The sequence below is a fragment of the Flavobacterium sp. 123 genome (assembly GCF_003634825.1).
Classification (GTDB): domain Bacteria; phylum Bacteroidota; class Bacteroidia; order Flavobacteriales; family Flavobacteriaceae; genus Flavobacterium.
Genome location: NZ_RBXD01000001.1, coordinates 332,501 through 447,843 on the forward strand (window position 1 = coordinate 332,501; position 115,343 = coordinate 447,843).

Here is a 115,343-nt window from a genome sequence, read left to right on the forward strand (position 1 = left end):
GCGCCCTATTCAGACTCGCTTTCGCTACGGATCCGTGGCTTAACCACTTATCCTTGCCAGCAACGTTAACTCGTAGGCTCATTATGCAAAAGGCACGCCGTCACCCCACGAAAGGGCTCCGACCGCTTGTAAGCGTATGGTTTCAGGATCTATTTCACTCCGTTATTCACGGTTCTTTTCACCTTTCCCTCACGGTACTGGTTCACTATCGGTCTCTCAGGAGTATTTAGCCTTAGCGGATGGTCCCGCCAAATTCAGACAGGGTTTCACGTGCCCCGCCCTACTCAGGATACCACTATCCTTTACACTTATTACTTATACGAGGCTATCACTCTCTTTGGCTCTACTTTCCAGTAGATTCTAATTCTTTGTGCAAGAAATGTCGTGGTCCTACAACCCCAACATTGCCGTAACAACATTGGTTTGGGCTAATCCGCGTTCGCTCGCCACTACTTACGGAATCACTTTTGTTTTCTTCTCCTCCGCCTACTTAGATGTTTCAGTTCAGCGGGTTTGCCCACCTATCGGTGTACTATGTCTTCAACATAGTGGGTTGCCCCATTCAGGTATTTACGGATCGTATCGTGTGTGCCAATCCCCGTAACTTTTCGCAGCTTATCACGCCTTTCATCGCCTCTGAGAGCCAAGGCATCCCCCATACGCCCTTATTTTGCTTATTGTACCAATCGTAAAATCAATTACGACCGTTTTGTTTCGATTTACTATTAAATAGTAAATCTGCTTTCTACTTTTTAATATTTTCTTATCTCAATATGTCAATGAACTTTTTTTAGTCGAATGTCAATAGTCGAAAGTCGTCAAGTGAAACACTTTGAACTTTATGACTTTAGGCTTTATGACTAAAATCGTGGAGAATATCGGAGTCGAACCGATGACCTCCTGCGTGCAAGGCAGGCGCTCTAGCCAGCTGAGCTAATCCCCCATTTCTAATTTTAAATTATGAATGTTGAATTTTGAATTAATGGTAATTCATACTCATACTTCTAAAATTTCCGTTTATCTTAAGTTAAATAGTAGTCCCGGGCAGACTCGAACTGCCGACCCCTACATTATCAGTGTAGTACTCTAACCAGCTGAGCTACGAGACTCTGTTTTACTTAAAATTTGTATTATTTGAACTAACAGCAAGAGTAATATAACGCACTATTAAATGCACTTCAATTTTTTGTCTTCTTTCTTGAAAGTGTTACTTGAGTAACTAACATTCAAGCTCTAGAAAGGAGGTGTTCCAGCCGCACCTTCCGGTACGGCTACCTTGTTACGACTTAGCCCTAGTTACCAGTTTTACCCTAGGCAGCTCCTTGCGGTCACCGACTTCAGGCACCCCCAGCTTCCATGGCTTGACGGGCGGTGTGTACAAGGCCCGGGAACGTATTCACCGGATCATGGCTGATATCCGATTACTAGCGATTCCAGCTTCACGGAGTCGAGTTGCAGACTCCGATCCGAACTGTGACCGGTTTTGTAGATTCGCTCCTGGTCGCCCAGTGGCTGCTCTCTGTACCGGCCATTGTAGCACGTGTGTAGCCCAAGGCGTAAGGGCCGTGATGATTTGACGTCATCCCCACCTTCCTCACAGTTTGCACTGGCAGTCTCGTTAGAGTTCCCGACATGACTCGCTGGCAACTAACAACAGGGGTTGCGCTCGTTATAGGACTTAACCTGACACCTCACGGCACGAGCTGACGACAACCATGCAGCACCTTGTAATTTGTCTTGCGAAAGTTCTGTTTCCAAAACGGTCAAACTACATTTAAGCCTTGGTAAGGTTCCTCGCGTATCATCGAATTAAACCACATGCTCCACCGCTTGTGCGGGCCCCCGTCAATTCCTTTGAGTTTCATTCTTGCGAACGTACTCCCCAGGTGGGATACTTATCACTTTCGCTTAGCCACTGAACTTGCGCCCAACAGCTAGTATCCATCGTTTACGGCGTGGACTACCAGGGTATCTAATCCTGTTCGCTACCCACGCTTTCGTCCATCAGCGTCAATCCATTAGTAGTAACCTGCCTTCGCAATTGGTATTCCATGTAATCTCTAAGCATTTCACCGCTACACTACATATTCTAGTTACTTCCTAATAATTCAAGTCAGACAGTATCAATGGCCGTTCCACCGTTGAGCGATGGGCTTTCACCACTGACTTATCTAACCGCCTACGGACCCTTTAAACCCAATGATTCCGGATAACGCTTGGATCCTCCGTATTACCGCGGCTGCTGGCACGGAGTTAGCCGATCCTTATTCTTACAGTACCGTCAAGGTTCTACACGTAGAACTGTTTCTTCCTGTACAAAAGCAGTTTACAATCCATAGGACCGTCATCCTGCACGCGGCATGGCTGGATCAGGCTTGCGCCCATTGTCCAATATTCCTCACTGCTGCCTCCCGTAGGAGTCTGGTCCGTGTCTCAGTACCAGTGTGGGGGATCTCCCTCTCAGGACCCCTACCCATCGTAGCCTTGGTAAGCCGTTACCTTACCAACAAGCTAATGGGACGCATGCTCATCTTTCACCGATAAATCTTTAATATATAAATGATGCCATTCATATATACTATAAGGTATTAATCCAAATTTCTCTGGGCTATCCCTTTGTGAAAGGTAGATTGCATACGCGTTACGCACCCGTGCGCCGGTCTCTAGTTCCGAAGAACTATACCCCTCGACTTGCATGTGTTAAGCCTGCCGCTAGCGTTCATCCTGAGCCAGGATCAAACTCTTCATCGTATATTGTTTGCTTAATAAATTAAGCTAAGTATTATGCGACTCAAATCTCTAGTGGTTAATTCTAATCTTACGATTCTATTACTCTTATTATTTGTCTTGAAATCTCTTTCAAAACGGCTGTCAATTCAATATGTCTAGGAACGTGTCTTCTTATTGTTTCGCTTGTATCTCAAAGCGGGTGCAAAAGTAGAAATTCTTTTTTAACTGGCAAGAAATTTTTGAAGTTTTTTTAGAAAAATTTTATTTTTCGTTTCTCCTCTTTTTCTTATCAGCATTTCAATGAACTTCGCTACTTTAGCGGGGTGCAAAACTACAACCTCTTTTCTAATTCCACAAGCTTTTTTTAATCTTTTTTTTATTTCTTTCGAAATTTAAATTCTTAATCAATCTTGTCATTTTATCGAAGAACGTCTGCGTCATTACTTCACCATATTCTTATTGTTATAAGTGTTCAGTGAACTTGTTTGCGGGTGCAAAAGTACAATACTTATTCACTTCTACAAGCTTTTTAAAACCTTTTTTTTGCCCTTTTTAATCCTTTATCCTTAACTCCCTGATTACTCGTTTTTTGCAATGTAATCTTTTTTCGGCTTCAGTAAAGACTTTCTTACTTATAGCCAATTATAATCCTGTTCGGATTGAAAACACTATAATAATGTATCAGACTTAAACCGTTTCATTTATTCTAAAATCAATAATAATACCCAAAATTCAACACCTGCACTATATATAAAGAACGCTAAAGACAAAAATCTATAGATTGTATTTAATTCTATTTCTAAAATAGACCTTATATATAATAGATAGCCTTCAAAAAAGCTTATTGTTATAATTTATAAAACTAAGCTATGACTGATTTTATTGATTACTCCCATCAAAAAAAATAAACAAACCCCTAAAAAACAATATTTTACGTGTAAAAAAACCATTTATAAATAGTAAGAAAGGCAATAATTGATTAAATTTACTGTATAAATCATAGCAAAAAGGGTATCCTACAACTCTTACATTTTATAGCCCCAAACCAGAAAATACATTTAAAAGAAACTCTTTTGGCCTTTTATAAGCCAAAACAGCATGTCTATACTATTATTAAAATATATACAACATGGAAAATTACAAGTATATTCTGTTTTTTAACCAAATTGATATTAATTCGATTGGTGAAGTTGGGGGAAAGAATGCTTCCCTTGGCGAAATGTTTAATCAGCTAAATCCGACAGGTATCAATATCCCTAATGGATTTGCGCTTACTGCAGATGGTTATCGCTTTTTTAGAAAAACGAATAATCTAGAGAAACCACTGGAAGATTTATTACTCGCATTAGATACAAAATCATATTCCAATCTTTCTTCAATTGGAGAAAAGGCAAGAAACCTTATTCTATCCGCTACTATTCCGGAAGTAATTAGTTCTGAAATTTCCTCCGCATACGAATCTTTGAGTAAACGCTGCGGTACAAATAGCCTTGGTGTTGCCGTAAGAAGCAGTGCAACATCTGAAGATTTACCAACGGCTAGTTTTGCTGGACAAATGCAGTCTTTTTTAAATATTATTGGAAAAGAACAACTATTAGATGCCGTACATCATTGTTTTGTATCCTTATATACTGATCGTGCAATAAAATATAGACACGATATGGGTTTTGCTAAACTTGACATAGCTATTTCTGTTGGAGTTCAACAAATGGTCAGAAGTGACAAAGCTTCATCTGGAGTTGCATTTACTATCGATCCTGATTCTGGTTTTGAAAACACAATCATAATTAATGGCTGTTGGGGACTTGGGGAAAATATAGTACAAGGAACAGTTACCCCTGATGAATGGATGGTATTCAAGCCTAGTTTGGAAAATCCTGAATTAAACCCAATCCTAAAAAGACATTGTGGAAGAAAAGAATTTACAATGATTTATGCTGAGAATTCCAAAAGCTCTTCTGCAAACAATACAATCATTAATAGTAATACTTCTGAAGAAAAAGGAAATCAGTTTACATTAAGTAACATAGAAATAATTCATTTATCACAATGGTGCTATAAAATTGAAAAACATTATAAGAAAGCAATGGACATTGAATGGGCCAAAGATGGATTTAACAACAACCTATATATTGTTCAAGCGAGACCGGAAACCATTCACGGAAAAAGAAATAAAAAAGTACGAGAAATATATAGTCTGAAAGAGAAAGGTCCAATTTTAACTCAAGGAATTGCCCTTGGTAATAAGATTGCTTCCGGCAAAGCACGTATTCTCAATAATCCTCAAGAAGGGAATCTGTTGAAAGAAGGCGAAATCATAGTTACCGATTTGACAAACCCAGATTGGGATCCAATAATGAAACTAGCTTCTGCTATAATAACCAACAAAGGAGGCCGAACTAGTCATGCCGCTATTGTAGCTAGAGAACTAGGTACAGTTTCCGTTGTAGGATGTGGCGATGCAACTATCAAAATTAAAAACGGACAGCAAATTACTGTTTCCTGTGCTGAGGGAAAAGATGGATATATATATGACGGAAAACTAAAATGGGACGTTAAAGAACAAGATTTCAGCAAACTTGAAATGCCTAAAACAGCTCCAATGCTCATTCTTGCTGATCCTGAAAAGGCTTTTGAATTGAGCCATTATCCCAATCAAGGTGTAGGCCTAATGCGAATGGAATTTGCAATTTCAAATACTATAAAAATTCATCCTTTAGCGCTATGCGAACCCGAAAAAATAATTGATCCTAAAATTGCTGCCGAAATAGCTGCATTAACTAGAGGCTATGATGATCCTAAAAATTACTTTGTTGACAAACTAACTGAAGCCGTATCAATAGTTGCTGCTGCTTTTTATCCAAAAGATGTGATTGTGCGAATGAGCGATTTTAAAAGTAATGAATACGCAAATCTAATTGGTGGAAAATATTACGAACCTGATGAAGAAAATCCTATGATTGGTTTTCGGGGTGCTTCCCGTTATTACAGCAAGTTTTACAGAAAAGGTTTTGCTTTAGAGTGTGAAGCTATGAAAAAAGTCCGCAACGAAATGGGATTTCAAAATGTAAAACTTATGATTCCCTTTTGCAGAACAATTGAAGAAGGTAAAAATGTACTTGCCGAGATGGCAAAAAATGGTTTAGTACAAGGAATTAATGGATTAGAAGTATATGTAATGATTGAAATTCCGAGTAATGTTCTACTTGCTGATGAATTTGCCAAATTATTTGATGGATTTTCTATTGGATCAAATGATCTAACACAACTTACTTTAGGTCTAGACCGAGACTCCGCATTAGTAAGTTATTTATTTAGTGAAGAAAATCCTGCGGTTAAATCTTTAATAAAAGAAACCATTCGAGTAGCAAAACACTTTGAAATAAAAGTTGGATTATGTGGTCAAGCACCTAGTGACATTCCAGAATTTGCTGATTTTTTAGTTCGTGAAGGAATTGACAGTATCTCATTTAATCCCGACGCTCTAATAACAGGAATTGAAAATATTTTAGAAGCCGAAAAAAAATTAAACCATAAAAGGAAAATTCTAATGTAAAAAACAATAACTATGGAAACAACATTCAGAAATAAAGTCGTAGTTGTAACAGGTGGTTCGTCTGGAATAGGAAAAGCGACCGCACTTAGCTTTGCGCAAAAAGGGGCTACAGTTGTATTAGTGGATTGGATAGAAAATAGCGAAACAATGAGCCTTCTCAAAAAAACTGGGGAGAAATTTCTATTCATCAAATGTGATGTATCTAAAGAATCAGACGTAAAAGCAATGATAGAAAAAACTATCGAAACATTCGGCAGATTGGATTATGCTTTCAACAATGCTGGTATTGAAGGAAAATCAGCTCCAACCCAAGATTGCACAGAGGAAAATTGGGATAAAGTTATTGGCATCAACCAAAAAGGGATTTGGTTGTGCATGAAATATGAAATTCCAGAAATACTAAAACAAGGCAAAGGTGCAATTGTCAACTGTGCTTCTGTTGCAGGTTTAGTAGGATTTGCAGGATTACCAGCCTACGTAGCGTCAAAACATGCGGTTGTAGGATTAACAAAAACTGCCGCTTTAGAAAACGCAAAACTAGGCATACGAATCAATGCTGTTTGCCCTGGAGTAATTGCCACTCCTATGATAGACAGACTGACACAAAACAATAAAGAGGCCAAAAAACAATTTGTAGGTCTAGAACCTGTTGGTCGTTTTGGTCAACCACAAGAAATAGCAAATGCCGTTATCTGGTTATGCTCAGACCAAGCTTCTTTTGTAACTGGACATGCCATGGCAGTTGATGGCGGTTTTGTAACACAATAATTTATTAACTTAAAACTAATACATCATGCAAACGTACGAAGTAAACCTAAAATGGACCGGAAGAAGAAAAGGAGTTCTAAGTTCTCCTATTTTACCTCAAAGCATAGAAGTCGCAACACCACCCGATTTCCCTAAGGGAATGGAAGGAATTTGGTCACCAGAGCATTTACTAATAGCCTCTATAAACAGTTGCCTTTTAAGCACTTTTTTGAGTATTGCAGAAAATTCTAAACTAGAATTTGTAAGCTTCGAAAGTAAATCGACTTGTCATGTTGATCTAATTGACGGCAAATACACCATAACGGAAATCATATTAAAACCAAAAATCATCATTCCGTATGCGCAAAAACCAGATAGAGCTAAACACATTTTAGAAATGAGCGAAAAATCATGTCTTATTTCAAGTGCTATCAAAGCTCCAATACTATTACAATCAGAAATATATGTAGAACATAGTTTAATGGCAGTTAGTGATCCGTATTAATGCATAGAAATTAGTAAAATAAGACCTTAATAAAAAGTAGATAAAAACAAACATCATGAAAGGCTCTTTAAAACTCGGAAAAATTGCAGGAATCGGAATATTCATCCATTGGACCTTTTCCATACTTATTGCTTTCGTCCTATTTTTGAATTACAAAACGGGTTACAATGCACTCCAATCAGGATGGACTGTCCTATTTGTCTTGGCTATTTTTGCTACGGTCTTATTACACGAATTAGGCCACGCATTAGTGGCTAAAAAATACAATATTGAAACAAAAGACATTACTCTTTTGCCTATTGGCGGTTTAGCACGATTAGAAAGACTACCTGAAAAACCGATAGAAGAATTATTTGTAGCGGCTGCAGGACCTTTGGTAAACATTGCATTAGCTATTATAATCTCTGTCTTTATTCAGGTTCCTGAAACTTCCCGAGATCTTTTATCCCAATTATCAAATGGGGTAAACGCAACTAATTTTTTCCTAAACTTTTTAATAGTCAATCTATGGCTTGCTCTTTTCAACCTGATTCCTGCTTTTCCAATGGATGGTGGAAGAATCTTGCGAGCGCTATTATCTTTTAAATTAAAAAGACATGTTGCTACCAAAATAGCCGCTCGAGTAGGGCAACTTTTGGCAATTGGGTTTGTAATTTTAGGTTTTTTTTCGAATCCTTTCTTGATATTTATTGGACTATTCGTAATCTATGGTGCCCAAATGGAATCCGAACAAGCAGAAGCAAAATTTATGCTCAAAGAATATACTGTTCGCGATGTTCTAATGAAAAATTATCAAGCTATCGATGCGAATCAAACAATAGAAACGGCTATCACCTTATTGCTTGACAGCCAAAACAAAAGTTTTGTTGTAACTCAAGACAAAGATGTAGTGGGGACTTTGAATCGGGATGAAATTATCATCGCTCTTGCCAATAAAGGCGAAAACCAAACTATTAGTTCGGCTATGAACAAAAACTTAATTTTTGTTGATGTGAATACGCCGCTAGGAAATGTCTTTGAGCAGATTTATGGAAACAAATTAAATTTAATTCTTGTTACGGAAAACGAAAAATTTATTGGAACTTTAGATACTGAAAATATTTTAGAATTTATTCTAATAAAAGAAGTTAAAACTAAAAAAGCCGATGCTAATTTCTGAAAAAACTAATTCTATAATTGAAAGCATAACACTTGTTCATAGCGGTGAGGATTATTTTTCACGTTTAGAAGAAATTATCAATACTTCTCAATTTGAAATACACTTTCAGATTTATCTATTTGAAAACGATGAAACTGGTCAAAGAATTATTAGTGCTTTAAAGAAAGCTGCTGAAAGACAAGTAAAAATCTATCTTTTGTTAGATGGCTTTGGTTCGCTTACTTTTCCAAATGAAATAATAAATGAGTTAAAACAAAAAGGAATTAACTTCAGGTATTTTTCTCCTTTATTTTCAGCAAATTCCTTTTATCTAGGCCGAAGATTACATCAAAAAGTAATTGTAGTAGATGCAAAAGTGGCATTAATAGGCGGAATTAACATTGCCGATAAATATCATGGCACAAAAACAGATGCCGCTTGGTTAGATTATGCCATTCAAATAAATGGAAAAATTGCAAAACCTCTAGCAGATCTCTGTGAAGCGATTTATTTTAAGACACAAAAATTTCAGAGAAAAAAAATACTTCCTGTTTTTCAAGAAAAATACGAAGCCCGAGTTAGCATACTTCAAAACGATTGGTTAAATCGAAAAAACGAAATCTCAAATGCCTATGTTAAATCGATTAGCAATGCCACTAAACAAGTAACCATTGTAGGAAGTTATTTTCTGCCTGGACGAAAACTAGCCAATGCACTGAAAAAAGCATCCAAAAACAACATAAAGATTCAATTGATTTTATCGGGCGTTTCAGATCTGCCCATGACAAGACGAGCTACTCATTATTTTTATTCTAAACTTCTTTCACACAACATAGAATTATATGAGTGGAATAAATCTATTTTACATGGAAAAGCAGCTGTTATTGATCAATCCTGGACAACCGTAGGTTCTTTTAATCTCAATAATTTAAGTTCTTATGCTAGTATTGAAATGAATGTTGGAATAGATTCAGTCCTTTTTTCAAAAATGTTTCAAAATCATCTTGATGAGATTATTTCACAATGTCAAAGAATAACTCCTGAATCATTACAATCAAGCAACAGTTTAATTTCAAAACTAACAAACGGAATTTCCTATTATATTACAAGAGCAATTGAAATTATTATGACTTACCTACCCTATAAAAGATTCCATAATTTATAGTTTGCTTATTTTCTAGTCTAGATTAAATTGAATTGTTACGCAAAATCTAATATTATATAAACAATACTGTTCATTAATTCACAATAATTGCCCCCCTTAATAAAGCTCTTAATCAGGGCTTTTTTTTATTTAAACTACTGAAATAAAATTGCTTACATACTTATTTTAACAAAAAATTGCTTAAATTTGATAGTATAAATACTCGCTATAAGTGAGATATTTTATCCTTCTTAAAATTTAAATTTTATAATCTAAATAGTAATTATAAAAACTATAAAAATGGCTTTCATAGACTATTATAAAATATTAGATGTAAGTAAAACTGCAACGGAAGCCGAGATAAAAAAGGCTTATCGAAAAATGGCCAGAAAATACCATCCAGACCTCAACCCCAATGATAAAGAAGCTGAAAAAAAATTCAAGGAAGTCAATGAAGCCAATGAAGTATTAAGTAATGCCGAAAATCGAAAAAAATACGATGAGTATGGCGAAAATTGGCAACATGCTGAACAATATGAAAAAGCCAGACAACAGCAGCAATATCAAAGAGCGGATCAAGCGAGTGGTTTTGAAGGTGGCGGAGATTATTCGGATTTTTTCGAATCTGTTTTTGGGGGACGAACTTATAGAGGTAGCAAACGAACTTCTCAATACAAAGGAGAAGATTTTAATGCCGAATTACACCTAGACCTAAAAGATGTTTACACAACGCACAAGCGTACACTAACTGTAAACGGAAAAAATATTAGATTGACTATTCCATCAGGGGTCGAAAATGGACAACAAATAAAAATCAGCGGACAAGGCGGTGACGGAATAAATGGTGGGCCAAAAGGCGATTTATACCTTACTTTTAATATTGCAAATCACACCCATTTCAAAAGAGATAAAAATAATTTATACAGCACTGTAAATATTGATTTATATAAAGCTATTCTTGGTGGAGAAGTAACCGTCGATACGTTTGACGGAAAAGTTAAATTGAAAGTAGCTCCAGGAATTCAAAATGGCACCAAAGTAAAACTAAAAGGAAAAGGATTTCCTGTTTATAAAAAAGAAGGTGAATTTGGTGACCTATACATCACCTATCATATAGCAATCCCTACTTCTATTTCTGAAAAAGAAAAAGAATTATTTGAAGAACTCGCTAAATTAAGAACCTTATGAACCTAGATAATCTTATTCCTGTAGCCACATTATGTACTCATTATAATGTTGAAATGCCATTCTTTGGGCAATTAAACGAAATGGGGTTAATACAAATTCAAATCATTGAAGAAACCCAATACATTCATCCTGATAGAATTTATGAAATCGAGAAAATGATACGTATGTATCAAGAATTAGATATCAATATAGAAGGAATTGATGTGGTAATGAACTTATTGAAAAAAATAGATGATTTACAGAACGAATTAATCGCTGTTAAAAACAGATTGGGTATATATGAAAGCTAAAATTTGCAATCATACTATCTTTTACTAAATAATAAAAGTAAAAATCAACAACATGAATTGGCATTTAATCCCTATTTCGGAAATAGCCCAGTTGTTGAATTCAACTCCTTCCGGTATTGATCACGATACCGCATCACAACTCCTTGTGCAACACGGAAAAAATGAAATCGAGGACAAAAAAAAGAAAACCATTCTTCAAATGCTTTTCCATCAGTTTTTTGATTTCATGATTCTTATTCTGATTGTAGCAGCTATTATCTCGGGAATTCTAGGAGATCTTACAGATACCATCATTATCATAGCCATCATAATTATTAATGCTATTGTTGGACTCATACAGGAATATCGGGCAGAAAAAGCGATGGAAGCACTAAAAAAAATGATTGCTAATAACGCTCGTGTTTTACGACAAGGCAAAATGATGGATATTCCTGTTTATAATATTGTACCAGGCGATGTTGTGGCACTTGAAGTTGGAAACAGTATTCCTGCTGATGTTCGATTTTTTGAAACCCATCAACTAGGCGTGGATGAATCTTCCCTTACGGGAGAATCTAATAATGTATATAAACATTCTGATATCCTTCCTGAAACAGAATATTCCATTGGAGATTTAACGAATATGGGGTTCAAAGGAACCTTCATAACTACGGGTCGTGCATTAGCCTATGTTGTTGCTACTGGTATGAATACAGAACTCGGACGGATTGCAAAAATGATTCAAAGCGAAGAAGTTACAACTCCTTTACAAAAACGACTTACTGCTTTTGGCAAAAGATTATCAGTAGTCATTCTTATCATTTGTGCTATTGTTTTTCTAATAGGCTGGCTTCGGGGAGAATCTGCTTTAACTATGTTAATCACCGCAATTTCTTTAGCTGTAGCTGCCATACCCGAAGCACTCCCCGCCATGATCACGATAGCGCTAGCTTTTGGCGCAAAGCGATTAGTAAAAAGCAATGCACTGATTCGTAAACTGCCTGCAGTGGAAACCTTAGGATCTATAACACACATTTGCACGGATAAAACCGGGACACTCACCTTGAATAAAATGACTGTGGAAGAAGTTTATGAAACTTCAGAAAAACACCACTACCTCAATTACTCAGATGAATCTGCCCTACTTCAAGCTATGGCGTTGAGTAATGATGTTTCAAAAGATAAAAATGGAAATTGGCTAGGAAGTGCTACAGAAATTGCATTGGTAAAATTTGCTTCCAATAAAAATTTAGAGAAAAACTATTTAGAAGAGAAATATCCTAGAATTGCGGAACTACCCTTTGATTCTACTAGAAAAGTCATGACAACTTTACATCAACTCGATGATGGAATACTAGTGATTACAAAAGGTGCTGTGGATGTTTTACTTAATAAATTAGCAAATCAATCCCAGACTAAAATTTCGGAAATTGAAAAAAAAGTAAACGAAATGGCAGAAAAAGGATTCCGAGTATTAGGATATGCTATACGAATACTTCCTTATTTGCCTGAAGAACTAAATACTGATGAAATAGAATCAGACTTAACATTAATAGGTTTTGCCGGAATGATTGACCCGCCTAGAGATGAAGCCAAACAAGCGGTATCCGAATGTAAAAAAGCAGGAATAATTCCAATCATGATTACTGGAGATCACAAATTAACAGCAAAAGCTATTGCTGAAATATTAGGAATAATTACTACCAAAGAAGATTTAGTACTAACAGGAACCGAATTAGCAAAATTAAGCCCTAAGGAATTTACTCAAATCATAGATCAAGTTCGGGTTTATGCACGAGTAAATCCAGAACAAAAATTAAGAATCATTACTGCTTTGCAAGCCAAAAACCATTTTGTTGCGATGACAGGCGATGGCGTAAACGATGCTCCAGCGCTTAAAAATGCCGACATAGGTATTGCTATGGGAATAAATGGCACCGAAGTTTCTAAGGAAGCAGCACATATGATTTTACTTGATGACAACTTTGCCACTATTGTTGTAGCTATAAAACACGGACGAAAAATATTTGACAACATTCTAAAATTCATCAAATACATCATGACTGGAAATTCAGGAGAAATTTGGGCAATTTTATTAGCTCCTCTTTTGGGTTTACCTATACCCCTTTTGGCAATCCACATTCTTTGGATTAATTTAGTTACTGATGGATTACCTGGATTAACATTGGCCTCCGAGCCCGCAGAAGCAGATATTATGCAAAGACTTCCTAGGAATCCAAAGAAAAACATCTTTGCTGGCGGCATGGCAATTCATATTTTATGGGTTGGTTTTTTAATGGGGGTCGTAACTTTAGGGATTCAAGCATGGGCAATACACAATCAAGGCACACACTGGCAAACTATGGCTTTCACCGTGCTTTGTTTCAGTCAATTAGGTCATGTATTAGCAATACGTTCGGACTGGAAATCTTTTTTCAAAATAGGTTTATTTGCTAATATACCCATGTTAGTTGCTGTATCAATAACTGTTGCCTTGCAATTACTTATTATTTACTTGCCGTTTTGCAATGAAATTTTCAAAACATCTCCCCTAACTTATTTTGAATTAGCTATAACACTAGCCGCATCTAGTATCGTGTTTTGGGCTGTAGAAATTGAAAAATGGATTAAAAAACAGCCTAAATAAATTGATTTTTTTATCCCTATAAAAATTCTTTCTACAAAAAAATTAGAAATCTACTTCCTAAATATTCTATTTCTAAAGAATTTAAAAAAGCTTTTCTTTCGACAAAGCGACAAAAAAATGACATAAAACGCTTCTCAAATATCAAATTATACGTATAATAATTGTATATTTGAGAAGCTATTTCTTATTAAAAATTAATTCATTTACTCATGAATAGTATTTTTAAAATAACAGAATTCTTTACTACTTTTTTACTTGAAATAGGCGAGTTATCCCTTTTTGCTGGTCGTTTTTTCAAAGAATCTTTCAAACGTCCTTTTGAATTCAGAGAATTTATTCGTCAGTGCTTTTATATGGGAAACCGTTCTTTGCTCCTTGTTGCGGTCACTGGTTTTATAATAGGTTTAGTTTTTACATTACAATCTCGTCCTACCCTACAAGAATTTGGTGCTGTTTCCTGGATGCCATCCATGGTAAGCATATCCATTATACGAGAAATAGGGCCTATCATTACGGCTTTGATTTGCGCTGGCAGAATTGGTTCTGGAATTGGAGCTGAACTAGGTTCTATGAGAGTAACAGAACAAATAGATGCGATGGAAGTTTCTGGTACTAATCCATTTAAATATCTTGTAGTTACCCGAATTATGGCTACAACCTTCATGCTTCCAATATTAGTTTTTTTTGGAGATGCCATCGCTCTTTTTGGTTCATTCATGGTCGAAAATGTAAAAGGAAACGTATCCTTTTTGTTGTATTACAATCAGGTATTTGAAGCGTTGGAATTTGGCGACTTAATTCCAGCAACTATAAAGACTTTCTTTTTTGGATTTGCCATAGGACTAGTAGGTTGTTTTAAAGGATATTATTGCAAAAAAGGGACTGCAGGTGTTGGATTAGCGGCAAATTCTGCCGTGGTTTACACTTCCATGCTATTGTTTATTATTGACTTTATTGCCGTTTTTGTTACGGATATATTTTACGATTTATAAAAAATAATTATAATCATGTCAGCAACAAATCAAAAAGTAATCATTGAAATCAAAGACTTGAAAAAAAGTTATGGGAACAATCATGTGCTTGATGGTTTTAATATGAACTTGAATGAAGGGGAAAACTTAGTTATCATGGGAAAATCGGGTTCTGGTAAATCCGTAATGATAAAATGTCTGATTGGATTAGAAGAACCAGATGCGGGAACTATTGAAGTAATGGGACAAGACATTAATAAGCTTGACCATGAGGAATTAGATGAACTAAGAACCGAAGTTGGTTTCTTATTTCAAGGAAGCGCTCTTTATGATTCAATGACCGTTCGAGAAAATTTAGAGTTCCCTTTACGACGACATACCAAAAAGTTTGGCGTAATAAAAGACACCACTCCATTAGTAATGGAAGCCTTAGAAAATGTAGGATTAGGACATACCGTTAATTTGATGCCAGAGGAACTTTCTGGAGGTATGAAGCGTCGAATAGCTTTGGCCAGAACATTAATTCTCCAACCAAAGATAATTCTATACGACGAACCAACTACGGGACTAGATCCAATAACAGCAAAGGAAATTTTGTTATTAATGATTTCGATTCAAAAAAAATACAATACTTCGGCGATTATAATTACACACGATGTGGATTGTGCCAGAGTAATTTCAAATAGAATGATTTTATTGGTTGATGGCATCAATTATGCCGAAGGTACTTTTGAAGAATTATCTGCTTCAACCGATCCTAAAGTGCAAGCTTTCTTTAAATAAATATAAAAATGGAAAAAACAACATCACAAAAAATACGACTTGGTCTTTTTGTAATATTAGGGTTATTAATTTTTATAATAGCTGTGTACTTCATTGGTGATAAACAAAAAATGTTTGGAAAAACAAATCATCTTACTGCTGTTTTTAATAACGTAAACGGATTAGAATTAGGTAATAATGTTCGGTATTCAGGAATAAACGTAGGTACCGTTCGAGGAATCGAAATGATAAACGATACCGCTATTCAGGTGGATATGATTATTGACAAAACTATTTTTTCCTATATCAAGCAAGACGCTGTTGCTATTATTGGTTCAGATGGCCTTGTTGGTAATATGGTTATCAATATTATTCCTGGAAAAGGCGATGGTCTTAAAGTTAAACCAGGCGATAAAATCAAGTCCATGAATCGGATTCGCACGGATGACATGCTTCACACACTTGGTGTAACTAATAAAAACGCCGCTAATCTTACTGCTGATTTACTTAAAATAACAAATGACATCAACAATGGAAAAGGAACTATAGGCCTATTAGTTCGAGATACTGTTTTAGGAAAAGATTTAAAAGAGACCATGCGTTATATAAGAACTGCAGGGAAAGGAACTTCTGAATTAGTAACTAAATTAAATAATCTTGTAAGTTCTTTAGATCAAAAAGATAACCTAATTGGGGTTATAAAAGATTCGGCTGTTGCCAATGATGTAAAAACTATTATCCGAAATTTAGAAAAATCAAGTTCTCAAATTGATAAAGTAGTCAACAATTTAAACAGTACCATTTTAAATGTTAAAGATGGAAAAGGCAGTTTGAACTATTTAGCAAATGATCCCGAATTAGTCCGAAAAATCGATTCTACTATGACAAATATCAATCAAGCAAGCTTTCGTTTGAATGAAGATTTAGAAGCCCTAAAACACAATTTCTTATTTAGAGGTTATTTCAAAAAACAAGAGAAAGCCAAATTGAAAGAACAAAAAAAGGAATCCGATAAAAAATATTAATTGCCAATACTATAAAAGGATATTGGTCAAAGTTTACTTAAATTGTTTTCAGAGCCTGAATCAATGTGTCAATATCTTCTTTGGTATTATAATGACTGAAGGAGATTCGCAAACTCGGTTTTTTTAAATCTTCATTTGAAAGCATTTCTGCCAAAACATGTGAGGGTTTTACACTTCCAGATTGACAGGCACTTCCGCGAGAAACAGCTATTCCTTTCATGTCCAAATGAAACAGAATCATCGATGTTTTATCTTCGGAAAAAGGCAAAAGCACATTCAAAACAGTATAAAATCCAGCTGCAGTTCCATTAATTTCAAAAGCAGGAAATTCAAGTTCAAGTTGGCTAATCAAATACGTTCTCAAAGCTGAAATTTGTGCGCTTTCTAATTCTAAATTTGCATACGAAATTTCTAGAGCTTTAGCCATTCCGGCTATTTGATGTAGAGCTTCTGTTCCCGCTCGCAATCCTTTTTCTTGTTCTCCGCCAAAAAATAAAGGTTGCAAACCTGAATTTTTACGTACAAAAGCAAATCCAACTCCTTTTGGCCCATGAAATTTATGAGCGCTAGCTACAATAAAATCAGCAGGGATTTTTTGTAAATCAATATTCGCTTTTCCTATAGACTGAACTGTATCCGAATGAAAAAGTGCGTTATGCTGTTTGCAAATAAGTCCAATTCGTTCTATGTCCAGAACGGTTCCTGTTTCATTATTGACATGCATCAAACTCACCAAAGTTTTAGTTTCCCGCGAAAGCAATTCTACTAAATTAGTAGTGTCGATAGCACCATTTGGCTTAACCGCAACATAATCAACTTGAATGCCAAATTCTTCTTGCAAAGCCATAACCGTATATAAAACGGCATGGTGTTCAATCTTGCTGGTAATAATTCGTTTAACTTTCAAATCTTTAACCGCAGAACGAAGTATCCAGTTATTTGCTTCGGTTCCACATGACGTAAAAATAAACTCTTGAGCCGAGATATTAAAATGCTTCGCAATTGACTTTCGGGATAACTCCAAAATACTTTTGGCATTTCGTCCAAAGCTATGTGTTGATGATGGATTTCCGTAGTCATCAGACATAACTTTAGTCATTTCATGAATAACCTCAGCACGAATGGCTGTAGTTGAAGCGTTATCGAGATATACTTTTTTCATTAATAAAATTATTTAGAATCGGCTATTTCAGACACTATTGTTTTTGTTTTTCTGGAGAAAATTAATTTCTCATTAAAAATAAGTATAGAAACCAAAATTAAAAAATAAGCAATCAATTGAATTATGTTTACTTTTTCTTTGTAATATAATATGGCAAGTAAAAAAGTAATTATTGGATTGATATAAATCATAATTCCTACCGCCGAGGAATTAATTCCATTTAATGCGAACAAATTTAAAAACAAGGGAATTATTGTAAATAACACTACAATAACTAAAAGACAGCTATAAAACAAAGGATCTACAGGAACTGCCCCACTATAATTTGGGTAAAAAGGGAGTAAAATTATTGCCGTAAAAAGCAATTGAATACTAAGAATCAAGAACTTATCAATTTCGGTATTTTTTCGCTGGCTTATTAAATACAATGAATAGGTTGCCGCTGTGATTAAACTATAAAAAATATCCTGAAAATGATTAAACGACAGTAGAATACAACTAAAAGTGCTTATTAAAACGGCTATCCATTGCCATTTACTTAGTTTCTCTTTTAATATAAAAAAAGCTAAAACAGTTGTCAAAATTGGACAAATTAAATAAGCCAAAGAAGCTGCTTTGACACTAACGTGATTCATTATATAGATAAAAACAAACCAGTTTAAAGCTAGAAAAACACCTCCGCCCAAAGTCAAATTAATTGTACTTCGTTTTTGGGTTTGCGTCATTTTTTTGAAATGATTCCAGTTTTTTTTCAATAGATTTCGGCGGAAAGTAACGTTTATAAAAAACATTAAAATCACACTGAAAAACACCCGATAAAACAAGATATCTAAGGAAGGATAATTATGCAAAGGCTTTAATGCTAGACTAAAAAATCCCCAGATAAAGAACGCTAAAAATGCGGAGAAATAGTATTTATTTAGTCTCATATTCGGTATAAATTAGCACAAAGATAATGATTTCTACTGGCTTTGAAATAAACTCCTCCTAGCATAGCGATTCATTTAGAAATCTATTAAACGCGAATGAAGGTGAAAAAGCTAAATTCAATGTTAAATTCAATGATTTTGAATTAGGAATGTAAATCAAACGGATTAAAAATTCTATTTTTGTTCCAAATTTTATAAAAATGAAAAAAGTTGTAAGCCTGTTGTTTTTTTTATTTGTTTTGAATAGCTGTGATGACGGTAATTTGGTTCAAGAAGATATTACTTTTGAAAATACAGCAACACAAAGTTGTAGTACAAACAACATCATTTACAAACTGAAAGACAAAGAAGCTTTAATTCTTGAAATTCCAGAAAGCTCTTTTATAAATGAGCCAACTTTAGAAGGATCTCCAAGAATAATAAATATTAGCAGCACAAATCGTGTTGTTTACCGCTTTTATAATGGAGCTGTTTCTGCAAATAACATTTGTGAAACTATTCCGCCAGCAACGCCAATAGTTACTGACCAATGGAATGCAACTAATGGTACCATACAAATAATCACATCCGCTGTAAAAAAAACGGATGCTGTAACAGGTAGAACAAAAATTACCGGTTACAACCATAACGTTGTATTTAAGAACATTACATTCGCTAAAAATAACGGAACGCAGGCCTATGAAACATTCCCTTTTGGTGATTATGTAACAACCGCTACTACACTACCTTTTGGTTTTGATGAAACAGTAGAACAATGTAGCAGTTCAAAACAAATATACAACTACACCAGTAGCGAAGCTTTGACATTAGACATCGATCCTGATTTGATTAAAAATGAGATCACTCCTTTAAATTCTCCTAGAACAGGAGTAATTGGTACTTCTATAAACAAGCTTGTGTACCGTTTATATTCAAATGGAGTATTGACGCCGGATTACTTTTGCAACGCTACTCTACCAATTCTTCCTTCAATAAGTCAAGAATGGATTGCAGAATCTGGTGTGACTAACGTAAGTGGTATAGTGGAAGTAACTACATCAAAAGTTCTTGAAACTTATGTTCACACAATAGTTCTTAAGAAGGTGACTTTCACAAAAGGCAATAGTGATTTTACGCTTGGAGATAGCTATACTTATGGTGAATTAATAACTACAAATTAGGCCTTTTTTTAAGTCTAAAAAAACAGATTAAAACAACCCTTTTATAACATAAAAAAACGTCAGTATATAGAAATTATACTGACGTTTTTTTATTGATTTTAATCCTCAAAAAATCGGATTATTTACTGTTTTGTTTTATAAAAACTTCTGTAGCTCCAAGTCCATATTTTTGATAATTGGCATCTTGAAAAGCAATATTATCATAACGCCCCAATAAAAAATCAAGCTCCGCTTTTAAGATTCCTTCACCAACACCATGGATAAAAACAATCTTTGGAATTCGATTTTTAATAGCAAATTCAATGTGGCGTTTTGCTGTTTCGGATTGTAACGTTAGAATATCATAATTAGACATTCCTCGTTTATTAGGAACTAATTTTTCGATATGCAAATCAAATTCTGGAGCCGAAATTTCGTTCTTATCTTTTCGTTCTTTAACAAAACTTCTAGGTTTAGGACTCTCTTTCATCTTATTTAATTCACTTGTATCAATTCTTCTAATAGAATCCATTAAGTTACTGGAATCGTTTACTTTAATTAATTCATTGACAAAAAATGTCATCACAAATCCGTCCTCAGTTTCGATGGTTACCTGCTTATCTTTGACCGATAAAACAACCCCATCAACTGCTTCATCAAGCACTGAAACTTTATCTCCTTTACTAAACATTATCATCTTCTTTATCTGGATTTTTACTTGGTGTCTTAGCGCTTAATTGCATCATTCCGTACATAAAAACAGCAATAGCAATTACCATAACATAGACATTTTTATCATTCGTACTTTGCTCATAAAAAGCAATTACTATAGCAATAATCATCATTGGAATTATAAACTTTTTCATCTTTCTAAATTTCAGAATTCAAAAGTAATGAATTTAAAATAGCCCTCTTTATTATTTCAATCGTTTCTTTTTTTTTCGTAAAATTGTAGAAAGAAAAACCATTGGATTTAGAAAAATATATGATGCCCTGCTTAAGCAAAACACTCTTCGGAATAGAGTGTTTAGGATGTGGTTTTCAACGTGCTTTACTCCTGCTTTTTAAAGGCGAATTTTCAATGGCTTTTCAGATGTATCCGGCCATTTATAGCAGCATTCTTTTTTTAGGATTTTTAGGATTTAGTTTTTTAGAAACTAGTAGAAATTACAAAAAAATACTTCTTGTATTAGGTAGCGTAAATGGGCTTTTTATGATCATCGGTTATTATTATAAACACTTTTAAATACACTCGAATCAATCTCCTGAAATTTGAAAGTAAATCAAAACCAAAGCCGAAACCGTCATAATAATTAAGGCTGAAAAACCAAGAAAATTTGATCTTCTGCTATTCGTAAAATCTCCCATTACTTTTTTGTTATTACAAATATGGAGAATAATAGCAATTAATACAGGAGCGGTCATACCATATAAAATCGCGGTATAAATCAATGCTTTTATTGGCGAAATACCAATGTAATTTAAAGACAATCCTAGAATCAATGAAATTGCAATCACAGCATAAAATGCTTTTGCTTCATGAAACTTTTTATCTAAGCCTTGCTCCCATCCAAAAGTTTCTGTGATAATGTAAGAAAGCGAACCACTAAGCACCGGAATTGCTAAAAGTCCCGTTCCTATAACTCCAATAGCAAAAAGCAAATAGGCTAAATCTCCTGCCAAAGGCTTTAATGCCATAGCGGCTTGCTCAACGGTATCTATCTGATGAATTCCTCCATTAAACAAAACAGTTCCCGTTGTTAGAATAATAAAATACATCACTAATCCTGAAAAAGACATTCCAAAATCAACATCTTGCTTCATTTCATGAATGATCTTCTTATCAACCATCAAATGTTTTTTCTTATGATTCATTTCTTCGACTTCCATTGTAGCTTGCCAAAAGAAAAGGTATGGCGAAATAGTTGTTCCTAAAATCCCAACAATGATGCTTACAAATTCCTTGTTAAACGCAATAGTTGGAATAAAAGTAGCTTTTGCAATTGCTAACCAATCTTGTTTGTATAAAAAAGGCACAATCAAATAAACCAAAAGAACAATGCACAAGTATTTTAAAGTAGCTGCAATTTTTTGATAAGGCAAATAAATAATTAAACCCAAAAGAATTATAGTAAAAACAACACTAAAATAAGTAGCTTCGATAGAAGGAAATAATAAATTACCAACGGCTCCCATTCCCGCTATATCTGCACCAATATTCATAACAATAGCTGGAAAACTAAACAACAACATCAGGTATAAAACAGGTCTAGGATAATTTTTCTTCAAAGCACCAGTCAAACCCAACGAAGTAACTAAACCAATTTTAGCACACATTTGTTGAATAGAAGCCATTAACGGGAATGCTATTATTCCGGTCCACAAAGTTGAAAGCCCATAAGCAGCACCTGCTTGCGAGTAAGTAGCAATCCCTGACGGATCATCATCACTAGCACCTGTGATTAATCCTGGACCAAGTATTTTCCAAAAACGTTTCAGCTTATTTGTGATTTTTTGTCTGTTGTTCATCCTAAAAATATTTTGTTATTCAAAATTAGAAAAACAGTCTGGCATTCAATTAATAACAGTGTTTCTCTTGCTAATTTACGGATTTAAAATCATTTTTTTACCAAAAACACCAAATGAGAAAATCATCCATATAAAACATTCAACACAATTGTAATTACAGCAAAAGCATTCTGAATTTGACTCTATAGCTACCAAATAACTATGAAGAAGAAAAAAATAATCCTCTCCAAAAACAAATTTCTCATCCTTAATAAAACATTCCTTGAAAATTTATTTCAACTTTCTCTAAAAACACCTTACTTTTACTGCTTTGATTTACTAATTCAACTTTATAATCGTGACAAAAAATCAGATTATCCAAGATATTGATTCTTTAAAGAGTCATTTTTCTATCAATTACAGCATCAAAACCAAGACAGAGGCTTTTACTGAAAAACTTTTCTATACCCTGTTTGATGCTAATGCTCACTTAGACGAAAGTATAAACGAGCTAGAAACTCTTTTTAAAGAAATTTCGGCAATCGCTTGTAAAAAGACAAACGCATTGTGTGATTCAAGCTGGAATAAATATGTTGAAAAACTACCTTCTGTACTTGAAAAACTCAATGAAGACGCCGCTTACATTCTAGAAAACGACCCTGCTTCAAACAGTATTGAAGAGGTTTATCTTGCTTATCCTGGATTTTATGCCATTGCTATTTATAGACTAAGTCATGAATTATATTTACTTGATTTATTGCTGTTTTCAAGATTAATGAGTGAATATGCACACCGTATTACAGGTACAGATATTCATGCAGGAGCTACAATTGCGTCTCCTTTCTTTATAGACCACGCAACAGGTATTGTAATTGGTGAAACTACTGTGATTGAAAAACATGTGAAAATCTACCAAGGAGTAACTTTAGGAGCATTAAGCATTACCAAAGAAATGAAAAACTCCAAAAGACATCCTACAGTTGAAAAAAATGTATGTATTTATGCCAATGCAACCATTTTGGGAGGAACGACCACGATTGGAAAAAACAGTATTATAGGTGGAAATTCATGGGTTACCAAATCCATTCCTGCAAATTCAATTGTAACAAACACCACTACCACAGAAGTAAAAGTAAAAGAGAAACATTAGCATGAAACCCAGAAAATTACTAGAATTAATAGGGAATACTCCTTTGGTGGAGAGTAGAAATTTAATTAAAAATCCAAACGTAAAACTATTACTAAAGCTCGAAGGAAATAATCCAGGAGGTAGCGTAAAAGATCGTGCGGCTTATTATATGATTGCTGGTGCATTAGAAAGAGGTGAGATTAAAAAAGGGGATAAATTAATTGAAGCAACTAGCGGAAACACTGGGATTGCTTTAGCCATGATAGCGCAATTATTCAATATAGAAATTGAATTAGTTCTTCCTGAGGATTCAACCATAGAGCGTACTCAAACCATGCGTGCTTATGGCGCAACTGTAATACTAACCCCTGCTAGTACTGGAATCATAGGTTCAAGAGATTATGCAGACAAAAAAGTTGCCGAAGGTGGATACATCATGCTGAATCAATTTGCAAATGATGACAACTGGAAAGCGCATTACAAAACAACTGGCCCAGAAATCTGGAATGATACTGAAGGAACTGTAACGCACTTTGTTTCTGCTATGGGAACAACCGGAACTATCATTGGAACTTCGACTTATTTGAAAGAGCAAAATCCTAATATCCAAATTATTGGTGCTCAACCAAGTGAAGGCTCACAAATCCCTGGAATCCGAAAATGGCCTCAAGAATATTTACCTAAAATTTTTGATGCCTCAAAAGTAGACACCGTAATTGAAGTAAGCGAACAAGAAGCACGCATCATGACCAAAAGATTAGCCCTTGAAGAAGGCGTTTTTGCAGGAATGAGCAGCGGAGGTTCTGTCACTGCAGCTATAAAGATTGCCGAAAAAATGGAATCTGGAGTAATTGTCGCCATTATTTGTGACCGTGGAGATCGTTATTTATCTTCGGATTTATTCGATTAAGTAACGATGCTAAAATAGCAGTTCATTTCAATAGAAAGCTTTAAAAAAATAAGTCTTTTTTTTTTAAACCATATAAGGTAATTTAAGTTTCAGTAGATACTATTTAACATACAATATACTTATATGGTTTAAATATTATTTCCCTATCTCATAGTGTTTATCATTTAAGTTTTAACCTATAATGTTTGAATTATATATTTATAACAACCATATTTTTAATTTTTACCTTACTAGTTCACAACATTTCCTGTAATAACATTTTTTATATCTTTATAAGCTAATTAATTTTAAATTTGGCTTCAAATGAAAAATACAATATTAATTTACTACATTCTATTTTTATTATTATTCATGGGAGGAAAAGTAAAAGCTCAAGACTGGCCTAATTTAAATAAATACCAAAACGAAAATACAAAACTTGCTCCTCCAGAGCCTGGTAAAAAAAGAATTTTATTTATTGGTGATTCCATAACTGAAATGTGGTCCACTACAGATCCTTCGTTTTTTTCAGGGAAACCATATATCAACAGAGGCATCGGAGGACAAACCACACCACAAATATTAGTTCGTTTTAGAGCTGATGGCATTGCATTACAACCAGCCGTTATCGTTCTATTAGCTGGTATAAACGACATAGCAGGAAACACTGGCCCTTCGACCATAGAAATGATTAGTGGTAATATTTTTTCGATGGCTGAACTTGCAAAAGCAAATAATATCAAAATCATTCTTTGCTCCGTATTACCTGCATATGATTTTCCTTGGAAACCTAACCAAAATCCCGCTGAGAAAGTAATTGCGCTCAATAAGATGATAAAAGAATATGCTGACGCTCACAACATCATATATTTAGATTATTATTCTGCTCTAGTTGATGATAGAAAAGGATTAAAACCAATTCATTCTGGTGATGGAGTTCATCCTAACAAACTTGGATATGAAATAATGGAACCTCTTGCTGAAAAAGCAATAGCTAAAGCCCTTTCTAAAAAATAAATTATACCCATAAAAACTAAAGAAAATGAACTATCGTAAACTAGGTAAGACTAATTTTAATATTTCCGAAATAGCGCTTGGTACTTGGCAAGTAGGCGGAAAATGGGGTTCGCCTTTCAATGATAAAACAGCTGATGAATTAATTAATACAGCTATTGATAACGGAGTTAATTTTATTGATACTGCTGATGTTTATGAAAATGGACTGAGTGAAACTGCCGTAGGTCGTGTAGTCCGCTCGCGTTCAGAACGCATATATGTGGCTACTAAATGTGGCCGCCATATTAATCCGCATGTAAATGAAGGATACCAACCTAAAGTTCTACAAAAATTTGTTGAAGACAGTTTAAAAAGAACTGGTTTGGAAGCTTTAGATTTAATACAACTACATTGTCCTCCTAACGAAGTGTTTTATCGCCCTGAGATTTTCGAATTATTTGACCGATTGAAAGAGCAAGGTAAAATTCTGAATTTAGGAGTAAGCGTAGAAAAAGTAGAAGAAGCTTTGAAAGCAATCGAATATCCGAATGTCACAACGGTCCAAATTATTTTTAACCTTTTTCGTCAACGTCCAGCCGAATTATTTTTTAAAGAAGCGAAAAAACGTGACATCGGTATTATTGCAAGAGTACCTTTGGCTAGTGGACTTCTTACGGGGTTGTTTAATTCAAAAACTACTTTTGAAAGCCAAGACCACAGAAATTTTAATAGAGATGGTGCAGCTTTTGACAAAGGAGAAACTTTTTCAGGAATCAACTATGAACTCGGTTTAAAAGCTGTTGAAGCTTTAAAAGCTTTATTTCCTGAAGCGTCAAATTTAGCTCCTATAGCTTTGCAATGGATTTTGAGTTTTAATGAAATTAGTTGTGTAATACCAGGAGCTTCAAAAGAAAGCCACGTACTATCAAATCTATCCGTGAATGATTTGCCTGAACTTACCCCTGAAAAAATTATGGCTATGAATGAAATTTACAACCATTACATTAAACCCGAAGTGCATCAGCTTTGGTAAAATAGTAACCGAGTCTCTTTTTATTTATAAAATATTTAAATCTCTTCAAAATAATAATGTTCAATAAATCTAATTTCAAAGAATGGTTTGATCGGTATAAATATGCAGAATTGTCTGCTACAACAGCCGCATTGACAAGTTCCCAATTTAGTAGAATATTTGATGGTTTAACCACAGCATACTTAATAACATTTACTGAATATGTCGCCTTTTATGGAGTCATTTTATTCATCGCTTATAAAAAGATAGTTGAGAACAACAAGCAGTTAAATAAACCTACGGCTTTTAAAGAACTGGTGCTTTTAATTCGGAATTTAATTTTAGAATTTGGCTACCCTGCTATTTTAGATTTTTTCATAATTCGTCCTTTTTGTATGTATTGGATGCCAATACTAAGCGGAAATTATTTCGCTGGAATACTTCTTGGCAAAATAACCGCAGATTCCTTTTTCTATTTTCTGGCAATCGTCAATTATGAACTGATTAAGAAAAGACAATAGTTTTGTTACTTGTATATAAATAAAATGCAACTACCAGATAAGATAGTTGCATTTTTATTTAGATTTTAAAGTTTCTTTAAACTAAAGTAGCTGTTGATGAAATTTCTGCATTTAATAATTTAGAAACTGGGCAGTTTTTTTCTGCTTTGGTAACCAATTCCTGAAAAACCTCATTTGAAATTTCTTTTATTTTAGCATTCACTGTCAACTTAGAACTTTTGATAGTTCCTTCTATAAGCTCAATAACACATTCTGTTTCAATACTTTCTACTTCAAAACCGGCTTCTCCGACAAAAGCAGAAAGTTGCATACTGAAGCAACCCGAATGTGCAGCAGCCACAAGTTCTTCTGGATTAGTCCCAATTCCTTCATCAAAACGGGATTTGAAAGAATATTGCGTATTTGCTAATGCTTTACTTTGTGTCGTTAATTTTCCAGTTCCTGCTTTAAGCGAACCGTTCCAAACTGCAGTGGCATGTCGTTTCATAACTAACTGATTTATAGTTTACTCAAATTTAATTCTTTTAAATAAAATCCCCTTTTATAATAAGTTATTTTAACAAAAATTTAAACGAAAATAGCTCCAATATTCTCAAAATCTCCTTTTATGAACTTATAAAATAGTACTCCTAAAACAGTATTTGAAATGAAAATTAAGATTAGGATTTAATAAAAAACACCTCTTATCAAAAATATTTCCCAATTTGAATTTATAAAACCATTCAAACCCTTATTTTTGCGCTATGGCAAAGAAAAATACAGACAAAGTTGTCTTTCATCAAATAAAAGTCCTTGATGCTGGTGCAAAAGGCGTATCCGTAGCGAAAGCTCCAGACGGAAAAGTAGTGTTTATCCCGAACGTGGTTCCTGGTGACGTAGTTGATGTGCAAACTTTCAAAAAACGCAAAGCGTATTATGAAGGAAAAGCAGTGAAATTTCATGAGTTTTCAGAACATAGAATTGAGCCTATTTGCGAACATTTTGGTGTTTGTGGAGGTTGTAAATGGCAGAATATGAAATATAGCCAACAATTGTTCTACAAACAAAATGAAGTAAAAAATCATTTGCAACGCATTGGAAAAATAGACCTTCCTGAATTTGAACCCATTTTAGGTTCAGAAAAACAGTTCTTTTATAGAAATAAAATGGAATTTTCGTTTTCAAACAGCCGTTGGTTAACCGAAGATGAAATCAATAGCACTGAAGATTTAGGAAACAAAAACGCATTGGGTTTTCATATTCCAAAAATGTGGGACAAAATCCTAGACATCAGCAAATGTCATTTACAGGAAGATCCATCTAATGCAATTAGAAACGAAATTAAAGCTTTTGCAAACGCAAATAATCTGACTTTCTTTAACCCTAGAGCACATGAAGGTTTGCTTAGAACATTGATGATTCGTACTGCTTCAACAGGAGAAATCATGGTTTTGGTTCAGTTTTTTGAAAATGATAAAGCAAATAGAGAATTACTTTTAGATCATGTTTATGCTACATTTCCACAAATCACTTCCTTACAATATGTGGTAAATAACAAAGCAAATGACACTTTATATGATACCAATATTAAATTATATAAAGGACGTGATTATATTTTAGAAGAAATGGAAGGTTTAAAATTCAGCATTAATGCTAAATCATTTTACCAGACTAACTCGGATCAAGCTTATGAATTGTATAAAATAACACGTGATTTTGCAGGATTAACAGGCAATGAAACTGTTTATGATTTGTATACTGGAACCGGAACTATTGCACAATTTGTATCTAAAAATGCCAAAAAAGTAATTGGTGTGGAAAGTGTTCCTGAAGCAATTATTGATGCTAAAGCAAATGCAGAACGAAATAATATTACCAATTGTGAGTTTTATGTTGGAGATATGAAAGTTGTTTTCAACGAAAGTTTCATTGCGCAACATGGAAAACCTGATGTTATCATAACTGATCCACCAAGAGATGGAATGCACAAAGATGTAATTGACCAAATCTTGAAAATAGAGCCTTCAAAAGTGGTTTATGTAAGTTGTAACTCCGCTACACAAGCAAGAGATTTAGCTTTAATGGACGAAAAATACAAAGTAAGCAGAGTGCGACCTGTAGATATGTTTCCACAGACGCATCATGTTGAAAATGTAGTACTTTTAGAAAGAAGATAAGATTATTAGTCACATTTGATGATAAAAAATAAATAGTACATGAAAAAAATAACCTTATTGTTATTAATCGCTTTGTTTTCTTTTTCGGGTTGTGAAAAGGATGATATTTGCGATGCCAATACCTCAACTACACCCAGATTGGTCCTAACATTTTATGACATCAACAATCCAAGTGTTTTGAAAAGTGTGACTAAGTTAAAAGTCGTTGGCGAAGGAATGACAGAAGGTATTGTTTTCAATGCTACTGCTACAGGTGATTCAAAATATTTGACTAGTGCAAATACTATTTCTATTCCTTTAAAAACAGATGCGGATACAACAACCTACAGTTTTACCTATAATTATGGGAACTCGAATCCTGCGTTAGTATTTGTGGATACAGTAACCATTAATTACTCTCGCAATACTATTTATGTCTCTAGAGCTTGTGGTTACAAAACTGTTTTTACTTTAAGTCCTAGCAATGCTATAATTCATACTGCTGTACCTAGTTCTTCAGACACATGGATGCGATATATTTCGGTTGAAAAAACTAACATAGAAAATGAAAATGAAACACACCTTAAAATATTCTTTTAGTTTTTTTCTCTTGTTAACTATGTGTTTAATTAATGCACAAGAAACAACCAAAACTAAACCTGAGACAACTCCAATAACCCGAACAGAAGAATTACTGCCTGAACCTCCAAAGAAAGTAACAAAAGCACTTCCTGTAGAGAAGAAAAAAGACAGTATTCCGCCAAAAACTTACCGATATGGGTTGCGAGTTGGTGTTGATTTATTCAAATTAACACGTGCTTTTTATGATCCAAATTACAAAGGAGTTGAATTTACAGGTGATTATCGAATCACAAAAAAATACTATTTGGCCGCCGAAATAGGAAATGAAAACAAAACCACCGAAGATGTCCGATTGAGCTCAACAGCCAAAGGAACCTACATAAAAGCTGGCTTTGATTACAATGCCTATGAAAATTGGTTGGATATGGAAAACATCATTTCGATTGGAATGCGTTATGGGGCAAGTACCTTTAGCCAGCAATTAAATAGCTATAAAATTTACAATCCAAATCCATATTGGGGTGAAGTTCCTGTAATTTCTGCTGGAGATAAATTTAATGGTTTAACGGCAAGTTGGTTAGAAGTAGTCGCGGGAGTAAAAGCGAAGGTTATTAATAATGTATTTGTGGGTTTTAGTCTTCAAATGAAAATGTTAATTTCGAATAAACAACCTGACAATTTTGAAAATCTTTATATACCTGGCTTTAACAGAACGTATAATGGTAATTTTGGAGTAGGTTTCAATTATTCTGTTTCCTATCTAATTCCTATTTACAAGAAAAAAGTTGTTTCTGAAACTCCAATTCTAAAAACTCCTGAAGTAAAATAACATTTTAAATCACAAAAATTACTGCATAAAAAAAGTGCCCATTTAGTTTTAAATGAGCACTTTTTCCTTTTTAGATAACTATCCTATTTCTTTAATTCCTTTTATAAAAATCCATTTCATAAATAGTTTTTCACCATCTCTGGTTTTAACTGCTTGAAATTTTGGAGACAAAAGAGTTCCTATTATAAAAGCAGCTAATGAAATATAAAATCCAGTTAAAGGAGTATAAACAGCTACTAAATATCTAAAAGAAGTGAATAAAATAGCAAAACAACCCAATTGGTATAGAAATGCTCGTACTTGTAATTTAGTCATTTTCTGGTTTAAAATTTAAGTATATAATTATTCTTTATCAGTATCCGATGCTATTTGAAACTTAGTTCTCTTGCTACCTTCGTACATTTCATACTTTACTAATCTAGCTTCTAAACTAGCATTAAAAAGTTTTATTTTACGAGAAGGTTTCAATCCTACAAATTTCAATGCTTCAAGATTTGCAGTAATGAACCAAGCATTAGTTCCTGGGTAATTTTTCTTTAATGTATCACCAATATTCTTGTAGAATTCTTCCATGTGAATATCCAAACGCTCATCATAAGGTGGATTAAAAACCATGTGTAATTTTCCTTGAGATGTTTTTTCAGTATCAAAAAAGTTCTTTTCTTCAATCGAAATATATTCGTCAAGATTTGCATTTCGCACATTATCTTTGGCTTTTTGAACTGCACTTGGTGCTTTATCATATCCTTTTATCGTATAATGAAACTCTTTTACTTTTTTCAATAAACTAGTCACAATCTGGTCAAATAAATCATTATCCCAATCGTTCCATTTTTCGAAAGCAAATTCTTTTCGGTTGATATTTGCTGGAATATTACATGCAATCATAGCTGCTTCAGCAAGAAAAGTTCCTGAACCACACATAGGATCTAAAAAATCACCTTGACCTTCCCAGCCCGAAAGTATTAAGATTCCAGCTGCTAAAACCTCGTTTATCGGAGCAATATTAGTTGCTGTTCTATACCCACGCTGATGCAATGAATTTCCGGATGTATCTAAGGCTACCGAAACTTGGTCTTTGTCAATATGAATGTTGATTCTTAAATCAGGATGTGCTTTATCAATACTTGGTCGTTGCCCAGTTCGTTCTCTAAACTGATCGACAATAGCATCTTTACATTTTTGCGAAACAAATTCAGAATGATTAAAATGCTCCGAATGAACCGTAGCATCAATCACAAAAGTCTGGTTGGAATTAATATATTTAGACCAATTTACTCCTGAAATTCCTTTATACAGCGCTTGTTCATTATTTGCTCTAAAAGAATAAATCGGTTTTAGAATTTTTAAAGCAGTACGCAAAGCTAAATTTGCTTTGTACATAAAACCTTTATCTCCTTTAAAACTAACCATTCTAACGCCTTGTTCTACTTCTTGTGCGCCTAAAATTTGTAATTCTTTTGCTAGTATTTCTTCAAAACCAAAAAAGGTTTTGGCAATCATTTTATAATTATTTTCCATTGTAAAATCAAGTATTCGTTGCAAAAATACACTAAATTTGCGGTACTTGAATTAATTGAAAACGAATAAATGTCTGAAGAACAAAATCCAGTAATCCTAAACCAACAAGAACCAACTGAAAATTGGTTTGCTTCTTGGTTCGACACACCGTATTACCACATTCTATATAAAGAGCGAAACTATAGAGAAGCCCAGATTTTTATGGATAATCTAACCCATTATCTGAATCTTCCTGAAAAAGCAAAAGTACTTGATTTAGCTTGCGGAAAAGGGCGACATTCTATCTATTTAAACCAATTAGGATTTAATGTAATTGGTGCTGATTTATCCGAAAATAGCATAGCTGAAGCCAGCAAAAACAGTAACGAAACACTTCATTTTCAGGTTCACGATATGCGGGAGACTTTTGAAGATAAATTTGATGCTATTTTTAATTTGTTCACTAGTTTTGGTTATTTTGAAAATGACGAAGACAACTTGACTACTCTAAAAGCCATCAAAGAAAGCTTAACTGAATATGGATTTGCAGTAATTGACTTTATGAATGTCAATCAAGTTATTGATACTTTAGTCCCTGAAGAAATCAAAACAGTTGATGGAATAGACTTTCATATCAAGCGTTATGTCGAAGACGGTCATATTTATAAAGAAATTGACTTTGAAGACAAAGGTCATAAATTTCATTTCACTGAAAAAGTAAAAGCCTTAACACTCAAAGACTTCGAACTAATGATGGAAGAAGCTGGGATTTTCTTACTAGATGTTTTTGGTGATTATAAATTAAAAAAATTCCATAAAGCTGATAGCGAACGATTAATAATGATTTTCAAATAATGAATTACCTTTTACCTTTACTTTCCGTAATTTTAGGCTATATTTTTGCTTTGGTTATCAAACCAAAAGACAAAACTAACCTTAAATTATTACTAGCGTTTAGTGGTTCTTTTTTACTATCTATAACTGTAATTCACTTATTACCTGAAGTATACGAAACGAGTAACCACAGTATAGGAATATTTATTATGCTTGGTATTTTATTCCAAATCATCTTAGAATTTTTCTCAAAAGGAGCGGAACATGGTCATGTACACGGTCAGAAAAAAATGCTTCATATTCCTTGGCTTTTATTCATAAGCCTTTGCATACATGCCTTTCTAGAAGGGTTTCCTGTAAGTCACCATCATGATTTAGCCATTGGGATAGCCATTCATCATTTTCCTATTGCCATTATTCTGACCACTTTTTTTGTCAACGCAACGCTCAATAAAAAAGCAATATTTTTGTTCATGGCAACCTTTGCTTTAATGACACCACTTGGAACTATCGCTTCTAATTATTTGCCTATATTGAATGACTATTATCCTGAAATAACAGCCATAGTAATTGGAATATTATTCCACATTTCATCCACTATTATTTTTGAAACTACTGAAGGACATAAATTCAATATCGCTAAAGTTTCTATGATTATTTTTGGAATTGCTTTGGCTTATTTTATTTAAACCGCAACTGTTTTTTGTTCATTAAAAAATAAAAAAATGACTTTTACTAAAACTACCGAACAATCCTCAAAATATGAACATTTAGAAAAAATGTCCGTTCAGGAATTACTTTCTAATATCAATCAGGAAGACAAAACCGTACCACTTGCCGTAGAAAAAGCTTTGCCAGAAATAGAATCTCTAGTTGATGCTGTTGTTGCAAAAATGAAATTGGGTGGACGTTTATTCTATATTGGAGCAGGAACTTCGGGACGTTTAGGTGTCGTTGATGCTTCAGAATGTCCTCCTACTTTTGGCGTTCCTTTTGATTTAGTAAACGGAATCATAGCTGGTGGAGACAAAGCGATTCGTAGAGCTGTAGAAAATGCAGAAGATAACAGAACGCAGGCTTGGATTGATTTACAAGAACATGGGATTGCTGAAAATGATGTTGTTATAGGAATTGCCGCATCAGGAACAACACCTTATGTAATTGGTGGCTTAGAAGCATGTAACGAAAATAATATTACCACAGGAAGTATTTCTTGTAATGCAGGAAGTCCAATTTCTAAAACAGCAAAATTTCCAATTGATGTTGTGGTTGGCCCTGAATTTGTAACAGGAAGTTCCCGAATGAAAGCTGGAACTGCGCAGAAATTAGTTCTTAATATGATTTCAACTGCGACCATGATTCAACTTGGAAAAGTCAAAGGAAACAAAATGGTTGATATGCAGTTAAGCAACAGCAAACTTGTAGATCGTGGAGTAAAAATGATTATGGGAGAAATTCCTGTTTCCTATGACGAAGCTTCTGATTTATTAAAAAAATACGGTAGCGTCAGAAAAGCTGTTGCTAATTTTAAAAGCTAAACAACGATGATTCATCATATAGTAATGTGGAAATTAAAGGATGTTGCAGAAGGCAAAAGCAAAGCCGAAAATGCAATTATTCTAAAAGAAAGACTTGAAGGTTTAAAAAAAGATATTCCCGAAATAGTTGAAATCCGCGTAGGAATAAATATTGAAAGTGAATATTCAAACTTTGATGCGGTGCTACATTCGTACTTCAATTCGTTTGAAGCATTAGAAAAATATCAAAATCATCCCATACATAATGTTGTTGCGGAATGGATTGGTAAAATTAGAGATTTGAGATATTGTGTGGATTATGAATTTTAAATATTAAAATATGGCAACTAATAAAGAGCTATTAGCCAAAGGCGTTAAATATTTATCTGGTGCATTGCCATTACTATTTATTGGTCCAGCAATAATTCATAATGCATTTATGAATAAACAAAACGTATGGCATTATCTGGTATTAGGAATAGGAATCCTAACGTGTATTGCAGCTGTTTATTTTATGTATTTAGGATTAAAAACAATTATGAAAAGCTTATTTAACGACTAATGGAAAGTTTACTTCACGTTCAAAAAACTTTTGAAAAAGTCAATTATATCGATAAGAAAATAAGCAATCGTGAATTTGAAGATTGTGTTTTCAAAAACTGTGATTTTTCGAATAGTAATTTTTCTAATAATACCTTTATGGATTGCGAGTTCATTGATTGTAATTTATCAATGACTGAATTATCTAATACAAGTTTAAAAACGGTGCATTTTAGAAATTGTAAATTATTAGGCATACAGTTTAACACCTGTGCTGATTTTATGTTTGCCGTTTCATTTCAAGAATGTGTGTTGGATTATAGTTCTTTTGCCAATAAGAAAATGCCGAAAACCAAATTTAATTCTTGTTCCTTGAAAGACGTTAGTTTTATTGGGACGAATTTAATGAATTCTGTTTTTGAAAATTGCAATCTAGACAATGCTATTTTTAACGAGACACAACTTGCTGGAGTGAATTTTACAACAGCGTACAATTATAAAATTGATCCTGAATTCAACCCGATGAAGAAAGCTAAGTTTTCTGCTCAAGGGATTGCGGGACTTTTGGACAAATATGATATAAAAATCGAATAATTAATTAAAGAATAAAAAGCCATTTGTGCAGATAACCCCTAGCCCTGATTGTAGCGGCATCCTTTTATAGGCTTTTTAGACTATAAAAGATACAGCGAAAAGCGGGAAATAGCTCCTAAAAACTATGAAAAAAATTGCATTTCTTATCCTCCCACTACTGTTACTAATGTCCTGTTATGATGCGGAACATAATTGCAAAGATTTCAAAACGGGAAAATTTAAATTTGAGTATGAAGTAAACGGTGTCAAAAAAACAACTTTTTTTGTTCGTAATGATAGTTTAGAAATTGAAACTTTTGACGGCAAAACAGATACGGCATCCGTGAGATGGTTAAATGATTGCGAGTATGTTTTGCGAAAATTACATCCAAAAAACATGGCTGAGGAAAAACCAATTGGTATGAAAATTTTGACAACCTCAAAAAATTCTTATACCTTTGAATTTGGTATGGTTGGCGATGATGCGAAACAAAGAGGAACTGTCACCAAAATTTCTGATAATTAAAAAATTGATTAACCCATAACTAAATAACATGGAAGTATTTTTGAATCCCGATGCATGGATAGCCTTATTAACATTGACTTTTCTAGAAATTGTATTAGGAATTGACAACATCATTTTTATATCAATTGCTACAGGGAAACTGCCTGTTGAAAAACGTAAAAAAGCAACAAAAATAGGAATGTTCCTTGCTATGTTCATGAGAATCGCGTTGCTATTTGGTATCAATTTGTTAATTCAAATGAAGAAACCTTGGTTTACAATTGATTTAAGTTGGTTTTCCGCAGGAGTTACTGGACAAAGTATAATTCTATTACTTGGAGGATTGTTCCTAATCTATAAAAGTACCAAAGAAATCCATGAAAAAGTGGACGAAAAAGGACACGAAGAACAAGAAATCAGTAACGCTGCTACAAAATCATTTCAAAATGTACTTTTACAAATTATTATGATTGATTTGGTTTTCTCTTTTGATAGTATTCTTACTGCAGTTGGGATGACAAACGGAGTTCCTGGAGCTATATATATTATGATTACTGCTGTAGTTGTATCGGTATTAATTATGATGCAATTTGCGGTTCCTGTAGGGAATTTTGTGAACAAACACCCATCCATTCAAATTCTTGGATTATCCTTTTTAATCCTTATTGGGTTTATGTTACTTACTGAAAGTGCACATTTATCAAATGCTTTAATCTTTGGAAACCATGTAACGCCAGTTCCAAAAGGCTATTTATATTTTGCCATCTCTTTCTCTTTATTAGTAGAGGTTTTGAATATGAAAGTAAAGAAAAACAAATAATTTTTATACTATAAAAAGCTCCTTCACGGGAGTTTTTTATTTTTATATCCTATTTTACAAATTAACCTAGTCGCAAATAATCCCCATGAAAAATACCATTTCCCATAGAGTTGCTGACTTTCTAAAAAACTTTCCGCCTTTCAACTTTTTACATCAAAAAGATATTGAAAGCCTTTCTGAACAAATATCAATTATTTACAAAGAAAAGGATTGTTTAATCTTTGCCGAAAATGAAGAAACGCATACGTCTTTTTATGTGGTTCACAAAGGTGCGGTAGCGCTTAGAAAAGGACCAAATCATGACGTTTTGGATATTTGTGACGAAGGAGATATTTTTGGGCTGAGACCACTTATAGCTAATGAAAACTATAAAATGGAAGCCATAACTTATGAAGAAAGTATTCTATATGCCATTCCAATAGCTATTTTTAAACCCTATGCACTTGAGAATAAAGCAGTAGGTAATTTTTTGATAGAAAGTTTTGCTTCGAATACACGCAATCCATATTCCAAAAGCCACAGAGGAAAACTATATGGAGATACCATTGGAAACGAAACTTTGGATAGTGATACAAAATTATTGGATTTACAACCTGTAAAATATTCGAAAAAATTAATTACTTGTTCTTCTTCAACTACTGTAAAAGAGGTTGCCGAAATTATGACCAAAAAAAATGTGGGAGCAATTCTTGTTGTAGAAGACACACTTCCCATAGGGATCATAACGGACAAAGATTTAAGAAACAAAGTGGTAACTGGTAAATTTCCAATTACTACAACAGCGGCAACAGTAATGACAGCTCCTGTAATTACTTATCCTAAAAAAATGACTGTTACTCAGGCTCAAATGGCCATGATGAAAAGCAATATCAGTCATTTGTGCCTTACAAAAGATGGCACAACAAATTCTAAAGCAGTAGGAATATTATCAAAACATGATGTTATGGTCTCGCTTGGTAATAATCCAGCGGTATTGATAAAAGCTATAAAAAGAGCTAAAAAATTCAAAAATATAAAACCAATTCGTGCAAGTATAATGCACTTGCTACAAGGATATTTAGATCAAAATATCCCTATTACTTTAACTTCTAAAATAATTACAGAACTAAATGATGCCTGTATCAAGCAAGTTATAGAAATAGCACTTCTTAAAATGAAAACACCTCCGCCAGTAAAATTTGGATGGTTAGCATTAGGAAGTCAAGGCAGAAGTGAACAGTTATTGCATACAGATCAAGACAACGCCTTAGTATATGAAGATGTTGCCGAAGAACTAAAAGCGGAAACTAAAGAATATTTTTTGAAATTGGCAGCTTATGTCAATAAAGGACTTTTTGAAATTGGATATGATTATTGCCCAGCAGAAATGATGGCTTCTAATCCAAAATGGTGTTTAAGCCTAAGTGAATGGCAAAATTTAGTTTACCATTGGATTACAAACCCTGGCAAGAACGAAGTTTTATTATCTTTTATATTTTTTGATTATAGCCTATCCTATGGAAATAGTGAACTTGTAAACAAATTATCCGATTTTATTTTTGAAAATGTAAAAGCAAATCCTGTATTTTATATTCATTTAGTAAGTGGCGCATTGCAAAGCCCATCTCCTACTGGATTCTTTAGACAGTTTTTATTAGAACAAGACGGTGCTCATAAAGATTTTTTTGATATAAAAAGAAGGGCTTTAATGCCACTTACAGATGCTGCAAGAGTGTTAATTCTATCACATTCTGTGAAATCAATTAGTAATACACCAGAGCGTTTTGAAAAATTAGCAGATTTAGAACCTAGCAACAGAGAGTTATATTTTGCTTGTTCCTATTCGTACAAAGCATTATTAAAATTCAGAACAAAACAAGGACTTCAACATCATGATTCTGGCCAATATATTGCTCTTGATGCTCTTTCCAAATTAGATAAAATAAAACTAAAACGCACTTTCAAAACAATCAAAGAATTGCAGGAACTTATTACTATCCGATTTAATGCTTCTAACCTATTATAATGGCACACATTTTTGACAAAACGAAACAGTTTATAGCGGCACTTTTTGGCAAAACCAAAGAACCAATTGACGAACAATTACTTCAATCTATTGAATCGACTCGCTTTGTTGTTTTGGATACAGAAACAACTGGTTTTGATTATACAAACGACCGAATTCTTTGTATTGGAGCATTAACTTTACAAAACAGTGTAATTTCTGTTGGAGATAGTTTTGAAGTTTTTATAGAACAAGAACATTATAACCAAACCACAGCACAAATTCACGGAATATTAAAAGATTGTATTGCAACTAGACCTACTGAATTAGAAGCTTTACAGCAGTTTTTAGAATATCTAGGTGATTCCATTATTATTGCACATCATACTATATTTGACGTCACTATGATTAATAAAGCCTTAGAGCGAAACGGATTACCATTGCTAAAAAACAAAACTTTGGATACTGCCATACTTTATAAAAGAACTTTATTATCCTCCTATTTATTAGAACGAAAAGACAATTATAGCTTAGATGATCTGGCGGACAAATTTGATATTTCTAAAAAAGACCGCCATATCGCCATGGGTGATGCGTATATTACGGCTATTGCTTTCTTGAAGATTCTAAACAAATTAAGCGAAAAAAAAGAAATTACATTAGTTCAATTATTCAAATAATACCATAAAAAAAGCTCCTGAAAAGGAGCTTTTTTACTATTCTAAAGTTAATGTTATCTGACCATCATCGTCAAGTTGAATATCAGAATCATCAACATCCATTTCTGTTTGAACTTGTAAGTCTTCTGGAATAACTTCTTCGGGAGCTTCGTATGGCAAAGAATCTAATAAATTAACCTGTTTCAATTTATCCGTTGTTAATTGATTACCAAGCGCTTTAAATCCTTTTACAGCGATAAAAGACTCAATATCAACAACCATGTTTTCTTTTTGAACTCCTTTTATTTTGGTGAAAACCAATTCTGCAACTGGACGATAATCCGTAGAAACTATTTCGAGTTGTGAATTTGGGTTTTCAGTTATAAAACTTTCTTCTTTATTTTCGGTTTCTGCCAAAAAGCGTTTGATATAATAACGTTCTTTTTCGCCATCAAAATAAATCGCTGAAATAGGTTTCTTAGGAATCCATTTTTCTAACACAACCATATCTTCATCAAAATGGGTCGATAATTCTGGTGTAATTACTTTCAGTTTCCCCGATTGAGAAACCACCAAAATTTTATCATTTGGTCTAAATTCTCCTAATAATTCCCCTCTTGCATCAACATTCAATCGTTGCACCGTATCATCGTACCAAATTTTTCTTGGTAACAAAGTAGAAATTCCTTTCTCTTTCAATTCAATTTTCTTGATTGGATATTTAGTAACTAAATTTCCTTTAGAGGCACGACCTTTAATAGCTAAATTAGCAAAATCAATATCAAATTTAAGTTTCTTAACGCTTCCTACCTGACGCAATAAAATCGTGATTACCTCAGCTTCGCCATTTGGATTGCAAGAGAAATACAACACTTGTGACCCTGCAGTTTCATTTGTTAAATCATAGGCTTTATCACGTGTTACACCAGAAACATTGAAACGCTTTATATAAGATGGTCCTGATTTACCATCGCGATAAATCATATTATAAATGGTGCGCTTATCGCTTTTGTCAAAAATAGCTACATGGATAATATCTTTACCAACAAAAGTTTTGGCATCAACTTTTGTAATCATCATTTTCCCGTCACGCATAAAAACAATAACATCGTCAATATCCGAACAATCCGTAACATATTCATCTTTTTTCAAGCTTGTTCCCACAAAGCCTTCTTCTCTGTTTACATATAATTTGGTGTTTCTTAAAACTACTTTTGTAGCCTCAATATCATCAAAAATTCGGAGTTCCGTTTGACGCTCACGTCCTTTTCCGTATTTCTCTTTTAATCGTGTAAAATAAGCGATTGCAAAGTCAACTAAATGCTCTAAATCATATTTTACTTGTTCGATATCACCTTCAAGTGCTTCAATTTTATCTTGCGCTTTATTACTGTCAAATCTAGAAATACGCATGATTCGGATTTCCAATAAACGGGTAATATCATCTTGAGTAACTTCGCGTTTCAAATGTTTAATATGCGGTTTCAATCCTTCGTCAACGGCTAAATAAACGCCTTCTTTCGTAGTTTCTTCCTCAATTAAACGATACACTTTTTTCTCAATAAAAATACGTTCCAAAGAAGCAAAATGCCATTGTTCTTCTAATTCGGCTAATTGTATTTCTAATTCGCTTTTCAGCAAACTAACGGTTCTGTCAGTTGAAATTTTCAACATTTCAGAAACCCCAATAAAAAGCGGTTTGTTATCCTCAATTACACAACCTAATGGCGCTACAGAAGTCTCGCAAGCAGTAAAAGCAAATAACGCATCAATGGTTTTATCTGGTGAAACACCTGGAAAAAGATGAATTAAAATCTCAACATCGGCTGCTGTATTGTCTTCAATCTTTTTAATTTTGATTTTCCCTTTATCATTCGCTTTCAAAATACTATCAATCAAACTGGATGTATTTGTTGAAAATGGAATTTGGGTAATCGCTAAGGTATTTTTATCTATTTGCGAAATTTTTGCACGTACACGTACCCGTCCTCCTCGCATTCCATCATTATAATTTGACACATCCGCTATACCGGCAGTCATAAAATCTGGATATAAAGTAAAAGGCTTTCCTTTTAATATTTTTATAGAAGAATCAATTAACTCATTAAAATTATGAGGTAAAACTTTTGTCGAAAGTCCAACTGCAATACCTTCCGCACCCTGCGCTAAAAGCAATGGAAATTTCACCGGAAGATTATTAGGTTCTGCTCTTCTTCCATCGTATGAAACGCCCCAATCCGTAATTTTTGGGCTATATAAAACCTCTAAAGCAAATTTTGACAAACGTGCTTCAATATAACGTGAAGCAGCTGCGCCATCTCCTGTTAGAATATTTCCCCAGTTCCCTTGACAATCTATAAGTAATTCTTTCTGACCTATTTGCACCATAGCATCCCCAATACTCTGATCCCCATGAGGATGGTATTGCATGGTATGCCCTACAACATTGGCTACTTTATTGTATCGACCGTCATCTAACTCTTTTAGAGAATGCATAATTCGGCGTTGTACCGGTTTGAATCCGTCTTCAATAGCGGGAACTGCACGTTCTAGAATTACATAAGAGGCATAATCCAAAAACCAATCTTTATACATACCAGTAACTTTAGTAATTGTATCCTGGCTGTCCTCGTCTTCGTTATCGTAAAAATGCTGTCCTTCAAAAGATTTTCCTTCATTTTGATTTTCATCAAAAGTATGATCGTCTTCTTGGCCTTCTGCGTTTGTAATATCGTCTTCCTCGTCTTTCATTTATTCTAATTCGAAATTAAAATTCGATTTTATTTATATGCTTTTAAACTTTTTCAATTACGTCTGCTTCAACCTTCAGATTCTTGATGATAAAATCTTGTCGGTCAGGTGTATTTTTACCCATATAAAAAGACAGCAATTGTTCAACCGATGTATTTTTGTCCATCATAATAGGATCTAAGCGAATGTCTTCACCAATAAAAAACTGGAACTCATTTGGCGAGATTTCTCCTAATCCTTTAAATCGTGTAATTTCAGGCTTAGGTTTTAGTTTTTCAATTGCATTCTTTCGTTCTTCATCGGAATAACAATAAATGGTTTCTTTCTTGTTTCTAACCCTAAAAAGTGGTGTTTGCAAAATATACAAATGCCCTTCTTTGATTAGTTCTGGAAAAAACTGAAGAAAAAACGTTATCAATAACAATCGGATGTGCATTCCATCAACATCGGCATCCGTTGCAATAACAATATTGTTGTAGCGTAATTTTTCCAAACCATCTTCAATATCCAAAGCAGCTTGCAACAAATTGAATTCTTCATTTTCGTACACAATTTTTTTGCTCATCCCGTAAGAGTTCAACGGTTTTCCTCTCAAACTGAAAACCGCTTGTGTATTAACATCACGCGATTTTGTTATGGAACCTGAAGCAGAATCTCCCTCGGTAATAAAAAGGGTACTTTCTAAATTTCTAGGATTCTTAATATCTGGTAAATGTGCCCGACAATCTCTCAATTTCTTGTTATGCAAATTGGCTTTTTTGGCACGATCTGTAGCTAATTTTCGAATACCTGAAAGTTCTTTTCTTTCGCGCTCCGCTTGCAGTATTTTTCGCAAAAGCAAATCAGCTGTTTCCGGGTTTTTATGCAAATAATTGTCTAAATTATTTTTGACAAAATCATTTACAAAAGTACGCACTGATTGCATTCCCGGCTCTGAACCCATATCCGTCGAACCTAATTTGGTTTTTGTTTGTGATTCAAAAACAGGTTCCATTACTTTAATACTAACCGCACTTACGATTGATTTTCGGATATCCGAAGGTTCAAAACCTTTATTATAAAATTCCCGAATAGTTTTCACAACTGCTTCCCGAAAAGCAACTAAATGTGTTCCTCCTTGGGTAGTATTTTGCCCATTTACAAAAGAGTGATACTCTTCGCTATATTGAGACTTACTGTGTGTCATGGCTACCTCAATATCATCTCCTTTTAGATGAATAATGGGATAAATCATATCTTCAACAGAAATATTTTCATCCAATAAATCCTTCAATCCATTGTCTGAATAATATTTTTCGCCATTATAAATTATGGATAAACCCGTATTTAGGTAACAATAATTTTTAAGCATTTTGATTATATATTCATTTCTGAATTTATAATTTTTAAAAATAGCTTCGTCTGGGATAAAAGTTACTTTCGTTCCTTTTCTTTTGGTTGTATCAATGATTTCTTCATCAAGAACTAGATTTCCTCCCGAAAACTCAGCTGCTTTTTGTTTATCATCACGAACAGATTCTACACGGAAATAGTTAGACAAAGCATTTACTGCCTTTGTCCCCACTCCATTCAAACCAACTGATTTCTTAAATGCAAGAGAGTCATATTTCCCTCCTGTATTCATTTTAGAAACCACATCAATTACTTTTCCAAGGGGAATTCCACGACCGTAATCGCGAACTGAAACTGTTTTGTCTTTGATGGTTACTTCGATGGTTTTACCTGCACCCATAACAAACTCATCTATACAGTTATCGAGTACCTCTTTTAACAGAATATAAATACCATCATCTGGTGAAGATCCATCTCCAAGTTTCCCAATATACATTCCGGGACGCATACGGATGTGTTCTTTCCAGTCGAGCGAACGAATATTATCTTCGTTGTATTGATTTTGATCGGACATTTTAAATTTTATCGAATTTGACTACGTTCAGTTCGGTCTTTGCTTTTTGCATTAACCTCGGGTGTGCTAATATAGTGCAATTTGATAAAATTATGAAGCAGGTGAAATCAAAGTTATTAAGAATGATATTGACATTTTTTAATTCAAAGATTGAAAAATCACATCTGCCTAAAAACTAAAAATTCTGTATACTATCTTTCAGCTGTTTATCTAAATCTGGATTAGAAATTCTACCTTTCTCAACATCAAAATTATCATTGAAACTAGGCAAAGAAAACGTTGCTTTTACGATTGCTCCATAACGTGGAAAAGCATTTTTAGCAATTTCTAGAACCGATGCTCCTCCTCTTGCCCCTGGCGAAGTAGCCATAAGCAACATGGGTTTATCCTGAAACACTTTCGCGCCAATTCTAGAACACCAGTCGAAAACATTTTTGAAAGCCGCAGAATAATTTGCATTATTCTCAGCCATAGAAACCACAAGTATATCTGCGCCTGCAATTTTATCCAAAAAAGCTTTCGCTAATGGATGTTGACCAATGGTCACTTCAATATCAACACTAAAAATTGGCATTTGAAAATCGTTCAAATCCAAGACTTCCACTTCTGCATTTTCAAAAAGACTAGCTGCATAAGTAGCTAATTTTTTATTGATGGAATTTTTACTAGGGCTTGCGCCAAAAGCTATAATTTTCATGACAATTTGTTTTAGTAAGATTAATTATTTCGCACTTTCTTGTATTCTAATTCTTCCCCTAGCTTTTTCAAATTTAAAATACTTTTAAATTCATTTCTGGAAGATTTAACAATAAACGAAGAAGAATCAATCATTGTTGATTTTACTTTTGTCAATGAATCAATTCTTTTCAAATCTTCTTCAGAATATATATATTTGATTTTAAGAACATTATTTACTAGACGAATTGCATTTATTTTCCAAAAAATGGAATCTTTGTAATTAAGAACCAATTGACCATTAAATCGCTTTGCTTTTTGAGTATTTGAAAAAATAAAAAAAGTATCAATTTGTTTATTTGAAAATTCAACTGAATCTTTAAAGTATTTAAAATCAAAAACATCTCTGTTGAATTTAGAAATATATTTATTACCTACCTTATCAAAATTTAGTTTTATAGAATCAAAATCTTTTTTATGAAATCTAAACTTGTCATAATACTCCTTTAAAATTAAGTTTTCTTGAACATTAATATAGACCGAGTCTTGATTCATAAACAATCCCTTGAATTTATATGGGATTTTAGACAATTCAGAATCATTTATGGGCTGAGGATTTTCGAAATAAAAATTGAGTCCACTAGGCACCGCTTCAACTTTTTTACAAGAAAGAAATGCAAATAATCCTAACGCTATAAAATATTTTTTCATTTTATGGTTTTCTTTAAACTAAAAGTACTAAAAAATGAAACGCAAAAAAAATTGCATAAAAAAACCTGCAAAATTTCTCTTGCAGGCTTTTCATATAGATTTATGTTAGTTATACATTAAAACGGAAATGCATTACATCACCATCTTTAACCACATATTCTTTTCCTTCTACTTTAAACTTTCCAGCTTCTTTACATTTAGCTTCAGAACCATAATGAATAAAATCTTCATACGAAATTACTTCAGCACGAATAAAACCTTTTTCAAAATCAGTATGAATAACTCCTGCAGCTTGTGGCGCAGTTGCTCCAATATTAATAGTCCAAGCACGTACTTCCTTCACACCTGCGGTAAAATAAGTTTGTTGTTTCAATAGTTTATAAGCCGCACGAATCAAAACAGATGCTCCTGGCTCAGTCAATCCCATATCTTCTAAAAATACTTGACGTTCTTCATAACTTTCTAATTCTGTAATATCAGCTTCTGCTCCTACCGAAAGTATAATAACTTCAGCATCTTCATCTTTTACCAATTCACGAACCTCATCTACGTATTTATTTCCGTTAACCGCTGAATTTTCATCTACATTACAAACATACAACACTGGTTTTGCTGTAATCAATTGGAATCCTTCCATCAATAATTCCTCGTCATTACTTTGAGGAATTACAGTTCTAGCAGATTTTGCTTGCAAAAGCGTTTCTCTTATTCTGTCTAAAAGTGCTTTTTCGGTTTGCGCTTCTTTATTTCCAGTTTTAGCAGCACGATTTACTTTTTCTAAACGTTTTTCTACGTTTTCAAGATCTTTCAATTGCAACTCAATATCAATTGTTTCTTTATCACGAATTGGATTTACATTTCCATCAACGTGTACAATATTATCATTATCAAAACAACGCAAAACATGAATAATTGCATTACACTCTCTAATATTTCCAAGAAATTGATTTCCTAATCCCTCCCCTTTACTTGCTCCTTTTACTAGACCTGCAATATCAACAATATCTACAGTTGCCATTTGAACACGTTCTGGCTTAACTAATTCTTCTAATTTAGCCATCCTAGAATCTGGTACATTTACCACACCTATATTAGGCTCAATAGTACAAAAAGGAAAGTTTGCACTTTGCGCTTTTGCATTAGACAAACAATTAAATAATGTTGATTTTCCAACATTTGGTAATCCTACAATTCCTGCTTTCATGATATTTAGTTTACAAACAGCAGTTTCCTGCTAAAAGTTTTAGTACTTACTTTAAAATTTTGCAAATATAAGATTAAAAAAATGCTAGATGGCATAATGACTATATTTCTGTTACGAATATCTGTTTTTAGCATTATCAATTCAATAGTAATTCTCCCGTGAATTTACATAGTACATAAATTCTATTATTGATTTTAATTTATTCGCAATATTTACAAAAAAATAAAGCTCTTGCCAATGTTTTGTTAAAAAAAATCTATCTTGCACTAAAATTAAACCAAACCAAACCCAAAAATCTAACGATTATGAAAAAAATCACAGTACTGTTTTTCTTACTAAACATCAGTTTACTTTTTGCACAAAAAGAAGTATCTGGGGTAGTAAAAGATAATTCCGGCGTTACTTTACCCGGCGTAAATATCATCGAAAAAGGAACAAAAAACGGCGTTTCAACTGATATTGATGGAGCTTACAAAATCAAAGTGGCTGACGGAGCTATTCTAGTATTTAGCTATGTTGGATACAAATCAATTTCAAAAGTAGCGAATGAAGCTACTATTAATATCACGCTATCTTCTGAAGGAGGAGAACAAGAATTAAAAGAAGTTCAAATTGTAGGTTCTAGAAACACCAAAAGAACTGTTGTAAACTCAGCAGTGCCTATTGATGTTATCAATATGAAAGAGCTTACTACACAAAGTGGAAAAATTGAAATCAATCAATTGTTGCAATACATTGCTCCATCATTCAACGCTAATAAACAATCTGGTTCTGACGGTGCGGATCACGTTGACCCAGCTTCATTAAGAGGAATGGGACCTGACCAAACATTAGTTTTAATCAATGGAAAAAGAAGACACCAATCATCGCTTGTTACTATTTATGGAACTCGTGGTAGAGGAAATACAGGAACTGACTTAAATGCTATTCCAGCTGCTTCTATTAAAAGAATCGAAATTTTGAGAGATGGTGCTGCTGCACAATATGGTTCTGATGCCATTGCAGGAGTTATTAATATTGTATTGAATGACAATATTGATGAATTAACAGGTTCTGTGACATACGGAACTTTCAACACAAACTCAAAAGGAGATTTTCTTCCAGGTACTGTTAACAAAACTGGTTTTAGATTAGATGAAAACGGAAATGGAAATACTTACGGAAAAAACAAATCTTTTGACGGAAATACAGTAAAAATTGGCGCTAATTATGGTGTTGCAATTGGAAAAAACGGTGGTTTTGCAAACTTCACTACTGAATATTTTAGCAAAGAAAAAGTGTTACGTCCAGGATATGACTTCAGAAAAGGTTTTGGAGAAGCTTCAATGGATAGTTATAATTTCTCTGTGAATATGGCTGTGCCAATTTCAGAAAAAGCTAAATTCTATGCTTTTGGCGGAAGAAACTACAGAGATACCGATGCTTACGCTTTTACAAGAAATAGCGGTAATGCTAATGTGGTTGAATCTGTTTATCCAGGTGGATATACTCCAAGAATTACTTCTATAATACTTGACAACTCTATCACTGCTGGAGTAAGAACAGAAACTGCTAGTGGATGGAATGTTGACATCAGTAATACTTTTGGTAAAAACCTTTTTCATTATACTATAAAAGGTACTATGAACCCATCTTTACTAGAGGCATCTCCTTTAGAATTTGACGCTGGTGGTCATAGCTTATCTCAAAATGTAACTAACTTTGATTTATCAAAAAATTATGATACTGTATTAGAAGGAATGAATTTAGCTTTTGGAGCAGAATTCCGTACTGAGCAATTTAATATTTTTGCTGGAGAAGAAGGTGCATACACAACTTATGATGAAAACAGACAACCTATAACTGATCCTACTACACAATCACCTCCTATCGATCCTATTTCAGGAGACCCAAGACCAGGAAGTTCTCAAGGTTTCCCTGGATACAGTCCTAGCAATGTAGTTAACAAAAACCGTAGCAACCTATCCTTATACACTGATGCGGAATTTGACATTACAAAAAGCTTCATGGTAAGTGGTGCTGTTCGTTTTGAAAAATACAGTGATTTTGGTAGTACTGTCAATGGAAAAGTAGCTTCAAGACTTAAAATTACAGATAACATCAATTTAAGAGGTTCTGTTAGTACAGGATTCCGTGCTCCTTCATTAGCACAATCTTATTATGGTTTACACTTTACTAATATTGACGCAGGTGGAGCAACTGAAATTTTACTATCTCCAAACAATAGTCCAGTAACTAAATCTTTTGGAATTCAAAAACTAAATGAGGAAACAGCTGTTAATGCTTCGTTAGGACTTACTTCTACTTTTGGCAACTTCACCGCTACTGTAGACGGATACATTATTAATGTAAAAGACAGAATCGTTTTAACAAGTTATTTCGATGCTTCTTCAAAAGGATTAGGAGTAGATTTAGCACAATTTTTTGCTAATGCTGCCGATACAAAAACTATAGGTTTAGACGTAGTTCTTGCTTGGAAGAAAAAATTCAACAACTCAAACTTTGGCGCAACTCTTGTTGGAAACATAAACAACATGAAAATTGCAAAAGTTAACAATGGTAACCTAGATGCTGAAACTTTCTTTGGCGCACGTGAACAAGCTTTCTTATTAGCATCAGCTCCAAAAAGCAAATTTGGTTTAAATCTTAACTATTCAAACAAAAGATTTGATTCAGGAATTGCGTTCACCCATTTCAGCAAAGTAGTCTTAGTTGATTATGGAGGAGAAAACGATGTGTATACTGCTAAAACTTCTACAGATTTAACTTTAGGATATCAATTATCTAAACAATTAAAATTAACAGTAGGTAGCAACAACCTTTTCAATATTTACCCTGACAAACAAGATGAGCAAGGTAATACTGAAGCAGGAGGATACTGGGATGCCGTTCAAATGGGATTCAATGGAGCTTATTACTATGCTAGATTAGGATTTACTTTCTAATCCTAGTAATTTATAAAACAAAAAAAATCCTGAGCTAACGCTCAGGATTTTTTTATATAAATAGTTTTTTTTAATCTATTCGTTGTGTAAAAAAGCTTGTCTGTTTAACAGGGTTTCTTCTGATTCCACATGATTTTCATCAGGAATACAACAGTCAACAGGACAAACAGCAGCACATTGTGGTTCATCATGAAATCCTTTACATTCTGTACATTTTCCAGGTACAATGTAATAAACTTCGTCAGAAATAGGTGTTTGAGCAGCATCTGAATCTACTTCAGTGCCATCTGGCAAAATTACTTTTCCACTAAGTTTTGTTCCATCTTTATATCTCCAGTCATCAGCTCCTTCATATATTGCAGTATTTGGACACTCTGGTTCGCAAGCTCCACAATTGATACATTCATCTGTAATTATTATTGCCATCTTTATATTAGTTATGAGTTATGAAATTACATGCTTGTTGCAAAAACCATTGTTTACTATTTTCTGCTTTGACTTGTAACTTATTATAGCTTATTTTTGTGCAAAATTACAATCAAAACTATTCATAAGCAAACATTATGACATTAGAAACAAAAAAAAGTGTTTTTGTGGCATTAGGAAAATTTTTAAAACAGTTTTCTGAAAGCAATACAATTAAAAATTCCAACGTTTTAAACAACGATTTATTTTTTGATGATTGTATCAAATTAATTCATTTATCACAATCTCATAATGGGTGGTACACTCCTGAACAAGTTTATTTTTCATTACAATCTTGGGCCGAAGCCTTAACAGAAGAAAATCTAAACGAATGGATTTCAAGCTATGATTTCAACACTGTTACGCCTAAAAATATTGCCTTAATTCTAGCTGGAAACATACCGCTAGTTGGCTTTCATGATTTTCTGTCCGTACTAATAAGCGGTCATAGTGTATTAGTGAAAACATCCTCAAATGACCAGCACCTTTTGCCTTTTTTAGCAAAATACATTATTGCTATTGAACCAGAGTTTGCTAACAAAATAGCTTTCTTAGAAGGAAAATTAGAAAATTTCGATGCCGTTATTGCAACAGGAAGCAATAATACAGCACGTTATTTTGAATACTATTTTAAAGACAAACCTTCAATTATTCGCAAAAGCCGAAATTCAGTTGCTATACTAAATGGAGAAGAAACTAAAGAACAATTAATCGCTTTAGGAGAAGATATCTTCAGATATTTTGGATTAGGTTGCCGCAATGTTTCTAAGTTATTTGTACCGAAAGGATATTCATTTGATACTTTTTTCGAAGCTATTTTTGAATACCAAGACGTAATACATTATGAAAAATACGCTAATAATTACGATTATAACAAAGCGGTTTTCTTGATGAGTAATTTCAAATTGCTTGATAATGGTTTTTTGACCATAAAAGAAGATTCTAGTTATGCTTCACCGATTTCTAGTGTTTTTTACGAATTTTATGAAAATCTTGCCGATTTAGAAAAACGATTAGAATCAGAAAACGAGCAAATTCAATGTATAGTAAGCAATAATCACATAAAAAATAGTATTCCGTTTGGAACAACACAAAGCCCAAAATTATGGGATTACGCAGATAACCTAGATACTATTTCGTTTTTGTTAACAATAAAGTAAAAAAATGTTTAATTATTTCGAATTATTTAACGCTTTTTAAAGTCCTATTACCGAAATTTGCATTTTTAAATTTTGGACATAATCTACACCATGAAAAAACACAACTACAGCGCAGGACCTTGTATTTTACCACAAGAAGTTTTTGAAAAATCAGCACAAGCTATATTAAACTTCAATAACTCTGGATTATCGATCTTAGAAATATCACACCGAAGTAAAGACTTTGTTGCGGTTATGGATGAAGCTAGAGCATTAGTTATTGAACTATTAGGATTAGAGGGCAAAGGATATCAAGCTCTTTTCCTAGCAGGCGGAGCTAGTTTAGAATTTTTAATGGTTCCTTATAACTTGATGAAAGAAAACGGGAAAGCAGCCTATTTAGATTCTGGAACTTGGGCTTCAGCAGCTATAAAAGAGTCTAAGTTTTTTGGAGAAACTGTTATTGTAGCTTCATCAAAAGATCAAAATTACAACCACGTTCCTAAAGGATATACAGTACCTGCAGATGCGGATTATTTCCACTGCACAAGTAACAATACTATTTTTGGAACTCAAATGAAAGAATTCCCTTCTGTTAACATACCTGTTGTATGCGACATGAGTTCAGATATTTTTTCACGTCAATTAGATTTCTCTAAATTTGACATTATCTATGCAGGAGCACAAAAAAACATGGGACCTGCTGGAACAACTTTAGTAGTTGTTAAAGAAGAAATTCTTGGTAAAAACGGAAGAAACATTCCAAGTATGTTAGATTACTCTAAACATATCAAAGCAGAAAGTATGTATAATACTCCACCTGTTTTTCCAGTATACGCTTCATTGTTAACTCTACAATGGTTGAAAAACCTAGGAGGAATTGCTGCTATTGAAAAAATAAACAATGCTAAAGCTGCTTTGCTTTATGCTGAAATTGATAGAAATCCATTATTCAAAGGAGCTGCTGCAGTTGAAGATCGTTCTAATATGAATGCTACATTCTTATTAAACGACGAAGCTCATGCACCTGTTTTTGATGCCATGTGGAAAGCAGCAGGAATCTCAGGATTACCTGGACACCGTTCAGTGGGTGGTTACAGAGCATCTATGTACAACGCTTTACCATTAGAAAGCGTACAAGTATTAGTAGACGTAATGAAAGAATTAGAAAAATCAATTTAAATATTCAAAAATTGAATGATTGAAAGATTTGAAAAAATCAATTTTATCACTCAATCTTTACATTAAAACAATCCAGATTGAATCTTTAATTTTTTAAATAATTCAATCTTTAAATTAAAAAAAATGAAAGTATTAGCAAACGACGGAATTTCTAAAAGCGGAATTCTAGCTTTAGAAAAAGGTGGATTTGAAGTTATAACTACTAAAGTAGCTCAAGAACAAGTAGCTAATTTTGTAAACGAAAATAATGTAAGTGTTGTTTTAGTTCGTAGCGCAACAAAAGTTCGTAAAGATATTATTGATGCTTGCCCAGGTCTTAAAATCATCGGTCGTGGTGGTGTAGGAATGGACAACATTGATGTTGATTATGCAAAAAGCAAAGGAATTCATGTAATCAATACTCCTGCTTCATCATCAGAATCTGTAGCTGAATTAGTTTTTGCTCATTTATTTTCTGGTGTTCGTTTCTTACATGATTCAAATAGAAATATGCCTCTTGAAGGAGACACAAACTTTGAAGGTTTGAAAAAAGCATATGCAAACGGAATCGAATTAAGAGGAAAAACTCTTGGAGTTGTTGGTATTGGCCGAATTGGTCAAGCAACTGCAAAAATGGCTCTTGGTTTAGGTATGAAAGTTATTGCTGCTGATAGTTATATTGACAAAGTAGACGTAAAAGTCGAGTTCTTTGATGGTCAATCTATCACAACTACTATCGTTTCTCAACCATTAGAATCTTTATTCAAAGAAGCTGACTTTATTACTTTACACGTTCCTGCTCAAGATGGTTACATCATCGGTGAGAAAGAATTAGCTATCATGAAAGATGGTGTAGGTATTGTAAACTGTGCTCGTGGTGGTGTTATTGATGAGGTAGCATTAGTATCAGCTTTAGATAGCGGAAAAGTATTATTTGCTGGATTAGATGTTTTTGAAAACGAACCAACACCTGCAATGGCACTTTTAATGCACCATAAAATCTCTATGACTCCTCATATTGGAGCTGCTACTGGAGAAGCACAAGATAGAATTGGTACTGAATTAGCACAACAAATCATCAGCCTATTAGGATAAATAGTTGTTGCTGAAATATAAAAAGTAAATAGTTACATATCGTTTACTATTTCCTTTTTTTTTGTTTAGATTTGGATTCTAATCTAAATTCCCCCAATATGTTTGAACAATTAACACAATTAGCACAACAATTTGGAAACGAATCTGTTGTAAAAAACAATGCTATTCCAAATGAGCAAAACGAAGCTGTAATAAATGAGGCTAGCAGTTCTATTTTTTCTGGATTAAAAAACTTAATTTCAGAAGGTGGAGCGGATCAAATTGCAGGCTTATTCAAAGGAGATAGCGCTCAAGACAGTACAAATCCTGTAGTTCAAAAACTATCCGAACAACTAAACAATAGTTTAGGAGAAAAATTTGGATTAAGTGAAGAAACCGCTTCAGGAGTTACTAGCAGTTTAGTCCCTCAAATTTTAGGTTCACTTGTTGGAAAAGCAAAAGACCCAAATGATTCTAGCTTTCAAATTTCGGATATTATCGGAGCTATTTCTGGAGATAGTAGCCAAAGTTCTGGAATAATGGATACTATTTCAAAATACGGGAGTCAATTTGGCTTAGACCAAAATGCAGATGGAAAAGTTGACATTAGTGATGCTATGTCTGCCGTAACAAAAAATAGTGATGGCATTGGAGGAATCCTTGGTAAAATTTTTGGTAAATAATAGTACGATGAAATTGCAATGAAAATCACCTTCCAAACGAAGGTGATTTTTTTGTTAAATAACTAATAATTAAGTATTTATTTTTGTAAATTTATATCTAATTAGTTTGTCATGAAAAATAGTATTTACATAGTAGCAGTTATTTTATTTTCTGTTTTAAGTTGTAAAACGCCTCAATCTGGTTTTTCGAAAACAGACAGAGCAGTCGCTGATAAAAATGACACCATCCGAATTGCTAATGATGAATTAGAATACGAGGTAATCATAATTGATCCTGGTTTTAACACTTGGCTTAATACCGTTGCCTTACCAAGAGGTTTTTATTCACAGTCCTATTTAGAGAGTAAAAACCAATTCTACATAAGCGAATGGAACAATCGAGTACTGCAACCACAACGATACAATCCTAATTTATACGAAATGACAATCAGTTACGATTCAAATATAAATTATGGATATGAAGTGAATTATTTAATATATAATTATATGATTTATTTCCAAAACACCTATAAACAAAAACTCTACGGTCATGTTCCTCCTAGATAATGTTTATTATATTTGTATACATCATAAGTAAAGATGGAAAACTTAAAAAAACGCTGGGGAATTAATTCCAATATTCAATTAACAATTATATTTTTTGTTTTTGCAATTACAGGTTCTGCATCAGCATGGTTATCAAAACCTATTTGTTTTTGGTTAGGAATCTTAAAAGAAGATTTAGGTCATTTTTTCACACCCGTAAGATTATTACTTATTTTTCCTTTATACCAAGTACTTTTAATTTCAATAGGGTTTATTTTTGGGCAATTCAAATTCTTTTGGGCCTTCGAAAAAAAAATGTTGAAGCGAATGGGAATGGGATTTCTTTTTAAAGAATAGATGAAATTTAGTCATTAGGATTCTTCTTCATAATCAAATAATTATAAATCCAAGTAATGGTAAAGCTTGGGATAAAATCTGAGAATGGTAAAATTTCTTCCAGAAAAGTAAACCCTCCAGCCACTTTCCCCAAAGTTCCTTTATACATCCAAGTCATTAAAAAACCAGCCAGAGGTGCCCAAATCACATCTGAAAACTCACCAATTCCAGGTATAGTAAACGAAAGCATCCCAATACAATCAAAAGCAATCCCTAAAATTAACTTCTTATTTCTATTATTTTTGACTTTAGATATACTTTCAATTTGTACTGATTTTTTCATGATGATACTTTTAAAATTCAACTTGCAAAACCAATGCCAATTACTTTTTTAGTTTATCCGCAAATCCTTTTTTAAGTTTAGCAATCTTAGGAGTTATAACGTAACTACAATACGACTGCTCTTTATTTCGATTGTAATAATCACTATGATAGGTTTCTGCAGGATAAAATAATGTTGCTGGCGAAACTTTGGTAACAACTGGTTTCCCAAAAGTATTTTGTGTGTTCAGTATAGAAATATATTCCTGAGAAATCTCTTTTTGATTTTGATTATGATAAAAAATCTCACTTCTGTATTGCGTTCCAACATCATTTCCTTGACGATTTAATGTAGTGGGATCGTGAGTCGCAAAAAATATTTCTAATAATTCTCCAAAAGTGATTATATGAGGATCAAAGGTAATCTGAATTGCTTCGGCGTGATCTGTATCTCCATTGCAAATGTCTTTATAGGTTGGATTTACCGTTAGTCCACCTATATATCCAGAAACAACTGACTTTACCCCTTCTAATTCCAAAAAAACAGCTTCTGTGCACCAAAAACATCCTCCTGCCAAAGTTGCTATTTCAAATTCTTGTTTCATTTCCATTCTATATTTCTATTGTTAGTATTCCATCTAAAACGTATCCTGTTTTTAATATTTCAAAGTTATCCAAAATAAATTTGCTAATTCCCTTTACTCCTTCTTTTATTAAATTCAATGAGATCATTTTATTATCGATAGAATCTTTGTTTCTTTGTAAAAATAGTTTCAAATGATACAGGCAAAAAACATACACAAATTTTACGAACAACTCGAAGTCTTAAAAGGCGTTGATTTACATATCGCCAAAGGAGAAATTGTTTCAATTGTGGGTGCTTCAGGAGCTGGAAAAACTACTTTACTACAAATTTTAGGCACATTAGACAGACCTTCTTCTAAAAACGAAACCGAATTAATTATTAATGGTGAAGATGTTTTAAAAATGAATGACAAATCATTATCTAAATTTAGAAATTTAAATTTAGGCTTCATCTTTCAATTTCATCAGCTTTTACCTGAATTCACAGCACTTGAAAATGTTTGTATTCCTGCCTATATAGCGGGTAAAAAACCTTCTATAATTGAAAAAGAAGCCAAAGATTTATTGAACTATTTAGGATTATCACATCGTATAAATCACAAGCCAAATGAACTATCAGGTGGTGAACAACAGCGTGTTGCTGTAGCAAGAGCATTAATCAATAAGCCCGATGTTATTTTTGCGGATGAACCTTCTGGAAACTTAGACACGCATTCTGCTGAAAATTTGCATCAATTATTTTTCAAATTAAGAGATGAATTTGGACAAACTTTTGTGATTGTAACACATAATGACGAATTAGCGAATATGGCTGATCGAAAACTAATAATGGTTGACGGATTAATAAGCAACTAAAAATGAATGCATCAGAACTTAAAACCTTCCTGGACGAAAAAGTTGAATTATACAATAATCCCAACTTCATAGAAAGTGACCCAGTTCAAATTCCACATTTATTTTCATTAAAAGAAGACATTGAAATAGCCGGTTTTCTTAGCGCTACAATTGCTTGGGGAAACCGTAAAATGATTATAAAAAACTCCTATCGAATGATAGAATTTATGGGAAACTCTCCATATGATTTTGTTATGTCACATCGAGAAAATGATTTAGAACGATTGGAATCCTTTGTACATCGCACTTTCAACGGTCAAGACTTTGCTAGTTTTATCAGGAGCTTGCAACATATCTACGAAAACCACAACGGATTAGAAAGTATTTTTACCAAACATCAAGAAACAAATTCGATGCAAAAAAGCATCCATGAATTCAAAAAGACGTTTTTTGATATTGCACATCCCTACCGAACTCAAAAACACATTTCAGATCCATTGAATAACTCCGCAGCAAAAAGGATTAATATATCTATAAGGGTAATTTGTGTGGTTGTTTTATTTTGCTTTTTAATTTGACCGTGAAAGGGCTGTTTTTGAAATTTCAATTACAAAAGTGCTGGCTATGAAAAGCTATTCCATATATGTAATTAATCTTGTGAATCTCGTTTTGGAAAGAAATGACGTATTATTGTAGGTACGGAATAAGTTAACATTATGTCAACAATTCCTAATATTACATTGTTTTGCCATGGTGATTCTTGAGAAATTTTTACCAGTAAGAGAATAATAGATGCCGAATATAGACCCAAGATAATAGATGAAATAATAATCTTCATCCATATATCTGCCATGTCTCTAAACAAATTAACTGATTTCTGTGTCCTATTTCCCATTTTCAATGTATTGGTAATATTCCACAATATTTAATTTGTCAGTATCAAACTCAAACTTGTCAAAACCTTCCAGTTCACACGTCCTACAAATTATCGTTTCAGGAATTTCACTTTTTTTATCATAACTTTTTATTATCCGCCCACATTCTTGATTGCTACATTCAATACTTATTCTTTTTTTAAGGACACCTTGGCGAACCGCTACTTCGCATAAAAATTTTGCCCATCGAGTTGGAATATTGAAAAAACTTCGAATGTTTTCAACAAATATTCTATCGGGGTCAGTATTTTCAACTATTGTAGCTTTGCGCTTTAAAAATTTATCAAACATATTAGTTCTTAGAGAGTACCAAATCTATTAAATCTGACGTTGCTAAATGTTGCCTAGGGAATACTGCAAAATTAAAAATTCCTTTTGTCGGGTCAACTACAAAAGCATCTACACTGTGATTTTCTTTTAAAACTTTAAACGTTGTAGTTCCGACTGGGTCTTTTATTATATTTAAGTATTCAGGATGCATATCTCTTTTTAACAACAAATCCTCATGTAATGCCTCTGTTCTAACCGACTTTGCCATTCTCACCTTCGCTTTGGATGCATCTATGTCGTCAGTATGCCACAAATCCTTGATTCCTCTATTCAAATCACATGGTGACAATTGGATGTTGTGGGGTCTAGCAGATTCTGTAAAACTATTTAAAATATCGATATCTTCTGTGTTTTTTTTAACTCCAACTATTTTGTTATCAAGTAATGATGAAATATCTCGTTCCAAAATATTAATTGCAATAATAAAGCGAGTACCTCGCCTGCGAATTTGGACAGGAAGCAGATAGTCAATCGACTCTTCAGCTTTCGAATCCTTATTATAAAAATCAACAATAACAGGGAACATCAAATTGTAAATTTGCTGACCGCCAGCAGTTGAAGTTGATTTGAAATATGGATGAGTCGATAAAAAATTAGCGGGAACACTACCACGAAAATCATAAATATAAACGTGTTGTTTTAATAGTGAGAAGTTGTCAAACACTGTTTGAGTTAGAGTTGCAACATTATTGCTTTCCATTATCCGATTGATTAAATTAGGCTGGGTTTCTTTAAATTCGTTTAAATTGAAAATCGATTTTAATGCGTTTACGGAAAATGCCTTGAGCAATCTCTTGTATTGTTCTGATATGGTATTAAAGGGATTCCCGCTCATCGTCTAAAAAAAATTAAATTTATAATTGCAATTTTATGAAATATATCATGGGAATTTGATTACCAAAACCTTGTTTTATAATTTTGTTATTAACATTTTAATTAAAATAATAAATTTACCTGTTTAGATGCAAGACATATTCATCAATTTATAGAAGTAAAGTAGGTCATTATTCCCCCCGACAATAATATTTGCTTTGATAAAATCAAAATTTCATTATGACAGAAATAAAGTTCTCAGTGTATCAAAAAGAATTAATTAAAGCTAATATTCCTTCTGAAGAAATATATGACTTTAATTCTAGCCCTATTAAACATGTATATCAACGATATTTTGATTGGTGTGTAGATAATATTAATGATTATAGTGAAAAATTTGGGCTTGAACCTGCTTATTTTTATTTTTGGGACACACATGAAATCAATGCACAAGCTGGTTATGTAAATGGAAAATACATTATCCGATTCTCTAAGCCTTACATGGAAACTTTACATAAAAAATTAGGTCGAAAGGGGCAGTTTTTTGGTAAGACTGATTGGTCAGGTTTTAATAATTTGCAGAAATCACTTATAGATAGTTTAGAATATTTAATGTTCCAAGCATCAACTATTTTTACATTTTATCACGAATTTTCACATTTGGTGCAAAAGCAAGGTGGAGCTTTTCTGATGAATGAGCATCCGAAGAGTGAATTTTACTCATTTAATCATCATTTGCTTGAATATGATGCAGACTTAAATGGATGCCAATTCGTATGTATTTATATGCAACAATTTTTCGAAGATAATTTAAAAAAAGAGTTTCAAACTGAGGCGAACTTAAAAAGATTAATGTATCTCGGAATATCTAGTATTGTAATTACTTTTCTATTATTTCTTCATGGAGAAATGTATCCATTTAAACCTGAAAACATAGACACTTCTTTTTATACGAAAAAATCGACTCATCCTCATACATTTATACGTACAAAATATATTATAGAACATTATGTTAGAATTGCAAAAGTAAATGGTGTCGTAATTGACTTTAGCGATACTGCCCGAAATGTTAGTGTTATGTGTAATGAGTTTTTAAAAGATTCCAATATCTTCAATGACTTTATAACTGGTCAACAGGACAATTTTGATGAAATAAACAGTTATGTGAATGAACTTGATACGGCTCAGAAGGCAAGCCCTTTTTGTATTAGACATAAAATAAAGTTGTTTGGTTTTTAATTAAATGTAACCAGATTATTATTATCAAGAACTATTGCATCTACCATTCCAGTAACTGATTCACCTGCTTCAAAATCAATGAAATCTTCTTCAGTATATTCAATTCCCTTGAAATCTAAGAGTGCTTTCTGGTCTTCAATATCTTGTAATTGTTGTGCTTCATTAGTAGCCTTTCCACGTGCATAATACATCCAATGCCATTTTGTAGAAAACCAATCTGTAGTAAAGGCTGAGTATTCCTCAAAACCCTTATATTTGATAAGTATAAAGAAATAGCCTCCTTTTTCCAGCTTAGAATGATTTACTGTTATACTTTCAACTAAAGTATGTATGAGTCGTTTTGTATCATCAAATCCAGCTGTAAGTTTATATTCATTAACAGTACTTTCAACTCTAATTTTAGCAAAATTTGAATCAGATTCAAGTATTTCTAATTTTAAAATTTCAATATTGTTTTTTAAATTATCAATAACCTTTAAATTCCTTTTATACTGTTCCCTAATTGATTCATCATCTTCTAACTCATCATCATCCAACCAGCTTAAATGTTTTTCTTTTAGCTTAGTTTTCTTTTTAAGCTCTTCTTCATATTTGACTAATTTATTCTTTAGAACAACTCCATTATCGTTATTAATGGGTAGGTTTAGTAACAACTCTTTCAAGTTTTTGTTTACAAATAAATGCTGAATAATGAAGTTTTCAAATCTTACGATTGATATACCTCTTGACTCTGGGCATTTTCCTTGATGGATGCATTTGTATGCTGAATCTTTATTAACAATTCTTTTTTTACCACGATATTCTTTTCCACAATGTCCACAAACAATCAAACCATTTAATAGATATTTGAACTCGCTCCGTTTGCCTACCTTTTGTTTATTGTTTACAAGATTTCGATTAACCTTATCAAATAAATCTTCAGATATAATTGACGGAACACTTGCTTCGATTCTTTGTTTATTACCTTTTGGTTTTTTATTCCAAACACGAATCCCTTTATAAACAGTATTTTTTAACATGTCATATATCACATTTCCACGCCACTGTATTGAGGATTTCTTGAATACAATTTCTTCACCAGTATATGCATCATAACGAACAAAAGAATCTTTTTTACTGACATTTTGAAACTTGGTTGGTATATTGTCAGCATTCAAGATATTAGCAATTGTATATGTTCCATTTCTTGCAAGACTTAAATCAAATATTCTACGGACAACATCTGCTTCTGTTTGAATAATTTGATACATCCCATCAGCACCTTTTTCATATCCATAAGGTAAAGCACCATGTGTTTTGCCTTCAGAAGCCCGTTTGTCAAATGTAAGATTAACTTTTTCTCTTGTTTGTTCAGCAAATAACTGATTGGCTAAAGATTGAATACCAGTAACAAATTTTATTGCAGGGTCAGTTAAATCTGTTTCAACACCCTTTGGATAAAATTTAACATCTTTTTTGTTAACTTGAAATTGAAAAATATTCCAAATATTTGAATTTCTTTCAAGTCTCGATTGGTCAAATACATATACAGCTGTTATTTTGTCCTTTTCAATATCTTTCATCATTTTTGCAAACGATGGTCTATCCTCAACTTCATCTTTAGTTCCAGAAATGCCAACATCAGAATAAATCTTATATTTCATTCCAAGTCTAAGAGCAACTTTCATCCCTTCAGCCGTCTGAATTTCAATAGAAGTATCTTTTCCAATAGCTTTATTCCCAGAAATACGTGTATAAATACCTAACATGTTTTTTTACAAATATATTCAATTAATTAATAAGGGTAATTAAGGTAGTTAAATAAAAAAGAAATTTTATTCAACTTTTATTAATGGAACCGCTCCAAGTCTTTCTTTTAATATTGACTGCATAATGTTTAGTGTTACCATCTCATGTTCACTTGGAACCAATAATCCATCATGCATTGTGTAAGGTATAATTGAATTATTGACCAACTCTTTACAAATTTCATCTATAAAAATTTTACTTTCTATTTTCTGAAGTTCTATCGCAAAATTTGCATGTTTTTCCTTTTTTATCTCCGCTATGATAGAATAAACTAGAGGAAATTCTTTTCTAAATACGTTCTTTATCTCTGTATTGTGAGAGTTTTTAGAATAGGCTATCTTCATCCAAATCTCTTTACATTCATTTCTAGTCAAACCATAAAGACCTTGTAGCCACTCATACCATTTTCCTGAAGTGGTGATTGAAAAATAATTATCAATTTCTTTTAATAAAGCTTCAGATGCTTTTTTACGATGTGATTGGAGTAAAATATTAAATAGAACAGGCTGGGAATTAGAAAGGTCTAAATAGCTCATATTCTCGTAACCAACAATAAACGGTCTCAAATCTGAAGCCATATTGGTTAGGTTGGTATCCAAACGTTTGTTTGTATCATTACGTTTAAAGCGAAGTGTTTTATTGAGACTTCCATTATGAATTGCATTTACACTTGAAATACGAGAGGAATAGCGTTTGAATGCAGAACCTTTATCTTTATCATTTTTAGCTTCAGATAGCTCTTTTAAATAACGTTGTTCACTATGTTCAATTGCTTCTTCATATTGTATTGTTAATCCTTTTCGATAATGGCTCCCCATTTTTTTAATATGTTTAGGGGCATTATTTATATAGCTAGAATCCGACTCATAATCCTTAGTCAAAAACTTTTTATTTGTTTTGGTAATTGGTACTTTAATCTTGTACCATAAATTAAAAATCCTATTTTTTTGATTGGCATCAATACCATCAACAGCAAGGCTTTCCAGTGATATTTCAATCTTATCTCGTAAACAATAGGTATCTATAACCGCTCCTATAGACTCTGCTGGAATATCATTTTCTCTACATAGAAAATTTATTTTAGATAAATAAGTTTCATTTGATTGTAAATAATAATGAGTTGTTCTTCCTTCAAAATAAAAATCATGCCAAATAACATTATGAATAATTAACCATGTCATGTAATTATTATAATCATTGCCATATTTGGTTTTAAGAAATCTTGAATCCATTGGTATGCAATGAAAAGGATAATCCTCTAAATTTCTATTTTGATTTGATTTTGAAAGTATATCATTAATGACAGCTAATCCAACAATAATTTCGGATTCTTTATTGTCTTTTAATGGTATGTGATGTGCTGTCAGAAATAGTACTTCAACTACTTCTTTAGGAAGTAAAAAACTTCTGTATTTTGTATATTTGTTCATAAAATAGTATTCTCACTTTATATTATAATTTCTCTCATTTTTTTTTAGCAGGGGTGAGAACCAGAAAAAGCTACCTTTCTGGAACCCTGCAAATGGCAATACTACCATTATTAATAAATATACTAAATGGAAAATAATTGTCAAGACTTAAACAATAAAAAAAAGAATACTTTTTTTGTACCAAAACTGTACCTTAAAGCTATTATACACCTCCCTTATTTCCCTATACGCTCCTGTAAACGTTCCCTCACCACATATTTCCAATCATTGATTTCAGACCTTCCAGAGCACATTTCAGTCAATTATCACTGGATTAAAATGATAATGTCTTCAAACTCTCAACAAATTCTGAAAATAAAATTTTTAAACCTACAAAATCAAACCTTTAATCAGTTAATTCTAACTAAACTTTGAATCAATTCTCCTCGTTTATAATAGACTCTATTGCCAATACCGTAAGCCATTAATTTTCCTTTTTTCGTCCAATTCCAGAGACTAGTCAAGCTAATTTTTAGTAATAAGCAAGCTTCTTCCCTAGTTAATAACTCTTGTGGATTTTCTGTTGAGGTATTTTTTCTAAACTCATCTAGTTGCTCACTTACAACTTTTCTAATTAATTCCTCCAAATCCTCTGGAGTCAAATTATGTAACATGATTGCGTTTTCCATTTTATTTGTTTTAAATTAATATGTTAAATATCAATATTTTAGGGATTTATCACCAAAAAAGTGATAAAAAAATTCAAAAAAACATACAAAACACACTACATTTATATGCTTACATCCAAAAAATTATTCTCAATTTAAACCTTGATAATGAATATTATAGACAACAAAAGTAGATTGTTACTTGAAGAACTTCAGAATTTAATCACTCCAAATTCAAATATTTACATAAGTTGCAACCATTTTACTGCATTCGCCTTATTTGAATTAGTTGACATATTCTCAAAGTCAAAACAAATCAATTTACTGTTGAGTAATAATTTTGATGCTGAAGATGATTTTCGATTTATTCAAAATGAAAAGGAAAATAAAATAAATCTTTTATTAGACCGAAAGTACCGAATAAACCAAGTACTTGGGCTGATTGATGATAAAATTCAAATTAGAAAAGGTGGAATTGGTAATCAAAATATTCTGATTGTAGAAAATGATGGGATTTCTAATTGTTTCTTCTTAACACCATTAGACCTTGATTCAGTATGTTTGGGAACTATCAATGATGAGAATTTAATTTTTATAAATAATATTGAAGATACCCAAAATCAGTATCTATCTTATTTCAATGGAGCTTGGAACAGTAGTAAGATAGTTTTGAATGATGCAGTCAAAGCATTATTAGAAAAAGGAACTAATACTATTTCAGCTGAAGCTATTTACAAGTACAGTATTCGTGAAATATTTCATTATTCAACGGTCAATGAAAGAGCCGATGAGAAGTTAGAAAAAACAGGATTTAAAAATTCTAAAATTTGGAGTTTGTTGTACAACTTCCAAAAAGATGCAGTAATAGGTGCTATTGATAAAATAGAAACGTATGGTGGATGTATCATTGCTGATTCTGTTGGTTTAGGAAAAACTTTTGAAGCTTTAGCAGTCATTAAATACTATCTTTTAAGAAATGACCAAAGGGTTTTACTTCTAGCCCCTAAAAAATTAAGAGAAAACTGGACAGTTTATACCCTAAACGATAAAAGAAATATTCTAGCAGAAGACCGTTTAAATTTTGATGTTTTAAATCATACCGATTTGACCAGAGAAAGAGGTAAATCAGGTGACATTGATTTAGAGACTATTCATTGGGGAAATTACGATTTGGTTGTTATCGATGAATCCCATAACTTTAGAAATAATCCCAACAAAAGGGACGGAATGACTCGTTATAAGCGTTTAATGAATCAGGTGATAAAAGCGAATATCAGAACAAAAGTCTTGATGTTGTCTGCTACTCCCGTAAATAATAAAATGAACGATTTGAAAAATCAAGTCGCTTTTATTACGGAAGGAAATGACCGCTATTTTAGTCAATATGGTATTGACAGTATCAGTCAGGTAATGAAGGATGCCCAAAGAAAATTCACCTTATGGTACAGAAATGGAGACCCAAATAATCTTGATGTGAATGGATTAATGGAAAGCTTGGATGGTTCCTACTTTAGAATATTAGACATGTTAACCATTGCGAGGTCTCGTAAACATATTGAAAAATACTATGATATGTCTGATATTGGTAACTTTCCAAATAGATTAATACCAATAACCAAAACACCTGAAATTGATACTAAAAATCAATTTAGTGATATAGGGCAAATCTATGATGAAATTAGTACGCTAACTTTAGCATCCTATACACCTCTTGCCTATGTAAGAGCTGATAAAAGAGAGGAATACGAAGCCAAGTACGACATGGAAACAGGTACTGGAAGCGTTTTTAAGCAAGTTGACCGTGAGCAGAGTTTAATTTATTTGATGCGTGTAAACCTTTTAAAACGTTTAGAAAGTTCCATTCATTCTTTTGGATTAACGGTTGAAAAATTAATCAATTTTATAGATTCCAACTTAAAACAAATTGAAAATCATCAATCAGGAACTTTAGATTTCGATTTAGACATCAACAATATTGATATTGATGACACTGAATTAGAAGACTTATTAGTTGGTGGTAAAACCAAAGTATTGATTCAGGATTTAGATAATATTGCTTGGAAACAAGACCTGAAACAAGACAAAGCTGTTCTGGTTAAATTAATGGGAAACATCAAGTTGATTGATGTGGAACGAGATGCTAAATTGCTAGAGCTTAAAAATATAATTGAAGAAAAACTACATAAACCAATCAATGATAATAACAAGAAAGTAATTGTGTTTACTGCTTTTGCCGATACTGCAAATTACTTGTATAACGAATTGCATCATTGGTTAAAAAAAGAACATAGTTTAAACTCGGCTTTGGTAACTGGTTCTGGAACCAACAAGACCAATATACCAAAGGGAAAAACCGATTTGAGTACCATTTTGACTAACTTTTCTCCCCTCTCAAAAAAGAGAGCTGAAATTTATCCTGATGAAAAAAATGAAATCGATATTTTGTTTTGTACCGATTGTATTTCTGAAGGGCAAAACCTTCAGGATTGTGATTATTTGGTAAACTATGATATTCACTGGAATCCAGTTCGTATTATTCAACGCTTTGGGCGTATTGACCGTATTGGTTCTAAAAATGATAATATCCAATTGGTAAACTTTTTCCCAAGTATGGAACTGGATAGTTTTATTGATTTGGTAGCTCGTGTTCAGGGAAGAATGGTGATGCTCGATGTTTCGGCTACTGGAGAGGATAATATTATTTCTCAAAATAGCCGTGAAATGCAAGATTTGGATTATCGCAAACAGCAATTGAAACAATTACAAAATCAGGTTATTGACCTTGAAGATGTTCACGGAAATATATCAATTACCGATTTAACTTTTAATGATTTTAAGATTGATTTGGAGAAAAGCACCGACTCAGAATTAGAAGAATTGAAGCATATCCCAAAAGCATCTTACGCAATAGTAAAGTCAAATCTTGAGCATGTAAAACAAGGTGCTATTTTCTGTTTAAAAGGCAATAGTGAAGACTTTGCTTCTAAACTTAAAAACAACATCTTATATCCCTTCTTTTTGGTTTATATTAGTATAGATGGTGCCGAAATCCTCAAAGCTTCTCAAACCAAAACGGCTTTAGACTATTTTAGAAAATTAGCCATGGGTAATGATAGAATTATTCCAGAATTAATTGCCGAATTTGACAAAGAAACCAAAGCAAACAAAAGGATGGAAGCCTATGCTAATTTGCTAAAAACAGCTATTCAAGAAGTCATTGGTGTACAGGAAGAAGTAGGACTGGATTCACTGGCTACAGCTGGTGGAACTACATTGTTGAGTTCAGTTATCAGTCAGGAAGAAAATTTAGAACTAATCAGTTATTTGATTATTAAATAAAGAATGAGTTTTAACTATAACAAAATATTAAACATCCCTGAGAGGGCAATTGTTAGTAAGAAAATAAGCAAAGCTTTCTTTATTAGAAACTTTGAACTGAGTTCTGCTGATAAAAAAATATTGAATGAAATTATTACAATGGAATGGTTAGCGAGTATCAAACCATCCAACACTAATATTGCTTTATTCAAAAATGAAACTTATGTTTTTGAAGAAATTCAAGTAATGACATGTACACTATCTGGAAACCTTATCAAAGGTACGATTGATAGAGTCATTAATTTATTCCAGAAACATATTCCCTATCCCATTGTTTTGGTGATTGAAAATGCAGATGAATTTGTAGTGAACGTTTGTGACAAAAAAATCAATCAAAATGACAAGTCAAAACGAACTATTGAAGCTTTTATCAACTCACCCAATGTTTCAAAATTATATAAAAATGAATTAGTTGGTGCTTTCTTTGAAGGCTTGGATTTTGCGATATTAGACAAAACTAACTTAGAAACAACATATAAAAGCTACACCAGTGCTATTGTGCAATTTCAAACAGCAATGGTTACAGGAACCTTCAACCAACGTAGTTCAGTAAGAACCGAAGACGACCTAAAACATTTGGAAACTATCCAAAAAATAGAAAAAGAAATCCTTACTTTGTCAAACCAAATAAAAAAAGAATCCCAACTCAATACCAGAGTTTCTTTGAACATAAATATTCAGAAGAAAAGAAACGAAATTGAGTATCTTAAAACATTATTAAACATACTATGAGCTTAGAAAAAATTACAAAAGGAGATGAACTTACTCAAAGTTTAGATATAGTAAATGATAATATTGCACGCCTGAAAGAGCTTTTTCCTGAAGTACTTACGGAAGGCAAAATTGATTTCAAAGTGTTACAAGATATTTTGGGAAAGGAAATTGAAGATGAAGAAGAATATTACCGTTTTACATGGGCTGGTAAAGCTCAAGCCCGTAGAGAAGCACACAAACCCAGTACAGGAACACTAAGACCCGCCAAAGAAGAAGGTGTAAACTGGGATTTAACCGAAAATTTATACATAGAGGGTGATAATCTTGAAGTATTAAAACTGTTGCAAAAAAGCTACAATAATAGGGTCAAAATGATTTATATAGACCCACCATACAATACAGGTAAAGATTTTGTTTACAAAGATAATTACAAGGACAATCTAAAAAATTATCAACAAATAACCGAACAAATTGATGATGAAGGAAATAAGCTTTCAACCAATTCTGACAGTGATGGTCGTTATCATTCTAATTGGTTAAACATGATGTACCCTAGATTAAGATTGGCTAGAAATCTTCTTAAAGACGATGGTGTTATTTTTATAAGTATAGATGAAAACGAATATGAAAACTTAAAAAAAATTGGTGACGAAATTTTTGGTGAAGATAATTTTATTGGTTCTGTAATTTGGAAAAACAAATTTGGTTCGGGTGCAAAAAATATTGGTTTTATAGGTGTTCATGAATATATTGTTTGTTTTTCAAAGAAAAACATCCTCAATGTAACTTCTGAATTAAGTGATTCAGAAGTAGCAAAACATAATAGAAAAGATTCTAAATTTGAAACTAGGGGTGGTTACAGAATTCAACCACTTATGACAAAAAGCATGGATGATAGACCAAATTTAGTTTATCCAATATTATATAATGGAAAAACTATTATGCCAAATAAGCAATGGGTATGGTCTAAAGATAGAATGATGAAATCAATTGAAAATGATGAAGTTGAATTCATGGAAAAAGAAGATGGAAGTGTAACTGTAAATTCTAAACAATATATTAGGGATGAAAACGGATTTATGAGAAGAGGAAAACCGACTACCTTTTTTGATAAAGTATACACTCAAAATGGAACTAAAGAACTATTCGATTTATTTGAGCAAAAAATTTTCGATTTTAACAAACCTGTCGATTTAATTAAATATTTTATTAATTTTCAAATTAATGATAATAATTCAAAATTTGAAAACGACATTATACTCGATTTCTTTTCTGGCTCTTCTACAACCGCCCATGCCGTAATGCAACTAAATGCTGAAGATGGTGGAAATAGAAAGCACATACAAATTCAATTACCAGAACTTTGTAATGAGAAAAGCGACTCTTATAAAGCTGGGTATAAAAATATTGCTGAAATTGGAAAAGAACGTATACGTAAGGCAGGAAAATCAATTATAAATAAGCAATCAGTAATTGTTGCCGAAAAGAAAGAGATATTAGCCAAACTTGAAAACGAACAAAGTTTAATTAAAGATGATGAAAAAATAAAAAAACTTCAAGATGAAGTTAACAATTTAGAATTAATCATTAAAAATTTAGATACTGGTTTTAAAGTTTTCAAACTAGATAGTTCCAATATAAAAGGATGGGATGGTAATCCTGATAATTTAGTTGATAGTCTATTTGATTCTCAAGATAACATCAAAACAGGTCGTACAGAAGAAGATGTATTATTTGAAATTTTATTAAAATACGGTTTAGACTTAACCTTACCAATCGAAGAAAAAATAATAGAGGGTAAAAAAGTTTTTAGTGTAGGTTTTGGAGCCTTGTTTATTTGCTTAGCAGATGGTATCACTAATAAAGTAGCAGAAGGAATAGGTGCTTGGAAAGAAGCATTAAAACCAGAAAGCTGTAGAGTAATATTTAAAGATTCTGGTTTTGGTGATGTGGAAAAAACAAACTCTGTTCAAACATTGAAACGTTTTGGTATTAACGAAATCAAAAGTATATAAGTATGAAAATACAATTTGATAGTACGTTAAACTACCAACAAGAAGCCATTGAAGCTATTGTAGATATTTTTAGTGGTCAAGAAAAATGCGATTCTAACTTTACAGTGTATTCGCCAGAATTTTTAGCCAAACAACAAAATATTGGTTTTACTGATATAGGTTATGGTAATAGATTACTATTGACGGAAGGACAAATTCTTGAAAACACTCAAAAAATCCAATTATCAAATGGATTGAAGCCTTCAACAAGAGCTGAAATAGATAGAAAACATCTTGATTTTACTGTTGAAATGGAAACTGGTACAGGTAAAACTTATGTTTACTTGAGAAGCATAGTTGAACTGTATAAAAAGTATGGTTTTTCTAAGCATATCATTGTAGTTCCTTCCATCCCAATCAAAGAAGGGGTTTACAAATCATTACAAATTACGAAGGAACATTTAAGAGAACTGTATGATAACATCAACTACAATTTCTTTGTGTATGATTCTAGTAAATTAAATGAGGTTCGAGATTTTGCTACCAATGACCGCTTGGAAATCATGGTTATCAACATTGATGCTTTCGCAAAAAGTTTTGATAATCCTGATGATTTAAAGAAAACAGCAAATATTATCCACAGATACAATGATTCATTAGGATACAAACCACTGGATTTAATTAAAAATACCAATCCAGTTGTTTTTATAGATGAACCACAAACAACCATAAGTACACCAATAAGAAAGAAAGCCATCCAGAGCTTGAATCCTTTGGCAATAGTAAAATACTCAGCAACTCACCGTAAGGATGAGAAAATCAACATGATGTATAAGCTGGATGCAGTAGATGCTTATGAAAAGAAGTTGGTTAAACAAATTGAAGTTGGTTCTGTTCAAACAGAAGGAATCAACAACAATGCTTATATCAGATTGGTTGAGGTAAAAGTCTCAAAAGGTTTTCCAGTAGCAAAATTGGAACTGGATATTTTTAAAAATGGAAGTATTTCGAGAAAAACGGTTCTGGTAAAACAGAATGAAGATTTAGAACAAATTACTGACAGAGCCGAATACGAGGGCTACATCATCAAAGATATTTATGCCGTAGCTGGAAATGAATACATTGATTTCACCAGTAAAGATGAAGTTATAAAGCTAGGTGAAGCCATTGGAAATGTTGATGACAAGCAAATAAAAACAGCTTTAATCCGCAAGACTATTGAGGAGCATTTAAACAAAGAATTGGTGTTGAACCCTCAAGGAATCAAAGTACTTTCTTTGTTTTTTATTGACTCTGTTGGTAAATACCGCCAATATGATGAAGATGGAAATGTTGCCAATGGTGAATATGCAGAAATCTTTGAAAAAGAGTATTTAAAGTTAATTGCTAAGCCAAAATACGCTAGTTTATTTGGAGAAATAAAAGATGTCGAGGTTGAGGCAAATCAAGTTCATAATGGTTATTTCTCTATTGATAAAAAAGCTAAAAAAAGTAATTCTAAAGATAAATACGAATATTTCAAGGATACGAAAGGGAATACCAATGCTGATGAAGATACCTATAATCTAATCATGCGTGACAAAGAAATGCTTTTGAGTTTCGATTCAAAATTACGTTTCATATTTTCTCATTCAGCATTAAAAGAAGGATGGGATAACCCAAATGTATTCCAGATATGTACTTTAAAAGATGCTGGTGGTTCCGAAATTAGAAGAAGACAAGAAATAGGTCGTGGTTTACGTTTATGCGTAAATCAGTCAGGAGAACGTGTATATGGACATGAAGTGAATACTTTAACGGTCATGGCTACAGAAACCTATGCTGAATTTGTAGATAATTTCCAGAAAGAGATTGAAAAAGAAACGGGGATAACATTCGGTATTCTTGAAAAACATAGTTTTGGAAATATTGTCGTTGAAATTAATGACGAAGACACCGTTTATCTAGGTCAAGAAAAATCAGAGGAACTTTTTAAGCATCTTGTAAGCCAAGGTTATATTGATGCAAAAGGAAAAGTACAAGACAAGCTTAAAATTGATTTAAAGAATGAAACGGTTGATATTCCTGAAGAATTTAAAGAACAGGAACACGTGCTAAATCAAATTATCAGTACATTAAAAGAAACTGCTGGAAGACTCGAAATAAAAAACGGAGCAGATAAAAAATTAGTTACCGTAAATAAACGAATTTTAGACAGTCCAGAGTTTAGAGAATTATGGGAGAAAGTAAAATTCAAAACTACATTTTCAGTAAACTTTGATTCTGATTCATTGGTTAAAGAATGTATTAATGCAATCAATGACCGTTTAAAAATCACAAGAGGAAAACTAATTTATACAAAAGCCTCTATCTCAATTAATGCTGGTGGAGTTGATGCTACAATAAGTCCTAATAGTGAAACAACAAGTATCAAAGATGAAGTAGAAAGATTACCAGATATTGTAAGCTACCTTCAGAATGAGACCCAGCTGACCAGAAAGTCAATAGTAACCATTTTAACTGGAATCAATAAATTGGATTATTTCAAAATTAATCCTCAAAAATTTATTGAAGGCTGTATCGATATTATCAACGAACAAATGAATTTACACATCATTGATGGTATCAGTTACAAGAAAATTGGTGATGCTGAATACTATGAACAAGAACTTTTTGAAAATAAAGAGTTGTTTGGCTATATGAAAAGTAATTTGAAAGAGAGTTCAAAATCTCCTTATAATTATGTTGTTTATGATTCCAATGTGGAATCTAATTTGGCAAAACAATTTGAAAACAGCGATAATATTTCTGTTTATGCTAAACTTCCTGACTGGTTCAAAATCGATACCCCACTTGGAACCTATAACCCTGACTGGGCTATTATGTGGAAAGACCAAGATGATGAGAAATTGTACTTTGTAGTAGAATCAAAAGGCAGTACAGGACTTTTCGATTTAAGACCAAAAGAAGCTGGAAAAATAAAATGTGGAAAACGGCATTTCAATGCTATTGGTAGTAAGATGATTGTTGCTACTGAATTAGCTGATGTTGAGGATTATGCTTTGAGTAAATAAAAAATGGATATTAGAGCTTTTTTAGATTATGATACACCCCCATGCTCGAGAGCAAATGGGCATTTTCAAGTTATTGAACTAATTGAACTAAAGGATGAAAATGAAATTGATATTTCACATCTTGCTACTAACGGAAGAATTTACACTAGTATAGAAGAATTAAGACGACAATTAGATATGGCGTATGGAATGCCTATAAGTCAAATTGACGTTATTGAAGAAGATTAAATTAAATTCTCGTTTTTTTTAATGAGAAAATCAATTTAGTATTTGACCTTTTACAGCAGAAAATAATAAGCCTTGTGAATCTAACTAAAAACCAAAAATATTAAATCAAAAAAATGAATAGTACAAACCCTTTTGAAAGCGAATTAGTTAATTGGAAAAATTTATTTCAAGATTGTAATATTAACTTCTTAATTGGCTCTGGACTGTCAAATCCTTTTTTCGGAACATTAGGTCAAATTGAAGTTTGGTTAACAAAACTAGAGGAAAACCATTCAATTGAACAAGATTTAAAAGATTTCATAAAAGCTTCATTATATGGGAGTTATTATCAAGTGGCAATGAGAGATAATGTCGATGTATACAAAGCTAAAGATTTGGAAGATATTATTGTTGAAAAACCTAGTACTAAGAATGAAATGCTGTCGAATACATATAAGGGCTACAAGGATTTTTTAAGAACATTAAATCAGATACTATATAATAGAAGAAGTAATACTGTAAATAAACAAGTCAATCTTTTCACAACTAATATTGACATTTTTTTTGAGAAAGTTATTGATGATTTAAACCTGCATTATAATGATGGCTTTAATGGTATTTTTAGAAAAAGATTTAGCTTAAGCAATTTTAAAAAATCATTTTATCAAAAAAGTTTACATTATGACAATATTGCTGAAATACCAGTTTATAATTTATTAAAAATACACGGCTCGATTACTTGGCGATTAGTTGGTTCAGAAATTCAATTTAAAGGCATAGCATTAATAAAGTCTATAAATGAATTGCTAAATGAATCTGAATTGTTAGATATAGTACAATTGGATAATGATATTTGGAATTTAGAAGAAAGATGTACTACAATTGATGATATAATTAAAGAAGCTGAGAAATTAAAATCGATACCAGACGTTTCCGAATTTATTAATGAGTACGAAAAATTGCAAGTAGTAAATCCTACTAAAGAAAAATTCAAGGATACTACTTTTAATAAAACCTACTATGAAATGTTACGTCTTTATGCAAATGAACTTGAAAAAGAAAATTCAATATTATATATTATGGGATTTTCAATGGCTGATGAACATATAAGGGACATTACTTTTAGAGCAATCAAATCAAACCCCACATTGAAGGTTTTTATTTGTTCATATACTGAAAGTGCTAGTGATATAATTGCAAACTTAAAATCAGACAACGTAGATTTGAAAGACTTTCATAATGTCGAATTAATAAACCCATTTGATGGTTTTACAATTCATAAGTTTAATGAGCATATACTTTTTCCTCTTTTACAAAGTATTAAAACTAATTAATTATGAAAGAGGATTTACAAAAAGATTCAATTTTCAAAGTTGGAAAAGTAACTTCTGTTGAAGGAAGAACAATCAAAATAGAAGTTGATAAAGCAAAAAACAGTTCGCATCTTTTGTACAATGGAGAAACAATTAGAAATATTTCTGTAAATAGTTATATTAAAATTACAAAAGGGTTTGTCAAAATAATAGGTAAGGTTGACGGTGAATTCATTATTGAAGATAAAATCTATTTAGATAAAAATTATACTAGTGAAAGGAAAAAAATCAAAAGAGTCCTTATTGTTCGGTTGATGGGTTTCTTCAGTAGTAAAGGTTTTGAAAGAGGAATTAAAGAACTTCCATTAATTAATAATGAATGTTTTTTGTTAGATAAACAGGAATTTCAAGAAGTTCATAAATTCGTAAAAAAGGGTGATTTGCCATTAGTAGTTGGTACACTTACTCACGAGTCGGGACAAACAGTTGAAATTGGAATTAGTGAATTATTTGCAAGTCACATAGGTATTTTTGGGAATACGGGAAGCGGAAAATCATATACTCTAGCAAAAATTTACAATAAACTATTTACAATATTTGAAAAAGAGCCTAAATTTAATAAGAACGCTAAATTTTTATTGTTTGATTTCAATGGAGAATATAATAGTGATAACAGCATAATACCAAATAAGAAGGTATACAACCTCTCGACAAGAAGTCATACACATAAAGATAGATTAGTATTCAACGAAACTGATTTACTTGATAAAGAATTATTTTCAATACTTGCAAATGCGACTGAGAAAACACAAAAGCCTTTTATTTCAAGAACAATTGATTTCTACAAAAAAACATTAAGTACAGATAAAGGTATTGAGTATTTTAAAAATGTTTTTCGTAAAAGAGTAATAGAAGTCTATAAAATGGCAGACAAGGAAAAAGCTTTTTTACTTTTAGATTATTTTAAAAGCATTATACCTCCAATCTACGATGAATATGGTATTGAGATTGACCCTGCATCAGATGTTGATTTTCATAATAGAAGTCAAGAATTTACTTTAAATGGTGTTTTTTTACGTACAAATCCAGAAGTTATTAAAAAGACATTACTTTATGAATCTGTATCGAATTATGAATTTCCTATTAATTTTATTTCTAAGATAATTCACTTTCTGTATTTCCAACTTGTGTATGATGTTCTTAGTAATCGAGCACAAAATGAACATATTGCTCCTGTAATTAATAAGTTAAATAGTTTTCATAAAGACATTGAAAAAGTAATAGAAATCAAAAGTGAAGAAGAAGCTGATTTTTGGGATAATAATTTTTTTTGTGTAGTTAATTTAAATGAAACTAATACTTATTTAAAAAAGACAATTCCATTATTAGTTTCCTTCAAACTATATGCAGAACATAAAAAAAGTAATTCAAAAAAGAAAGAAAAATCATTGAATATCATTATAGATGAGGCACATAATATTTTATCATATGCTTCTGATAGAGAAAGTGAAACGTGGAAAGATTATCGACTTGAAACATTTGAAGAGATAATAAAAGAAGGTAGAAAGTTCGGAGTATTTTTAACAATTGCAAGTCAAAGGCCTTCGGATATATCTTCAACGATTATTTCTCAACTACATAATTTCTTTTTGCATAGATTAATTAACAACAATGATATTATAGCAGTAGAAAAAACTATTTCATATTTGGACAAAGTATCCTTTGAATCGTTACCTATTTTACCAACTGGAACTTGTGTTATAGCTGGACAGTGTATTCAAGTTCCTGTAATGGTTGACATATCTGAAATGGATAAAAAGTTTGAGCCTGATAATAAAACAATAAAACTAGTTTCGAATTGGATATAAACACATTTTGTGTAATCCTTAGTGGAATAAAAAACCTATTTTGAAGTTGCTGTTTTAAATTAGCAACAATTTTAATTCTTTATCATAAATCATTTTAAAACCATTTTGTAATTTGTGATATTCATAAAAAGGTTTCGTTAATCTTCTATAGCCTTCAGGTAAACTAGTGTCAAGCATACCTATTAAATATTGGTCTTTATCAATCAGGTGCACAAGAAAATATGTTGTAGTGTTGCCTGAAAAATAATATTTATTTTTTTGACGAGGATTCTTTTGAATTATTGAAAATTTTATAAGTTGATTTATTAATGTATCTACTAAGTATAAAGGTTCAATATTTTTGATATCAATATTTTCTTCTTTTCCGTTTTTTCTAATTGTAATATAATCATTGTCGGACACACCAGATACTCTGATAATTTCGTTATTTATAGCATCAACAACTAAACTTCCAATTCTTAATTCTTCTATTTCTACCATAATTATTTATGTAATATTCATTAATTTTTATTTCCGTTAAGAACTTTAAGACTTTTTTCAAGCAATTTTTTAGCCTCGTCGATTTCCATTTGAGAAACAGCAGTACCTTTTGTTGGAATAAACATTTCTCTAATATCAACATCTAAAGCTTCAGCTATCTGCAATAACAAATGTATTGTAGGTAAATTTTTTTCTGAGTTAATATTACTTATCGTAGTCATTGACACCCCAACTTTACTTGCCAAATCTTCACGGCTCATTCCTTTTTGAGTCATCAACTCCTTTAGTCTTAGAATTTCCATACTTATACTTTTTTACAAATATAGCAAAAATAAAGTATAGCTTAACTTTTTAAAAAATAAATGAAGTATTATTTGTTTTTTAATAAAACAATGCTTTACTTTGTATTGTATTAATGAAGTAACACTTGATTTATGAAAGCAACTGAATTTAAATCCGAAATTAAAGATATCAAAGAAAATTTGAGAGGTTTAACTCTTCAGTTAGTTACTAAAAATGGTTATAGACCATATTTTAACCTAAAAGAGTTTGGTAATGCAATCTTAGAAGAAGAGCAAAAAGGAAATGATTTTCGTATCAACCAAGTTTGGACTAAAGCTGGAATCGTTGGAACGAAATCAATTAAAGCTCTTGCTGAATTAATCAAATCAGAAACAATTACTGCTATACAATTTGAAAGCTTTTTCAATTTCAGTACAACAGAACAATACATCAGAAGCTTTGGAGCATTAGACTAACACTTAAAAAAGAAAAACATGGAAACTACAACAAGAACAATGGAAATAGCTCAAACAATTTTAGACCAAATTAAATATGCTGACAGAAGTGCCTTAATGGCTTGGGGAGCTAAAAACTTTTCAGCAATCAGTGAAAGTAAAGATTATGAAGGTGGACTAGCTTTTCAAGTCAGTGGTTTAGTTCATAAGGGATGGGTGAAAGTTTGTCTAAGATGGGTTGATGATTACACAATAATATTCATCAATAAAAATCGTGAAGTAGTTAAAACTTTTGAAGGAGCTTATTGTGATATGTTAGTTGAGGTTATTGATTGGATTGAAGGTAGGTAATTCCTTTTTTGACTTGTCCGTTTTAGAATTAGACCATGGTTCTTTTCTAAAACGGAAGTTGAAAGTGAAAACCCAACAAAACCGATTATAATGTTTTAAAACAATTCGGACTCTAAAACTAAAACAAAATTCAACCTAAATACCTAATATTATGAAATACTATTTTTATTCTCGCACATCAACTGTCCTTCAAAATTCTGCTAGACAAATCGAATCATTTAAATCGCATGAGGGATTTGATACTTCTAGATTGTTTGTTGAAAGGATTCAAGGAAATGTTCCATTTATGGAAAGACCAGAAGCAGTAAAGATGTTTGATGAAATTACAAATCAATCTGAAAGATGTACAGTAGTGGTAGACTCAACGGATAGACTTGGAAGAAATTTATTGGATATTTTGAATACAATATCTGTCTTCAAAAAAAATTATATCAATTTGAAATCTTTAAAAGAAGGATTTTCGACTTTTTTAGACAATGGTGAAGAAAACCCGATGGCAAATCTAGTTATTTCAGTTATGGGGTCAATCGGTGAGCTAAGTCGTAATCAAATCAAATCTAGGAGCATGGAAGGGATTAAAGTCGCTCAGGCACTTGGTAAATTTGCTGGTAGAAAGATTGGAGCAGTTCAGACAGATGAAAAACTCTTACAACGTCACCAAACCGTTATGAAAAAATTACAGAAAGGTTTATCGATAAGAGAAATTAGTGAGATTACAGGAGCTTCAAGTGCCACAATAATAAAAGTAAAAAAGGTTTTGACAAAAAGACTGTTAATTTAATTTTTCAAAGCTTCTAATAACAGGATAATCAGAAAAATTAGTGCAGAAAAACATTCTTTGAAATGTGGGGTTGAGAACTATTTCTCTCAATTAGGGCAATCTGATTTTTATTCTCATTTTATTATATCAGAATATACCCTAGTGAGTCTTAAATATTAGACAAAGCAAATATGGTGTACAGTGTGGCTTGAATCAAGAGCTTAATTATCTTGTAAGACATCCTTGGCGATACTGTAACTCGCAAGCAAAATTTAAATTTCATATGTTATGAAGGTTTAAACATTAGCCCACAGTTTCAAAGAACAGGCACAAATTTAATTTTTTGAAAGAACAATTGAACTTTTTTTTATATTTTTTTTCAAATTAATCCATTTCGTACACTTAACTCTGAATGTTAAGTCTAGGAGATTTTAATATAAAACCTCCCATTTCCTAATTACTAAAACCTATTCTCCAGAGAATCCATGACTCCACTTTAAAATAGGTATTTAAAAAATGTACACCTACGATTAGGTGTTTAAACATATTTTTATTTTTAAATCAACATTTTAAATATTATTGCTTTTCCAGAATTATCCAAAATCACTTCATAGAATCCAAAATCGCCAAAATTTTTTTTGGATTTTTTTCGAGTAAAAAAAATCGACTTATTATCTTCTCTTGAGATATTTATACTAAAAGAGAAATATGGAACAAAATGATTTAATTAGCATACCACCAAGTGTATTAGACCAACTTAAAAAAAACGTAAACAAGTACATCCTAAAAGACAAAAAACCATTCGGTTTTGATGAAGCGTTGAGGTATATAGCACTAGAAAAAGCAACAAAGTCACAATTAGCAAAGCTTAATTCATTTTCAAATCATCATTCACTATCCAATGATGAAGACAAACAGAAAATTGAGATATTGGATAGAATGATTGTATTTGCTCAGAATTGGACAAAACAGGATAATAGAAAAAAAGAGTTATCAAATAAAATCAGAACCACTACAGCCCATCCAACTGGAGCATCCACAAAAAACCAATCTGGAAGAAAAGTTGACAGACTTCAGCCCAGTCTTTCATCCGTAAAACTATATACAACGAAACAAATTAAAGACAAAGGATTAATGAATGAATGTTTTAGGATTATTGAAATTATTAAACTGATAAATTAAATCAGATGTCAAAGTCATTTAAATAGTATGATATTTTGAGAAAATATTTGACGACACTATCCTTTCTTGGTCTAGTAACCCATGATATTTCTTATTATTAGCATCTTTTCTTTCTTTTAAATCCTTTGGCAAGTTCTCGCAACTGGTTATAAAAAATAATAAAGTTAGCAATAAATATAATTTTCTTATTTTCCTGTTTTTTTACAACGACCACGTTTTTGAATCTTTGGTTTTTCTAATAGGTTATCTTTTTTAAATAATTAAATAGGTGTAATATCTTTTATAGAGTAAATTCATTTTTGTAATTGATTTATATACTTCAATTAAATCGTTTAATCTCTTTATCTTATCATTTATAATATAAATTTAAATCAATTCCAAACTTTAATAACTGTGCGTCATCCAGCACAACTGCTCTCCAAATACCTAATGAATAATCATCAAAGAATAAATTGTTATGTGTAGGGAGGAAATTATTTTTTGACCTATCAAATTCAATAGTTTTAACTAATACCCCGCCTTTTTTGTAAATATGATAACGAACGGTATTTGAGTTTTCTATAAATTCAGTTTTAAATGAATTTTCATTATAACGTAATAAATTATATTCTCCTTTTTTAAAAAACTCAATTGGTTTACCTAATTTATATAAAGCCTTAGCAAGCAATATTTTTTTCTTTTCATCATCGTATGTATAATAATAAGATTGTCCATCTGGAAAACCATCTAAAAAATTTGATTGAATCATTAAATCTCCTTTAGTGAAAATATTCATACTTTTTTTTGGGTCATAATAAACATTTCTACTACCTACTGGCTTTCCATTAACAAAATTTTCCTCTATTATTAAATCCTTCTCCGAGCATACCCATTTACCATCTGGAATTCCATTATGATAAAACTCTTTTCGAAAAATTATTTCTTTTACAGTACCATCACTTAATTTAGTATTCTTAGAGTAAGTCCATTCGCCTTCAGGTTTTCCCTCATTAAAATTACCTCTAACTATTATTCCAATCTCATCCTGAATAGCAGTCCAATGACCATTTGGTTTATATCCTTTCAAATCTCCCTCATACTTGATATAGTCAATTTCAGAACCACCAGGAACATCTTTGTAATATTCACCAGCAACAGTCCCATTTTTATACTTCTCGTACCACTCTTTCCAGTTCAAAATCTCCTTTTTTTCCAAATATTCTGCGAAATATCTATTCCCAAAATAATCAGCCCAGTGTCCTTTATATATATTAACCCATTTACCATCTCCATGATTATCAATATCGTAAAAACTAATATAAGAACCTATTTTAATACTATCTATTATTGTATTTCTTTCCAATAAAGCAAGTTCAATTCTGTCTAATTCAGGTTGGATATTGTTTGAAATTGTATCTGTAGAATTATCTTGGGAATAACAGTTCAAATTACCAAATAAAGCTAATATGTAAATAATTTGTTTCATTTTTTTTATACTGTAAGTTAAAATTTTAGATATCATAATTGCTGATAACCTTCATTTTGAATTAAATCAGGTACATTAGTGTAGATTATTTGATTTTTAATCATAATACAATGAATGCCAAAACAAGCTTTTTCATTATCTTCAATGCTATAAATCTCTTCAATTTTTTTTTCATGATTCGTTCCCATTGGGTTCTTTCTTAAAAAAAGAATCAAATGTTTTGATTTCCCACCTTGATTAGCAACTTTATTATAGTATATGGCAAAACCTTTAGTAATGTGACCAAAATAATATTCATATTTGTCAGGTTCGCCTAAATATATTTTAGCTTTTTTTAATGTTGCATCTGTTAGAGTTAATTGTATTTCGTCGAATGGCTTTGTATTTTCATTCTCACTGCTTATATTTTCTATATTACTGTTTTTCTCTCTAATTTGAGAATCAAAACCATATCGTTTTGACAAATCTAAAAGCGTTAATAATCCTTTAGATTTATTTGTATCCGTATCAAGAATAATTTCATTTTGAATTGAAAAGCCAATTCTCTTTAATTGGTCTTCAACTGATTTTTTTGTGGTTTTGACATCACTAATCCAATAATCTTCTTTTGTTATTTTTGAACCATCAAAATAAATTAATGCTTTATAATCAATTGCATTAGGGAAATTCAATTCTTTTTTTTGATATGCAAAAACGGTATTATCATCCTTAAAGTAATAATCTTCTTCTATGCTATAATTTTCACCATCCCCATCGAAAATATTCAATTTAATTATCCTACCATCTTTCAGCCAATATTTATAATTATTATTTATAACACTATCGGCATGTTTTTCAACAATACAATTGTTGATGCTTGAGAGTTCTTCTTCTCCATTAAATTTTGTTTCGTTATTTTCAGCTGGATTAACACTATTATCTTTCTTAGAATTGGATATGCATGATTGCAGTAAAAATAATATTGAAATAGATACAATAAGTTTAGTAGTAATTTTCATTTTTATAATCAACGTTTATTTTTTCGATTTAAAGATTCAGAGTGTATTTTTTACAAATATATACGATTATAGCATAAGTGCTATAATAATTTCATCTAAAATATCTTCATTTTGGACAGTGGAAAAGAATGATTCAAAATCTAGAAAATTAATCTTTGATGAAGAGGGTTTAAAGTTGTTGGCTAAACGACTAAAAGAAGTACGCTCAGAAAAAGGATTAACACAAGAAGAACTATCTCATCGTTCAGAAATAACATTATCTCAAATTGCTAGAATCGAAACTGCAAGAATAAATCCCACTGTCAGTACTATATTCAAAATTGCTAGAGGTTTAGAAGTTTCCCCTAAAGAGTTATTTGAATTTGAATTAACTGAGACTCCTAAATAAATATACTATATTTAAAATCCTTCAAAAATTCCTAATCCAAATAAAGCAAAATCATATTTTACAGGGTCTTTGGGGTCGAGAAGTCTTAAATTAGTATCTAATTCTAATAAAGCTTTACCATCATTTTGTTTTCTAGTAAGTAAACCTAGTTTTCGAGCTACATTTCCAGAATGTACATCAAGCGGGCAAGAAAGTTTTGATGGTGATAAATTATTCCAAATACCTAAATCTACTCCTGTATTGTCATTTCTGACAAACCACCTTAAACACATATTAATTCTTTTTGCAACTGAGCCTTTGTTTGGGTCTGCTACATGTTTTCGAGTTCGGGATTGATGTGGGATTTCAAAAAAAGCTTCATTTAGAGCATGAATAGCTGGTTGAAGTGAAGTCTCTGTTTGGTTGTCAATAAAAATTTGTTGTAACCCACCTTTTTTGGTGTATATGTGATTTAAAGCTTTTATGAAGTATTTAAAATCCTCCGAGTTAAAAGTTCGGTGTACGAAACCATCTAATTCTTCTAATTGATAATCCTTATGACTCATTACAAAATCATATGGTGAATTACCTAACAAGTCCATCATGCGATGTCCATTTTTAGTAATCATTTTACGATTACCCCAAGCTATAGTTGAAGCTAAAAATCCAGCAATTTCAATGTCTTCTTTTAAAGAATAGCGATGAGGTACGCTTATAGGGTCTGGCTCAATGAAGTCAATGGTATTGTATTGAAGGACTTTAGCATCGAGGAAGTCTTTTAACTCATTTTCAGGGACAACCATGTTTTACTGGTTTTAATGCTTTAATTAGAAGCAAATATAGTTCTTTATCATTTTAAAAATAGACTACCTTAATTACCCTTGTTTACATGTTCCTGCGCTGGATGATTAGACAAGACCATAAAGGAGTTGATTTAGGGATTTGGAAAAACATTTCTCCCGCTAAACTTTCATGCCCTTTGGATGTTCATTCTGGAAATGTAGCTCGTAAACTAGGGCTTCTTTCCCGAAAACAAAATGACGGTAAAGCTTTAGCAGAATTAGATTTAAACCTCAGAAAATTAGACCCAAATGATCCTGTAAAATACGATTTTGCATTGTTTGGATTAGGTGTCTTTGAAGGATTTTAAATTTATTCAAAAGAACTATTGCAACTAAAAATACTAAATTTTAAGCAACCTAATTTTTAAATAAATTTCACTACAAAACCATAAAATAAAAAACACTTTAAAATACTTTAAGTGAAATTATCTTGAAGAAAATTTCACTTTTTTTATGTTTTTATTTTAAAAAAAAGCGCAAAAAACTCGATTAAGTGCGTAAAAAATACGATTACAAAAATAAAAAACACCTCCTCTTCCTGATTTAAAAAATAAAAAAACTAATTAATATATTGACAATCAGTAGTATAAATTCAAAATTACTTGAAAATTATTATATTTTATTTTTATCTTTTTTAATTATTTATTTTTTATTTTTATTTCGAAATATTAAGTGCTGTTTTTCATTAGTCATAGTGTTAATTTTCCATAGTCCCATTTTAAATAACCTGATGATAAATCCCTAAAAAATGACAAACTACTTATGGTTTTTAACTAGAGGCGGCTTTACTATAAATTCCATTTTTTTTTCGGAATATTCTATTCAAAATGTTTCTGAGATACTACAGAATACATTATTTTATATTGAAAATTTATTTCCTACAGTTAAAGGACCTTATGATATATTAAGTTATATTATTATTCCTTTTTTATTGTTCATAATTATCTCACTAGTCATTTTATTGATTGCAAATCGCTATGGTTTTGAAAAAAAATTAATCTTAAAGAAAGAAATTGATAATAGAACAAATGACTTTCTTACTGAAATTATATTTTCAAATCACGAGACAAGCTACATAAAAGAAAAAATTAATGAATTTAAAAAGGAAATTCCCTTTAAGAAAAAATGGTGTAGAGACATTGTTTTAAATAAAATCATTACAATCAAAAGAAATATTAATGGGGTGAGTCCAAATCAAATGTTGTTGATTTACAAATATTTCGGATTTCATTATTACAGCAATAAGCTAATAAGAAGCCGCAGCTGGGAAAACAAATTACTTGGCATCTATCATTATCAAATATTAGAATACAAAATCAAAACTGGTTATATAAGGCCTAATATTTATGTGAAGAATAAATTTTTGAAGTCAAATGCACTAATTGCTGTAATTTCACTTTCTGATCAAAAATTTGATTTTTTAAGTAATTACAAGAAAAAAATATCAACTGCTGATGAGCTTAAAATTCTTGATATAATTTATCAAAAAAAATCCTCATTACCCCAAAAAATCAATGAATGGTTATATAATGAAAACACCTCTATAACCATATTAGCAATTAAATTAATGATTAGATATAGAGAATCCCTAAATATTTCTCAAATCACCTACTTATTAAGTCACTCAGACAAAACGGTACGAAAAGAAACCTTGCTTGCTATCAGAAATTTATATGTAACGGAAGCGAATAGCGTTTTGATAGACTATTACAACACTGAAATTCATAAAAGAAATAAAATTTCTGCTCTAAAAACATTTGGAGCTGTGGGTAATACCGAAACTAAAAATTTTATTTTAAGTCTACTACAAGAAGAAAAAGATTTAGAAGTGAAATTTGAAATGGTTCATTGTATTCATAAAATAGACAGGAACTTTTTCAAAAACTATACAGTAAAAGATGAATCCGAAAATGACATTGTTAGTAGAATTGTTTTACATGTTAATAATCCATACTTAAATTGAATACACTAGAAAACATCATAAAGAACTACGAAATTTATATTTCTTACTATTCAATAAGTTATATTATTTTCTATTTAGTTTTAGCCATATTATCTTGGACAGCAATCAAGAAATATTATAAATCTAAATACTTCTTATTAAAAGAAATATTAGTTAAATCGAATCATGCTATTGGGGTTTCTATTATTGCTCCCGCATTCAACGAAGAAGCTACTATTGTATATAATGTCAAATCATTACTCTTTCAGGAGTACCCTAAATTTGAAGTTGTTATTGTAAATGATGGAAGTACCGATACTACACTCGAAAAATTAATCCATGAATTTAGTCTTGTAAAAGTTGATTTCTTTTATCAGGAAAAAATAATAACACAAACCGTAAGAGGCCATTACAAATCAACTAATCCTATATATGCTAAGCTTTTAGTTGTAGATAAAGAAAACGGGAAAAGTAAAGCTGATGCATCAAATGCAGGTATAAATTCAGCAAAATATGGTCTTTTTGTATGTACTGATGTGGATTGTATTTTAAGAAAAGATACTATTTCAATGCTGGCAAAACCTTTCATCGAAAACACTGAAAAAGTAATTGCGACAGGAGCAGCTATACGAATTTCAAATTCATGCGAATTTAAAGATGGCATGCTCTACAAATCTCATTTTCCTGACAACTTTTTTGCTAGATTTCAAGAACTGGAGTACATACGCTCTTTCTTGTTTGGAAGAATGGCTTGGAGTAAAATAAATGGTTTACTTCTTGTTTCTGGCGGTCTCGGAATGTTTGACAAGGAAACGGTCATTGAAGCTGGTGGATATTGGCACAAATCTCTTGGGGAAGATATGGAGCTGATAACACGAATGAGAAAACTCATGCATGAGAAAAAAGAAAAATTCTTAATAATTTACATTCCTGAATCACTTTGTTGGACAGAAGTTCCTGCAAGCAGAACGGTGTTTTTAAGGCAGCGTGTGCGCTGGGCTCGAGGGCTAATCCAAACTCTATATTTACATAAAAACGTTTTTTTTAATCCGAAATATGGAAAAACCGGACTCTTAGTTTTCCCTTATTATTTCTTTTTTGAATTTGCGGTTCCTGCCATAGAATTTGTTGGATTGCTTGTATTGCTATTAGATTTCTTGTTTTTCAAGCTGAATTATCATTTTTTACTAATTGGAACCTCTTTTGTGTATCTGTTTTATATTACAATTACACTAGTTTCTGTGTTATTAGATCAGTTGATATACAAGCATTATACTGGAATCAAAGAAGTGCTTATTTTAATAGTTATGGTGTTTATCGAACCTTTTGTTTTTCACCCATTAAACGTGTATGCTTCCATAAAAGGATATTGGCATTTCTTTAACCAAAAAGAACAAAATTGGGGAACACAAGTTCGACAAGGTTTTAACATTTCAACAGAAAATTCATGAAAAAAGTATTATTTTTTATTTTGTCAGCTTTTATGTTTAGCCTAAATGTTTCTGCTCAAAAAATTGATACGGATAGTTTATTGGTAAAAACATCTTATGAATTAAATACTAACAAAAATTACGAAAAAGCGATACAGATGGGGCACTTAGGCATCAAAAAAGCTCCTGATTATCTTGATTTTCATTTGATTTTAGGACGAAGCTACATGTTAACTAAACAAGCGGATAGCGCCCGTTTTTATTTGAGTCATGTTATAGACAAAAATCCTAAATATAAAGATGCTTTTTTATATTTAACTAAATTGGAAATTGACGAAAAAAATAGTCCAAATGCAAATGCTACTGCGGACAAAGCATTGCAATTTTATCCAGAAGATAAAGATTTTTACATCTTAAAATTACAAGCAATATCTTTAGAAAATGAGGATGAAAAAACGGTTTCTTTTCTTACTAATTTGACTAAAAAATATCCAACCGATTCTGATTTACAACAGCAGTTGATAGAATTAAAATACAAATCTGTTTCAGATCGTCTTGGTATAAATTATAATATAACCACTTTTGACAGAGATGGAATAGGTCCTTGGCATTTGTTAGGGTTACAATATGTAAGGGAACGCAAGAAATTATCGCTTATTGGAAGGCTAAATTATGCTGACAGACATTCGCTTGGTAATAGCATTAATTCAGGCGTTCAATATGAACTTGAAACGTATTTTAAGAACAATAAAAAAAGCTATTCTAATGCAAATTTATCTTTTAGTAGCGCCACAGTATTTCCTAAATTAAGACTTTCGTATTCATACTATCATAATTTAAATAAAGGTTGGGAAGGTGATATTGGTATGCGATATACAAAAACAACAGATAAAAATTTATACGCTGGTGTTATTGGACTTAGTAAATATATAGGTTCTTATTGGTTGAATTTCAAATCATACTGGCAATCAGATGAAGACAAAATACATCCTGCATTTACTGCCACCGCTAGATATTATTTTGACACTAAATATGATTATTTTACAATATTAGCAGGATACGGAACATCTCCTGACGAAAGAGCTTTATCCGATCAATTGCAACAACGAATCTCTTTAAATTCATATCGAATTGGTGTTGGATATTATAAAATTTTATTTGATCATTTCTGCTCAGGCATACAAACAGGACTTAATCATCAAGAATATATCCCAAATAATTTTCAAAACGAAATTGATTTATCTCTTTCTATCCAATATAAATTTTAAAAATAATATCAAGCAAGAGTAAACTACTATACTATGAAAAAAATATTAATAATTGAAGATGATAATTTGATTATCAAAATTCTAGAATTCATTTTAGAAAGAGAAGGTTACGAAATCTTCATCTCAAAAGATGGCAATGATGGTATAAATAAAATAGGTGAAATTGAACCCGATTTGATTATTACAGATATTATGATGCCTTATAAATCAGGTTTAGAAATAACCGCATATTCTAAAAAAAACTATCCCACTATTCCTGTTATAATAGTTTCAGCATTAGGTAAAGAGGACTTAACCGTAATTGAAGGATTCAAATTAGGTGTCGATGATTTTATCGCTAAACCATTTAATCCTATTGAATTAGTCTTGAGAGTTAAACGTTTTGTTTAGTTATTGTTTTACCTAAAAAATACAACAATACAATAGCAGCGCCAGCATCCTCATAAAAATCGTATCTTTGCAAAAAATATAAGCAAATGACTACTTTTGAACAATTCAACCTTCCTAAATCTGTACAAAAAGCAATAGATGAATTAGGATTTAAAACGCCCACTCCTATTCAGGAAAAATCTTTTTCTGTAATAATGTCTGGACGCGATATGATGGGGATTGCGCAAACTGGAACTGGAAAAACCTTTGCTTACTTATTACCACTTTTAAAGTTATATAAATTTACACCTACTAATACTCCAAAAATCGTTGTTCTTGTACCTACGCGTGAATTAGTTGTACAAGTTGTTGAAGAAGTGGAGAAATTGACTAAATACATGTCAGTTAAAACATTAGGAATCTATGGTGGTGTCAATATAAATACACAAAAAAAAGCAGTTTATGAAGGGGTTGATATTCTAGTAGGAACACCCGGAAGAACCATGGATTTAGCTCTTGATGCTGTGGTTCGATTTGACGAAACTCAAAAATTAGTTATTGATGAATTTGACGAAATGTTGAATTTAGGTTTTCGAACACAATTAACTGCGCTTTTGGCAATGATGAAAACCAAACGTCAGAACATTCTTTTTTCTGCAACTATGACTGATGAAGTAGATGCCGTTTTAAATGATTTCTTCGACTATCCAGAAGAAGTTACTCTTTCTGCCTCTGGAACACCTTTGGAAAATATCAAACAAATTACGTATAATGTTCCCAACTTTAATACCAAAGTAAATCTCTTAAAACATTTACTAGCCACTAACGAAGACATGAGTCGTGTGCTAGTTTTTGTTAACAACAAGAAAATTTCAGACCTACTTCATGACCGAATTGAAGAAGATTTTGAAGGCCAGTTTGGAGTAATCCATTCTAATAAATCTCAAAATTATCGTTTGAGTACTATGGCTGAATTCCAAGAAGGAAATTTACGAGGACTTATCACTACTGATATCATGGCCAGAGGATTAGATATTTCTAATATCACTCATGTTGTCAATTTTGAAATGCCGGAATTACCAGAATTGTACATGCACAGAATTGGTAGAACTGGTCGTGCTGATGCAACAGGAACTGCTGTAAGCTTTATAACTCCTCGCGAAGAAGAAGCTAAAGTTGAAGTTGAAGTACTGATGAATATGGAATTAGACATGGAGCCGTTTCCGGAAGAAGTTGAAGTTTCTATCAAGTTAATAGAACCTGAAAAAGACAGACAACCCGTTAAGTTTCTAATGAAAAAAGTTAAACTGGAAGGCGAAGGTGCTTTTCATGAAAAAGACAAGAAAAACAAAAAAGTCAATCTTGGTGGTCCTTCAAAAACCAAGAAAAAAACGCATGGATCTGTCAATAGAAACATGGTAAAAACAAGAGATAAAAAAAGAAAAGACAAGAACAAATAATACTAAAAAAGGGCTAAAATTAAATTATTTTTAGCCCTTTTTTAATTTATGAAAATACTCCTATTCCTAATTTGGCGTAAATACTAAACAAACTGGCGCACATAAAGCAATTCTTTTTCCAGTATCCGTAAGCTTTCCTGTGGTTTTATTTCTTTTAAAAATAACTACTTCATTCGTATATTGATGTCCTACCAAAAGGAAATTTCCTGAAGGATCTATGGCAAAATTCCTTGGTCCTTTTCCTAATGAACTTGTTTGACCAACTAAAGTTAATTTACCCGTTTTTAAAATTTTAAAAATTGTAATCGTATTAGCTTCACCACGATTAGAGGCGTACAAAAATTTTCCATCAGGTGAAATATGAATATCGGCAGAACTAAAAACTCCTTTAAAATCTTTAGCTAAAATAGTTGTTTCTCCTATCTTTTTTAAGGTACCATTTGCATAAGCAAAAATGGTCAATGCTCCGTCTAATTCCTGCAATAAATATACAAACTTCCCATCTTTACTAAACGTCAAATGCCTTGGTCCGCTTCCTGATTTAACAGAAACACTATCTTTAAATTGTAAGGTTTCAGAAGTCGATTCAGGATTGTATTTATAAATATAGATTTTATCATTCCCTAAATTATTTGACAAAATATATTTTTTATCTGGCGAAAAATAGACCATATGTACATGAGGTCCTTCTTGTCTTTTAGTATTAATTCCTTTTCCAAAATGTTGAATTACCTGTTTCGATTTAGAAATACTACCATCCTCATTCTTGCCAAAAACCGCGATGTTTCCACCCGAATAATTAGCTACAATTACATTTTTATCATCATTAATTAGGTAACATGGATCTGCACCTTCTGCATTTTGTTTGTTCAACAAATCTAATTTGCCACTTTTAGCATCAAATGCAAAAGCGCTTACGGTACTTTCAGGTCCACTTTCATTTACGGAATACACAAATTTATTGTCCTTTGAAATTGTCAAATAACTAGGATTTATAACCTTTTCTGTTGAATTTTTGAAATTAAAATCAGCCGTTTCCGAATCAAAATCATAGACATAAATTCCTTTACTATCACAACTATTGGTATAGGTTCCAATAACTAAATTGTTTTTTTTGTTTTGTGCTTGCACGCTGGTTATAAGTATTAATAAAAGAGCAACATAGGTGTTTTTCATATTTTAAAATTTTATTGAAAAGCTAAAATACATAATATATTTAGAAAGAATCACATTTGTTTATCGCTTTGAAAAATTATAACAATACCATCTTAAACTGTCAACAAATTTGTATTTTTGGCTAACATATTTCAATGAAATACATTGGAAATAAATTTACTGAAGTAAATCTCAAAGCCAGAATGCATTTTAAACACCCCGAAATTTTATACTTTCTATTTCTGCTGATCGTTCCTATTTTGGTTCATTTATTTCAATTAAGACGTTTTAAAAAAGAATACTTCACGAATGTTCGCCTACTAAAACAACTTTCGATTCAAACTCGAAAAAGTTCTAAAATAAAGAAATGGTTGCTTTTAGGATGCAGAATGCTACTATTAACTTGCTTAATTTTAGCTTTTGCCCAACCTTTTTTTGACACAAACAGTAGTACAAACAATTCTAATGGAACCTATATTATTCTAGACAATTCCTTTAGTATGCAAGCCAAAGGCAAAAAAGGGGAATTATTAAAACGTGCCATTCAAGATTTATTGGAACAAACTCCTGAAAACAAACCGTTTTCACTACTTACAAACTCAGAAGAATATTGGGATACGGATATAAAATCAATTCAAAACACCTTACAAAATCTAAAGTATAGTGCTTCTCCTTTTCAATTAGGCACCATAATCACGAGATTAAAATCACATCAATCGGCTTTCAAAAAAAACATTATAATCATTACAGATGCTGTAGGACTTGATTCTAAACCGCTTAAAAATAGTGACAAAAATGATACTCATTACTTCATTATTCCAAAAGCAGAACAAAAAAACAATGCTTCAATTGATAGTGTTTTTATCCATCAAACTTTAGATGATTTTTATGAAATTACAGTTTCCTTATCTCGTTTTGGGACTAATAACAAACCAATTCCTATTGCATTATACAACAATAATAAGCTTATTGCCAAAACAATAACGCCTATCGACAACAAGAACAAAAGCATTAATTTTACCATTCCAAAACAAGCGTTTCATGGTTATGTTTCGATAATTGATAATGGGTTGCCTTATGATAACACGTTCTATTTTAGCATTCCAAAAACAAAAAAAATCAATGTAATAAGTATTGGCGAGCCCGAAAAAAGCAATTTCCTTTCTCGTATTTACACTTCTGACGAATTCAATTTCAACAACTTTAGCATTTATTCATTAGATTATAATAGTATCGATAAGCAAGACGCTATTGTTTTAAATGAACTGGATGAAATTCCGCAGGCGTTACAAACAACTTTGAAATCCTTTGTAGCAAAAGGAGGCAATCTGATCGTGATTCCTTCGGCAAAAACGGTAATACCAGACATGAATTCATTTTTGATGAATTTTGGAAACATCCAATTTAAATCTTTGAATTCTACCGAAAAATTAATTACAAAAATCCATTTTAACCATCCCCTTTTCAATGGTGTTTTCGAAAATAAAATTACTAATTTTCAATATCCAAAAACAAAAGTGTCCTTTTTGATATCCAGTTCAAATCCTGCCGTTTTATCGTATGAAGATCAAAGTACTTTTTTGAGTTCTATACCAACTAATGTTGCAAACGTAGCTGTTTTTGCTGCGCCAATAAATAGCATAAATTCAAATTTTCAACTGTCTCCATTAATTGTACCGACGTTTTACAAAATGGCGCAAAACAATCAAAATCAAGGCGTAAATTCGCAAATAATTGGCAATAGCAAGCCCTATCTAATTGACGCTTCTCTATCAAAAGATGCCGTTTTAACAATCAAAGGAGTTGAAGAACAATTTATTCCTTTACAACAAATTCTAGATAATAAAGTCCAAATGGTTTTTAATGATTATCCAAAACAGGATGGTAATTACACCATTTTCAATAAAAAAGAACCTATTGGAAACGTCAGCTTCAACTATAAAAGATCCGAAAGTGACTTGTCAAACGTCAATGAATCTGCGATTTCAGATTACAAAATAACAGAATCAATTGCCTCCGTATTCGATAGTTTACAAACCAACCAAACGGGCAATCAAATTTGGAAATGGTTTCTTATCTTTGCACTGTTATTTCTACTAAGTGAGATGGCAATTATACGATTCGTAAAATAAAAAACGAACTTCCAATAATTAAAAAACAATATGAAAATAATCATCCGAGAAGCAAAAATTATCGATCCTAAAAGTCCTTTTCACAACAAGACTTCAGATATTTTAATTGTTGATGGTTTTATAAAAAAAATAGGAACTGCGCTTTCAAATTCAGAAAATGCAGATGAAGTAAAATTACCTAATCTTCATGTTTCACAAGGATGGTTTGATAGTAGTGTTTCGCTTGGAGAACCAGGTTTTGAAGACAGAGAAACTATTTCAAATGGACTTGAAGTAGCTGCAAAAAGCGGTTTTACAGCAATTGCACTACAACCAAACGCTAACCCTATTATAGACAATCAATCACAAGTTAATTTTGTTAAAAGCAAAGCAAATGGTTTTGCAACCCAACTTTATCCAATAGGTGCCTTGACAAAAGAAAGCGAAGGAAAAGACATGGCAGAATTGTTTGATATGAAAAAGGCTGGCGCGGTAGCTTTTGGAGATTATAATAAAAGTCTAGATAATGCCAATTTGTTAAAAATAGCATTGCAATATGTTCAAGATTTTGACGGATTAGTAATTGCATTTGCTCAAGATGATAAAATAAAAGGAAATGGCGTTGCTAATGAAGGGATTGTTTCCACTCGATTAGGTTTAAAAGGAATTCCTAATCTTGCCGAAGAATTACAAATTGCCAGAAACTTATTTCTATTAGATTATACAGGAGGGAAATTACATATTCCAACTATTTCTACAGCAAAATCTGTAGCACTAATTAAAGATGCAAAAGCCAAAGGATTAAATGTAAGTTGCAGCGTTTCTGTTCACCATTTGACCTTAAACGATTCAATTTTGGAAGAATTTGATACCAGATATAAAGTAAGTCCTCCTATCAGAACTGAAACGGACAGACTTGCCTTAATTGAAGGTGTTCTTGACGGAACAATAAATATGATTACATCTGACCATAATCCTATGGATATTGAACATAAGAAAATGGAATTTGATAATGCAAAAAACGGAACTATTGGATTAGAAAGTGCATTTGGCGCTTTAACCAATGTGCTTCCTTTAGAAACAATAATCGATAAATTAACTGTAGGAAAAACAATCTTTGGCATTGAAAACCAAACTATTAAAGAAGGTGCTAAAGCCTCGATAACTTTATTCAATCCTGACGAAAAAAGTGTTTTTACAGAGCAATACATTTTATCAAAATCAAAAAATTCAGCTTTCCTTGGAATGGAAATGAAAGGAAAAGCATATGGAATTGTGAATCAAAACCAACTGATTCTTAACAAATAAAGCATGAAAAACAACGCAATTGAAGCTGGAAAAACTACAGCAATTACAAGTTATATTCTAGGAATTGGCGTATTTATAGCGATGTCAATGAATTCTGAAGATAAAAATGCATTTGCCTCTTTTCATATTCGTCAAGGATTAGGACTAACTTTAACTTTTATTTCATTAGGATTAATCATCAGTAATTTTGATAGTTTAATGATCTCAGCTCCTATGTGGATTTTTGTTTTTGTGCTTTGGTCTTATGGTATAACTAGTGCCATAAAAGGAGAAACAAAACCTGTTCCTCTTTTAGGAAACTATTATCAAAAATGGCTAATTAATATCTCCTAATTACAATGAATTTATCCCTAGAATATCTAATACGAGAACCCAAAATAAAACAAGAAAAAAATCCTTTGCTGCTTTTACTTCATGGTTACGGCAGTAATGAAGCTGATTTATTTTCGTTTGCTTCTGAGCTTCCAGATGAATATTACATCATTTCAGCACGGGCTCCTTATGATTTACAATATGGAAGTTATGCTTGGTATGCAATCAATTTTGATGCAGATCAAAACAAATTTTCAGATTTCGAGCAAGCTAAAGTTTCTAGAGATTTAATAGCAACTTTTATAGATGAGTTAATTAAAACCTATCCCGTTGATGTGAAAAACATCACCTTAGTTGGTTTCAGCCAAGGATCAATTCTAAGCTATGCTGTGGCACTTTCACATCCTGAAAAAGTTAAGAATGTAATTGCATTAAGTGGTTACATAAGCGAGCCTATTTTTGAAGAAAATTATAAAAACAATGATTTTTCAAAGCTTTCTATTTTTGCTTCGCACGGAACTGTAGATCAAGTTATTCCTGTAGAATGGGCTAGAAAAACAAAACCATTTTTGGATAATTTAGGAATCGAATCAACTTATAAAGAATATCCTGTAGGACACGGAGTAGCGCCTCAGAATTTTTATGATTTTAAAAATTGGTTATTACAACACTAAAAAAAAGGTTCTAATTAGAACCTTTTTTTTATTTCTGATACAATAAAGACTGATTAACTTCGAAGGATATACTTTCGTCATCATTGACAAAATATTTTAATAGAACTTCACCCCAAATTTCACCATCACTAAAATCAGCAATAATCCATCTGTGATTTAGAATTTTTACTTTATTTATAATAAATTTATTAGCCCCTATTTGATCTTGTCCCGTATACGGATTTCCCTTTGGATTAGAATTAAAATCCAATAATTTTTCCGTGACAAAAGGGATTAATTTTTCATATTGAATGGTCTTTTCCGAGGCAGTTGATTCAAAATAATTTTGTGCATTTTCGTTTTTTTCCAAAGAAAAATAATTAGCATCAGCAAGTTTAGCGGTTACTGAATTCAAACTATCTTTTAGTCTTGTAGTCACTCTTTTATATTTATTTTGCTCAAAACTAACTTCTTTACTTAAAAACATATACGTAAAAACAGTCATCAATAAAGAAAGAATAAAAAGATAGAGCAATAATGATTTTTTCATTTTAGGTGATTTAAATTGTAATTTCTAAATTATCGTAAGCCAGAAAAATATTTTCAGGCAACTTTTGTTGGACTTCTTCATGAAAGCCTAAAATATGACTTATATGAGTCAAAAATGCTTTTTTTGGTTGCACCAAATTTATAAAATCCAATGCTTCCTGCAAATTAAAATGAGTCTCGTGAAAAGTATCTCTTAACGCATTAATAACGAGAACGTCGAGGTTTTTCAATTTAGCTATTTCCTCATCTTCAATTGTTTTTACATCCGTCAAATAGGCAAAATTTTCTATTCGGTATCCAAAAACTTGTAAATTTCCATGCATCGCATTAATAGGAATAGCGATTTTATCTCCAATAGAAAATGGTTCATCATTAACAACTTCGATGGTTTTTACAGAAGGCGCTCCAGGGTATTTATTTTCTGTTTCAAAAACATAATCAAAGCGTTTTTTAAGATTATCAATCACTCGCTGATGACCATAAATAGGCATTTCTCCTTGTCTAAAGTTAAAAGGCCTAATATCATCTAAACCAGCCGTATGATCCGCATGTTCATGAGTAAACAGAATTCCGTCCAGTTTTCCACAATTAGAAGTGAGCATTTGCTGTCTAAAATCAGGTCCACAATCAATCACAAAAGAATGCGCATCCCAATGAATCCAAACAGAAACTCGGAGTCTTTTATCCTTAAAATCAGTACTTTTACATACTGGATGGCTACTTCCTATAATAGGGATTCCTTGTGATGTTCCGGTACCTAAAAAATATATATTCAACACTCTTGTTTTTTTTACAAAAATAGGGTTAAATATCTTTCTTTAGAAGCCTATTTTGTTAACTTTGTAACATTATCAGCCTATTTAAATAAAAATGGATACCAAAAAAATAAAACTCAAAGGAGACAAAGCCATAGAGCAAGTACCTTCAATTAAAGACAAGGCACTACGTATCAATTTAAACGAAAATATTTACGGGACTTTTGCCGAAATTGGTGCTGGTCAAGAAACCGTTCGACATTTTTTTAGATCAGGTGGTTCATCAGGAACAATTGCAAAAGCCATGTCAGCTTATGACAAAGATTTTAGTGATGCAATATATGGAGTTGAAGAAGACGGTCGTTATGTAACTGAAAGCCGACTTAAAAAAATGCTTTTTCATGAAGTTGATATCATGGAGAGAAGGCTTAACAGAGAGAAACATCCTAACAAAATGTTTTTCAGTTATGCTAATACCGTTGCTACTATTGATTTTGCTAAACAATTTAAAGGCCACGGCTGGGTAGGTATTCGTTATCAAATTGAGCCAACAGAAGAATACAACGAAATCATAATTCATATTCGGTTTAAAGAAACTGATTCGCGTTTACAACAAGAAACTCTTGGTATTCTTGGGGTGAACTTGATTTACGGAGCTTTTTACAAATACAACGATCCAAAAAAATTATTGCGTTATCTATATGATCATTTAGATAAAGACCAATTAGAAATTGATACAATCAATTTTTCAGGACCTCGTTTTGCTGATGTAGATAATCGTTTGATGAGTTTACAATTAGTAAAAAACGGAATGACTGATGCCGTAATGTTCAATCCAGAAGGCAAAAACATACTTCCAGCTGCTATTTTATACAAAAAAAACATACTTGCTTTTAGAGGAAGTTTCCGTCCTGTAACAAAGGTAAACATGGATATGTATGAGAAATCATTGAAAATGTTTTTGGAAGAAAATAAAGTTGAAAAAGAAAACACCTTAGTTATTTTTGAAATCACACTTTCAAATTTACGTTCTGATGGCGAAATTGACGAACGAGATTTTATGGATCGTGCGCAATTACTTTGTTCATTAGGACAAACGGTAATGATATCAAACTTTCAAGAATATTACAAAGTGGTTGAATATTTTGCAAATTATACCAAAGCTAGAATGGGATTAGCGATGGGTGTAAACAATTTAGTCGATATTTTTGATGAAAAATACTACCGCCATTTGAGTGGAGGAATTCTAGAAGCCTTCGGAAAATTATTCTATCGTGATATGAAAGTGTTTTTATATCCTATGTTAGGCGATAATGGCGAAGTAATAACATCAGAGAATCTTAAAGTTCATCCTAGAATGAAAGAATTATATAAATTCTTTAAATTTAACGGAAAAGTAGTTGATATTGATGACTACAATCCTGAAATTCTAGAAGTTTTCTCTCGTGAGGTTTTAAAAATGATTAGTCAAGGAAAACCTGGATGGGAAAGCATGTTGCCTTCTGGTGTTGCTGATATTATCAAAGCGCAACATTTATTTGGCTACGAACCTAACAATTTTTTGACCGTTAGTAATTAGATTCAAATTACAATTTAAACATAAAAAAAGCGAGGAAAGATTAATTATCTGTTCTCGCTTTTTATTTAAAATGTATTTATTTTAGTATCTGAGCAGCGTGGGCTTTAGTTTTCACATCGGTAATTACCTCATCTATAATTCCGTTTTCATCAATTACAAAAGTGCTCCTATTTATACCATCATATTCTCTTCCCATAAACTTTTTGGGACCCCAAACCCCAAAAGCTTCTATTACTGATTTATCCTCATCAGCTAATAATGGAAAAGGGAAATTATATTTATCTTTAAACTTTGCTTGTGCTTTTTGTCCATCGGCACTAACTCCTAAAAGGGCATAATTATTAGCTTGAAATCGTTCAAAATTATCTCTTAAATCACATGCTTCAGCTGTACATCCTGGTGTATTCGCCTTTGGATAAAAGAAAACAACTAATTTATGTCCTTTATAATCCGCTAATTGATGTGATTTACCGTCTTGGTCAAGTCCTGAAAAATCAGGTGCTTTATCTCCTTTTTTTAATGTTATCATCTTTTTAAATATGGTTTAAAGTTATTAAGTATGTCCAAATTACGATGTCGTTTTCTTTTATTTAATTATTGGAAAAACCATTAAAAACAAGAATTTACAACACAAAACTGAATTAGGCATCTAATAGAATTTATACTATTTTTACTGTATATAAAAATACAAAAATGAACAAACAGGAACGTGTAACATTTGTTATAAATACGTTAAAAGAATTATATCCTACAATTCCTATTCCATTAGATCATAAAGATCCTTATACGCTTTTAATAGCAGTTTTGCTTTCCGCACAATGCACGGATGTTAGAGTAAACCAAATTACACCTTTGCTATTTGCAAAAGCTGACAACCCATACGATATGATAAAAATGTCGGTTGAGGAAATCAAAGAAATCATTAGACCTTGTGGGTTATCACCAATGAAATCAAAAGGAATTCATGGTTTATCACATATTTTGATTGACAAATATGATGGCAAAGTACCACAAAGTTTTGAGGCTCTAGAGGAATTACCAGCCGTAGGTCATAAAACAGCGAGTGTTGTTATGTCGCAAGCTTTTGGTGTTCCTGCGTTCCCTGTAGATACGCACATTCATAGATTGATGTATCGATGGAATCTGACCAACGGAAAAAATGTAGTTCAGACAGAAAAAGATGCAAAACGCCTTTTCCCAGAAGAATTATGGAATGATTTGCACCTTCAGATTATTTGGTACGGAAGAGAATATTCTCCTGCACGAGGTTGGAATTTAGAAAAAGATATTATTACACGAACTATCGGTAGAAAATCAGTCTTAGAATCCGTAAATCAGAAATAATTTTCATAAAAAAATTCACTATTTACTTAACAATAAATAGTGAATTTAAGAATTTGCTTTTTCATTAAAAACAAAAAGTACTTTTCAATTTTAATTAGAGATAATCTCGAAAGTATTATTTTTAGTTTTTATAATATTTAGTGCTTTAGAGTAATTTAATAAAAACGAAACTACTTCCTTGTTGGGTTTCATTTTTTTAGCACCTGCAATTTTTTTAGAGTAAATTTTCGCCATATTACAATTTGATTAGAATTTCATAATACAACGCATTTATTCTTCAAATAGTATTAATTCGTTAAAATAATTTGATGTTTGTCGATAACTTTTCTCATATTCATTAACGCATAACGCATTCTACCTAAGGCAGTATTGATGCTAACACCTGTAATTTCTGAAATTTCTTTAAAACTCATGTCTTGATACATACGCATAACCAAAACTTCTTTTTGATCAGCTGGTAGTTCTTCGATAAGCTTTTTTAAATCTAATTCTACTTGTTCTGAAATTATTTTATTTTCAATAGTAAGTGAATCATCAGACATTATAGAGAAAATAGAAAACTCTTCTGTTTCTCTGAATAAAGGCATTTTCTTGTTTTTTCTATAATGATCTACAATAAGATTGTGGGAAATTCGCATAACCCAGGGTAAAAATTTACCTTCTTCATTATAGGAACTTGATTTAAGTGTTTTGATTACTTTAATAAAAGTATCTTGAAAAATATCATTTGATATATCTCTGTCTGAAATCTTAGAGTAAATAAATCCGTAAATTTTAGATTCGTGCCTTTTGATTAATTCTGCTAAAGCATTTTCATTGCCTGCAACATAATCTTGTACTAACAGGGCGTCTGTAAGTTGTAAAGTAGCCATAATTATACTTTTTAATTTAGTTAAAAATTCGGGGGTAAATTTTTTAAAAAAGTAATTTTTTGCTATAGGCTACTTATAGATTTTGGTTAGTTATTTGCCAAATTTAACAAATATTTATTTTAAGACACAAATAAAATTAAGAAAAATTAAGATTTTTTAAACAAATTCAATAAATAAAGGGATTTATTTGTGATAAATCGAATACATTAACAAGTTCTTTCAGAAAACCAAACAGATAATAAAAGGCGTAAAACAATGCTTTACGCCTTTAAACAAATCTTATTGATATACTTTAACATAATCAATTATGAAATCTTGTGGGAAAATTGAATCATCAACAGCTGGTCCACCAAAATTTCCACCAATAGCTACATTTAGAATAAAATAAAACGGCTTATTGAATGGCCAAGTATCTTCATTTTTGACTTCTGGTTGAAAAGTATACACCAAAACTTCATCTACATAAAACTCCATTTTATCTTTCGTCCAATCCAAAGCAAACACATGAAACCCTTCTTCAATAGTAGGGAATTTGGTTTTCTTAGTGTTTATAGTATTACCATGACTGTCTTGAGTATGCAAAGTGGTGAATACCATATGTGGCTCTTTTCCAATATATTCCAAAATATCAATTTCACCTGACTTTGGCCAACCAATCTGATCAATATTCTGTCCTAGCATCCAGAATGCTGGCCAAATTCCGGAACCAACAGGAAGTTTTGCTCTGGTTTCCATTCGACCATACAAAAAAGACCTTTTATCTTTTGTTGTAATTTTGGTTGAAGTATACTTGTTTAATTCTTTCTTGGCATGAATAATCAGGTTTCCATTCTTGATTTCATGGTTTTGGGTAGTATAAACTTGACGTTCATTATTACCCCAGCCACACAAATTAGGACAGCCATCGCCGAGCTCAAAATTCCATGTTGATTCATCCAAAGTTGGCTGATTGAAATTCTCTTCCCAAACCAGTTTCCTTTTAGTTTGTTGGGACCAACATAGGTTTGTAATACATATTAAAATTAAAAGTTTCTTCATTTTGAATTAATTAATAAATTGAAAATCAGCTTCCATAGTTTTCTCAGAATTCCCTCCTATAAAAACTTTAAAATCTCCTGCTTCGGCTTCCCATCTTGAATTAGCTGTAAAATATTGAATCGTTTTTTCATCAATTGAAAATACTACTTTTTTAGTTTCGTTTGGCTTTAGCTCAATCATTTCAAAACCTTTTAGTTCTTTTACTGGACGAGTTATACTTCCTATCAAATCTCTAATATACAACTGAACTACTTCTTTACCAGCTACTTTTCCAGAGTTTTTAACATTTATAGAAACCTCAATTTTTCCGTCTTTAGCAAATGTGTTCGAAGACAATTTCAAATCAGAATATTCAAATTTAGCATAACTTAATCCAAAGCCAAAAGGATAAAGTGGTGTGTTTTTTTCATCAATATAATGAGTCCAAAACACGCTATCTGGTTCATTCATGATAGGTCGTCCAGTACTTTTTGCATTATAATACAAAGGAACTTGACCTATATTTCTAGGAAAAGTCATAGGTAGTTTACCGCTAGGATTATAATCCCCGTATAAAACTTGAGCAATAGCATTACCACTTTGAGTTCCTAATTGCCATGCTTCTACAATTGCAGGAATATTTTTAGCTGCCCAAGGAATTGCTAATGGACGACCATTATTTAATACCAAAACAATATTAGAATTAACTTTATAAATCTCTTCTAATAACTCTTGTTGCACTCCGGGCAAACCAATATCAGCTCTACTCCTACCTTCTCCAGATTGCAAACCATGCTCTCCCAAAACCATAATAACTACATCCGCGTTTTTTGCCACAGCAATAGCCTCTTCAAATCCAGTCTTGTCTGTCATATTGATTTTGGTTTCCCAAATAAACTGAGTTCTACCTACTGCTACATCAGCACCTTTAGCAAAGCTAAGTTGGTTTCCTTTATATGCTTGTAAACCTTCTAAAACAGAAACTGCAGTATTATCATCAGCAGCGATTCTCCAGCTTCCTAAAGGACTCGTTTTATCATTTGCTAATGCGCCAATAAGAGCAATTTTTTGACCTGATTTTTTTAATGGAAGTAATTCATTTTCATTCTTTAACAAAACTATTGACTTTCTAGCCATGTCCAAAACCCCTTCTTGAATAGCTGGACTTCCGATAGTTTCTTTTTCACGGGTTTCGTCGCAATAACGATATGGATCATCAAACAAACCTAATTCAAATTTAACTTTTAAAATTCTTTTAGCTGCATCATCAATCAGGCTTTCTTTTACTTTGCCTTCTTTAACTAATGCTACTAAATGATCAACATAAGCACTTGATTCCATATCCATGTCTGAACCAGCATTCAAAGCAATTTCAGCGGCCTGTTTACTATCTTTTGCATAACCATGAGGAATCATCTCGTTGATAGAGCCCCAATCAGAAACTACAAAGCCATCAAACTTCCAGTCTCCTTTTAACACCTGTCTTTGCAAATATGAATTTCCTGTTGCCGGAATGCCATTCAATTCATTAAAAGAATTCATGAATGTTTTGACACCAGCATCAACAGCAGCTTTGAAAGGTGGGAAAATAGTATTTTGCAAAGTTGACTCGCTTACATCTACCGTATTATAATCTCTCCCTGCTTCTGCAAAAGCATAGCCTGCAAAATGTTTGGCGCAAGCCAAAATGTTTTTATTTGATTTTAAATCTCCTTGAAAACCTTGGATTCGAGCTACAGCAATTTTACTTCCTAAATAAGTATCTTCACCAGCACCTTCCATAACACGTCCCCAACGAGCATCTCTTGAAATATCAATCATCGGTGCAAAAGTCCAATTTAATCCTACCGATGAAGCTTCTTCAGCAGCAATTTCAGCCGATTTTTTTATCGCTTCTAAATCCCAACTTGCGGCTTCCGCCAATGGAATAGGGCTAATAGTTTTATACCCATGAATAACATCAAAACCAAAAATCAATGGAATCCCTAATCGAGTTTGTTCTACAGCAATTTTCTGTAATGCCCTCACATCTTTAACACCTTTTACATTTAGCATCGAACCTACTAATCCTTTTTTAAGGTCTTCGTATTTTTTTGCTGCCTGCCCTTCTTTTGGAGTTGGGCCTGTAATTTCCCAAAATCCATTATATTGATTGAGCTGTCCTACTTTTTCTTCTAAAGTCATTAACTTCATAACAGAATCAACTTTAGTTTCTAAAGTATTTTCTTTCGAATATGAAATTGGGGATTTCATTATTTTACTGCTACAACCTACTAGTAAAAAAGTGATTATAGAGAATGATGCAAAGGCTAATTTATATCTTATTTGTCTCATTTTTTTTATGCCATTAAAACTAAAAGGCCGGAAGATAACCGGCCTTCTAATTTTGTTAGAATTTATAATTTATTACTATTGATATACCCTAATATAATCAACCTCCATTGAAGATTGTGTGAATGTAGGATCAATTGTTCCACCAAAAGTTCCTCCCATAGCTACATTCAAAATTAAGAAAAAATCTTTATTAAATGGCACTGTATTATCATTTGCAAAAGAATGAAACAAAGTATCATCTACATAAAACTTAACTGAGGTAGGGCTCCAAACCGTTTTATAGACATGGAATTCAGTCGATGCATTAGTAATAGTCTTAGTCGAAGTATTTGCATTTCCACCTGAATGTCCAGGATAATGAAGTGTTCCATGAATTACATTTGGATCATTCCCTTTGTGTTCCATGAAATCAATTTCTCCACAACCAGGCCAAGTATTCGTTGCATAATCACTTCCTAAAGACCACACTGCTGGCCAAGTACCTCCGCCAACTGGCAATTTAGCTCTAAATTCTATTTTACCATAAGTAAATTCATATTTTCCTTCTGATTTTAATCTGGCAGAAGTATAATCCGAACCTTCTTTTTTGGCTGTAATTTTTAAGTTCCCACCTGTTACAATTACGTTGTTAGCGCTATTGGTATAGGTTTGCGTTTCACTATTACCCCAGCCGCCTGCGCCAAGGTCATATCCCCATTTTGTAGAATCAGGAGCACCATCAGTATTAAACTCATCAGACCAAACTAAATTAGTGTAATCAGTATCTGGAGTTTGGTTTGGAGGTGTTGTTGTAAAAATATGATACCAAGCCAAAGCTGGATTTCCTCCCATAACTGCCCTAACAACCATACGATTTGCAGTGATTGACAATATTTCATAAGAACTTTGTCCTATGTAGTATCCCATAAAACCACCATCAGCTATATTCAACATAGTTCCTCTAGTTTGAGTAGCGTGCTCTGGATTAGTTGTTATTACAGACTCAGATGGACTTAAAGTAACTGTTTTTAATCCTGTTGTTGCATAATCAAGACACGAGTCTTCACTTCCTGAACCGCCACCAACACTAAGAAATGCTGCATTGAAAAATGTTCTACCACCATTATCTAAATTAAACTTCAATTGATCTCCATCTAATGAAAATGTCAATACATTATCATACAAACAACTGCTATTTGGAGATCCTGCTTTTTCAAAAGCAGCCGCTTGATACCATACTGGATAATAATTTTGCGTAACATCTGAACTATTAGGACCAACTCCTAAGTGTCCCGTTTCAGAAGCTGACCAATACCATTTTTTAGAACTACCGCCTGTTAAAAGTTGTACTGCTTCATCATCTGTGAAATTACTCAAAATCTTAATTTCCAAAGTAGTATTAGTAGTTATTCCTCCTCTACCAGAAGCTATTACGGTAATAACATAAGTATTTACACCTGGTTTAGTAAAACGTTTCTCAAAAACACCGTTTGGTGCATTTTCAGAAGTACCATCAGAGAAAATATACTTGTACGAAATAGCATTATCTGCTGTACTTTTTAATTTAATTTTACCAGAACCATCACCGTCAGGAAAATCTGCTGATTGACCTACTATTTCCGCTGTAACTTCAAGATTTGTTGGTGCATCTATTGATCCAAAAGAAAAATTATCATCTTGACAATTGACCATCAACAGAAGTGCAAAAATGGATACTATATTTATAATTATTTTTTTCATGTTCTGTTTATTTAATTGGATTGTTTAATATCATCAAAGTAATAAATTGAGCCCGTGCCATTCACTCCAAAATCTGGGAATAATATTACTCTATCATACAAATTAGCGGTACTAAAACCAGTAGCAGCTGCCAAATCGAATGTTAATACTTGCCACTCATTTGCGACTGTTGTAGTTGCTTCTACCTCAACAAAAACAGTTGGATTTCCATTTCCATCTTTTGGAGATGTAGAAACTTCCATTTTGTATAATATTTTAGCACCTACTTTTGGAGACCAAACTGCCACTTTAACTTTTGTGCCTTTTGTAAAATCAATTGGAGACTCTAAATTCAAACTAGCTCCAGCCCAAACTTGCGCTCCTGATGTTTTTTCTATTTTAACTACTTTGTCAGATACATTAAGTCCTGTCTTGTCTGGATTTGTAATAACAGCAGCTGGTATTGGTCCATAACCCGCATCTCCAAAACCACTCCAGGTGTATGTCAAAGAACCAGCTTCAAAATCAATTGGCAATTCAATCAATTGTGAAGGTGTTTTATAGAAATAAATATTATCAATAAAAACACTTCCAGCAGCCCAAGGAGTTCCAACAAATTTTAATTGAAAAATATCAGCAACTGTCATTCCTTGACTTGTAAATGCAGAAATTGGAATATCAATACTCGTCCATTGATTAGCAACAAGATCTTTTACAACCGGTTTTTCTCCATTGGTTTTACTGATTAAAGAAGTTTCAATTTTTGCTAAATCAGCAGTCCAAACATCCATATGAAGATATTGCATATTAGAAACATTTATAGAAGTACCATCCGCTAATGCTATTCCCTGGTAACTTAAATTGATATAATTCAACATTTTATCACCATTCAAATTAAATTCAGCCCAACTACTGCCTTGACCTGCTTGTCCCCAATCTGGGAAATAATTTGTACCTGCAACATCTGTATATTTTGAACTATAAATAGCAATCACATCTCCTGCTTGTCTATTAGGCGGTGTAGGAGCTGATGTATTCGGTTTACTAACAAGAGTCACTGCAAAGTCCTCACTATACTCAATAGTTTTTATCGCAGCACTTTTTGCAACTACTCGTATAGTATACACTCCAGTGTTTTGATAAACATAAGAAACAGACTCTCCAATGTTAACCGAAATAGGATCTGGATTACCTGCTTCGCCAAAATACACATCATAAAACAAAGCAAAATCGGCAGTTGCAGTAACTGTTACTTTTTTAGAAACAGCCAAATCATTTGCAATAACAACCTCTAAATTTTCGGGTGCTTTAAATGACACTGTAATAATTTGGGTTACTTCTGTTCTTTTACCATTTAAAGTAACCCCAGTTGTTTTAACTTGATAAATACCTTCTTTATAGATGTGAGATATTGTTTCACCTGGATTAACATATCCTGATTCTGCGGTTCCATCACCATAATAGATTTCAAATCTTGTCACACCTTCTCCAGTAGGCAAGAACGTTACCTTTCCTGTGTTATCCTGCGTTACAGTGACTAATGTCGAAATATTTGTTGGAGCACCTATCGCATCTAAATTGATATCACTATTCTCATTTGAACAACCAATAAAAATGGTTAAAACAAAAAGACTTATTATTAATTTTAATTTTTTCATAATACTGTTTTTTAATATCCAGGGTTTTGTGCCCAATTTCCATTTGCGAATTGAATTTCCTCTATTGGAATAGGGAATAATTCATTTTTTCCTGCAACAAATCCATCAATTTCCTGAGCTGCTTTACCCGTTCTCACTAAGTCAAAGAATCGATGTCCTTCGCCTACCAATTCTACTCTTCTTTCTGCCCAAATAAAGTCAGTCAAAGCTGCTCCTGACGCAGAAATATCATGATTCACATCTCCAAAAGCACGACGACGAACTTGATTTAGATATCCTCTAGCTTTAGCATCATCTAATCCGCTTCTGTTGTAAGCTTCTGCTGCCATCAATAAAACATCTGCATAACGAATTGCTCTATAATTATTAGGATTCGTTAAATTCAAATCTCCTTGAGCATCAGCGCTTCTTTTTCTTGGAATGTATTTTCTATTAAAATATCCTGTGTGCTCATATCCTTCACCTGCCGAAGCACCTGTTGCTGCTGCCCAAGCTGCAATATCTAAAATGGTAACTGCTTCTCTGTTGTCTCCAACTTCAAATGCGTCTACCACTTCTTGCGTAGGTACATTAAAACTAAAACCTGAGGTAAATAAACTTCCTGTATAATTTCTTGGACCACTAAAACCAACAGCTACATTACCCTCGCTACATTGTAAACATCCAAATCCAGCACCTTCTTTATCCGTATATTGGACTTCGAAAACGGATTCTAAACCATTTTCTCCTTCATCTTCAAAAATTGTATTGTAATCTGTTACTAGTGAATAGTTAGAACTTGAAATTACTCTTTCTAAAGTACTTGCCGCTTGAGTGAACTTATCTTGATACAAATATGCTTTTCCTAAAAGTGCAAGTGCAGCACCTTTAGTTGCTCTACCTTTTTGTGAAGGAATTGCAGCTAAGTTTTCGGAAGCAAAAATTAAATCTGCTTCGATTGATGCGTAAACATCCGCAACAGGTGAACGTGGAATTGTTTTTTCCTCTCCAGCACTAAATCGTTTATCTCCATTCATCGGAATTGGACCAAACCATTTTACTAATTCAAAATGGTAATAGGCTCTAAGAAAACGAGCTTCAGCAATAATTTGATTTTTCCCTTCAAAATCTGTTCTGTCTTTGAACTCTAATATGTAGTTAGCTCTTTGTACTCCAGCAAACATCCAATTCCAAATGTCTCTCAAATTGCTATTAACTGGCGTGTGAATCATGTCATCGATTTGTTGAAAACCAATTACATCTGTTTGGCTTTCTCCACCAGCTAATGTATTATCTGATGCAATTTCCCCTAACAAAACATTCACATAACTTGATTGCAAAAGATCATAAGCAGCAATCAAAGCATTATCATAATCAGATTTAGAATTAAAATAATTCTCTGAATCGATAGAATAAACTGGATCACGATTTACAAATTCATCTGAACAGGAAATGGTGGTGGTTGATAAAATAGTTATCGTGGCTATGGTAATAAAAATATACTTTTTCATTTTAATATTAATTAAAAATTAATGTTTAATCCTAACATATAGGTTCTTGGTATAGGATAAAAACCATAATCGATTCCTCCGCCAATAGGAGCTCCATTAGATGCTCCTGGGTCAAAGCCTTTGTATTTTGTAAACGTATAAAGGTTGTTAACGCCGGTATAGAATCTCAGCTTAGTCATTCCTATTTTTTCGGCTGTTTTCTGATTTAATGTATACCCCAGTTGAATGTTTTGGATTCTTAAATAAGAAGCATCTTCAACAAAATAACTAGACAAAACATTGTTAGCTGTAGCTCCGGTTGTAACTCTTGGAGTAGCATTAGTCGTACCTTGACCAGTCCATCTATCAAGAACATAGTCTAAACGATTTGCGTCAGAAAGTGTTCTTTCATAATTTCTAATCATATCATTACCAACAGAAGCAAAAGTATATACTGCAAAATCTATATTTTTATAATTCAACTGTAGATTGAAACCCATTGTTGCTGTTGGAATTGGATCTCCAATATTTGATCTGTCTTTAGTATCAATAACTCCATCGCCATTTATATCAACATAACGAATATCTCCAGGCGCAGCATTAGCACCTAAAGCAATTTGAGAAGGATGCGCATCAATTTCTGATTGATTTTGAAAAATTCCATCCATTTTATATCCATAAAAATAACCTATTGGCTGACCTACTTCCATTCTTGAAGAAGCTGGCTGACCTACTCCAAATGATCCTCCTTCAATAAATCCTATTCCGTTATTTACTTCTAAGACTTCATTTTTAAGGAAGGTAATATTGTAGCCTGCACTCATAGAAAAAGTATCTGAAAATTTGTTTTTGTAATCAACAGAAAACTCTAGACCTGAATTTCGTACGGTTCCAGCATTAATAGTAGGAGAACTAGCTCCTGGAGCAGCATTCCCAGTAATTCCCGAAACCGGTATGTTTGGTATTAACAAATCAGCTCTAGTATCAATAAAATAATCGGTAACAATAGACACTTTGTTATCCAATAATTTAAGGTCTAAACCAACATCAAATTTTCTAGCTTCTTCCCATTTAATATTAGGATTAGGCACTTGACCTGTAGCGGTTCCTGTTGCTAAAGCACCATCAAAAACATAAGTTCCTTCACCTGTTAACTGAGAAATGTAACCATTATTAGGAATTTGATCGTTACCAAGGGTTCCATAACTAGCTCTTAATTTCATAAAGTTCACAACTTTAGCATCTCCATAAAAACCTTCGTCAGAAATCACCCAACCTGCTGTAAAAGAAGGAAAGTAACCTACTCTATTCCCTGGTCCAAATTTTGTAGAAGCATCACGTCTTAACATAGCAGACAAAAGATATTTTCCTTTATAATCGTATTGCATTCTACCGAAATAAGAAAGTCTTCTTTCGTCATAGCTATACGAGCCATTTGTTTTAGCTTCTAATACGCCATTGGCTAATGAAATATCAGCATAATCCCATGAATTATTTGGAACATCATATCCTGTAGCAAATAAACCATTACCCCATTGTTTGTATATGGTATTTCCTAGTGTGGCTGAAAAGTTATGACTATCCGCAATTTTTTTGGTATACGTTCCAAAAATATCAAAAGAGTAATCATTGTCGTTAACAGCTGATTGAGAAACAGAACTTCTTGCTACATCAAACACTTTTCCTCCATAACTAACTTGTTTTGCAAAATTTCTTGATTCACTATTAGAAGTATTGAATCCCATAGAACTCGAAAGTACAAAACCGTCAAAGAGTTTATAATCTAAACCAAAGTTTCCATTCAACTTTTTGAAATTATAATCATTATAAGTATTTGAAATCTGAGCTAATGGATTTATGATTTCTATCCCTAATCCTGTAGTACTTGGCACTAATGTATAATCACCATTAGCATCATAAGGAGACAAAGTAGCTGGAGTATTCAATGCATTAAACAACACAGAACCTAATCCGTTTTCATTCAATGATTTTCTATTGAAATATGTATAAATAACATTCGTTTTCAATTTCAATTTATCACTTAAATCAGCTCCTAAAGCGACTCTAGCCGTGTTTCTTAAGAACCCTGATTTACTGCCTCCTATAATCCCTTCTTGATCTAAGTGGGAACCACTGACAGCATAAGTTACCTTATCAGAACCACCTGTAATAGAAATATCATGATTTATTAAAGGTACACCACTTTTAAAAACCTCATTTTGCCAATTGGTTCCTTTTCCTAAACCTGACACAATTGGAATAGGGATTGCTTTTCCGCCATTAGCATAACTTTCATTAAGCAACAAAGCATATTCTGTTGCATTTAATGTTGGAAGCGTTCTTGAAGTTTCTTGAAAACCAGTATATGTATTGAAAGAAACTTTGGTCTTAGCATTTTTCTTTCCTGTTTTTGTAGTAACCAAGATGATACCATTAGCACCAATAGTACCATAAATAGCCGCTTGTGCATCTTTCAATACTGTAATAGATTCAATATCATTTGGGTTTAATAATCCTAGTTCACCTACATATCCATCAATAATAGTAGTTGGTCCATTTTGTCCGTTTGTTGCTATACCACGAATACGAATATCTAAAGCTGCTCCAGGAGCACCTGAAGTGGTGGTTACGTTCACACCAGAAACAGTTCCTTGTAAGGCTTGCTCTATTTTTACTGGTTTTAAAACATCCAATGTTTTACTATCCAAAACAGATACAGCTCCAGTTACCTGTCTTTTTTTCTGGCTACCATAACCAATAACTACTACTTCATCTAATACCTTCGAATCTTCTTTTAATGAAATAACAATAGTATTACTGCTTGAGGTTACTTTATATTCAAAATTTTTGTAGCCCACATAAGAAAATACAAGCGTAGTTCCTGACGAAACTCCTTTCAACATGAATTGTCCATCAAAATCCGTTATAGTACTTTTTTGGGAATTTTTAACTTGAACATTTACTCCAGGCAGAGGCAATCCCGAAGTTGTTTCTTTTACTACTCCGCCAATGTCATAACTTTGGGCAAAACCAAAAGTAGACAGAAGCAGAAAAATAATTAATAGATAATTTGACTTCATAATTTTGTGTTTTTTGTGAGTTATAAAACTAATCGTAACTACATAATAATAGATTAAGATGAACCTCAACAAAAAACATACAATCTAAAAAAAACTAGATTTTATTTTTTTTCTTAAAAAAAACCTAAGAATTTAAGACAAAATTAAGAAGCTGACTTTTCATTAGGAACAAAAAAACCACAACGATAACGGTATTGTTGTGGTAATGTATAGTTTTATAAGCTGTAAAAGACTGTTCCTATACAGCCATAATATATTCAACTAGTCCTTGTTCATGCGATAACTCCATTTTTTTACGCAAACGATATCTTTTTATCTCTACGCTTCGAACCGAAATATTCAGCAAAGGAGCCACTTCTTTAGAGGAAAGATTCAGTCTCAAGTAGGCACATAGTCTTAAATCATTTGGAGTCAATGAAGGATGTGCTAGTTTTACCTTTTTCAAAAAGTCCTTATCTGCACTATCAAAGGCCTCTTTAAAAACATTCCAAGAATCTTCTTCGGTTATATTTTTATTGATTGTTGTAATCACAGATTTGATGCTTCCACTACCTTCTTGTACGTTCTTTTTAAGATCATCTTTAATAAAAGTCAGCAATTCATTTTTGCTATTCAAACTCATAGTGGAAACCGCTAATTCTCTGTTTTTTTCATCTACAACATTAGACAATTGCTCATTTCGGATTCGCATTAATTCCTGACTATTTTCAAGCTCTTTGATTTCTAATAAAAGATTGTTTTCTTCTATTAATTTTTCTTTTTGTTTATGATAATAGTTTTTGTAGGCTTTATGAATAAAACGAGCTACAATAAATCCCAACATCAAATAAAGCAAAAGTGCAACATTCGTTGCATACCAAGGTTTTAAAATCGTAAACGAATAAACAGCTGTGTTCTCAAGTGGAGAATTTGCAAATTTTGCGCGCACTTTAAATGTATAATCTCCAGATGGTAGATTTTTAAAATTCACCGTGGATTTAGCGCCCCATTTGCTCCAATCATCCTGAAATCCTTCTAACAAATACTGGTATTCCGCATTAATATATTTATTAAATTCAGGGACTGTATAATTAAATGTTATGTTATTTTCATCGTATTTAAAACAACCCTCATCCTCAATAGAATTGTCTTTAAAACTCTCATTCAATTTATTTGTTTCAATATTAGATATTGTAACCTTATAATTTTTAAAACTTAAGTCATTAACATTTAACACATAATATCCATCCGTAGTTCCTATCAAATAATTGGTATTCGAAATTTGAGTAACATTTTCAAATCCCAACATCGAATTTGTTAAGGAAGCTGGTATAGGAATAACATTTTGTTTCAACTGATTGCTTAATTTTCCTAATGAAAAATAATGGATATAATTTTTTGAAAACAACCAAATTTTGTTTGAATCATCTACAATTAATTTACCCGAAGTATATTCATCTTTCTCAAAAACAGCACTTAACAATTTATCTTTTTCAAATTGTTTTGTTTTAGGATTCAATCTAAAAATACCCTCTTTATAGGCATAATAAATCGTATTATTATACTTATTCAAACTAGCATTTTTCCCTTTTGTGGGTGACGAAAATGTCTTTACAGATTTGGTTTTATAAAATTTACTATCTAGCTGTATAACAAAAATGCCTTTGTATTCATGGCTTACATATACTTCTAAATCATTTGTGATTTCAAAATAACGTGACGAGGAGTTGAATCCTCTTATTTTATTTCTAAAAACCCATTGATTATTGTTTTTCATCAAAACAGAAATTCCCGAATAATTTCCTTGAAGTAAAAACTCTTTATGATTGGGAACAATCTTAAAATTCCATGTGCCAGAATTTGGAAAAATATTTTTGGCTGTACCATCTTCTATTACAAAAGTCCCAGAATCATGACCACAAAACAAAGTCCCATCATATTGAAATAAAGACCAAACTTGTCCCTTGGTACCGTTTATAAATTTAAATTCATCATTAGACTGGTAATTTTTATAAAATAAGCCCTGGTTTGTACCAATGTATAACTTCCCATTATATAATCTTGAGGCATAAACCGTTCCTAAAATTCCCGTATCATCAACAAAACTTTTAATAGGTGACTGCAAATTGATACAGTTAATTCCATTGTCTAAACCAACCCAAAGATTCTTATCAGCATCCTCAAATAAAGATAGGGCTGTATTATTACTTAACCCTTTATTTTGAGAAATATGATATTTCATTTTCCCCTCTTTAGTTAAAATAAAAATACCATTAGACACCGTTCCAAGTGCAAAACTACCGTCAGAAAGCATTTGACTACTATATACACTACTAGCCTCTATTGCGGAATCTGCATCTGTTGAAAATTTAGACAAACCTGTCCCTACGAGTTTATAAAAACCATTCAACTGAGTCTGAATCAAAAGTCCATCATCAATAGAAAAAATATTAACGATTCGGTTTGTCTTCAAAATGGGATGATTTGAAATCAAACGACCTCGCCCATTCTCAATTTCGTAAAGACCGTCATTTATGGTTTGGAAATAAATAGAATTATTGGCTCTAAAAGATTTAACAATACTATTTCTAGGAGCGATAATTCTAATATTTCTGTTTTTGGTATCATAAATATAAATCCTATTTAAAGATTGAAAAATAACGAACTGATCGTACTTCAAAACATTCCAAAACTGTTCATCATCTAGAATTTTGCTTTTAATAGTTCTACTGAGTGAAGTATATTTTAATTTACCATTAACTTGTCTAGTCCAAAAACCAAATTCCATGTAACATCCGGTATAAATTCTATCATTTATAACTTTAACCGAACGAATAATTGTTTCATTAGGCGATGGATAAAGTACCCAGTTAGAACCATTGAATTCTAGAAGACCTTCGTTATTTGCAAAATAAACATAGTGATTTTGATCTTGTGAAATCATCCAATTCTGATTTCCACCTCCATATGTTATAGGAGCATATTTTACAATTGGAGGCAACTCTTGAGAAAAAACAAAAGAAGATATCAATAAGAGTACAAAACAAAAAAGGTTTTTCATTTATAATGGAATATTAATTTACTGTAAAACTAAAACTAAAAAAGTTTTCTTGTTGATGTAAAACCTATACATAAACTATACACATTAAAAATAGGTATTTTGAGCTTTCCTTTTTATTAAAAATGTATTTATCTATAAAATTTGTGAATTGTTGAACCCTTTTTCTCATCTGAAAATTGACTACTTTTGTAAAAATTAATTGTTTGTATGCAAATTGACCTTTCTAAACTAGATCCTAAGAAAAATATCATAATTAAGGGAGCGCAAGTTCATAATCTAAAAAATGTAG

103 protein-coding genes, 2 tRNA genes, 2 rRNA genes and 2 pseudogenes (2 of these 109 running past the window's edge) are annotated in these 115,343 nt (G+C 32.2%); 66 read left to right on the top strand and 43 right to left on the bottom strand.

All coding sequences use genetic code 11. The features are described from left to right. From C8C88_RS01545 to C8C88_RS01560, 4 genes are all read right to left on the bottom strand, one after another. Positions 1-680, bottom strand: a 23S ribosomal RNA gene (locus C8C88_RS01545) (it extends 2,202 nt beyond the left edge of the window). A 189-nt stretch (positions 681-869) separates the two neighbouring features. Then, positions 870-943 (bottom strand) — tRNA-Ala (locus C8C88_RS01550). A gap of 92 nt (positions 944-1,035) precedes the next feature. After that, positions 1,036-1,109: transfer RNA gene (locus tag C8C88_RS01555), tRNA-Ile, on the bottom strand. Between the two features lie 128 nt (positions 1,110-1,237). Next, a 16S ribosomal RNA gene (locus C8C88_RS01560) occupies positions 1,238-2,751 on the bottom strand. The 16S and 23S rRNA genes sit together here with 2 tRNA genes alongside, the layout of an rRNA operon. A gap of 1,108 nt (positions 2,752-3,859) precedes the next feature. On the opposite strand from C8C88_RS01560, the gene ppsA reads away from it, so the two are divergent. The 11 genes from ppsA to C8C88_RS01615 all read left to right on the top strand — a co-directional run bounded on the left by ppsA (position 3,860) and on the right by C8C88_RS01615 (position 16,682). Beyond that, positions 3,860-6,286, top strand: coding sequence for a phosphoenolpyruvate synthase (gene ppsA, locus C8C88_RS01565; protein ID WP_121336450.1), 2,427 nt, complete (start codon positions 3,860-3,862; stop codon positions 6,284-6,286). A gap of 12 nt (positions 6,287-6,298) precedes the next feature. Next, positions 6,299-7,054 carry an SDR family oxidoreductase gene (locus C8C88_RS01570; protein WP_121336451.1) on the top strand — a complete coding sequence of 252 codons (756 nt, stop codon included), beginning with the start codon at positions 6,299-6,301 and terminating at the stop codon, positions 7,052-7,054. A gap of 25 nt (positions 7,055-7,079) precedes the next feature. After that, positions 7,080-7,538, top strand: coding sequence for an OsmC family protein (locus tag C8C88_RS01575; protein WP_199711373.1), 459 nt, complete (start codon positions 7,080-7,082; stop codon positions 7,536-7,538). A gap of 55 nt (positions 7,539-7,593) precedes the next feature. Beyond that, on the top strand, positions 7,594-8,697 hold the full coding sequence (locus C8C88_RS01580) for a site-2 protease family protein (RefSeq protein ID WP_121336453.1): 1,104 nt from the start codon (positions 7,594-7,596) through the stop codon (positions 8,695-8,697). After that, the gene (locus C8C88_RS01585) at positions 8,684-9,841 is read left to right on the top strand and encodes a phosphatidylserine/phosphatidylglycerophosphate/cardiolipin synthase family protein (RefSeq protein ID WP_121336454.1); all 1,158 of its coding nucleotides are present in this window, start codon (positions 8,684-8,686) and stop codon (positions 9,839-9,841) included. The genes C8C88_RS01580 and C8C88_RS01585 overlap by 14 nt, the downstream gene beginning before the upstream one ends. 279 nt (positions 9,842-10,120) lie before the next feature. Next, a complete protein-coding gene (locus tag C8C88_RS01590; protein WP_121336455.1) occupies positions 10,121-11,008 on the top strand; it encodes a DnaJ C-terminal domain-containing protein in 888 nt (295 codons plus the stop codon). Next, complete coding sequence (locus tag C8C88_RS01595; RefSeq protein WP_121336456.1) at positions 11,005-11,298, top strand: chaperone modulator CbpM; 294 nt, start codon at positions 11,005-11,007, stop codon at positions 11,296-11,298. The genes C8C88_RS01590 and C8C88_RS01595 overlap by 4 nt, the downstream gene beginning before the upstream one ends. Positions 11,299-11,350: 52 nt before the next feature. Next, positions 11,351-13,924 (top strand): cation-translocating P-type ATPase, encoded by a 2,574-nt coding sequence (locus tag C8C88_RS01600; RefSeq protein WP_121336457.1) that lies wholly within the window; start codon positions 11,351-11,353, stop codon positions 13,922-13,924. Between the two features lie 209 nt (positions 13,925-14,133). Continuing rightward, positions 14,134-14,916, top strand: coding sequence for an ABC transporter permease (locus C8C88_RS01605; RefSeq protein ID WP_121336458.1), 783 nt, complete (start codon positions 14,134-14,136; stop codon positions 14,914-14,916). A 15-nt stretch (positions 14,917-14,931) separates the two neighbouring features. Further along, positions 14,932-15,678, top strand: a complete 747-nt coding sequence (locus tag C8C88_RS01610) for an ABC transporter ATP-binding protein (protein WP_121336459.1) — start codon at positions 14,932-14,934, stop codon at positions 15,676-15,678. 8 nt (positions 15,679-15,686) lie between these two features. Then, on the top strand, positions 15,687-16,682 hold the full coding sequence (locus C8C88_RS01615; protein WP_121336460.1) for an MlaD family protein: 996 nt from the start codon (positions 15,687-15,689) through the stop codon (positions 16,680-16,682). Between the two features lie 37 nt (positions 16,683-16,719). Here the strand turns inward: C8C88_RS01615 and C8C88_RS01620 are convergent, their stop codons facing one another. Then, a complete protein-coding gene (locus tag C8C88_RS01620; protein WP_121336461.1) occupies positions 16,720-17,844 on the bottom strand; it encodes a cysteine desulfurase family protein in 1,125 nt (374 codons plus the stop codon). An 8-nt stretch (positions 17,845-17,852) separates the two neighbouring features. Next, positions 17,853-18,773: an EamA family transporter gene (locus C8C88_RS01625; RefSeq protein WP_121336462.1), complete on the bottom strand. Its 921-nt coding sequence runs from the start codon at positions 18,771-18,773 to the stop codon at positions 17,853-17,855. A gap of 200 nt (positions 18,774-18,973) precedes the next feature. On the opposite strand from C8C88_RS01625, the gene C8C88_RS01630 reads away from it, so the two are divergent. After that, a complete protein-coding gene (locus C8C88_RS01630; RefSeq protein WP_121336463.1) occupies positions 18,974-19,933 on the top strand; it encodes a hypothetical protein in 960 nt (319 codons plus the stop codon). Positions 19,934-20,051: 118 nt separating this feature from the next. Here C8C88_RS01630 and C8C88_RS01635 read toward each other — a convergent pair whose 3' ends face one another. Further along, positions 20,052-20,603 (bottom strand): Smr/MutS family protein, encoded by a 552-nt coding sequence (locus tag C8C88_RS01635; protein WP_121338521.1) that lies wholly within the window; start codon positions 20,601-20,603, stop codon positions 20,052-20,054. Further along, positions 20,596-20,778: a hypothetical protein gene (locus C8C88_RS01640; RefSeq protein WP_121336464.1), complete on the bottom strand. Its 183-nt coding sequence runs from the start codon at positions 20,776-20,778 to the stop codon at positions 20,596-20,598. Before C8C88_RS01640 ends, C8C88_RS01635 begins: the two co-directional genes overlap by 8 nt. Before the next feature lie 101 nt (positions 20,779-20,879). Between C8C88_RS01640 and C8C88_RS01645 the strand changes: the two genes are divergently transcribed. Beyond that, the gene (locus C8C88_RS01645; RefSeq protein WP_121336465.1) at positions 20,880-21,158 is read left to right on the top strand and encodes a DUF2752 domain-containing protein; all 279 of its coding nucleotides are present in this window, start codon (positions 20,880-20,882) and stop codon (positions 21,156-21,158) included. 11 nt (positions 21,159-21,169) lie between these two features. Here the strand turns inward: C8C88_RS01645 and C8C88_RS01650 are convergent, their stop codons facing one another. Continuing rightward, entirely contained in the window at positions 21,170-22,441 is a 1,272-nt protein-coding gene (locus C8C88_RS01650; RefSeq protein WP_121336466.1) for an NRAMP family divalent metal transporter, read from the bottom strand. Between the two features lie 337 nt (positions 22,442-22,778). On the opposite strand from C8C88_RS01650, the gene epsC reads away from it, so the two are divergent. The 5 genes from epsC (at position 22,779) to C8C88_RS01675 (ending at position 26,967) form a co-directional block, all read left to right on the top strand. After that, entirely contained in the window at positions 22,779-23,570 is a 792-nt protein-coding gene (gene epsC / locus C8C88_RS01655) for a serine O-acetyltransferase EpsC (protein WP_121336467.1), read from the top strand. Position 23,571: 1 nt separating this feature from the next. Continuing rightward, a complete protein-coding gene (gene cysM, locus C8C88_RS01660; protein WP_121336468.1) occupies positions 23,572-24,459 on the top strand; it encodes a cysteine synthase CysM in 888 nt (295 codons plus the stop codon). Between the two features lie 303 nt (positions 24,460-24,762). Continuing rightward, positions 24,763-25,455, top strand: a complete 693-nt coding sequence (locus tag C8C88_RS01665) for an SGNH/GDSL hydrolase family protein (RefSeq protein ID WP_233549302.1) — start codon at positions 24,763-24,765, stop codon at positions 25,453-25,455. A gap of 25 nt (positions 25,456-25,480) precedes the next feature. After that, positions 25,481-26,467: an aldo/keto reductase gene (locus C8C88_RS01670; protein ID WP_121336470.1), complete on the top strand. Its 987-nt coding sequence runs from the start codon at positions 25,481-25,483 to the stop codon at positions 26,465-26,467. 56 nt (positions 26,468-26,523) lie between these two features. Then, the gene (locus C8C88_RS01675; RefSeq protein WP_121336471.1) at positions 26,524-26,967 is read left to right on the top strand and encodes a hypothetical protein; all 444 of its coding nucleotides are present in this window, start codon (positions 26,524-26,526) and stop codon (positions 26,965-26,967) included. A gap of 76 nt (positions 26,968-27,043) precedes the next feature. Here C8C88_RS01675 and C8C88_RS01680 read toward each other — a convergent pair whose 3' ends face one another. Continuing rightward, a complete protein-coding gene (locus C8C88_RS01680; protein ID WP_121336472.1) occupies positions 27,044-27,454 on the bottom strand; it encodes an OsmC family peroxiredoxin in 411 nt (136 codons plus the stop codon). Between the two features lie 256 nt (positions 27,455-27,710). On the opposite strand from C8C88_RS01680, the gene rlmD reads away from it, so the two are divergent. From rlmD to C8C88_RS01695, 3 genes are read left to right on the top strand one after another with little or no spacing between them, the layout of a single operon-like run. Next, positions 27,711-29,123 carry a 23S rRNA (uracil(1939)-C(5))-methyltransferase RlmD gene (gene rlmD / locus C8C88_RS01685; protein WP_121336473.1) on the top strand — a complete coding sequence of 471 codons (1,413 nt, stop codon included), beginning with the start codon at positions 27,711-27,713 and terminating at the stop codon, positions 29,121-29,123. Between the two features lie 39 nt (positions 29,124-29,162). Continuing rightward, positions 29,163-29,702 (top strand): DUF6452 family protein, encoded by a 540-nt coding sequence (locus C8C88_RS01690; protein ID WP_121336474.1) that lies wholly within the window; start codon positions 29,163-29,165, stop codon positions 29,700-29,702. Positions 29,703-29,721: 19 nt separating this feature from the next. After that, a complete protein-coding gene (locus C8C88_RS01695; protein ID WP_233549303.1) occupies positions 29,722-30,513 on the top strand; it encodes a DUF6048 family protein in 792 nt (263 codons plus the stop codon). 78 nt (positions 30,514-30,591) lie between these two features. On the opposite strand, the gene C8C88_RS01700 is transcribed toward C8C88_RS01695, so the two are convergent. Together C8C88_RS01700 and C8C88_RS01705 are read right to left on the bottom strand one after the other, a co-directional pair. Continuing rightward, positions 30,592-30,828, bottom strand: coding sequence for a hypothetical protein (locus tag C8C88_RS01700; protein ID WP_121336475.1), 237 nt, complete (start codon positions 30,826-30,828; stop codon positions 30,592-30,594). A 27-nt stretch (positions 30,829-30,855) separates the two neighbouring features. Next, entirely contained in the window at positions 30,856-32,034 is a 1,179-nt protein-coding gene (locus tag C8C88_RS01705; RefSeq protein WP_121336476.1) for a class I SAM-dependent RNA methyltransferase, read from the bottom strand. A 69-nt stretch (positions 32,035-32,103) separates the two neighbouring features. Between C8C88_RS01705 and C8C88_RS01710 the strand changes: the two genes are divergently transcribed. From C8C88_RS01710 to C8C88_RS01755, 10 genes are all read left to right on the top strand, one after another. Next, the gene (locus C8C88_RS01710; protein ID WP_121336477.1) at positions 32,104-32,868 is read left to right on the top strand and encodes a bifunctional 2-polyprenyl-6-hydroxyphenol methylase/3-demethylubiquinol 3-O-methyltransferase UbiG; all 765 of its coding nucleotides are present in this window, start codon (positions 32,104-32,106) and stop codon (positions 32,866-32,868) included. Further along, positions 32,868-33,536: a ZIP family metal transporter gene (locus C8C88_RS01715; protein WP_121336478.1), complete on the top strand. Its 669-nt coding sequence runs from the start codon at positions 32,868-32,870 to the stop codon at positions 33,534-33,536. Before C8C88_RS01710 ends, C8C88_RS01715 begins: the two co-directional genes overlap by 1 nt. 36 nt (positions 33,537-33,572) lie before the next feature. Continuing rightward, on the top strand, positions 33,573-34,385 hold the full coding sequence (gene murQ, locus C8C88_RS01720) for an N-acetylmuramic acid 6-phosphate etherase (protein ID WP_121336479.1): 813 nt from the start codon (positions 33,573-33,575) through the stop codon (positions 34,383-34,385). Positions 34,386-34,391: 6 nt separating this feature from the next. Continuing rightward, on the top strand, positions 34,392-34,694 hold the full coding sequence (locus tag C8C88_RS01725) for a Dabb family protein (RefSeq protein ID WP_121336480.1): 303 nt from the start codon (positions 34,392-34,394) through the stop codon (positions 34,692-34,694). Positions 34,695-34,704: 10 nt separating this feature from the next. Then, a complete protein-coding gene (locus tag C8C88_RS01730) occupies positions 34,705-34,926 on the top strand; it encodes a DUF6095 family protein (RefSeq protein WP_121336481.1) in 222 nt (73 codons plus the stop codon). Next, positions 34,926-35,498, top strand: a complete 573-nt coding sequence (locus tag C8C88_RS01735) for a pentapeptide repeat-containing protein (RefSeq protein WP_121336482.1) — start codon at positions 34,926-34,928, stop codon at positions 35,496-35,498. Before C8C88_RS01730 ends, C8C88_RS01735 begins: the two co-directional genes overlap by 1 nt. A 124-nt stretch (positions 35,499-35,622) precedes the next feature. Continuing rightward, the gene (locus C8C88_RS01740; RefSeq protein ID WP_121336483.1) at positions 35,623-36,003 is read left to right on the top strand and encodes a DNA topoisomerase IV; all 381 of its coding nucleotides are present in this window, start codon (positions 35,623-35,625) and stop codon (positions 36,001-36,003) included. 28 nt (positions 36,004-36,031) lie between these two features. Further along, on the top strand, positions 36,032-36,802 hold the full coding sequence (locus C8C88_RS01745) for a TerC family protein (protein ID WP_121336484.1): 771 nt from the start codon (positions 36,032-36,034) through the stop codon (positions 36,800-36,802). A gap of 85 nt (positions 36,803-36,887) precedes the next feature. Beyond that, positions 36,888-38,807, top strand: coding sequence for a DUF294 nucleotidyltransferase-like domain-containing protein (locus tag C8C88_RS01750; protein ID WP_121336485.1), 1,920 nt, complete (start codon positions 36,888-36,890; stop codon positions 38,805-38,807). After that, complete coding sequence (locus tag C8C88_RS01755) at positions 38,807-39,466, top strand: PolC-type DNA polymerase III (RefSeq protein WP_121336486.1); 660 nt, start codon at positions 38,807-38,809, stop codon at positions 39,464-39,466. The genes C8C88_RS01750 and C8C88_RS01755 overlap by 1 nt, the downstream gene beginning before the upstream one ends. Positions 39,467-39,502: 36 nt before the next feature. On the opposite strand, the gene C8C88_RS01760 is transcribed toward C8C88_RS01755, so the two are convergent. The 5 genes from C8C88_RS01760 to ychF all read right to left on the bottom strand — a co-directional run bounded on the left by C8C88_RS01760 (position 39,503) and on the right by ychF (position 46,692). Beyond that, entirely contained in the window at positions 39,503-42,196 is a 2,694-nt protein-coding gene (locus C8C88_RS01760; protein WP_121336487.1) for a DNA gyrase/topoisomerase IV subunit A, read from the bottom strand. A gap of 43 nt (positions 42,197-42,239) precedes the next feature. Continuing rightward, a complete protein-coding gene (locus C8C88_RS01765) occupies positions 42,240-44,102 on the bottom strand; it encodes a DNA topoisomerase IV subunit B (protein ID WP_121336488.1) in 1,863 nt (620 codons plus the stop codon). A gap of 175 nt (positions 44,103-44,277) precedes the next feature. Then, positions 44,278-44,799, bottom strand: coding sequence for an NADPH-dependent FMN reductase (locus tag C8C88_RS01770; protein WP_121336489.1), 522 nt, complete (start codon positions 44,797-44,799; stop codon positions 44,278-44,280). Between the two features lie 20 nt (positions 44,800-44,819). Next, entirely contained in the window at positions 44,820-45,488 is a 669-nt protein-coding gene (locus C8C88_RS01775) for a hypothetical protein (protein ID WP_121336490.1), read from the bottom strand. A gap of 109 nt (positions 45,489-45,597) precedes the next feature. Next, positions 45,598-46,692 (bottom strand): redox-regulated ATPase YchF, encoded by a 1,095-nt coding sequence (gene ychF, locus C8C88_RS01780; protein WP_121336491.1) that lies wholly within the window; start codon positions 46,690-46,692, stop codon positions 45,598-45,600. Positions 46,693-46,997: 305 nt separating this feature from the next. Between ychF and C8C88_RS01785 the strand changes: the two genes are divergently transcribed. Continuing rightward, positions 46,998-49,637: a TonB-dependent receptor gene (locus C8C88_RS01785; protein WP_121338523.1), complete on the top strand. Its 2,640-nt coding sequence runs from the start codon at positions 46,998-47,000 to the stop codon at positions 49,635-49,637. A gap of 75 nt (positions 49,638-49,712) precedes the next feature. On the opposite strand, the gene C8C88_RS01790 is transcribed toward C8C88_RS01785, so the two are convergent. Beyond that, positions 49,713-50,063 (bottom strand): 4Fe-4S dicluster domain-containing protein, encoded by a 351-nt coding sequence (locus tag C8C88_RS01790; protein WP_121336492.1) that lies wholly within the window; start codon positions 50,061-50,063, stop codon positions 49,713-49,715. Between the two features lie 137 nt (positions 50,064-50,200). On the opposite strand from C8C88_RS01790, the gene C8C88_RS01795 reads away from it, so the two are divergent. The 6 genes from C8C88_RS01795 (at position 50,201) to C8C88_RS01820 (ending at position 55,041) form a co-directional block, all read left to right on the top strand. Continuing rightward, a complete protein-coding gene (locus C8C88_RS01795) occupies positions 50,201-51,262 on the top strand; it encodes an acyl-CoA reductase (RefSeq protein WP_121336493.1) in 1,062 nt (353 codons plus the stop codon). A 90-nt stretch (positions 51,263-51,352) separates the two neighbouring features. Beyond that, positions 51,353-52,423, top strand: a complete 1,071-nt coding sequence (gene serC / locus C8C88_RS01800; RefSeq protein WP_121336494.1) for a 3-phosphoserine/phosphohydroxythreonine transaminase — start codon at positions 51,353-51,355, stop codon at positions 52,421-52,423. A 123-nt stretch (positions 52,424-52,546) separates the two neighbouring features. After that, positions 52,547-53,497 carry a D-2-hydroxyacid dehydrogenase gene (locus C8C88_RS01805; protein ID WP_121336495.1) on the top strand — a complete coding sequence of 317 codons (951 nt, stop codon included), beginning with the start codon at positions 52,547-52,549 and terminating at the stop codon, positions 53,495-53,497. 98 nt (positions 53,498-53,595) lie between these two features. Further along, a complete protein-coding gene (locus C8C88_RS01810; protein ID WP_121336496.1) occupies positions 53,596-54,159 on the top strand; it encodes a DUF937 domain-containing protein in 564 nt (187 codons plus the stop codon). A 111-nt stretch (positions 54,160-54,270) separates the two neighbouring features. Beyond that, the gene (locus C8C88_RS01815) at positions 54,271-54,705 is read left to right on the top strand and encodes a DUF6146 family protein (protein ID WP_121336497.1); all 435 of its coding nucleotides are present in this window, start codon (positions 54,271-54,273) and stop codon (positions 54,703-54,705) included. A gap of 33 nt (positions 54,706-54,738) precedes the next feature. After that, positions 54,739-55,041: a DUF6787 family protein gene (locus C8C88_RS01820; RefSeq protein ID WP_121336498.1), complete on the top strand. Its 303-nt coding sequence runs from the start codon at positions 54,739-54,741 to the stop codon at positions 55,039-55,041. Positions 55,042-55,048: 7 nt separating this feature from the next. On the opposite strand, the gene C8C88_RS01825 is transcribed toward C8C88_RS01820, so the two are convergent. Together C8C88_RS01825 and msrA are read right to left on the bottom strand one after the other, a co-directional pair. After that, positions 55,049-55,363 carry a hypothetical protein gene (locus C8C88_RS01825; RefSeq protein ID WP_121336499.1) on the bottom strand — a complete coding sequence of 105 codons (315 nt, stop codon included), beginning with the start codon at positions 55,361-55,363 and terminating at the stop codon, positions 55,049-55,051. Between the two features lie 40 nt (positions 55,364-55,403). Next, the gene (gene msrA / locus C8C88_RS01830) at positions 55,404-55,952 is read right to left on the bottom strand and encodes a peptide-methionine (S)-S-oxide reductase MsrA (RefSeq protein ID WP_121336500.1); all 549 of its coding nucleotides are present in this window, start codon (positions 55,950-55,952) and stop codon (positions 55,404-55,406) included. A gap of 166 nt (positions 55,953-56,118) precedes the next feature. Here msrA and C8C88_RS01835 point away from each other — a divergent pair, with 166 nt between their 5' ends. Both C8C88_RS01835 and C8C88_RS01840 read left to right on the top strand, forming a co-directional pair. Beyond that, positions 56,119-56,781 (top strand): ABC transporter ATP-binding protein, encoded by a 663-nt coding sequence (locus tag C8C88_RS01835; RefSeq protein ID WP_121336501.1) that lies wholly within the window; start codon positions 56,119-56,121, stop codon positions 56,779-56,781. Positions 56,782-56,783: 2 nt separating this feature from the next. Next, positions 56,784-57,299, top strand: a pseudogene (locus C8C88_RS01840) (DUF2400 domain-containing protein); the annotation flags it as partial. Positions 57,300-57,644: 345 nt separating this feature from the next. Here C8C88_RS01840 and C8C88_RS01850 read toward each other — a convergent pair. After that, on the bottom strand, positions 57,645-57,986 hold the full coding sequence (locus C8C88_RS01850) for a hypothetical protein (protein ID WP_121336504.1): 342 nt from the start codon (positions 57,984-57,986) through the stop codon (positions 57,645-57,647). Between the two features lies 1 nt (position 57,987). Next, positions 57,988-58,860, bottom strand: coding sequence for a hypothetical protein (locus C8C88_RS01855; protein ID WP_121336505.1), 873 nt, complete (start codon positions 58,858-58,860; stop codon positions 57,988-57,990). Positions 58,861-59,078: 218 nt separating this feature from the next. Here C8C88_RS01855 and C8C88_RS01860 point away from each other — a divergent pair, with 218 nt between their 5' ends. Beyond that, positions 59,079-60,077 carry a hypothetical protein gene (locus C8C88_RS01860; RefSeq protein WP_121336506.1) on the top strand — a complete coding sequence of 333 codons (999 nt, stop codon included), beginning with the start codon at positions 59,079-59,081 and terminating at the stop codon, positions 60,075-60,077. Here C8C88_RS01860 and C8C88_RS01865 read toward each other — a convergent pair. From C8C88_RS01865 to C8C88_RS01875, 3 genes are all read right to left on the bottom strand, one after another. Continuing rightward, positions 60,074-61,825 carry a recombinase family protein gene (locus C8C88_RS01865; protein WP_121336507.1) on the bottom strand — a complete coding sequence of 584 codons (1,752 nt, stop codon included), beginning with the start codon at positions 61,823-61,825 and terminating at the stop codon, positions 60,074-60,076. The two genes, C8C88_RS01860 and C8C88_RS01865, sit on opposite strands and share 4 nt — an antisense overlap. A gap of 66 nt (positions 61,826-61,891) precedes the next feature. Further along, complete coding sequence (locus tag C8C88_RS01870) at positions 61,892-63,295, bottom strand: hypothetical protein (RefSeq protein WP_121336508.1); 1,404 nt, start codon at positions 63,293-63,295, stop codon at positions 61,892-61,894. 389 nt (positions 63,296-63,684) lie between these two features. Beyond that, positions 63,685-63,963 (bottom strand): helix-turn-helix domain-containing protein, encoded by a 279-nt coding sequence (locus C8C88_RS01875; protein ID WP_121336509.1) that lies wholly within the window; start codon positions 63,961-63,963, stop codon positions 63,685-63,687. Between the two features lie 147 nt (positions 63,964-64,110). Here C8C88_RS01875 and C8C88_RS01880 point away from each other — a divergent pair, with 147 nt between their 5' ends. From C8C88_RS01880 to C8C88_RS01910, 7 genes are all read left to right on the top strand, one after another. Continuing rightward, complete coding sequence (locus C8C88_RS01880) at positions 64,111-67,281, top strand: DEAD/DEAH box helicase (protein ID WP_121336510.1); 3,171 nt, start codon at positions 64,111-64,113, stop codon at positions 67,279-67,281. Between the two features lie 3 nt (positions 67,282-67,284). Then, positions 67,285-68,052 (top strand): DUF4391 domain-containing protein, encoded by a 768-nt coding sequence (locus C8C88_RS01885; RefSeq protein ID WP_121336511.1) that lies wholly within the window; start codon positions 67,285-67,287, stop codon positions 68,050-68,052. Further along, entirely contained in the window at positions 68,049-70,049 is a 2,001-nt protein-coding gene (locus C8C88_RS01890; RefSeq protein WP_121336512.1) for a site-specific DNA-methyltransferase, read from the top strand. The genes C8C88_RS01885 and C8C88_RS01890 overlap by 4 nt, the downstream gene beginning before the upstream one ends. A gap of 2 nt (positions 70,050-70,051) precedes the next feature. Further along, positions 70,052-73,081 (top strand): type III restriction-modification system endonuclease, encoded by a 3,030-nt coding sequence (locus C8C88_RS01895; protein WP_121336513.1) that lies wholly within the window; start codon positions 70,052-70,054, stop codon positions 73,079-73,081. Positions 73,082-73,084: 3 nt separating this feature from the next. Next, complete coding sequence (locus C8C88_RS01900; RefSeq protein ID WP_121336514.1) at positions 73,085-73,309, top strand: hypothetical protein; 225 nt, start codon at positions 73,085-73,087, stop codon at positions 73,307-73,309. Between the two features lie 113 nt (positions 73,310-73,422). Next, the gene (locus C8C88_RS01905) at positions 73,423-74,622 is read left to right on the top strand and encodes an SIR2 family protein (RefSeq protein ID WP_121336515.1); all 1,200 of its coding nucleotides are present in this window, start codon (positions 73,423-73,425) and stop codon (positions 74,620-74,622) included. A 2-nt stretch (positions 74,623-74,624) separates the two neighbouring features. Beyond that, a complete protein-coding gene (locus tag C8C88_RS01910; RefSeq protein ID WP_199711374.1) occupies positions 74,625-76,469 on the top strand; it encodes an ATP-binding protein in 1,845 nt (614 codons plus the stop codon). Positions 76,470-76,523: 54 nt separating this feature from the next. Here C8C88_RS01910 and C8C88_RS01915 read toward each other — a convergent pair whose 3' ends face one another. Together C8C88_RS01915 and C8C88_RS01920 are read right to left on the bottom strand one after the other, a co-directional pair. Next, on the bottom strand, positions 76,524-76,949 hold the full coding sequence (locus C8C88_RS01915) for a hypothetical protein (protein ID WP_121336517.1): 426 nt from the start codon (positions 76,947-76,949) through the stop codon (positions 76,524-76,526). Between the two features lie 20 nt (positions 76,950-76,969). After that, on the bottom strand, positions 76,970-77,251 hold the full coding sequence (locus C8C88_RS01920) for a helix-turn-helix transcriptional regulator (RefSeq protein WP_121336518.1): 282 nt from the start codon (positions 77,249-77,251) through the stop codon (positions 76,970-76,972). 132 nt (positions 77,252-77,383) lie between these two features. Between C8C88_RS01920 and C8C88_RS01925 the strand changes: the two genes are divergently transcribed. The 4 genes from C8C88_RS01925 to C8C88_RS01940 all read left to right on the top strand — a co-directional run bounded on the left by C8C88_RS01925 (position 77,384) and on the right by C8C88_RS01940 (position 79,979). After that, a complete protein-coding gene (locus C8C88_RS01925) occupies positions 77,384-77,707 on the top strand; it encodes a hypothetical protein (protein WP_121336519.1) in 324 nt (107 codons plus the stop codon). An 18-nt stretch (positions 77,708-77,725) separates the two neighbouring features. Beyond that, positions 77,726-78,037, top strand: a complete 312-nt coding sequence (locus C8C88_RS01930; RefSeq protein ID WP_121336520.1) for a hypothetical protein — start codon at positions 77,726-77,728, stop codon at positions 78,035-78,037. Positions 78,038-78,188: 151 nt separating this feature from the next. Next, the gene (locus C8C88_RS01935) at positions 78,189-78,818 is read left to right on the top strand and encodes a recombinase family protein (RefSeq protein ID WP_121336521.1); all 630 of its coding nucleotides are present in this window, start codon (positions 78,189-78,191) and stop codon (positions 78,816-78,818) included. Between the two features lie 687 nt (positions 78,819-79,505). Further along, on the top strand, positions 79,506-79,979 hold the full coding sequence (locus tag C8C88_RS01940; RefSeq protein ID WP_121336522.1) for a hypothetical protein: 474 nt from the start codon (positions 79,506-79,508) through the stop codon (positions 79,977-79,979). 349 nt (positions 79,980-80,328) lie between these two features. Here C8C88_RS01940 and C8C88_RS01945 read toward each other — a convergent pair whose 3' ends face one another. Then, the gene (locus C8C88_RS01945) at positions 80,329-81,444 is read right to left on the bottom strand and encodes a hypothetical protein (protein ID WP_147403436.1); all 1,116 of its coding nucleotides are present in this window, start codon (positions 81,442-81,444) and stop codon (positions 80,329-80,331) included. Between the two features lie 32 nt (positions 81,445-81,476). After that, positions 81,477-82,442 carry a hypothetical protein gene (locus C8C88_RS01950; RefSeq protein WP_121336524.1) on the bottom strand — a complete coding sequence of 322 codons (966 nt, stop codon included), beginning with the start codon at positions 82,440-82,442 and terminating at the stop codon, positions 81,477-81,479. Between the two features lie 118 nt (positions 82,443-82,560). Between C8C88_RS01950 and C8C88_RS01955 the strand changes: the two genes are divergently transcribed. Further along, the gene (locus C8C88_RS01955) at positions 82,561-82,830 is read left to right on the top strand and encodes a helix-turn-helix domain-containing protein (protein WP_121336525.1); all 270 of its coding nucleotides are present in this window, start codon (positions 82,561-82,563) and stop codon (positions 82,828-82,830) included. An 11-nt stretch (positions 82,831-82,841) separates the two neighbouring features. On the opposite strand, the gene C8C88_RS01960 is transcribed toward C8C88_RS01955, so the two are convergent. Then, complete coding sequence (locus C8C88_RS01960) at positions 82,842-83,612, bottom strand: TIGR02757 family protein (protein ID WP_121336526.1); 771 nt, start codon at positions 83,610-83,612, stop codon at positions 82,842-82,844. Positions 83,613-83,692: 80 nt separating this feature from the next. Here C8C88_RS01960 and C8C88_RS01965 point away from each other — a divergent pair. From C8C88_RS01965 to C8C88_RS01990, 6 genes and pseudogenes are all read left to right on the top strand, one after another. Then, positions 83,693-83,959, top strand: a pseudogene (locus C8C88_RS01965) (DUF2400 family protein); the annotation flags it as partial. 440 nt (positions 83,960-84,399) lie between these two features. Beyond that, positions 84,400-85,614 carry a HEAT repeat domain-containing protein gene (locus tag C8C88_RS01970; RefSeq protein WP_121336527.1) on the top strand — a complete coding sequence of 405 codons (1,215 nt, stop codon included), beginning with the start codon at positions 84,400-84,402 and terminating at the stop codon, positions 85,612-85,614. Then, entirely contained in the window at positions 85,611-87,044 is a 1,434-nt protein-coding gene (locus tag C8C88_RS01975) for a glycosyltransferase (RefSeq protein WP_199711375.1), read from the top strand. Before C8C88_RS01970 ends, C8C88_RS01975 begins: the two co-directional genes overlap by 4 nt. After that, positions 87,041-88,291: a YaiO family outer membrane beta-barrel protein gene (locus C8C88_RS01980; RefSeq protein ID WP_121336529.1), complete on the top strand. Its 1,251-nt coding sequence runs from the start codon at positions 87,041-87,043 to the stop codon at positions 88,289-88,291. Before C8C88_RS01975 ends, C8C88_RS01980 begins: the two co-directional genes overlap by 4 nt. A 33-nt stretch (positions 88,292-88,324) precedes the next feature. Further along, entirely contained in the window at positions 88,325-88,681 is a 357-nt protein-coding gene (locus C8C88_RS01985) for a response regulator transcription factor (protein ID WP_121336530.1), read from the top strand. Between the two features lie 86 nt (positions 88,682-88,767). After that, on the top strand, positions 88,768-90,120 hold the full coding sequence (locus C8C88_RS01990) for a DEAD/DEAH box helicase (RefSeq protein WP_121336531.1): 1,353 nt from the start codon (positions 88,768-88,770) through the stop codon (positions 90,118-90,120). 66 nt (positions 90,121-90,186) lie between these two features. On the opposite strand, the gene C8C88_RS01995 is transcribed toward C8C88_RS01990, so the two are convergent. Then, on the bottom strand, positions 90,187-91,296 hold the full coding sequence (locus C8C88_RS01995; RefSeq protein ID WP_121336532.1) for a lactonase family protein: 1,110 nt from the start codon (positions 91,294-91,296) through the stop codon (positions 90,187-90,189). A 182-nt stretch (positions 91,297-91,478) separates the two neighbouring features. Between C8C88_RS01995 and C8C88_RS02000 the strand changes: the two genes are divergently transcribed. Genes C8C88_RS02000 through C8C88_RS02015 form a run of 4 tightly spaced genes read left to right on the top strand, consistent with a single transcriptional unit; the run spans position 91,479 to position 95,680 of the window. After that, a complete protein-coding gene (locus tag C8C88_RS02000; RefSeq protein ID WP_121338524.1) occupies positions 91,479-93,407 on the top strand; it encodes a BatA and WFA domain-containing protein in 1,929 nt (642 codons plus the stop codon). Positions 93,408-93,437: 30 nt separating this feature from the next. Continuing rightward, a complete protein-coding gene (locus C8C88_RS02005; RefSeq protein ID WP_121336533.1) occupies positions 93,438-94,694 on the top strand; it encodes a dihydroorotase family protein in 1,257 nt (418 codons plus the stop codon). A 3-nt stretch (positions 94,695-94,697) separates the two neighbouring features. After that, positions 94,698-95,027: a hypothetical protein gene (locus C8C88_RS02010; protein WP_121336534.1), complete on the top strand. Its 330-nt coding sequence runs from the start codon at positions 94,698-94,700 to the stop codon at positions 95,025-95,027. Positions 95,028-95,032: 5 nt separating this feature from the next. Beyond that, entirely contained in the window at positions 95,033-95,680 is a 648-nt protein-coding gene (locus tag C8C88_RS02015) for an alpha/beta hydrolase (RefSeq protein WP_121336535.1), read from the top strand. Between the two features lie 28 nt (positions 95,681-95,708). Here the strand turns inward: C8C88_RS02015 and C8C88_RS02020 are convergent, their stop codons facing one another. After that, positions 95,709-96,209 (bottom strand): hypothetical protein, encoded by a 501-nt coding sequence (locus tag C8C88_RS02020; RefSeq protein WP_121336536.1) that lies wholly within the window; start codon positions 96,207-96,209, stop codon positions 95,709-95,711. Between the two features lie 10 nt (positions 96,210-96,219). Beyond that, positions 96,220-96,984, bottom strand: a complete 765-nt coding sequence (locus tag C8C88_RS02025) for an MBL fold metallo-hydrolase (RefSeq protein WP_121336537.1) — start codon at positions 96,982-96,984, stop codon at positions 96,220-96,222. A gap of 94 nt (positions 96,985-97,078) precedes the next feature. On the opposite strand from C8C88_RS02025, the gene C8C88_RS02030 reads away from it, so the two are divergent. Then, the gene (locus C8C88_RS02030) at positions 97,079-98,542 is read left to right on the top strand and encodes a TonB-dependent receptor (RefSeq protein ID WP_121336538.1); all 1,464 of its coding nucleotides are present in this window, start codon (positions 97,079-97,081) and stop codon (positions 98,540-98,542) included. Positions 98,543-98,618: 76 nt separating this feature from the next. Here the strand turns inward: C8C88_RS02030 and bcp are convergent, their stop codons facing one another. After that, complete coding sequence (bcp, locus tag C8C88_RS02035) at positions 98,619-99,071, bottom strand: thioredoxin-dependent thiol peroxidase (RefSeq protein WP_121336539.1); 453 nt, start codon at positions 99,069-99,071, stop codon at positions 98,619-98,621. Between the two features lie 164 nt (positions 99,072-99,235). On the opposite strand from bcp, the gene nth reads away from it, so the two are divergent. After that, entirely contained in the window at positions 99,236-99,886 is a 651-nt protein-coding gene (nth, locus tag C8C88_RS02040; RefSeq protein WP_121336540.1) for an endonuclease III, read from the top strand. Positions 99,887-99,976: 90 nt separating this feature from the next. Here the strand turns inward: nth and C8C88_RS12905 are convergent, their stop codons facing one another. The 9 genes from C8C88_RS12905 to C8C88_RS02080 all read right to left on the bottom strand — a co-directional run bounded on the left by C8C88_RS12905 (position 99,977) and on the right by C8C88_RS02080 (position 115,054). Then, positions 99,977-100,120 (bottom strand): hypothetical protein, encoded by a 144-nt coding sequence (locus tag C8C88_RS12905; RefSeq protein ID WP_199711376.1) that lies wholly within the window; start codon positions 100,118-100,120, stop codon positions 99,977-99,979. Between the two features lie 53 nt (positions 100,121-100,173). Further along, positions 100,174-100,758 carry an RNA polymerase sigma factor gene (locus C8C88_RS02045; RefSeq protein ID WP_121336541.1) on the bottom strand — a complete coding sequence of 195 codons (585 nt, stop codon included), beginning with the start codon at positions 100,756-100,758 and terminating at the stop codon, positions 100,174-100,176. A 279-nt stretch (positions 100,759-101,037) separates the two neighbouring features. Continuing rightward, positions 101,038-101,796, bottom strand: a complete 759-nt coding sequence (locus tag C8C88_RS02050; protein ID WP_121336542.1) for a family 16 glycosylhydrolase — start codon at positions 101,794-101,796, stop codon at positions 101,038-101,040. 6 nt (positions 101,797-101,802) lie between these two features. Next, positions 101,803-104,109, bottom strand: a complete 2,307-nt coding sequence (gene bglX / locus C8C88_RS02055) for a beta-glucosidase BglX (protein ID WP_121336543.1) — start codon at positions 104,107-104,109, stop codon at positions 101,803-101,805. A gap of 75 nt (positions 104,110-104,184) precedes the next feature. Then, a complete protein-coding gene (locus C8C88_RS02060) occupies positions 104,185-105,828 on the bottom strand; it encodes a family 16 glycosylhydrolase (protein WP_121336544.1) in 1,644 nt (547 codons plus the stop codon). 11 nt (positions 105,829-105,839) lie between these two features. After that, positions 105,840-107,465, bottom strand: a complete 1,626-nt coding sequence (locus C8C88_RS02065) for a hypothetical protein (protein WP_121336545.1) — start codon at positions 107,463-107,465, stop codon at positions 105,840-105,842. Between the two features lie 11 nt (positions 107,466-107,476). Beyond that, positions 107,477-108,955, bottom strand: a complete 1,479-nt coding sequence (locus C8C88_RS02070) for a RagB/SusD family nutrient uptake outer membrane protein (protein WP_121336546.1) — start codon at positions 108,953-108,955, stop codon at positions 107,477-107,479. An 11-nt stretch (positions 108,956-108,966) separates the two neighbouring features. Further along, the gene (locus C8C88_RS02075; RefSeq protein WP_121336547.1) at positions 108,967-112,014 is read right to left on the bottom strand and encodes a TonB-dependent receptor; all 3,048 of its coding nucleotides are present in this window, start codon (positions 112,012-112,014) and stop codon (positions 108,967-108,969) included. A 238-nt stretch (positions 112,015-112,252) separates the two neighbouring features. Continuing rightward, entirely contained in the window at positions 112,253-115,054 is a 2,802-nt protein-coding gene (locus C8C88_RS02080; protein ID WP_121336548.1) for a triple tyrosine motif-containing protein, read from the bottom strand. Positions 115,055-115,261: 207 nt separating this feature from the next. On the opposite strand from C8C88_RS02080, the gene uvrA reads away from it, so the two are divergent. Then, positions 115,262-115,343 carry the start of an excinuclease ABC subunit UvrA gene (gene uvrA / locus C8C88_RS02085; protein ID WP_121336549.1) on the top strand. Its footprint extends 2,702 nt past the window's final position, so only the first 82 of its 2,784 coding nucleotides appear in the window; it begins with the start codon at positions 115,262-115,264; its stop codon lies off the right edge, out of view.

Bases quoted from the DNA above. Each gene is read 5' to 3' on its own strand.
- C8C88_RS01810 (WP_121336496.1), top strand. From the start codon at position 53,596: ATGTTTGAACAATTAACACAATTAGCACAACAATTTGGAAACGAATCT.
- C8C88_RS01635 (WP_121338521.1), bottom strand. From the start codon at position 20,603: ATGTTTAGTAAAGGAGATAAAGTTTCAGTGCTTGATGAAGCAGTTGAT.
- C8C88_RS01790 (WP_121336492.1), bottom strand. From the start codon at position 50,063: ATGGCAATAATAATTACAGATGAATGTATCAATTGTGGAGCTTGCGAA.
- C8C88_RS01610 (WP_121336459.1), top strand. From the start codon at position 14,932: ATGTCAGCAACAAATCAAAAAGTAATCATTGAAATCAAAGACTTGAAA.
- C8C88_RS01770 (WP_121336489.1), bottom strand. From the start codon at position 44,799: ATGAAAATTATAGCTTTTGGCGCAAGCCCTAGTAAAAATTCCATCAAT.
- C8C88_RS01575 (WP_199711373.1), top strand. From the start codon at position 7,080: ATGCAAACGTACGAAGTAAACCTAAAATGGACCGGAAGAAGAAAAGGA.
- C8C88_RS01895 (WP_121336513.1), top strand. From the start codon at position 70,052: ATGAAAATACAATTTGATAGTACGTTAAACTACCAACAAGAAGCCATT.
- C8C88_RS01870 (WP_121336508.1), bottom strand. From the start codon at position 63,295: ATGAACAAATATACAAAATACAGAAGTTTTTTACTTCCTAAAGAAGTA.
- serC (WP_121336494.1), top strand. From the start codon at position 51,353: ATGAAAAAACACAACTACAGCGCAGGACCTTGTATTTTACCACAAGAA.
- C8C88_RS01820 (WP_121336498.1), top strand. From the start codon at position 54,739: ATGGAAAACTTAAAAAAACGCTGGGGAATTAATTCCAATATTCAATTA.
- C8C88_RS01795 (WP_121336493.1), top strand. From the start codon at position 50,201: ATGACATTAGAAACAAAAAAAAGTGTTTTTGTGGCATTAGGAAAATTT.
- C8C88_RS02005 (WP_121336533.1), top strand. From the start codon at position 93,438: ATGAAAATAATCATCCGAGAAGCAAAAATTATCGATCCTAAAAGTCCT.
- C8C88_RS01885 (WP_121336511.1), top strand. From the start codon at position 67,285: ATGAGTTTTAACTATAACAAAATATTAAACATCCCTGAGAGGGCAATT.
- bglX (WP_121336543.1), bottom strand. From the start codon at position 104,109: ATGAGACAAATAAGATATAAATTAGCCTTTGCATCATTCTCTATAATC.
- C8C88_RS01835 (WP_121336501.1), top strand. From the start codon at position 56,119: ATGATACAGGCAAAAAACATACACAAATTTTACGAACAACTCGAAGTC.
- C8C88_RS01595 (WP_121336456.1), top strand. From the start codon at position 11,005: ATGAACCTAGATAATCTTATTCCTGTAGCCACATTATGTACTCATTAT.
- C8C88_RS02030 (WP_121336538.1), top strand. From the start codon at position 97,079: ATGGATACCAAAAAAATAAAACTCAAAGGAGACAAAGCCATAGAGCAA.
- C8C88_RS01710 (WP_121336477.1), top strand. From the start codon at position 32,104: ATGTCTGAAGAACAAAATCCAGTAATCCTAAACCAACAAGAACCAACT.
- C8C88_RS01900 (WP_121336514.1), top strand. From the start codon at position 73,085: ATGGATATTAGAGCTTTTTTAGATTATGATACACCCCCATGCTCGAGA.
- C8C88_RS01970 (WP_121336527.1), top strand. From the start codon at position 84,400: ATGACAAACTACTTATGGTTTTTAACTAGAGGCGGCTTTACTATAAAT.
- C8C88_RS02070 (WP_121336546.1), bottom strand. From the start codon at position 108,955: ATGAAAAAGTATATTTTTATTACCATAGCCACGATAACTATTTTATCA.
- C8C88_RS01740 (WP_121336483.1), top strand. From the start codon at position 35,623: ATGAAAAAAATTGCATTTCTTATCCTCCCACTACTGTTACTAATGTCC.
- C8C88_RS01625 (WP_121336462.1), bottom strand. From the start codon at position 18,773: ATGAGACTAAATAAATACTATTTCTCCGCATTTTTAGCGTTCTTTATC.
- C8C88_RS01940 (WP_121336522.1), top strand. From the start codon at position 79,506: ATGGAACAAAATGATTTAATTAGCATACCACCAAGTGTATTAGACCAA.
- C8C88_RS01745 (WP_121336484.1), top strand. From the start codon at position 36,032: ATGGAAGTATTTTTGAATCCCGATGCATGGATAGCCTTATTAACATTG.
- C8C88_RS01730 (WP_121336481.1), top strand. From the start codon at position 34,705: ATGGCAACTAATAAAGAGCTATTAGCCAAAGGCGTTAAATATTTATCT.
- C8C88_RS01650 (WP_121336466.1), bottom strand. From the start codon at position 22,441: ATGAACAACAGACAAAAAATCACAAATAAGCTGAAACGTTTTTGGAAA.
- C8C88_RS01620 (WP_121336461.1), bottom strand. From the start codon at position 17,844: ATGAAAAAAGTATATCTCGATAACGCTTCAACTACAGCCATTCGTGCT.
- C8C88_RS01590 (WP_121336455.1), top strand. From the start codon at position 10,121: ATGGCTTTCATAGACTATTATAAAATATTAGATGTAAGTAAAACTGCA.
- C8C88_RS01985 (WP_121336530.1), top strand. From the start codon at position 88,325: ATGAAAAAAATATTAATAATTGAAGATGATAATTTGATTATCAAAATT.
- C8C88_RS01850 (WP_121336504.1), bottom strand. From the start codon at position 57,986: ATGTTTGATAAATTTTTAAAGCGCAAAGCTACAATAGTTGAAAATACT.
- C8C88_RS01675 (WP_121336471.1), top strand. From the start codon at position 26,524: ATGTTCAATAAATCTAATTTCAAAGAATGGTTTGATCGGTATAAATAT.
- C8C88_RS02080 (WP_121336548.1), bottom strand. From the start codon at position 115,054: ATGAAAAACCTTTTTTGTTTTGTACTCTTATTGATATCTTCTTTTGTT.
- C8C88_RS01990 (WP_121336531.1), top strand. From the start codon at position 88,768: ATGACTACTTTTGAACAATTCAACCTTCCTAAATCTGTACAAAAAGCA.
- C8C88_RS01930 (WP_121336520.1), top strand. From the start codon at position 77,726: ATGGAAACTACAACAAGAACAATGGAAATAGCTCAAACAATTTTAGAC.
- C8C88_RS02010 (WP_121336534.1), top strand. From the start codon at position 94,698: ATGAAAAACAACGCAATTGAAGCTGGAAAAACTACAGCAATTACAAGT.
- ychF (WP_121336491.1), bottom strand. From the start codon at position 46,692: ATGAAAGCAGGAATTGTAGGATTACCAAATGTTGGAAAATCAACATTA.
- C8C88_RS01880 (WP_121336510.1), top strand. From the start codon at position 64,111: ATGAATATTATAGACAACAAAAGTAGATTGTTACTTGAAGAACTTCAG.
- C8C88_RS01825 (WP_121336499.1), bottom strand. From the start codon at position 55,363: ATGAAAAAATCAGTACAAATTGAAAGTATATCTAAAGTCAAAAATAAT.
- C8C88_RS01910 (WP_199711374.1), top strand. From the start codon at position 74,625: ATGAAAGAGGATTTACAAAAAGATTCAATTTTCAAAGTTGGAAAAGTA.
- C8C88_RS01915 (WP_121336517.1), bottom strand. From the start codon at position 76,949: ATGGTAGAAATAGAAGAATTAAGAATTGGAAGTTTAGTTGTTGATGCT.
- C8C88_RS02045 (WP_121336541.1), bottom strand. From the start codon at position 100,758: ATGGCTACTTTACAACTTACAGACGCCCTGTTAGTACAAGATTATGTT.
- C8C88_RS01690 (WP_121336474.1), top strand. From the start codon at position 29,163: ATGAAAAAAATAACCTTATTGTTATTAATCGCTTTGTTTTCTTTTTCG.
- C8C88_RS02020 (WP_121336536.1), bottom strand. From the start codon at position 96,209: ATGAAAAAATCATTATTGCTCTATCTTTTTATTCTTTCTTTATTGATG.
- C8C88_RS01765 (WP_121336488.1), bottom strand. From the start codon at position 44,102: ATGTCCGATCAAAATCAATACAACGAAGATAATATTCGTTCGCTCGAC.
- C8C88_RS02075 (WP_121336547.1), bottom strand. From the start codon at position 112,014: ATGAAGTCAAATTATCTATTAATTATTTTTCTGCTTCTGTCTACTTTT.
- C8C88_RS01925 (WP_121336519.1), top strand. From the start codon at position 77,384: ATGAAAGCAACTGAATTTAAATCCGAAATTAAAGATATCAAAGAAAAT.
- C8C88_RS01640 (WP_121336464.1), bottom strand. From the start codon at position 20,778: ATGAAAAAGTTTATAATTCCAATGATGATTATTGCTATAGTAATTGCT.
- C8C88_RS01960 (WP_121336526.1), bottom strand. From the start codon at position 83,612: ATGGTTGTCCCTGAAAATGAGTTAAAAGACTTCCTCGATGCTAAAGTC.
- C8C88_RS02000 (WP_121338524.1), top strand. From the start codon at position 91,479: ATGCATTTTAAACACCCCGAAATTTTATACTTTCTATTTCTGCTGATC.
- C8C88_RS01750 (WP_121336485.1), top strand. From the start codon at position 36,888: ATGAAAAATACCATTTCCCATAGAGTTGCTGACTTTCTAAAAAACTTT.
- C8C88_RS01605 (WP_121336458.1), top strand. From the start codon at position 14,134: ATGAATAGTATTTTTAAAATAACAGAATTCTTTACTACTTTTTTACTT.
- C8C88_RS01785 (WP_121338523.1), top strand. From the start codon at position 46,998: ATGAAAAAAATCACAGTACTGTTTTTCTTACTAAACATCAGTTTACTT.
- C8C88_RS01865 (WP_121336507.1), bottom strand. From the start codon at position 61,825: ATGTTAGGTATTTATACACGTATTTCTGGGAATAAAGCTATTGGAAAA.
- C8C88_RS01945 (WP_147403436.1), bottom strand. From the start codon at position 81,444: ATGAAACAAATTATTTACATATTAGCTTTATTTGGTAATTTGAACTGT.
- C8C88_RS01615 (WP_121336460.1), top strand. From the start codon at position 15,687: ATGGAAAAAACAACATCACAAAAAATACGACTTGGTCTTTTTGTAATA.
- rlmD (WP_121336473.1), top strand. From the start codon at position 27,711: ATGGCAAAGAAAAATACAGACAAAGTTGTCTTTCATCAAATAAAAGTC.
- C8C88_RS01665 (WP_233549302.1), top strand. From the start codon at position 24,763: ATGAAAAATACAATATTAATTTACTACATTCTATTTTTATTATTATTC.
- C8C88_RS01735 (WP_121336482.1), top strand. From the start codon at position 34,926: ATGGAAAGTTTACTTCACGTTCAAAAAACTTTTGAAAAAGTCAATTAT.
- C8C88_RS01570 (WP_121336451.1), top strand. From the start codon at position 6,299: ATGGAAACAACATTCAGAAATAAAGTCGTAGTTGTAACAGGTGGTTCG.
- C8C88_RS01705 (WP_121336476.1), bottom strand. From the start codon at position 32,034: ATGGAAAATAATTATAAAATGATTGCCAAAACCTTTTTTGGTTTTGAA.
- C8C88_RS01920 (WP_121336518.1), bottom strand. From the start codon at position 77,251: ATGGAAATTCTAAGACTAAAGGAGTTGATGACTCAAAAAGGAATGAGC.
- C8C88_RS01585 (WP_121336454.1), top strand. From the start codon at position 8,684: ATGCTAATTTCTGAAAAAACTAATTCTATAATTGAAAGCATAACACTT.
- C8C88_RS01695 (WP_233549303.1), top strand. From the start codon at position 29,722: ATGTGTTTAATTAATGCACAAGAAACAACCAAAACTAAACCTGAGACA.
- C8C88_RS01630 (WP_121336463.1), top strand. From the start codon at position 18,974: ATGAAAAAAGTTGTAAGCCTGTTGTTTTTTTTATTTGTTTTGAATAGC.
- C8C88_RS01855 (WP_121336505.1), bottom strand. From the start codon at position 58,860: ATGAGCGGGAATCCCTTTAATACCATATCAGAACAATACAAGAGATTG.
- C8C88_RS01775 (WP_121336490.1), bottom strand. From the start codon at position 45,488: ATGAAAAAATATTTTATAGCGTTAGGATTATTTGCATTTCTTTCTTGT.
- C8C88_RS01600 (WP_121336457.1), top strand. From the start codon at position 11,351: ATGAATTGGCATTTAATCCCTATTTCGGAAATAGCCCAGTTGTTGAAT.
- cysM (WP_121336468.1), top strand. From the start codon at position 23,572: ATGAAACCCAGAAAATTACTAGAATTAATAGGGAATACTCCTTTGGTG.
- C8C88_RS01680 (WP_121336472.1), bottom strand. From the start codon at position 27,454: ATGAAACGACATGCCACTGCAGTTTGGAACGGTTCGCTTAAAGCAGGA.
- C8C88_RS01935 (WP_121336521.1), top strand. From the start codon at position 78,189: ATGAAATACTATTTTTATTCTCGCACATCAACTGTCCTTCAAAATTCT.
- C8C88_RS02050 (WP_121336542.1), bottom strand. From the start codon at position 101,796: ATGAAGAAACTTTTAATTTTAATATGTATTACAAACCTATGTTGGTCC.
- C8C88_RS01905 (WP_121336515.1), top strand. From the start codon at position 73,423: ATGAATAGTACAAACCCTTTTGAAAGCGAATTAGTTAATTGGAAAAAT.
- C8C88_RS02015 (WP_121336535.1), top strand. From the start codon at position 95,033: ATGAATTTATCCCTAGAATATCTAATACGAGAACCCAAAATAAAACAA.
- C8C88_RS01760 (WP_121336487.1), bottom strand. From the start codon at position 42,196: ATGAAAGACGAGGAAGACGATATTACAAACGCAGAAGGCCAAGAAGAC.
- C8C88_RS01950 (WP_121336524.1), bottom strand. From the start codon at position 82,442: ATGAAAATTACTACTAAACTTATTGTATCTATTTCAATATTATTTTTA.
- C8C88_RS01580 (WP_121336453.1), top strand. From the start codon at position 7,594: ATGAAAGGCTCTTTAAAACTCGGAAAAATTGCAGGAATCGGAATATTC.
- C8C88_RS01995 (WP_121336532.1), bottom strand. From the start codon at position 91,296: ATGAAAAACACCTATGTTGCTCTTTTATTAATACTTATAACCAGCGTG.
- murQ (WP_121336479.1), top strand. From the start codon at position 33,573: ATGACTTTTACTAAAACTACCGAACAATCCTCAAAATATGAACATTTA.
- C8C88_RS01725 (WP_121336480.1), top strand. From the start codon at position 34,392: ATGATTCATCATATAGTAATGTGGAAATTAAAGGATGTTGCAGAAGGC.
- C8C88_RS01860 (WP_121336506.1), top strand. From the start codon at position 59,079: ATGACAGAAATAAAGTTCTCAGTGTATCAAAAAGAATTAATTAAAGCT.
- C8C88_RS01980 (WP_121336529.1), top strand. From the start codon at position 87,041: ATGAAAAAAGTATTATTTTTTATTTTGTCAGCTTTTATGTTTAGCCTA.
- C8C88_RS12905 (WP_199711376.1), bottom strand. From the start codon at position 100,120: ATGGCGAAAATTTACTCTAAAAAAATTGCAGGTGCTAAAAAAATGAAA.
- ppsA (WP_121336450.1), top strand. From the start codon at position 3,860: ATGGAAAATTACAAGTATATTCTGTTTTTTAACCAAATTGATATTAAT.
- C8C88_RS01815 (WP_121336497.1), top strand. From the start codon at position 54,271: ATGAAAAATAGTATTTACATAGTAGCAGTTATTTTATTTTCTGTTTTA.
- C8C88_RS02065 (WP_121336545.1), bottom strand. From the start codon at position 107,465: ATGAAAAAATTAAAATTAATAATAAGTCTTTTTGTTTTAACCATTTTT.
- C8C88_RS01875 (WP_121336509.1), bottom strand. From the start codon at position 63,963: ATGGAAAACGCAATCATGTTACATAATTTGACTCCAGAGGATTTGGAG.
- C8C88_RS02060 (WP_121336544.1), bottom strand. From the start codon at position 105,828: ATGAAAAAAATAATTATAAATATAGTATCCATTTTTGCACTTCTGTTG.
- C8C88_RS01890 (WP_121336512.1), top strand. From the start codon at position 68,049: ATGAGCTTAGAAAAAATTACAAAAGGAGATGAACTTACTCAAAGTTTA.
- msrA (WP_121336500.1), bottom strand. From the start codon at position 55,952: ATGGAAATGAAACAAGAATTTGAAATAGCAACTTTGGCAGGAGGATGT.
- C8C88_RS01805 (WP_121336495.1), top strand. From the start codon at position 52,547: ATGAAAGTATTAGCAAACGACGGAATTTCTAAAAGCGGAATTCTAGCT.
- C8C88_RS01670 (WP_121336470.1), top strand. From the start codon at position 25,481: ATGAACTATCGTAAACTAGGTAAGACTAATTTTAATATTTCCGAAATA.
- C8C88_RS01700 (WP_121336475.1), bottom strand. From the start codon at position 30,828: ATGACTAAATTACAAGTACGAGCATTTCTATACCAATTGGGTTGTTTT.
- bcp (WP_121336539.1), bottom strand. From the start codon at position 99,071: ATGATAACATTAAAAAAAGGAGATAAAGCACCTGATTTTTCAGGACTT.
- C8C88_RS01715 (WP_121336478.1), top strand. From the start codon at position 32,868: ATGAATTACCTTTTACCTTTACTTTCCGTAATTTTAGGCTATATTTTT.
- C8C88_RS01755 (WP_121336486.1), top strand. From the start codon at position 38,807: ATGGCACACATTTTTGACAAAACGAAACAGTTTATAGCGGCACTTTTT.
- nth (WP_121336540.1), top strand. From the start codon at position 99,236: ATGAACAAACAGGAACGTGTAACATTTGTTATAAATACGTTAAAAGAA.